General features: G+C 43.9%; 101 protein-coding genes, 2 tRNA genes and 1 riboswitch (2 of these 104 cut by a window edge). Of the genes, 51 read left to right on the top strand and 52 right to left on the bottom strand.

The annotated features are described in order from the left end of the window. The 3 genes from uvrA to ACMH5P_RS11300 all read left to right on the top strand — a co-directional run. Window positions 1-992, top strand: partial view of an excinuclease ABC subunit UvrA gene (uvrA, locus tag ACMH5P_RS11290; protein WP_459494474.1) — the 3' end only. 1,831 nt of this gene lie to the left of the window's left edge; the window shows 992 of its 2,823 coding nt (coding positions 1,832-2,823); the start codon falls outside the window, past its left edge; it ends in the stop codon at window positions 990-992. 4 nt (window positions 993-996) lie between these two features. Beyond that, entirely contained in the window at window positions 997-2,472 is a 1,476-nt protein-coding gene (locus ACMH5P_RS11295; protein WP_459494475.1) for an NADH-quinone oxidoreductase subunit N, read from the top strand. An 86-nt stretch (window positions 2,473-2,558) separates the two neighbouring features. Next, on the top strand, window positions 2,559-4,475 hold the full coding sequence (locus ACMH5P_RS11300) for an amidophosphoribosyltransferase (RefSeq protein ID WP_459494476.1): 1,917 nt from the start codon (window positions 2,559-2,561) through the stop codon (window positions 4,473-4,475). Here ACMH5P_RS11300 and ACMH5P_RS11305 read toward each other — a convergent pair. Next, window positions 4,472-7,273 (bottom strand): T9SS type B sorting domain-containing protein, encoded by a 2,802-nt coding sequence (locus tag ACMH5P_RS11305; protein ID WP_459494477.1) that lies wholly within the window; start codon window positions 7,271-7,273, stop codon window positions 4,472-4,474. The two genes, ACMH5P_RS11300 and ACMH5P_RS11305, sit on opposite strands and share 4 nt — an antisense overlap. Before the next feature lie 86 nt (window positions 7,274-7,359). Between ACMH5P_RS11305 and ACMH5P_RS11310 the strand changes: the two genes are divergently transcribed. From ACMH5P_RS11310 to ACMH5P_RS11320, 3 genes are read left to right on the top strand one after another with little or no spacing between them, the layout of a single operon-like run. Further along, window positions 7,360-8,415 carry a PorP/SprF family type IX secretion system membrane protein gene (locus tag ACMH5P_RS11310; RefSeq protein WP_459494478.1) on the top strand — a complete coding sequence of 352 codons (1,056 nt, stop codon included), beginning with the start codon at window positions 7,360-7,362 and terminating at the stop codon, window positions 8,413-8,415. Between the two features lie 56 nt (window positions 8,416-8,471). Then, window positions 8,472-10,964, top strand: a complete 2,493-nt coding sequence (locus ACMH5P_RS11315) for an SLBB domain-containing protein (RefSeq protein ID WP_459494479.1) — start codon at window positions 8,472-8,474, stop codon at window positions 10,962-10,964. Further along, window positions 10,964-12,073: a Wzz/FepE/Etk N-terminal domain-containing protein gene (locus ACMH5P_RS11320; protein WP_459494480.1), complete on the top strand. Its 1,110-nt coding sequence runs from the start codon at window positions 10,964-10,966 to the stop codon at window positions 12,071-12,073. The genes ACMH5P_RS11315 and ACMH5P_RS11320 overlap by 1 nt, the downstream gene beginning before the upstream one ends. A 50-nt stretch (window positions 12,074-12,123) precedes the next feature. Here the strand turns inward: ACMH5P_RS11320 and infB are convergent, their stop codons facing one another. From infB to ACMH5P_RS11335, 3 genes are read right to left on the bottom strand one after another with little or no spacing between them, the layout of a single operon-like run. Then, entirely contained in the window at window positions 12,124-14,805 is a 2,682-nt protein-coding gene (infB, locus tag ACMH5P_RS11325; RefSeq protein ID WP_459494481.1) for a translation initiation factor IF-2, read from the bottom strand. A 58-nt stretch (window positions 14,806-14,863) separates the two neighbouring features. After that, window positions 14,864-16,111, bottom strand: coding sequence for a transcription termination factor NusA (gene nusA, locus ACMH5P_RS11330; RefSeq protein ID WP_459494482.1), 1,248 nt, complete (start codon window positions 16,109-16,111; stop codon window positions 14,864-14,866). 18 nt (window positions 16,112-16,129) lie between these two features. Next, entirely contained in the window at window positions 16,130-16,606 is a 477-nt protein-coding gene (locus ACMH5P_RS11335) for a ribosome maturation factor RimP (protein WP_459494483.1), read from the bottom strand. Window positions 16,607-16,836: 230 nt separating this feature from the next. Between ACMH5P_RS11335 and ACMH5P_RS11340 the strand changes: the two genes are divergently transcribed. After that, on the top strand, window positions 16,837-17,370 hold the full coding sequence (locus ACMH5P_RS11340) for a DUF4833 domain-containing protein (RefSeq protein WP_459494484.1): 534 nt from the start codon (window positions 16,837-16,839) through the stop codon (window positions 17,368-17,370). On the opposite strand, the gene ACMH5P_RS11345 is transcribed toward ACMH5P_RS11340, so the two are convergent. Then, a complete protein-coding gene (locus ACMH5P_RS11345; RefSeq protein WP_459494485.1) occupies window positions 17,367-19,295 on the bottom strand; it encodes a TonB-dependent receptor plug domain-containing protein in 1,929 nt (642 codons plus the stop codon). The genes ACMH5P_RS11340 and ACMH5P_RS11345 overlap by 4 nt on opposite strands. A 75-nt stretch (window positions 19,296-19,370) precedes the next feature. Further along, a riboswitch (cobalamin riboswitch) is annotated at window positions 19,371-19,564 on the bottom strand. A gap of 80 nt (window positions 19,565-19,644) precedes the next feature. On the opposite strand from ACMH5P_RS11345, the gene ACMH5P_RS11350 reads away from it, so the two are divergent. The 3 genes from ACMH5P_RS11350 to ACMH5P_RS11360 are packed head-to-tail and all read left to right on the top strand — an operon-like array spanning window position 19,645 to window position 21,487. Then, entirely contained in the window at window positions 19,645-20,208 is a 564-nt protein-coding gene (locus ACMH5P_RS11350) for a DNA-3-methyladenine glycosylase I (RefSeq protein ID WP_459494486.1), read from the top strand. Between the two features lie 2 nt (window positions 20,209-20,210). Further along, complete coding sequence (locus tag ACMH5P_RS11355) at window positions 20,211-20,945, top strand: polyprenol monophosphomannose synthase (RefSeq protein ID WP_459494487.1); 735 nt, start codon at window positions 20,211-20,213, stop codon at window positions 20,943-20,945. Further along, window positions 20,945-21,487 (top strand): CopD family protein, encoded by a 543-nt coding sequence (locus tag ACMH5P_RS11360; protein ID WP_459494488.1) that lies wholly within the window; start codon window positions 20,945-20,947, stop codon window positions 21,485-21,487. Before ACMH5P_RS11355 ends, ACMH5P_RS11360 begins: the two co-directional genes overlap by 1 nt. Here ACMH5P_RS11360 and smpB read toward each other — a convergent pair. The 4 genes from smpB to ACMH5P_RS11380 form a co-directional block, all read right to left on the bottom strand. After that, complete coding sequence (gene smpB, locus ACMH5P_RS11365; RefSeq protein WP_459494489.1) at window positions 21,477-21,938, bottom strand: SsrA-binding protein SmpB; 462 nt, start codon at window positions 21,936-21,938, stop codon at window positions 21,477-21,479. The two genes, ACMH5P_RS11360 and smpB, sit on opposite strands and share 11 nt — an antisense overlap. Before the next feature lie 56 nt (window positions 21,939-21,994). Then, window positions 21,995-22,585, bottom strand: coding sequence for an OmpH/Skp family outer membrane protein (locus tag ACMH5P_RS11370; RefSeq protein ID WP_459494490.1), 591 nt, complete (start codon window positions 22,583-22,585; stop codon window positions 21,995-21,997). A gap of 78 nt (window positions 22,586-22,663) precedes the next feature. Then, complete coding sequence (locus ACMH5P_RS11375; protein WP_459494491.1) at window positions 22,664-23,002, bottom strand: hypothetical protein; 339 nt, start codon at window positions 23,000-23,002, stop codon at window positions 22,664-22,666. Window positions 23,003-23,007: 5 nt separating this feature from the next. Beyond that, window positions 23,008-25,434: a penicillin acylase family protein gene (locus ACMH5P_RS11380; protein ID WP_459494492.1), complete on the bottom strand. Its 2,427-nt coding sequence runs from the start codon at window positions 25,432-25,434 to the stop codon at window positions 23,008-23,010. Window positions 25,435-25,564: 130 nt separating this feature from the next. On the opposite strand from ACMH5P_RS11380, the gene ACMH5P_RS11385 reads away from it, so the two are divergent. Next, window positions 25,565-26,494, top strand: coding sequence for an isoaspartyl peptidase/L-asparaginase family protein (locus ACMH5P_RS11385; protein WP_459494493.1), 930 nt, complete (start codon window positions 25,565-25,567; stop codon window positions 26,492-26,494). Between the two features lie 3 nt (window positions 26,495-26,497). After that, window positions 26,498-28,309: a glycosyltransferase gene (locus tag ACMH5P_RS11390; protein ID WP_459494494.1), complete on the top strand. Its 1,812-nt coding sequence runs from the start codon at window positions 26,498-26,500 to the stop codon at window positions 28,307-28,309. A gap of 42 nt (window positions 28,310-28,351) precedes the next feature. Here ACMH5P_RS11390 and ACMH5P_RS11395 read toward each other — a convergent pair whose 3' ends face one another. The 3 genes from ACMH5P_RS11395 to xylA are packed head-to-tail and all read right to left on the bottom strand — an operon-like array spanning window position 28,352 to window position 33,015. Then, the gene (locus ACMH5P_RS11395) at window positions 28,352-29,011 is read right to left on the bottom strand and encodes a DNA alkylation repair protein (protein ID WP_459494495.1); all 660 of its coding nucleotides are present in this window, start codon (window positions 29,009-29,011) and stop codon (window positions 28,352-28,354) included. Beyond that, complete coding sequence (locus ACMH5P_RS11400) at window positions 29,008-31,668, bottom strand: glycosyl hydrolase (protein ID WP_459494496.1); 2,661 nt, start codon at window positions 31,666-31,668, stop codon at window positions 29,008-29,010. The genes ACMH5P_RS11395 and ACMH5P_RS11400 overlap by 4 nt, the downstream gene beginning before the upstream one ends. An 18-nt stretch (window positions 31,669-31,686) precedes the next feature. Continuing rightward, window positions 31,687-33,015: a xylose isomerase gene (gene xylA / locus ACMH5P_RS11405; protein WP_459494497.1), complete on the bottom strand. Its 1,329-nt coding sequence runs from the start codon at window positions 33,013-33,015 to the stop codon at window positions 31,687-31,689. 174 nt (window positions 33,016-33,189) lie between these two features. Between xylA and ACMH5P_RS11410 the strand changes: the two genes are divergently transcribed. Beyond that, on the top strand, window positions 33,190-35,532 hold the full coding sequence (locus ACMH5P_RS11410) for a M1 family metallopeptidase (RefSeq protein ID WP_459494498.1): 2,343 nt from the start codon (window positions 33,190-33,192) through the stop codon (window positions 35,530-35,532). Window positions 35,533-35,587: 55 nt separating this feature from the next. Here the strand turns inward: ACMH5P_RS11410 and ACMH5P_RS11415 are convergent, their stop codons facing one another. The 5 genes from ACMH5P_RS11415 to ACMH5P_RS11435 all read right to left on the bottom strand — a co-directional run bounded on the left by ACMH5P_RS11415 (window position 35,588) and on the right by ACMH5P_RS11435 (window position 40,143). Continuing rightward, entirely contained in the window at window positions 35,588-36,505 is a 918-nt protein-coding gene (locus ACMH5P_RS11415; protein WP_459494499.1) for an ion channel, read from the bottom strand. A gap of 1 nt (window position 36,506) precedes the next feature. Beyond that, the gene (locus ACMH5P_RS11420; RefSeq protein ID WP_459494500.1) at window positions 36,507-37,226 is read right to left on the bottom strand and encodes a sulfite exporter TauE/SafE family protein; all 720 of its coding nucleotides are present in this window, start codon (window positions 37,224-37,226) and stop codon (window positions 36,507-36,509) included. A gap of 1 nt (window position 37,227) precedes the next feature. Further along, a complete protein-coding gene (locus tag ACMH5P_RS11425; protein ID WP_459494501.1) occupies window positions 37,228-38,034 on the bottom strand; it encodes a phytoene/squalene synthase family protein in 807 nt (268 codons plus the stop codon). Window positions 38,035-38,038: 4 nt separating this feature from the next. Continuing rightward, window positions 38,039-39,514, bottom strand: a complete 1,476-nt coding sequence (locus tag ACMH5P_RS11430) for a phytoene desaturase family protein (protein ID WP_459494502.1) — start codon at window positions 39,512-39,514, stop codon at window positions 38,039-38,041. A gap of 125 nt (window positions 39,515-39,639) precedes the next feature. Beyond that, entirely contained in the window at window positions 39,640-40,143 is a 504-nt protein-coding gene (locus ACMH5P_RS11435; RefSeq protein ID WP_459494503.1) for an RNA polymerase sigma factor, read from the bottom strand. Between the two features lie 198 nt (window positions 40,144-40,341). On the opposite strand from ACMH5P_RS11435, the gene ACMH5P_RS11440 reads away from it, so the two are divergent. Continuing rightward, entirely contained in the window at window positions 40,342-42,684 is a 2,343-nt protein-coding gene (locus ACMH5P_RS11440; protein WP_459494504.1) for a TonB-dependent receptor, read from the top strand. Here ACMH5P_RS11440 and ACMH5P_RS11445 read toward each other — a convergent pair. From ACMH5P_RS11445 to ileS, 6 genes are read right to left on the bottom strand one after another with little or no spacing between them, the layout of a single operon-like run. After that, a complete protein-coding gene (locus ACMH5P_RS11445; RefSeq protein WP_459494505.1) occupies window positions 42,681-44,069 on the bottom strand; it encodes a murein hydrolase activator EnvC family protein in 1,389 nt (462 codons plus the stop codon). The genes ACMH5P_RS11440 and ACMH5P_RS11445 overlap by 4 nt on opposite strands. Next, window positions 44,069-44,893, bottom strand: a complete 825-nt coding sequence (locus ACMH5P_RS11450; protein WP_459494506.1) for a DUF4292 domain-containing protein — start codon at window positions 44,891-44,893, stop codon at window positions 44,069-44,071. Before ACMH5P_RS11450 ends, ACMH5P_RS11445 begins: the two co-directional genes overlap by 1 nt. A gap of 25 nt (window positions 44,894-44,918) precedes the next feature. Beyond that, a complete protein-coding gene (locus tag ACMH5P_RS11455; RefSeq protein ID WP_459494507.1) occupies window positions 44,919-46,640 on the bottom strand; it encodes a tetratricopeptide repeat protein in 1,722 nt (573 codons plus the stop codon). A gap of 3 nt (window positions 46,641-46,643) precedes the next feature. After that, complete coding sequence (locus ACMH5P_RS11460) at window positions 46,644-47,684, bottom strand: hypothetical protein (RefSeq protein WP_459494508.1); 1,041 nt, start codon at window positions 47,682-47,684, stop codon at window positions 46,644-46,646. Next, window positions 47,684-49,072 (bottom strand): MBOAT family O-acyltransferase, encoded by a 1,389-nt coding sequence (locus ACMH5P_RS11465; protein ID WP_459494509.1) that lies wholly within the window; start codon window positions 49,070-49,072, stop codon window positions 47,684-47,686. The genes ACMH5P_RS11460 and ACMH5P_RS11465 overlap by 1 nt, the downstream gene beginning before the upstream one ends. A gap of 3 nt (window positions 49,073-49,075) precedes the next feature. Then, the gene (ileS, locus tag ACMH5P_RS11470; RefSeq protein WP_459494510.1) at window positions 49,076-52,480 is read right to left on the bottom strand and encodes an isoleucine--tRNA ligase; all 3,405 of its coding nucleotides are present in this window, start codon (window positions 52,478-52,480) and stop codon (window positions 49,076-49,078) included. Window positions 52,481-52,560: 80 nt separating this feature from the next. Between ileS and ACMH5P_RS11475 the strand changes: the two genes are divergently transcribed. From ACMH5P_RS11475 to ACMH5P_RS11490, 4 genes are read left to right on the top strand one after another with little or no spacing between them, the layout of a single operon-like run. Further along, window positions 52,561-53,181: a 5-formyltetrahydrofolate cyclo-ligase gene (locus ACMH5P_RS11475; RefSeq protein ID WP_459494511.1), complete on the top strand. Its 621-nt coding sequence runs from the start codon at window positions 52,561-52,563 to the stop codon at window positions 53,179-53,181. A gap of 30 nt (window positions 53,182-53,211) precedes the next feature. Then, window positions 53,212-53,718: a hypothetical protein gene (locus ACMH5P_RS11480; RefSeq protein WP_459494512.1), complete on the top strand. Its 507-nt coding sequence runs from the start codon at window positions 53,212-53,214 to the stop codon at window positions 53,716-53,718. Between the two features lie 11 nt (window positions 53,719-53,729). Next, entirely contained in the window at window positions 53,730-54,722 is a 993-nt protein-coding gene (locus tag ACMH5P_RS11485) for an aspartate-semialdehyde dehydrogenase (RefSeq protein WP_459494513.1), read from the top strand. 34 nt (window positions 54,723-54,756) lie between these two features. Continuing rightward, entirely contained in the window at window positions 54,757-55,473 is a 717-nt protein-coding gene (locus tag ACMH5P_RS11490; protein WP_459494514.1) for a pyridoxine 5'-phosphate synthase, read from the top strand. A gap of 39 nt (window positions 55,474-55,512) precedes the next feature. Here the strand turns inward: ACMH5P_RS11490 and ACMH5P_RS11495 are convergent, their stop codons facing one another. After that, complete coding sequence (locus tag ACMH5P_RS11495; protein WP_459494515.1) at window positions 55,513-56,118, bottom strand: hypothetical protein; 606 nt, start codon at window positions 56,116-56,118, stop codon at window positions 55,513-55,515. A 244-nt stretch (window positions 56,119-56,362) separates the two neighbouring features. Here ACMH5P_RS11495 and ACMH5P_RS11500 point away from each other — a divergent pair, with 244 nt between their 5' ends. The 7 genes from ACMH5P_RS11500 to ACMH5P_RS11530 all read left to right on the top strand — a co-directional run bounded on the left by ACMH5P_RS11500 (window position 56,363) and on the right by ACMH5P_RS11530 (window position 59,582). Further along, entirely contained in the window at window positions 56,363-56,962 is a 600-nt protein-coding gene (locus tag ACMH5P_RS11500; protein ID WP_459494516.1) for an RNA polymerase sigma factor, read from the top strand. After that, on the top strand, window positions 56,937-57,149 hold the full coding sequence (locus ACMH5P_RS11505; RefSeq protein WP_459494517.1) for a hypothetical protein: 213 nt from the start codon (window positions 56,937-56,939) through the stop codon (window positions 57,147-57,149). Before ACMH5P_RS11500 ends, ACMH5P_RS11505 begins: the two co-directional genes overlap by 26 nt. A 39-nt stretch (window positions 57,150-57,188) precedes the next feature. Further along, a complete protein-coding gene (gene nth / locus ACMH5P_RS11510) occupies window positions 57,189-57,836 on the top strand; it encodes an endonuclease III (RefSeq protein WP_459494597.1) in 648 nt (215 codons plus the stop codon). Continuing rightward, window positions 57,833-58,381, top strand: coding sequence for a nicotinamide riboside transporter PnuC (pnuC, locus tag ACMH5P_RS11515; protein WP_459494518.1), 549 nt, complete (start codon window positions 57,833-57,835; stop codon window positions 58,379-58,381). The genes nth and pnuC overlap by 4 nt, the downstream gene beginning before the upstream one ends. A 150-nt stretch (window positions 58,382-58,531) precedes the next feature. After that, window positions 58,532-58,915, top strand: coding sequence for a TraR/DksA family transcriptional regulator (locus tag ACMH5P_RS11520; protein WP_459494519.1), 384 nt, complete (start codon window positions 58,532-58,534; stop codon window positions 58,913-58,915). Then, window positions 58,916-59,275 (top strand): phage holin family protein, encoded by a 360-nt coding sequence (locus ACMH5P_RS11525; RefSeq protein WP_459494520.1) that lies wholly within the window; start codon window positions 58,916-58,918, stop codon window positions 59,273-59,275. Then, the gene (locus ACMH5P_RS11530; RefSeq protein ID WP_459494521.1) at window positions 59,256-59,582 is read left to right on the top strand and encodes a hypothetical protein; all 327 of its coding nucleotides are present in this window, start codon (window positions 59,256-59,258) and stop codon (window positions 59,580-59,582) included. The genes ACMH5P_RS11525 and ACMH5P_RS11530 overlap by 20 nt, the downstream gene beginning before the upstream one ends. Window positions 59,583-59,644: 62 nt before the next feature. Here ACMH5P_RS11530 and prfB read toward each other — a convergent pair. Then, window positions 59,645-60,719, bottom strand: a protein-coding gene (gene prfB, locus ACMH5P_RS11535; protein WP_459494522.1) for a peptide chain release factor 2 whose coding sequence is annotated in 2 segments (ribosomal slippage) — window positions 59,645-60,658 and window positions 60,660-60,719 — 1,074 coding nt in all. Because the reading frame shifts where the segments join, the coding sequence is not laid out codon by codon here. An 81-nt stretch (window positions 60,720-60,800) separates the two neighbouring features. Here prfB and lpdA point away from each other — a divergent pair. Beyond that, window positions 60,801-62,195 carry a dihydrolipoyl dehydrogenase gene (gene lpdA / locus ACMH5P_RS11540; RefSeq protein ID WP_459494523.1) on the top strand — a complete coding sequence of 465 codons (1,395 nt, stop codon included), beginning with the start codon at window positions 60,801-60,803 and terminating at the stop codon, window positions 62,193-62,195. A gap of 35 nt (window positions 62,196-62,230) precedes the next feature. Here lpdA and ACMH5P_RS11545 read toward each other — a convergent pair whose 3' ends face one another. The 7 genes from ACMH5P_RS11545 to ACMH5P_RS11575 all read right to left on the bottom strand — a co-directional run bounded on the left by ACMH5P_RS11545 (window position 62,231) and on the right by ACMH5P_RS11575 (window position 66,434). Beyond that, window positions 62,231-62,503, bottom strand: a complete 273-nt coding sequence (locus ACMH5P_RS11545) for a rhodanese-like domain-containing protein (protein WP_459494524.1) — start codon at window positions 62,501-62,503, stop codon at window positions 62,231-62,233. Continuing rightward, entirely contained in the window at window positions 62,500-63,093 is a 594-nt protein-coding gene (locus ACMH5P_RS11550) for a 3-keto-disaccharide hydrolase (RefSeq protein ID WP_459494525.1), read from the bottom strand. The genes ACMH5P_RS11545 and ACMH5P_RS11550 overlap by 4 nt, the downstream gene beginning before the upstream one ends. Before the next feature lie 42 nt (window positions 63,094-63,135). Continuing rightward, complete coding sequence (locus ACMH5P_RS11555; protein ID WP_459494526.1) at window positions 63,136-63,471, bottom strand: type II toxin-antitoxin system PemK/MazF family toxin; 336 nt, start codon at window positions 63,469-63,471, stop codon at window positions 63,136-63,138. Beyond that, window positions 63,461-63,691: a hypothetical protein gene (locus tag ACMH5P_RS11560; protein WP_459494527.1), complete on the bottom strand. Its 231-nt coding sequence runs from the start codon at window positions 63,689-63,691 to the stop codon at window positions 63,461-63,463. The genes ACMH5P_RS11555 and ACMH5P_RS11560 overlap by 11 nt, the downstream gene beginning before the upstream one ends. 60 nt (window positions 63,692-63,751) lie before the next feature. Continuing rightward, window positions 63,752-64,495 carry a glycoside hydrolase family 25 protein gene (locus ACMH5P_RS11565; RefSeq protein WP_459494528.1) on the bottom strand — a complete coding sequence of 248 codons (744 nt, stop codon included), beginning with the start codon at window positions 64,493-64,495 and terminating at the stop codon, window positions 63,752-63,754. A gap of 356 nt (window positions 64,496-64,851) precedes the next feature. Then, window positions 64,852-64,939 (bottom strand) — tRNA-Ser (locus ACMH5P_RS11570). 22 nt (window positions 64,940-64,961) lie between these two features. Beyond that, a complete protein-coding gene (locus ACMH5P_RS11575) occupies window positions 64,962-66,434 on the bottom strand; it encodes a S10 family peptidase (RefSeq protein WP_459494529.1) in 1,473 nt (490 codons plus the stop codon). A 114-nt stretch (window positions 66,435-66,548) separates the two neighbouring features. Here ACMH5P_RS11575 and ACMH5P_RS11580 point away from each other — a divergent pair, with 114 nt between their 5' ends. The 3 genes from ACMH5P_RS11580 to ACMH5P_RS11590 all read left to right on the top strand — a co-directional run bounded on the left by ACMH5P_RS11580 (window position 66,549) and on the right by ACMH5P_RS11590 (window position 70,098). Continuing rightward, window positions 66,549-68,633, top strand: coding sequence for a nitrite reductase (locus ACMH5P_RS11580; protein WP_459494530.1), 2,085 nt, complete (start codon window positions 66,549-66,551; stop codon window positions 68,631-68,633). Continuing rightward, window positions 68,630-69,409 carry a uroporphyrinogen-III C-methyltransferase gene (cobA, locus tag ACMH5P_RS11585; protein ID WP_459494531.1) on the top strand — a complete coding sequence of 260 codons (780 nt, stop codon included), beginning with the start codon at window positions 68,630-68,632 and terminating at the stop codon, window positions 69,407-69,409. The genes ACMH5P_RS11580 and cobA overlap by 4 nt, the downstream gene beginning before the upstream one ends. 302 nt (window positions 69,410-69,711) lie before the next feature. Further along, window positions 69,712-70,098, top strand: a complete 387-nt coding sequence (locus tag ACMH5P_RS11590; RefSeq protein WP_459494532.1) for a RidA family protein — start codon at window positions 69,712-69,714, stop codon at window positions 70,096-70,098. Between the two features lie 369 nt (window positions 70,099-70,467). Here ACMH5P_RS11590 and ACMH5P_RS11595 read toward each other — a convergent pair whose 3' ends face one another. Next, window positions 70,468-71,445: a bifunctional heptose 7-phosphate kinase/heptose 1-phosphate adenyltransferase gene (locus ACMH5P_RS11595; RefSeq protein WP_459494533.1), complete on the bottom strand. Its 978-nt coding sequence runs from the start codon at window positions 71,443-71,445 to the stop codon at window positions 70,468-70,470. 2 nt (window positions 71,446-71,447) lie between these two features. Then, entirely contained in the window at window positions 71,448-72,443 is a 996-nt protein-coding gene (moaA, locus tag ACMH5P_RS11600; protein WP_459494534.1) for a GTP 3',8-cyclase MoaA, read from the bottom strand. A 22-nt stretch (window positions 72,444-72,465) separates the two neighbouring features. On the opposite strand from moaA, the gene ACMH5P_RS11605 reads away from it, so the two are divergent. The 7 genes from ACMH5P_RS11605 to ACMH5P_RS11635 all read left to right on the top strand — a co-directional run bounded on the left by ACMH5P_RS11605 (window position 72,466) and on the right by ACMH5P_RS11635 (window position 80,848). Further along, window positions 72,466-72,711: a MoaD/ThiS family protein gene (locus tag ACMH5P_RS11605; protein WP_459494535.1), complete on the top strand. Its 246-nt coding sequence runs from the start codon at window positions 72,466-72,468 to the stop codon at window positions 72,709-72,711. A 61-nt stretch (window positions 72,712-72,772) separates the two neighbouring features. Further along, a complete protein-coding gene (locus tag ACMH5P_RS11610; protein WP_459494536.1) occupies window positions 72,773-74,632 on the top strand; it encodes an NADH-quinone oxidoreductase subunit 5 family protein in 1,860 nt (619 codons plus the stop codon). Continuing rightward, window positions 74,632-76,290 carry a complex I subunit 4 family protein gene (locus ACMH5P_RS11615; RefSeq protein WP_459494537.1) on the top strand — a complete coding sequence of 553 codons (1,659 nt, stop codon included), beginning with the start codon at window positions 74,632-74,634 and terminating at the stop codon, window positions 76,288-76,290. The genes ACMH5P_RS11610 and ACMH5P_RS11615 overlap by 1 nt, the downstream gene beginning before the upstream one ends. Then, complete coding sequence (locus tag ACMH5P_RS11620; RefSeq protein WP_459494538.1) at window positions 76,290-76,646, top strand: TM2 domain-containing protein; 357 nt, start codon at window positions 76,290-76,292, stop codon at window positions 76,644-76,646. The genes ACMH5P_RS11615 and ACMH5P_RS11620 overlap by 1 nt, the downstream gene beginning before the upstream one ends. Before the next feature lie 18 nt (window positions 76,647-76,664). Next, the gene (locus ACMH5P_RS11625; RefSeq protein ID WP_459494539.1) at window positions 76,665-77,561 is read left to right on the top strand and encodes a hydroxypyruvate isomerase family protein; all 897 of its coding nucleotides are present in this window, start codon (window positions 76,665-76,667) and stop codon (window positions 77,559-77,561) included. A 307-nt stretch (window positions 77,562-77,868) separates the two neighbouring features. Continuing rightward, on the top strand, window positions 77,869-80,739 hold the full coding sequence (locus ACMH5P_RS11630) for an Ig-like domain-containing protein (RefSeq protein ID WP_459494540.1): 2,871 nt from the start codon (window positions 77,869-77,871) through the stop codon (window positions 80,737-80,739). 35 nt (window positions 80,740-80,774) lie between these two features. Further along, window positions 80,775-80,848, top strand: a tRNA-Pro gene (locus ACMH5P_RS11635). Between the two features lie 32 nt (window positions 80,849-80,880). Here ACMH5P_RS11635 and ACMH5P_RS11640 read toward each other — a convergent pair. The 8 genes from ACMH5P_RS11640 to ACMH5P_RS11675 all read right to left on the bottom strand — a co-directional run bounded on the left by ACMH5P_RS11640 (window position 80,881) and on the right by ACMH5P_RS11675 (window position 87,710). After that, window positions 80,881-81,654, bottom strand: a complete 774-nt coding sequence (locus ACMH5P_RS11640; protein WP_459494541.1) for an SDR family NAD(P)-dependent oxidoreductase — start codon at window positions 81,652-81,654, stop codon at window positions 80,881-80,883. A 50-nt stretch (window positions 81,655-81,704) separates the two neighbouring features. Continuing rightward, a complete protein-coding gene (locus ACMH5P_RS11645; protein WP_459494542.1) occupies window positions 81,705-83,420 on the bottom strand; it encodes a tetratricopeptide repeat protein in 1,716 nt (571 codons plus the stop codon). A gap of 151 nt (window positions 83,421-83,571) precedes the next feature. Continuing rightward, window positions 83,572-84,507: a PstS family phosphate ABC transporter substrate-binding protein gene (locus ACMH5P_RS11650; protein WP_459494543.1), complete on the bottom strand. Its 936-nt coding sequence runs from the start codon at window positions 84,505-84,507 to the stop codon at window positions 83,572-83,574. After that, the gene (locus ACMH5P_RS11655) at window positions 84,494-84,742 is read right to left on the bottom strand and encodes a hypothetical protein (protein WP_459494544.1); all 249 of its coding nucleotides are present in this window, start codon (window positions 84,740-84,742) and stop codon (window positions 84,494-84,496) included. The genes ACMH5P_RS11650 and ACMH5P_RS11655 overlap by 14 nt, the downstream gene beginning before the upstream one ends. Window positions 84,743-84,811: 69 nt before the next feature. Continuing rightward, window positions 84,812-85,630 (bottom strand): energy transducer TonB, encoded by an 819-nt coding sequence (locus ACMH5P_RS11660; protein WP_459494545.1) that lies wholly within the window; start codon window positions 85,628-85,630, stop codon window positions 84,812-84,814. Between the two features lie 34 nt (window positions 85,631-85,664). Further along, window positions 85,665-86,180, bottom strand: coding sequence for an ExbD/TolR family protein (locus ACMH5P_RS11665; RefSeq protein ID WP_459494546.1), 516 nt, complete (start codon window positions 86,178-86,180; stop codon window positions 85,665-85,667). A gap of 26 nt (window positions 86,181-86,206) precedes the next feature. Further along, window positions 86,207-86,806 (bottom strand): ExbD/TolR family protein, encoded by a 600-nt coding sequence (locus ACMH5P_RS11670; RefSeq protein ID WP_459494547.1) that lies wholly within the window; start codon window positions 86,804-86,806, stop codon window positions 86,207-86,209. 67 nt (window positions 86,807-86,873) lie between these two features. Continuing rightward, window positions 86,874-87,710 (bottom strand): MotA/TolQ/ExbB proton channel family protein, encoded by an 837-nt coding sequence (locus ACMH5P_RS11675; protein ID WP_459494548.1) that lies wholly within the window; start codon window positions 87,708-87,710, stop codon window positions 86,874-86,876. Window positions 87,711-88,059: 349 nt separating this feature from the next. Between ACMH5P_RS11675 and ACMH5P_RS11680 the strand changes: the two genes are divergently transcribed. The 6 genes from ACMH5P_RS11680 (at window position 88,060) to ftsZ (ending at window position 94,872) form a co-directional block, all read left to right on the top strand. Continuing rightward, window positions 88,060-88,389: a DciA family protein gene (locus ACMH5P_RS11680; protein WP_459494549.1), complete on the top strand. Its 330-nt coding sequence runs from the start codon at window positions 88,060-88,062 to the stop codon at window positions 88,387-88,389. Window positions 88,390-88,485: 96 nt separating this feature from the next. After that, window positions 88,486-89,388, top strand: coding sequence for a S66 peptidase family protein (locus tag ACMH5P_RS11685; protein ID WP_459494550.1), 903 nt, complete (start codon window positions 88,486-88,488; stop codon window positions 89,386-89,388). A gap of 43 nt (window positions 89,389-89,431) precedes the next feature. Beyond that, window positions 89,432-90,958, top strand: a complete 1,527-nt coding sequence (locus ACMH5P_RS11690) for a YifB family Mg chelatase-like AAA ATPase (RefSeq protein WP_459494551.1) — start codon at window positions 89,432-89,434, stop codon at window positions 90,956-90,958. A gap of 24 nt (window positions 90,959-90,982) precedes the next feature. Beyond that, complete coding sequence (locus ACMH5P_RS11695) at window positions 90,983-91,987, top strand: thioredoxin family protein (protein WP_459494552.1); 1,005 nt, start codon at window positions 90,983-90,985, stop codon at window positions 91,985-91,987. 67 nt (window positions 91,988-92,054) lie between these two features. Further along, window positions 92,055-93,542: a M20/M25/M40 family metallo-hydrolase gene (locus ACMH5P_RS11700; RefSeq protein ID WP_459494553.1), complete on the top strand. Its 1,488-nt coding sequence runs from the start codon at window positions 92,055-92,057 to the stop codon at window positions 93,540-93,542. 52 nt (window positions 93,543-93,594) lie between these two features. Continuing rightward, window positions 93,595-94,872: a cell division protein FtsZ gene (ftsZ, locus tag ACMH5P_RS11705; RefSeq protein WP_459494554.1), complete on the top strand. Its 1,278-nt coding sequence runs from the start codon at window positions 93,595-93,597 to the stop codon at window positions 94,870-94,872. Here the strand turns inward: ftsZ and ACMH5P_RS11710 are convergent. Beyond that, window positions 94,869-95,624, bottom strand: a complete 756-nt coding sequence (locus ACMH5P_RS11710; RefSeq protein WP_459494555.1) for a copper homeostasis protein CutC — start codon at window positions 95,622-95,624, stop codon at window positions 94,869-94,871. The genes ftsZ and ACMH5P_RS11710 overlap by 4 nt on opposite strands. A 135-nt stretch (window positions 95,625-95,759) precedes the next feature. On the opposite strand from ACMH5P_RS11710, the gene ACMH5P_RS11715 reads away from it, so the two are divergent. Further along, the gene (locus ACMH5P_RS11715; protein ID WP_130895915.1) at window positions 95,760-95,981 is read left to right on the top strand and encodes a DUF2795 domain-containing protein; all 222 of its coding nucleotides are present in this window, start codon (window positions 95,760-95,762) and stop codon (window positions 95,979-95,981) included. 2 nt (window positions 95,982-95,983) lie between these two features. Here the strand turns inward: ACMH5P_RS11715 and ACMH5P_RS11720 are convergent, their stop codons facing one another. Beyond that, a complete protein-coding gene (locus ACMH5P_RS11720) occupies window positions 95,984-97,534 on the bottom strand; it encodes a glycerol-3-phosphate dehydrogenase/oxidase (RefSeq protein WP_459494556.1) in 1,551 nt (516 codons plus the stop codon). A 175-nt stretch (window positions 97,535-97,709) separates the two neighbouring features. Between ACMH5P_RS11720 and ACMH5P_RS11725 the strand changes: the two genes are divergently transcribed. The 4 genes from ACMH5P_RS11725 to serS all read left to right on the top strand — a co-directional run bounded on the left by ACMH5P_RS11725 (window position 97,710) and on the right by serS (window position 101,554). Continuing rightward, window positions 97,710-98,390, top strand: coding sequence for a tetratricopeptide repeat protein (locus ACMH5P_RS11725; RefSeq protein ID WP_459494557.1), 681 nt, complete (start codon window positions 97,710-97,712; stop codon window positions 98,388-98,390). Window positions 98,391-98,462: 72 nt separating this feature from the next. Beyond that, entirely contained in the window at window positions 98,463-98,942 is a 480-nt protein-coding gene (gene ribH, locus ACMH5P_RS11730; protein WP_459494558.1) for a 6,7-dimethyl-8-ribityllumazine synthase, read from the top strand. Between the two features lie 11 nt (window positions 98,943-98,953). After that, entirely contained in the window at window positions 98,954-100,273 is a 1,320-nt protein-coding gene (locus tag ACMH5P_RS11735; RefSeq protein ID WP_459494598.1) for an aspartate kinase, read from the top strand. A 9-nt stretch (window positions 100,274-100,282) separates the two neighbouring features. Beyond that, complete coding sequence (gene serS / locus ACMH5P_RS11740) at window positions 100,283-101,554, top strand: serine--tRNA ligase (RefSeq protein WP_459494559.1); 1,272 nt, start codon at window positions 100,283-100,285, stop codon at window positions 101,552-101,554. Here the strand turns inward: serS and ACMH5P_RS11745 are convergent. Then, window positions 101,551-102,246, bottom strand: a complete 696-nt coding sequence (locus ACMH5P_RS11745; protein WP_459494560.1) for a response regulator transcription factor — start codon at window positions 102,244-102,246, stop codon at window positions 101,551-101,553. The two genes, serS and ACMH5P_RS11745, sit on opposite strands and share 4 nt — an antisense overlap. Further along, window positions 102,230-104,008, bottom strand: coding sequence for a sensor histidine kinase (locus tag ACMH5P_RS11750; protein ID WP_459494561.1), 1,779 nt, complete (start codon window positions 104,006-104,008; stop codon window positions 102,230-102,232). Before ACMH5P_RS11750 ends, ACMH5P_RS11745 begins: the two co-directional genes overlap by 17 nt. Window positions 104,009-104,130: 122 nt before the next feature. Here ACMH5P_RS11750 and ACMH5P_RS11755 point away from each other — a divergent pair, with 122 nt between their 5' ends. Next, on the top strand, window positions 104,131-104,871 hold the full coding sequence (locus tag ACMH5P_RS11755) for a T9SS type A sorting domain-containing protein (RefSeq protein ID WP_459494562.1): 741 nt from the start codon (window positions 104,131-104,133) through the stop codon (window positions 104,869-104,871). A gap of 76 nt (window positions 104,872-104,947) precedes the next feature. Here the strand turns inward: ACMH5P_RS11755 and ACMH5P_RS11760 are convergent, their stop codons facing one another. Genes ACMH5P_RS11760 through ruvB form a run of 3 tightly spaced genes read right to left on the bottom strand, consistent with a single transcriptional unit; the run spans window position 104,948 to window position 109,250 of the window. Further along, window positions 104,948-107,047: a prolyl oligopeptidase family serine peptidase gene (locus tag ACMH5P_RS11760; RefSeq protein WP_459494563.1), complete on the bottom strand. Its 2,100-nt coding sequence runs from the start codon at window positions 107,045-107,047 to the stop codon at window positions 104,948-104,950. 2 nt (window positions 107,048-107,049) lie between these two features. Further along, window positions 107,050-108,225: an FAD-dependent oxidoreductase gene (locus tag ACMH5P_RS11765; RefSeq protein ID WP_459494564.1), complete on the bottom strand. Its 1,176-nt coding sequence runs from the start codon at window positions 108,223-108,225 to the stop codon at window positions 107,050-107,052. Then, window positions 108,225-109,250: a Holliday junction branch migration DNA helicase RuvB gene (gene ruvB, locus ACMH5P_RS11770; RefSeq protein WP_459494599.1), complete on the bottom strand. Its 1,026-nt coding sequence runs from the start codon at window positions 109,248-109,250 to the stop codon at window positions 108,225-108,227. Before ruvB ends, ACMH5P_RS11765 begins: the two co-directional genes overlap by 1 nt. A gap of 92 nt (window positions 109,251-109,342) precedes the next feature. On the opposite strand from ruvB, the gene ACMH5P_RS11775 reads away from it, so the two are divergent. Both ACMH5P_RS11775 and glpK read left to right on the top strand, forming a co-directional pair. Further along, complete coding sequence (locus tag ACMH5P_RS11775; protein WP_459494565.1) at window positions 109,343-110,044, top strand: MIP/aquaporin family protein; 702 nt, start codon at window positions 109,343-109,345, stop codon at window positions 110,042-110,044. Between the two features lie 7 nt (window positions 110,045-110,051). Next, window positions 110,052-111,545 carry a glycerol kinase GlpK gene (gene glpK / locus ACMH5P_RS11780; RefSeq protein ID WP_459494566.1) on the top strand — a complete coding sequence of 498 codons (1,494 nt, stop codon included), beginning with the start codon at window positions 110,052-110,054 and terminating at the stop codon, window positions 111,543-111,545. On the opposite strand, the gene ACMH5P_RS11785 is transcribed toward glpK, so the two are convergent. Continuing rightward, complete coding sequence (locus tag ACMH5P_RS11785) at window positions 111,542-111,664, bottom strand: hypothetical protein (protein ID WP_459494567.1); 123 nt, start codon at window positions 111,662-111,664, stop codon at window positions 111,542-111,544. The two genes, glpK and ACMH5P_RS11785, sit on opposite strands and share 4 nt — an antisense overlap. An 11-nt stretch (window positions 111,665-111,675) precedes the next feature. Further along, window positions 111,676-113,151: a type III PLP-dependent enzyme domain-containing protein gene (locus ACMH5P_RS11790; protein ID WP_459494568.1), complete on the bottom strand. Its 1,476-nt coding sequence runs from the start codon at window positions 113,149-113,151 to the stop codon at window positions 111,676-111,678. Between the two features lie 103 nt (window positions 113,152-113,254). On the opposite strand from ACMH5P_RS11790, the gene ACMH5P_RS11795 reads away from it, so the two are divergent. Next, complete coding sequence (locus tag ACMH5P_RS11795) at window positions 113,255-114,625, top strand: UDP-N-acetylmuramate--L-alanine ligase (protein ID WP_459494569.1); 1,371 nt, start codon at window positions 113,255-113,257, stop codon at window positions 114,623-114,625. Here ACMH5P_RS11795 and ACMH5P_RS11800 read toward each other — a convergent pair. Then, window positions 114,614-115,343, bottom strand: the 3' portion of a protein-coding gene (locus ACMH5P_RS11800; protein ID WP_459494570.1) for a DUF349 domain-containing protein. Its footprint extends 545 nt past the window's final position; only the last 730 of its 1,275 coding nucleotides appear in the window; the start codon falls outside the window, past its right edge; the stop codon is at window positions 114,614-114,616. The two genes, ACMH5P_RS11795 and ACMH5P_RS11800, sit on opposite strands and share 12 nt — an antisense overlap.

Here is a 115,343-nt window from a genome sequence, read left to right on the forward strand (position 1 = left end):
AAATCAAGGGAGCAAGTGAGAATAATTTGAAAAACATCGATGTCAAGATTCCATTGGGAATTATGACTGCAGTGACCGGTGTTTCCGGCTCGGGTAAATCGACCTTAATTCGTAAAATTTTATACCCAGCCTTGTTGCGGAATCTGCAATTAGGAACTGAAGAAACGGGTCGATTCAGAGAATTAGGAGGAAGTACGAATAAGATTTCGAGCATTGAGATGGTGGATCAGCAGCCGATTGGTAAATCGTCTCGTTCGAACCCAATAACCTACATTAAGGCCTACGATGCCATTCGTGCCTTATTTTCCGAATTACCGTTGGCCAAAACTCGTGGCTATAAACCCGCACACTTCTCTTTCAACGTAGAGGGTGGGCGATGCGAAACCTGTCAAGGAGAAGGAGAAATTACCATTGAAATGCAATTCATGGCAGATATCAAATTAACCTGTGAATCTTGCCACGGACAGCGATTTAAACAAGAGATTTTGGACATCAAATTCCAAGACAAACACATCGCCGAAATATTAGACATGACCGTGGAGGAGAGCATTCCTTTCTTCCAAGAAAAAGCACCTCGAATCGCCGAGAAAATTGACCCCCTTTTCCAAGTAGGTTTGGGTTATATCAAACTCGGACAATCCTCAAATTCCCTTTCGGGCGGTGAGGCCCAACGGGTTAAGTTGGCCAGCTTTTTAGGCAAAGGAAATAGTAACAAGGGCAAAACCCTGTTTATCTTTGACGAACCTACCACGGGTTTACACTTTCATGACATCAAAAAATTATTGAAAGCGATGAATGATTTGGTGGAACAAGGCGACTCAGTCATCATCATAGAACACAACATGGAGGTCGTAAAATGTGCTGATCACATCATTGACCTCGGACCTGAGGGTGGCGAAAATGGAGGGCATTTATGTTTCGAAGGGACTCCCGAAGAAATGATCAAATTAAAAGATAATCCAACGGCACATTACCTAAAACAAAAAATGTAAGTTCATGATTAGTCCCGAACTCATCCAGGCATTGCCAATTAAACTGCAGCAAATCTTGCAGGGTTACCAATCGATTTTACCCGAATTGGTTGTGGCCGTTTGGGTGTTGGTGAGTATGCTCGGGGATTTGTTTTTAGTGGGCAAGAATGATAAGCCCAGTCGGTCATGGCGCTACCTCATCGCTCAAATCGGTGTAATCTTTGCGCTTTTACTTGCTTACCAACGCATGCGACATGGGGCCGAGGGCTTCGTTGCCTTCCGTATGTTATGGGTCAATCCCGGTGCGAATGCCATCAATTGTCTCATTTTGGCGATTGGCCTTTGCATCCTATCCATTAATCAATACCAAGCGAAGGCCTTCACTTTCGAAGAAAAAATAGGATTCTTTGCCGTGTTATTGGGATCCTTGTTGACGAGTTTAAGTATCCATTTCGTGAGTATCTTTTTAAGTATCGAGCTCATGTCTTTGGGCACTTATTTGCTAGTCGGACTTCGTAAAGACCGCGAAGGAATTCGCGCAGCGCTACCCTATATCCTATTCGGTATGGGCACCTCAGCCATGCTATTGTATGGATTGTCTTTGATATATGGTCTGACTGGCACGATGATGATCCTGGACCCAGCATTTAGTCGGGGATTAGCAACGGCCGACATCTACCTGGCCGGCACCGCTTTAAGCCTCGTAGGTGCCGGAATTTTATTTAAAATGTCTTGGGTTCCTTTTCATCCTTGGAGTCCAGATGTATTGGAAAGCTTACCTGCAGGTTGGATGAGTTGGCTTTCCACCGCCCCCAAAATTGCCGTAGCTTGGCTGGGCATTCGTTTGGTTCACTTTATCCCTGTTTCGATGGATGCGATCATCGCAATACTGGCCATCTTAACGTTGCTAGTCGGAAATCTAGGTGCCTTAAACCAAAACAATGCAAAACGATTGGTCAGTTATTCAAGTATTGCCCATGGCGGCTTCTTGGCGTTAGCTTGGTTGATGCCTGCTAACCAGGGTGTCGATAATTTATTGTTTTACAGTTTAGTCTACAGCGCTAGTACCTTGTTGGTCTTTTACATCTTGGACGAGGTCCAAAATGAAACATACACGACGAACGACATGGAAAATTGGGCGGGCTTTGGTCAGACCTATCCGCTGCGTGGATTGCTTTTATTGATTGGATTTATTGCATTAATTGGTTTACCGCCGGCGGGAACATTTTTAGCTAAGGTCAACTATTTCAGCCAATTATGGGAAAAATACCAAATGACCCAAGCAAATCCCATCCTCATTTTATTGGTGGTGGCCATCTTGATGACGGCAGTTTCCATCTATTATTACTTGCGTATACCATTCCAAATGTACTTTAAAAAAGGAACGACGATACATCCGGCAGACAGTTTAAAAAACAACTGGATTTATCTTGTGCTGAGTGGACTAATTATTGCCTGTATGCTCTCCCCGACGCTTATTTTCGGCATTTGGAAGGCCTAGATTAAAAAATTAAAAAATAACATTTGTAGCTGATAATATTTAGCTAATTTTGAACTGATTTTTAGCCAAAATACTCCCAACAACCCATGTCTGAATCCATCAAACACGAATGCGGAATTGCACTAATCCGATTGCGAAAACCTTTTCAGCATTACATGGACAAGTACAATACGCCGATGTACGGTTTGAACAAGCTTTACCTCATGATGGAAAAGCAAGTGAATCGAGGGCAAGATGGCGCGGGGGTCGCAAATATTAAAATCAATGTCAAGCCAGGTAGTCGCTACATCAGTCGTTACCGTTCCGTCGAACCACAAGCCGTGGCGGATATTTTCGGCAAGATCAACAAGAAATTCAGAAAAGCACAAAAATTAGCCAAGGAGACAAAACGTGAAACAGGCATTGATGCCGTTCATGATGCGGATTGGTGGCAAGAAAATGTGGCTTTTACGGGGGAGGTTTTATTGGGTCACTTGCGTTATGGTACGCATGGCCAAAATGAAATTGAAAACTGCCACCCGATGCTTCGTCAGAATAACTGGCGCAGTAGAAATTTAGTGATGGCGGGTAATTTTAACATGACCAATGTGGATGATTTGTTCAACAAACTCATTTCCTTAGGTCAGCACCCCAAAGAAAAAGTGGATACCGTGACCGTAATGGAAAAAATCGGCCATTTTTTGGATGAAGAAAACCAGCGCCAGTTTGGTAAATTCAAAGACAAATACGAAAATCCGGAATTGTCGGATATCATCGCAGAAAATATCGATTTAAAGCGCGTCTTAGAGCGCTCTTGCAAGGATTTCGATGGTGGCTATGCCATGGTGGGTATGACGGGTTATGGTGCCTCTTTCGTAGCGCGTGACCCAGCGGGAATACGGCCAGCTTATTATTACATGGATGAGGAAGTGGTCGTGGTAGCTTCTGAAAAGCAAGCAATCAAAACATCGTTTAACTGTGCATACGATCAGATTCAAGAAATTACGCCAGGCCATGCCTTGATCATTGCAGTAGACGGCACGGTTCAGGAAGTTCCGTTTATCGAGCGCATCGAGCAAAAGTCTTGTTCATTTGAGCGGATTTATTTCTCCCGCGGTTCGGATCCAGATATCTACCGCGAGCGTAAAAAATTGGGACGTTTATTAATCCCTCAGATTCTAAACGAAGTAGAAAACGACTTAAAACATACAGTATTCTCTTACATCCCGAATACAGCTGAGAGTGCCTTTTTGGGTATGATTGATGGCTTAGAAGACCATTTGGCCAAAGAACGCAAGAAGGCCATCATGGAGGGAATCCTTTTTGAAGACCAATTAGAAGAGCTATTAACCTTCCGTCCACGTGTCGAGAAGCTGATCTCCAAAGACGTAAAAGTGCGTACATTCATCGCAAGTGATGCGATGCGTGATGATATGGTTTCCCATGTATACGATACGACCTATGAGGTAATCGAAAAGAATGTCGACTCCGTTGTGTTGATTGATGATTCAATTGTACGAGGAACGACGCTCGAAAAAAGTATTTTAAGCCTCTTAGATAAATTATCGCCAAAGAAAATTGTTATCGTGTCTTCGGCGCCACAAATCCGCTACCCGGATTGCTATGGAATTGATATGTCGAAGATGAAAGAATTCGTGGCATTCCGTGCAGCCTTGGCACTTTTGAAGGAACGTAATTTGGAACATATTCTAGATGAAGTAAACCTGAAGTGCTTGATGGCCTTAGAAAACGGTACTGCTTCAAAAGAGAATTTTGTCAAGGCGATCTATCAGCCGTTTACCGACCAAGAAATTTCAGATAAGATTGCCGAAATAGTTCGCCCTAAACACTTGAATGCAGAATTGTCGATTGTGTATCAAACGGTAGAGAACCTGAATATTGCCTGCCCAAATCACTTAGGGGATTGGTATTTTACAGGTAATTTCCCGACCCCAGGTGGAAATCAGGTGGTTAACAAATCATTCGTGAATTTCATGAAGGGCATCGAGGTAAGAGCCTACTAGTAGATGACAATTACGCCTCCACGATCTGTCAAGGTACCTCGTTCCGGATAATCCAAGGACTCGTATTGCAATTGCCATACATAAGACTCTTGTGGAACACGAATTCCATTGACTTTCCCATCCCAAGCAAATTCGGGACCTTTGGTCGTGAATAACAATTCGCCCCAGCGATTGAAAATCTGCATACCTAAAATTCGAGCTCTTTTCGGATTCTTGGGCTGCGGACTAAACAAATCATTTTTACCATCTCCATTGGGCGTAAATACGTTGGGAGTTAGTAAAACGGGATCACATTTATCGGCTACATTAAAGGTATGTTGTATACTACAATTATCTAAATCGGTGATTTTTACCGTATAATTCCCTGCCTGTGTAACTCGAATTTTATTCTGCGTACCTAGTAAGGTGGATCCAAATTTCCATTCAAATTTTAAACTATCTAACCCTCCATTTAACTGTAAGGTATAGGGCTTCGGCTCATCCATGCAAATCGATTGTTTCACTTGAGGAATGAAATAGGGAGTATCCAAGAAATTCACTTGTGTTTTCATGACGGTCGAACAACCCGATTTTGAATCTGCCAAAAGCAATCCAACTTCCCCACCCGGTGCGGGCACGCTGATACTAGGCGTGGTCGCCCCATTGCTCCAAAGGTATTGAAGACTTGAACTTGTCGGCAGTTGGGTCGGGGCAATGACCGCATTCGTCTTACAGATACGATTGTAAATCGGAGTCAATTTCGTAGGCTTCAACACCTGAATGTCAAATTCCTGCGCATCCAAAGGGAAATTCCGAATACAGCTATTGCTAATTTCGGCAACAATCACATACTTTCCAGAGGTAGCAAAATCATATTCCAACGTTGGCCCGGTAAAACTATGTATCAATTTCGTCGGATCAAGTGGAACCAGAAGTCCGTCTTTATTGGGGAAAGGACTTAAAACAGTCTCGTATATTTTCCAATCGATGCGGTCATTATTCAGTGGATCACACAATTTTTGATCGATGGTAAATTTAAATTTAGTCCCTTCGCATTTCTTGGTAATGCTTGGAGGGCTCGAGGGATCCGGTGGGCTCGGTATGGACGGAGGCAATCCCAGACGGCTCGTAACTCCCGGAGTAGAGAATGTAACCGCATTTCGATCGAATTTTGCTTTGGCAATCGTCGTATCCGTCGAATTCAATAGTCCATTCGCATTCGTTATCTTGGCAAGTGTACTACTGCCGTCGATGGCCACAAAAATGACTGTATTAAATACAGGGTCAATTTGCAACGCGCCTATTTTTTCTAGACTTGAATAGAGCTCCGACTTCGATTGAGCAACCTTCGCAGAATCTTTCGAGGATAAATCAAATTGTAAAATTTTGGATGGAACACTGACTCCATCGCCCTTCAAACTTACATACAGAACATCTTTATTGGGCGAATATTCTAAGCCATAAACGACCGGGGGGCTAAGTCCTAAATCAATAGTCATTTGATATGTGGGCTTACCCGTTCGCGGATCAAAATCATACAAATCCACTTTGTTTTTCGGTGGACCGGGTAATGAGACCGCCATTTTGGTCCAGTCGACCGAAATTTTGGTGGTTGATCCACTCCCTGAAGTGGCCGTAAGCTGCGTGCCTCCTTGGCTCGACTGTGGTGCTGAAATACCCGCGTTCGAAATCTTAAACGTTCGGGTATTATTGGAATTTAAATCCTGAACAACGAGCCAATAATAACCTTGACCACCTTGGGAAGCCAGTAAACGAGCGGTGGAAGGAACCGGACTTAACAACTGGTTAAGTTGGGAAATCCCCCCTTTCCCTTGATTCAATTTCATGTCTACAATGCTGTAATAGACAAAATTCTCACCTTTAGCATTTTTTGCCAAGGTGAAAATATAGTATTCCGCTTGACAACCCTTGCAGGTAGTTTTGGGAATGATCGTCACCCCTTGCGAATTACTAAGGTCACCGTTAAGGCGTTTCGTGGTGTCCCCCACGGCAAAAATGGGATTATTATTTCGATCAAATACCTTTTGACCGTCCGTATAAAAAATCAAACTATTGGTCGGGTCAGTCATTTTAGCCACCCCCTCTGGAACCACTAAGCCTCCTGTCGTATCCTTCGGATTGTCGGCCGATCCGTTAAACAAAATGGCTGCACCGTTTCCAAAATACCAAGCATCGACGAATTTATTGATGTTGGCATTTGGATCACGCTCCCCACAAATTTTAACCTGCATTTTCGCTTCTACGCTACAGCCCGAAGTGGGCTCCGTTACTTGAACGGAATAACAACCTGCCGAATCGGCTTGAATTTGCTCGGTCGTTTGTCCACGTGGAAACCAGGCGATCTGCACGGGATAATTCGGCTTTGTTACTTTTCCGAAGGCTGAAAGGGTTACTTTTTGACCTTTGCAGATTGTGATGGTCGAATCTTTTTCATCTTTACCTAAGTAGATTTTAGGCAACTCACCGATTCGGACAACTTGGGTAAAGCGTCTTGTCGAGCTTCCCGACTGCAAGGTTAGGGTAACCGTTTTTTCACCGGGGGTGCAGTATTGATGTTTTCCGGTTCGTTCGTTGGAGGTATTGTTCGGGGAACTCGGGTCGCCAAAATCCCATAAATAGGTGGTGGTTTTGGGCTGATCCTCTGAAAATTCAAAAACAGTTGGGAATTCGGACGTACTGCCTTTGCTACAATCGGCACAGGCCGTGAGGCAATTATTACGAAAAATGATGCGCTGTCCCTGGGTGAAAAAATTCACCCCAATCAAAAAGCAACATAAGAGCATGCTTCGTAGCATCATCGTATTTGGGTCAGGTGACACAAATTAACGCATTTTATTGGTTTTTGTAAAGCGATACCCTAAATTGCGGGGCTATATTGAGCGGTATGAGAAAAAGCTTAGCCATTTTCGTGTTTCGCCTACTCGTTGTTTGTATCCCATTTCTGGGTCAAGCACAAGATCCGCAATTGTCTCAATTTTATGCAGCCCCCTTATTGATATCCCCAGCCTTCGCGGGCATAAATAGTACTTCCAAGGTCAATTTCAATTACCGGAATCAATGGCCAAATTTGGAATCCAATTATCAATTTACTTCGATAACGGCCGACCTGAGTTTGGGGAAGATAAATAGTGGTGTGGGTATTTTAGCAACGACAGACAAGCAATTTGCCAATTTAAAAACGACCAGTTTGGGGCTACAATATGCTTATCACATCGATCTGAGTCCCGATCAAACTTTATCTTTAGGAATGCAAGGAACCTATGTCAATCGAGGGTTAGACATGAGTAATTTGATATCAGGCGATCAAATTAATAACCTCCTTACGAGTGGAAGTCTAGGAACCAGCAGTGACCCATTACTGAGTAATTCCATTTTGCAACGCAACTTTGTGGACTTGTCGGTCGGCGGAATGCTAAACACCCGAAATTATTGGATCGGATTCTCAGCTCACCACATTAATCAGCCAAACAAGTCGATGATTTCGAGTACAGAGGAGATTTTAGCGACGAAGTTTGGGCTTCAGATGGGCACAAAAATAATCCTACAAGAAAATTACTACGAGGAGGATTCTTACCAAAATAAAAATAATGAAAAGAGTATCAGTCCTGTGGTGCATTACAAGCAACAGGGCGCTTTTCAGCAACTGGATATGGGGGCTTATTTAACTTGGTCGCCCTTGGTCTTTGGTATGTGGTACCGAGGAATACCGATTGTTAAATCGAAATATGGCAATCCAAATCGTGAGTCCTTGGTGATGTTGATGGGATATAAACAAGATAATTTTTCGATCGGATATTCCTACGATTTAACTATATCGAAGTTAGGTCCGACAGCAGGAGGAGCACATGAATTATCCATTGCCTATTTGTTTGATTTCGATTTTTCCTTGAAAAAACCGTTTGTTAAATGGAAGCGAAATCTCTCATGTCCTAAGTTCTAAACGTGTGCGTCAAATGTATAAATTAGTTACCTTTACTGAAATATTGAATGCAACTCATGAAGTTTAACATTAACGTAAGAATTCTCCTGACTCGATTGGCATTTTTTGTCATTCTCTTGTTGTCGCAGGCAGCATTCGCACAATTTACCACTGTCATCAAGCGTAATGTGGATGATTTAACCGATGCGGAAGTTAAGCTTTTCATGGAGAAGGCGCAGGCTAGTGGGATGTCCGAAAGCGAAATCGAAAAAGCGGCTATGACACAAGGCTATACAGCTGCAGACATTGCAAAAATGCGTGAGCGCTTACTTTCGATGGAGGAAACACCATTCGACATCAACAACAAATTATCAACGACAGAGAAATTTATGGGAACCGATTCTCGTCAGAACAAGACGATTATCATCAATAACCCCAATCGTGTCAATCAGCCACTACCTCAAGAAAGTCCGTTGACATTGGAGGAGCGAAAGTTACTCGCCAAACCGCTAAATATTTACAATGATAGTTTAGTTACGCAATATAATTCTGTCCAAAAACGATTAGCAAATACATTAGATAAGAAGATTTTTGGCGCAAGTTTATTCCAAAATGATAAGTTGAGTTTTGAACCCAATATGCGTATCGCAACGCCAAAGAACTATCAATTGGGTCCGGACGATGAATTGGATATTCATGTTTTCGGCGATGTATTAGACAATTTTAAAGTCAAAGTAAGTCCAGAAGGAACGGTTAAGATCCTAAACCTAAATCCAATTTATGTCAATGGACTTTCCATGGATGCCGCGAGTGACCGAATTATCAGTCGATTGCGCCAACTTTATCAAGGACTAAATAAGTCGGGAAGCGGCTCCTTCGCTCAAGTAACACTTTCAGGGGTACGCAGCATTAAAGTTATTCTAACGGGTGAAGTAACCTTTCCGGGAACCTATACGGTTTCCTCATTAGCGACGGTATTTAATGCATTGTACATGGCAGGTGGCCCGAACCGCAATGGATCTTTCCGAGACATTCGAGTTATCCGCAATAACAAGGTCGTCACTACCTTAGATTTATACGATTTTCTTTTACGTGCAGACCAAAAAGACAACATCCACTTAAATGATCAAGACATCATTCGTGTGGGGGATTATGAAAACCGCGTAGAGTTGGTTGGCGAAGTAAAACGTCCATATATCTACGAGATGGCTAAGAATGAGACCTTTAAGGACCTTTTGCGCTATGCAGGCGGGTTTACGGAAAAGGCGTATACCTATACGATCAATGTTCGTCGAAATACGTCAAGAGAGCTTAAATTGTTTAACATTAGCCAAGATGAGGTAGAGACTTTTCATCCAAGCAACGGCGATGTTTACACGGTAGGAACCATCATCGAGCGCTATGAAAACCGCGTGGAGGTACAGGGTGCTGTATTTCGTCCTGGAAATTATGCGATTGAGGCAGGTTTATCGACGGTCAAAGAGCTAATTAAAAAATCAGAAGGTTTACGGGAAGATGCTTTCTTGAACCGCGCGACCTTGACACGTCGCAAGGAAAATTATGATCCTGAAATTTTGCCACTTGATTTGGGGAAAATTTTACGGGGTGAAGTAGCCGATATTCCCTTGCAAAGAGAGGATGTTTTGACGGTTTATTCGATTAATAGTTTGCGTGAAAAGCGGACCGTCAATATCGTCGGGGAGGTAAATGCTCCTGGCGAATTCGAATACAAAGAAGGCATGAAAGTTGCTGATTTGATTCTACAGGCAAAAGGCTTAAAGGAATCGGCTAGTTATGCCAATCTTGAACTCGCGCGTCGAATTATCACCCATGGAAATGGCGATGCACAGGGAGCAAAGATTGAAATTATCAGTTTCACGATTGATGGTACCTTGAAGATAAGTAATGAAGGAAATCAAGTAAGCTTGCAACCCTTCGACATTGTTTCGATCCGAAGAGCACCCAATTATGAGGAGCAACGCTCGGTACGAATCCAAGGTATGGTCAACTTCCCGGGAAGTTATGCCATTCAGAACAACCAACAGCGTATTTCGGATCTTATTCAGCGTGCAGGCGGTCTTCGTCCTGATGGATACTTAGAAGGTGGTAAGTTAATTCGTGGAGCAACGACGGTTGGTGTTAACCTGAAGGAAATCTTGAATAATCCAGCATCTCAGGAAAACCTGCAACTCATGGCTGGGGATGAATTAACGATTCCTCGTTTACAGCAAACGGTTAAATTGACCGGTGCCGTACAAAACCCATTAGCCGTAAGCTACAAAGAGGATTTTAGTTTAAAGGAGTACATCGCAGAAGCGGGGGGATATACCATTAATGCTAATCGCAAGAAGATGTATGTGACCTATGCCAATGGGGTTTCGAATCAAATTCGTAAGTTCTTGATTTTCAAAAAGAACCCTCGCATTGAACCAGGCTCTGAAATTGTCATTCCGGCCTACCCAGAAAATCGGAAAAAAGGTATTTCTGCAGCGGAAGCGATCGGACTAACCTCAAGTTTAGTGTCCGTTTCCATTGCGATTATTACCTTAATTAATAATTTACCGAAGTAATGAGCGACATGAACGAATCAAATAATACCCAGTCAAGCGCTTCGGACGAAATCACCATCAATTTTGCCGAGATATGGAACGCCATATTAAAGTATAAATTGACCATACTGTTCGTAACAATCATTTTCACATCCTTAGGGGCCCTATTTTCGCTTACCTTGGATAGTAAGTATGAATCTGATGTCAAGTTATTGCCCGAGGTAGATTCCAAAATGGGCGGCTCTGGGTCTAGCTTAGGTGGCCTATCATCACTTGCCGGGTTAGCAGGAATTAATTTATCTGGAGCGATGGCAGGTTCCGATGCCATTCAACCTACCATGTATCCTGAGATTGTTCAAAGCATTCCCTTTTTACAGGAATTGAGCCAATCCCCTATCTACAATATCAAACAAAAAAAGTTTCAAAAATTAGCAGATTACTTGAAGCAAGATAATTCCAATGCGCCGATCCAATTGTTAAAGGGAGATAAGAATAAGGAAGTGAGCGACATGGAAAATATCAATCTTCCAAAGGGGGTGTTGAGCCCTGAACTAATCAACATCAGCAAACAAGAATCTGCCATTCTAAAGGAATTGAAGGAATCGATTGTCGTGGAAATTGACAAAAAAACGAATTTGATCAACATTACAGCCACAAGTCTTGACCCGGTTGTATCCGCAAATTTGGCAAATTTGGTATTAAATCAACTTCGTAAATACATCATTCACTACCGCACGGAAAAGGCAAGAAAGGAATTAAACTTCCTCGTAGAAAGACAAGCAGAGGCCAGAAAGCGCTACGATCAAGCTCTTTTTACCTTTTCGAATTATAAAGATCAAAACCGCAATGTATTCCTAAATGTCGCCAAAGACCAAGGAAAAAAATTGCAGTATGAAGTTGATTTAGCATTCAATGTCTACTCCAACTTAACTTCACAAACGACCGAAGCAAAGATCAAATTACAAAAAGAAACCCCAGTGTTTAAGGTGCTTGCCCCAGCGCAGGTACCGCTCAAACGAGTAAGTCCCAAACGCAGCTTGATTACCTTAGGCGGTTTCTTCTTGGGGCTATTTTCGGCACTGATTGGCGTATTCTTCAAGTCGGTCAACATGAAAGAAATCCTACAATAAAAAAAGCCGAATCGTTTGATTCGGCTTTTTCGTTTATTCAACACGTAATCTTATTTCAAGGTACGTTTCACTTCTTTCATTTCGTAGCATTCTAGGTTATCGCCTACTTCCAGGTCATTGAAACCTTTGATCGACATACCACATTCGTATCCGAATTTAACTTCAGCCACATCGTCTTTGAAACGCTTCAGGGCAGAAATATCTCCGTCATGAATAACGACGAAGTCACGAATGACACGAATCTTATGCGCACGCTTGACAGTACCATCTAAGACATAACATCCCGCAACTGTACCGATCTTCGAAATCTTAAATACGTCACGTACTTCGATATTCGCCGTAATAACCTCTTCAAAAGAAGGAGCTAATAGACCTTCCATCGCCGCCTTGATTTCATCAATGGCTTGATAGATAATCGAATAGTTACGGATTTCAATTTGCTCCGCATCGGCCATTCTACGCGCATTTTGCGACGGACGAACCTGGAAGGCAATAATTACCGCATCTGAGGTTGAAGCCAAAGCCACATCCGATTCAGAAACCTGTCCTACCCCTTTGTGAATGATACGTACTTGAACTTCATCCGTAGATAACTTCAACAGGGAATCCGAAAGGGCTTCCACGGAACCATCCACGTCACCTTTTACAATCACGTTCAATTCGCGGAAAGTACCGATCGCCTTCCGACGGCCAATTTCCTCCAAGGTAATGTGCTTACGCGTACGCAACGATTGCTCACGCAAGATCTGCTCACGCTTGTTGGCAATCTCACGCGCCTCACGCTCATTCTCCAAGCAAATCAATTTATCACCTGCTTGTGGCGCACCATTCAGACCCAATACTTGTACCGGTGTCGAAGGACCCGCCTTCTTAATCTTATTGCCGTGGTGGTCAAACATCGCTTTCACACGACCGTAATTATCACCCGCTAACATCATATCACCTACGTGTAAGGTACCATCTTGGACCATCATCGTAGTCACATATCCACGACCCTTATCCAATTCCGCCTCGATAACAGAACCGATGGCTTTCTTGTTTGGATTCGCTTTCAATTCGAGCATTTCGGCCTCCAACAATACTTTTTCTAGCAAGTCGTTGATACCTAGACCCGATTTCGATGAAATTTCTTGAGCTTGGTATTTACCACCCCAATCTTCCACCAACATATTCATGGTTGCTAATTCCTCACGAACTTTGTCCGTGTTAGCTCCATCCTTATCTACTTTTGAGAACGCGAATACGATCGGAGCTCCAGCCACCATTGCGTGGTTGATCGCCTCTTTCGTTTGTGGCATGACCGAGTCGTCTGCCGCAATCACGATAATAACGATATCCGTTACCTTCGCACCACGTGCACGCATCGCGGTAAAGGCTTCGTGACCCGGTGTATCCAAGAAGGTAATCTTCTTACCTGATTCCGTTTCTACCGAATACGCACCGATGTGCTGGGTGATACCACCCGCCTCACCAGCCGTAACCTTCGACTTACGAATGTAATCCAATAAGGACGTCTTACCATGGTCAACGTGTCCCATGATTGTAACAATCGGTGCACGCGGAACTAAATCAGCTGGATCGTCTTCTACTTCCTCCTCAACCGCATCAATTTCTTCTTCTGCCGAGATAAAGTTTACTTCAAATCCGAATTCATCGGCAATAATCGTAATCGCCTCCGCATCCAAACGCTGGTTGATCGATACGAACATACCCAAACTCATACAAGTTGAGATAACCTCGTTCACCGAAACATCCATCAAGGAAGCCAAGTCACTCGCCGAAACGAATTCCGTTACCTTTAATACTTTTGCCTCCTCATCTTCAGCTAATTGACGCATTTCCTCCGCATCTGCACGCTCACGACGCTTGACACGACGCTTATCCGCACCAAAGCTTTGCTTGTTGGTCGCCCCTTGCAAACGCGCCATTGTCGCCTTGATTTGCTCTTGAATGTCTTTGTCAGACAATTCCTCGCGAGGACCTCCTGGCTTAGCACCTGGAGCCGGCTTTTTACCAAAATCTTTCTTATTGTTCGGATTGTTGTTTGGACGTTGCTCGTTCACTACGGGCTTTTTCTCCTCCTTCACAATACGCTTACGCTTGTGCTTGTGGCCATCCCGACCATTATCGACAGGTAGCTCAATCTTACCTAATACGGTTAGACCTTTTAACGTCTCACCCTTTGCTTCAATTAATTGAACATCTTCGGGTGCTTCAACCGCTGGTTCTACAGCTGCTACGACAGGAGCTTCTACAACAGGTTCAGGCTCCACCACGGGTTCAGGAACTTTCACAACGACAGGTTCCGGTTTGGGAGCTGGTTTCGGAGGAACGGGGTTACCCTTCTTATCCAAATCGATCTTACCCAATACCTTTAATCCCATCGGCTTTTCTTCCTCAGGCGCTGGGGCAACTTCCGCTACCTTGGATGCCTCTACCTTCGCCGGCTCGGGAGCTGGCTCCGCAACGGCTACGGGTTCAAGTGCCTTTTCAACCACGGGAGCTGGCACGACAATCTCCTCAACAGGCTTTTTCGGAGCCTCGTCTGTGGCCAACAAATGGTTTGCACCATATTCAGCTGCCAACAAACTTAATTGCTCGAAATTAAGCTTTGCATTCGGGTTATTATCGACTTTATGTCCTTTAGCAGAAAGAAACTGTAGGATCGTAGAAGTTCCTATGTTTATTTGTTTTGCTACAAGACTTAATCGCATTGTCTTCTCTTCTGCCATATATTTTAAAATACGTATACTTTCAATTTACTAATTCTTACTCGAAACAGCGGGAGTCTTATTCAAACTCGGAACGTAAAATAGCAAGTACGTCTTCAATCGTACCTTCTTCTAATTCCGTTCTACGCTCTAATTCCTCTTTAGATAAAGCCAAAACTTGCTTCGCTGTATCCAATCCAATTTTATGAAGCTCATCTAAAATCCAAGCCTCAATCTCATTGGAGAATTCTGTCAATTCTACATCCTCGTCATCCATCTCCTCTTTTGGCACATCACGGAATACGTCTATTTCGTATCCCACTAATTTACCAGCCAATTTGATGTTTTGACCTCCACGACCAATCGCCATAGAAACCTGATCTGAATTCAAATAAACCGAAATACGACGACGCTCCTTGTCGATAGCCATCGAATTCAATTTCGCTGGACTTAACGTACGCGCTACTAATAATTCTAAATTATCCGTAAAATTAATCACGTCGATATTCTCATTCTGCAATTCACGAACAATGCCATGAATACGAGAACCTTTCATACCCACACAAGCTCCGACCGGATCAATGCGATCATCAAATGACTCAACCGCCACCTTCGCACGCTCACCAGGTTCACGAACAATCTTGCGGATTGAAATCGTACCATCATAAATCTCAGGAATCTCTTGCTCGAACAAACGCTCCAAGAACACCGGAGAAACACGAGATAAAATAATACGAGGCGTTCCATTCGACATTTCTACCTTATGGATTACCGCACGGATTGTCTCCCCCTTCTTGAAACGATCCTTTGAGATCATCTCGCCTTTCGGTAACACCAACTCGTTATCCTCATTGTCCAATAAGATCAATTCACGACCTAAAATTTGGTATACTTCCGACGTTACCAACTCCCCAACCAAATCCTTGTATTTATCATACAAGCCTTCCTTCTCAATATCTTTGATACGTTGAATCAAAGTTTGACGAGCCGTTTGAACGACACGACGACCAAAGTCTTCCAACTTAATCAATTCAGCTACCTCTTCACCAATTTCAAAATCGGGTTCAATTAACTTAGCTTCCGCCAAAGGTATTTTGTCAAAATCCCAAATATCCTCTGAGTTATCGTCCACGATTTCACGCGTACGCCACATCTCTAAGTCACCACTTTCGGGGTTGATAATGACATTGAAGTTTTCATCGGAACCGAATTTCTTGCGAATCATCGTACGAAAAACCTCTTCCAACACCGAAATCATCGTCGGCTTATCAATGTTCTTCTCCCGAGCAAAATCTGAAAATGACGAAATTAATTCAACACTGTTCATTGCTATCCTTACGTTTTTTTATTGAAATGAAACTTGTACTCTTATTTTATCTAAATCTTTTAAAGCAAACCAAGTAGGTTCTTTCGCTACCACCTTGCGGTGCTTGACCGTTTTCTCGGTCAACACCTGAATCGAATCCGCCGTGTGCCCCTGCAATGTACCCATCACAGGATCTCCCTCCTTCATCCACACCTTTACCGTACGGCCCAAATTCTTCTCAAATTGCCAGCCCTGTGTCAATGGAAAATCCAAGCCAGGTGACGAAACCTCTAAATTATAGGCCTCCTCAATCCATAAATTTTCCTCGATGTGATGGGCCAACTTTCGGCTCATCAAGGCACAGGCATCAATCGTAATTCCTTCCATGGTATCAACCAGAATGGTAACCAACGAACGTTTGAGACCCTTGCTAATCGACAAATCCACCAAAAATATGGGACCATCGCCAATATACTCCGCAATCCAACCGTTAATCTTCGTCTTTAAATCTTCCATCGATACCCTGAAAACAAAAAGAGGGATTAAAAACCCCTCTTCTTTCTTAAATTTCCTTGGCAAAGGTAGGCATAATTTTCCAAAATGCAATTATATCCCGTAAAATAGCCTGACCGGAGTACCTCAACTGACCTGCAAGTCTAAATTATTTCATTAATTTCGAGGCAAAATTGAAAATATAGATTTACCTAAAGGAACATTTTCAGCTTCTCGATGGTTTTCTGCTAAATATGAAACGAATCCACTTCTTACTATTGCTTAGTTGCGTAAGCATTTCTGCACTTGCTTTCCCCGGAGAACGTTTCCCTACGCCACCTGATTCCCCTAATCGACTCTTTTACATTCAACGGAGTTCTAATGCCAATACAGTCATTTATGACGCTAACCTTTTGCCGAACAAATCCTTAAACCCCAAAGACCCCGTACATACTTATTGGATACGCTACGGTGAAAAAGGTCAAAAGGAAGAGTTGACAACGATTCAGCGAACTTTGGCCTACGGCTTATATACCGACCGAATCAAAATCGAAACGAATTCCTATGAAGGCTATTTCCTAGCTTACCGCAAACGTAAATTTGTTGTCAAACTGGATAGCAAAGGAAACCCAATCGCCCTGTTCCCTATCAACGGTAAATTACAAATCCTCAAACGCGTTTTCGTCAGCGTAGATGAGACACACATGATGCCTACCGTCAATTACATTGAACTATTTGGCAAAGACCAAACAACGGGCAAGGACGTTTATGAGCGTTTCAAACCTTAGAATTTACCCAATAAACTAATTTGCATATTCCTCGGCTGACCCGAATATCCATACAATTCCACAGGCGCCTGATTCAACACGTTTTTTAAGAGAACTTGCACCCGCCATTTGGCAGACAACGCATAGCTCGATTGTAATTCCGTCCATACATATCCATCCAAGACAACCTCCTTCGTTTGATAAGTGGCATCATCAAAATAGTAATCCAATCGATCCCCCACATATTGCGCATAAGCACTGACGGACAACTTGGGACTGATATTTTGACTGATACGAAGTGATAGCTGGTGCTTCGGCCGACGAATCAGCGAGGAATAAGTTGAATCTTTCCCATTTACACGATTCATCATAGTACCATCCAAATAGGTATATCCAAGATCTGCCGTAAATCCCTTTTTGTTGAAAGAAAGCTCCCACTCAACACCTTTCGTTTTTTGCTTCGAAACATTCGCGTAACGTCCATAAGGCTCCACGTCCATCGACTGAAACACGATCCCATCCTGAATATCTTGTTGGAACACCACCCATCGCGTATTCAAAGCTCCCCATTTTTGCTCATAGCCTAACTCCGCCGTTTTTCCTTGTTCAGCCAGCAAATCCTGATTGCCATACGGCGAATACAATTGATACAGGGAGGGTGCTTTGAAGCTGCTATAGTAGTTGGCAAATAATTTCCCTTTCGGAATTAAATAGAGGTACGGATTTAGATGGTAGGTAAAGTTGTTGCCATACAGGGAATGCACATTCCAGCGACCACCCAACTCGATGCCCCATCGATCTGTTTTATGCTTTTCCAAGGTAAAATAGTTCCCTAAAATTTGAAACTTAGCCATGTCTGCTGCGATCGCAGGTGAATCATATCGGCCATAGGAACTCACGGAGAAGTCCGACTGGTCGGTCGTCATACGGCGCAACTCAGCACCGAGTACCCCCTGCATTCCAGCGGGTAATTTCCATTTTACATACGCTTCGGCACCTTGATTAAGACCGACGTAAGCTGATTCGCTATAGTTTGACCAAGCGTTTACAGGAACATCCGTTGAATCATTTCGAAAAAAACGATGCGTGATGTCTTGAAAAAGACGGACAAACAAATCACCTTGAACAAATTGCCGATGATACTGCGCGCGAAATGCATGATTGGATGACTTAACTCGAAAATCGCGGTCATCCGCAAAGGGACCCGCATCTAAATGGGCTTGATAAAATTCGCTCTGATACGAAAAATCAACATCTGCATGGGCACCCAAACTCTTGCCTAGATGAAAACGAATATTTTGTTGGCCCATCCCATCCTTCTCATCCTGCTTATCCGCTGCCGAAAAACCCTGGGTTTGAAAATTTTTCAAAGCTAAGCCAAACTTAACCCCATTCCATACGCGTGTAACTTGTATCGATTCTGAATGTGTACCCAAGCCTCCACCTAGGAGCTGGACTGATGAACCTGATTTTCGAGTAACCAAATTGATGACACCTGCCATCGCATCCGAACCATACAGCGTAGACTGCCCACCCTTGAGAATTTCGATGCGCTCCAAACTCCCCAAATCCATGAGGTTCCAATCCATCACAGAAGAAATATGCGAGGGATCATTGGCCGGAAATCCATCAATTAAAATCAAAACATTACCGGTATTTGCCCCGCGCACATAGACTTCTTGGTTACTACCTGGTGCACTTCGCGCACCTACAATGGAGATACCGACCGATTCCTGTAGAAGTTCTCCTAAATTTTTCCCGGCACTTCGTTGAATCTGTTCCGAAGAAATGATGGAGACCACCTTCCCCGTTTGGCTGAGTTTCGTGGGGTACTTCGAGGCAAGCACCTGTACCTCGGTTAATAAGGAATCCACATGGGACGCATGCAGCGAAGCGACGCAAGCGAGCAAACACGCCGTTAGCAGCGTAAATCGAATGTTAAACATGTTTTTTTGCCCTTTCGGACGATAAAATAAATGGGTAATCGAACGCTCAACTCTGGTGCATCCACCGTACGACAGAGTCAAGAATCATCTAAGGCAGGTCTCCTGACTCGATCCCATTACTTCTCTGCCTTCCCAGCCGAAGCCAGTGACCTGTGTTGAAAAGCTTTTAAGAATCTTACAGTTGCGGGGACAGTTTCAGGTTTCCACTGAATTCCCTATTAAGTATACTGCGCAGATGCGCTGTTTACACCCTAAACTGTTACAAACATACCGATAAACTGATAATAATTCACGCAATTATGGCAATGATTAAAAAAATAGCAATTTTTACATGCTGACAAACTCACCTATGAAGACACCCACTCGCTGCCATTGGCCCGGAAATGATCCGCTCTATATCGCCTACCACGATGAAGAATGGGGCATTCCCGAACACAATGACCAAAAGCTATTTGAACTACTCATTTTGGAGGGATTTCAGTCGGGCCTATCCTGGATAACCATCTTAAGAAAGCGCGAACACTTTCGCCAGGCCTTCGCCAATTTTGATGTAAAAACGTTGAGTCAGTGGGATGACAATCAAATAGCGCAATGTTTAGAAAACCCCTTAATCATTCGAAACCGCCTAAAAATCAATGCGGTTCGCACGAATGCACAGGCATTTATCCAAATTCAGGAAAAATTTGGTAGCTTTGATCGATTTATTTGGGAATATGTCCATCATCAACCCATCACAAATCAATTTCACGAACACCCTGATTTACCTGCCCAAACAGATTTATCTGAACGCATGAGTCGAGATCTCAAAAAACGCGGATTCAAGTTTGTCGGTCCGACCATTTGTTACTCCTTCATGCAAGCAGCGGGACTCGTGAATGACCATTTAACGAGCTGTTTTTGTTATAAAAAATAAATATGAATACGCGGATAGTCATTATTCCGACCTACAACGAGATCGAAAACATCCAAGCCATCATCGAAAAGGTGTTGAGCCTAGAACCCGTTTTTGATATCCTGATCGTGGATGATGGCTCGCCAGATGGAACCGCTGATTGTGTCAAAAAGCTTCAGAAATCACACCCAGACCGTATTCATTTGTTGGAACGTAAGGGAAAACTTGGCTTGGGTACTGCCTACATTGCTGGATTTAAATATGCCCTCTCAAAATCGTACCAGTATATTTTCGAGATGGATGCCGACTTCTCGCATAATCCCGATGATTTAGTCCGTTTATATGCGGCGTGCGCAGAGGATAGCGCCTACATGGCGATTGGTTCGCGGTATATTAATGGGGTGAATGTGGTCAACTGGCCGATTGGCCGCGTATTAATGTCTTACTTTGCTGGATTTTACGTACGCTTCATCACCGGCATGCCGATTCAAGATGCTACCGCAGGCTTTGTTTGCTACCGCAGAAAAGTCCTCGAAACGATTCCGTTGGATGAAATCAAATTCATCGGATATGCCTTCCAAGTAGAAATGAAATTCACCACCTGGAAATATAAATTTAAGATGACCGAGGTACCGATTATTTTCACAGACCGTACGAAAGGGGAAAGTAAAATGTCGGCGAATATCTTTAAAGAGGCAATCTTCGGTGTGATTCAATTGAAAATCAATAGTCTGTTTAAACGCTATCAGGCCAACTAATGGATTACAACTTCCTTAAATCGTTGCACATTATTTTTGTGGTGAGTTGGTTCGCTGGGCTATTTTATTTACCCCGCCTACTGGTCTATCACGTAGAGGCCCAAGATAAAGATGATGCTGCGCGGGAAATTCTCTCGGCCCAATTTGCCAAGATGGAGAAACTGCTTTTCAATGCGATTATGATTCCAGCCATGTGGCTGACTTGGTTGACCGGTCTATCCATGATTTACCTCATTTGGTGGGATCAATTTCAATCACATACCTGGCTGCACTTGAAGCTAGCCTTTGTCGTGGGAATCACCCTCTATCACTTTGTTTGCCGTCACCTGATTCGCAAGTTCCGTGCGGGTGAATTTATCCTTTCTAGTACGCAATTACGCTTATTCAATGAGATTGCGACGATACTATTGGTCGCTGTGGTCTTTTTGGTGATCGCCAAGAATACGTTTGATATGTTACTAGGAATGGGTGGCTTTGTCATTTTTGCCATCGTCATCATGGCTGCCGTTACGATCGTAAAGAAAATTCGATCTAGGACATAGAGCGATCCAAGTCGCGTTTAATATCCTTTTCTTTGATATCGTCTCGTTTATCGAAGGTCTTCTTCCCTTTCGCGAGTGCAATATTCAATTTGGCATAGCCTTTATCTGAAATAAATAAACGAGTCGGGATAATCGTTAATCCCACATTCTTCAATTCCTTTTGTAGCTTCCCCAACTCGCGCTTCGAAAGCAATAATTTGCGATCGCGCAATGGATCATGGTTAAAGTGCGTCCCCTCCTCATACATCGAAATGTGCATGTTGCGCACAAACAATTCATTCTGAAAAAATAGACAATAAGCATCCGTCAGATTGGCTTTTCCTTGTCGGATGGATTTGATTTCGGTACCCGTCAATACAAGCCCAGCCGTGAAGGTATCCAAGAATGCATATTCGAAGGATGCCCGACGGTTTTTAATCTCGACTTGTTTTTGGATTTTATCCTTTGCCATACCTAAACAAAAAAGCCACACAGAAGAACTGCGTGGCTTCTTACGTAATTAAAATCTTATTTCGCTGTCTTCTTAGCTGCGTATTCTTTGTTCAAACCATCCACTAATTTCTGTGTTACATCCACAGAGGGATCTGCGAACAAAATACCACCACCAATTTTAGAATAACCTAAAACGAATTCGTATTTGTTTTCTTTGTTTACCTTCGCGATATACTCACGAATGTTGTTGTACAACTCTTCGTTTTTCTTCGCTTGCTCTTGGCCTAATTCAGCTTGTTTTTGCTGCGAATATTGTTGCAATTCAGCTCCTTTCTTCTTCAAAGTCATGTCAGCAGCTTGTAATTGAGCTTGCGTCATGGCAGAAGCACGTTGTTGAATCGCTTGCAATTCAGCTTGCAAAGCACGCTCTTTTTGGCCTAAATCAACTTGTAAGCGATATCCTTTATTTTCAAACTCCTTCTGAGCGTCTTTGTAAAACTGATAGTTTGTCAATAGCGAGTCAGAATTCACAAACACAATGCGTTTGCCTTCTGCGGTTACGCCGGCAGCTCCAGCACTAGTACTTGTTGAAGGCTTAATATATGAATATGCAACAACTACTGTCAAAATGGCTAACCAAACGTAAGAGATACTTGAATTTTTCACGGGTTTAATTTTAATTATATGTGGAATTAATTGTAAAGATACTATCTATGTCTTGATTGTCCTAAATTTTTAGAAATTCTATCGCAAACGCGCCCCAGCCCAAGACCAGAAGCCCAAAAGAATTCCCCCAATAAGTCCAGTCACCACATAAAGCAAACCGACTTGACCTTGTAAGGGCAACAAGTTTGCCATCCGTTCAGGCAATGCACTTGGGGTATTGCTGTTCATCCAAAAAGCCGCTAAGGCCCAAAGTAAAAATCCAGCAATAAATCCTGTGCGAAAGGATGTTTTTATGGGAAATTTTAAAAGGAAAGCGAGTAAGCCTGCTTGAACTCCCATGACATACCAAGGAAGATATAAGCCCACTAAAGCGCCAACAGAAATAAGTATGATAATACGTAACGTTATACTTTGCATGTTTTCTAGTTTGATAAAGTTAATTTCTTACGAATTCGATTCGAGGATTGATTAGGCGTATCCATGAACAATAAGGGTTTTAATTCCCCTTTCGCCCAAGTATCAATCAAGTCATCATAATGACTACTTCCTGGGTTGCCCGACTGACCTCCTGGATAAATTCCGTATCCTTTGGGATTGCCGGTTTTGGACAACTCAACAATAAAGCGCCAAGAAGGTCCTGTTTTTGTTGTCGCGGCATTCACAATCGAACCACCTCCACCAATTGGAATATGCAAACGACTCAAAGCATCCATACCCGGAATCAAGTGGCGAACACCGGTCTGTTTATGTTTTGCCCATGCCCACTCTGGCCCCATTGGACCATGTTTTTTGACCAAAGTATCCAATGTCGCCTTGAAGGATGTTTCAATAATTTGATCCATGGACTCTTTAACATTCTTAGTCTTGACATTGTCCCACCATCGAGCCTGCGCCTCATGTTCAATTAAATGGATGGTCCGATCAATAGCAGGACGATTCATTGGAATTTTTTCATTCGAATCGAACTCATCATCCCATAAAAACGATTGTAAATTCAATACCCACGTTTCAAAAATCGTCGCACCGATGGACTCAGGAGCATTTTGCAAGTTCCAATTTTTAACAACATCCAAAGCTTTCTCTTTTGATTTCACTGAACGTAACAACAAAGGCAATAATTTTCGTGCACGTATGTTATAGTTATCATTCTGTAACCCACGTAGCGAATCGATCGTCACCTTTTGCATCGCCGTCAAACGCTCATTGATTCGACGTCCACGTTCCGATGGCGCATATTGCCAACCCAAATAATACGGATACGATGGATCCGTCGAAAATTGATTCGCTGAACTCACAAAACCCCGAGCTGGATTCTTCACATGTGGATTGTGTGCCTGCGGAATAAAACCTTTCCAGTCGGCCGCCGCATCCGTCCCATCCATCAAATATTTACCTTGTAATTTCGACTTCAACGGAAACTTACCGTTTACCCAAAGTGCGATGTCTCCCTCATTGCTCGCAAATACAAAGTTTTGCGCCGGAGCTGAATAATAGCGTAAAGCCTCAGTATAATCTGTATAATTTTTTGCACGGTTCAGACGGTAAAAGGTCGTCAACTCCTGTGATTTCTCATGAGCGATCCAACGCAACGCATGACCAACGGGAATATTCGACTTAAACGCTTTTTCATGGCTCAGATAAACGACAGGTCCGTGATGCGTAAAGAATACGGTATCCACGAAATCCTTTCCGCCTTTAATTTTAAAGGTTTCAATGCGCAATTTGGTTTTCTTCCATTGCCCATCATGCCAATACTCCAATTTGTTCGCATCCTTGAATTTAACTTGATACCAATCCAAGACATCCGAGCCGACATTGGTCACCCCCCAAGCAATATTTTTGTTAAATCCGGTAATCACGTTGGGCGTTCCCGGCATCGTAGAACCATATACATTGACGCCCGGTGCAACCAATTGAACTTGGTACCAGATAGAAGGTAGTGATAGCGATAAATGTGGGTCATTGGCCAATATAGGCATCCCGGAAACCGTTTTATTTCCAGAAACTGCCCAGTTATTTGAACCAATATTCGGATCTTTCTCTGGCGTTCGCATCGCGCTACCTAAACCGATAAAGTCTTTAGGCGCGGCTGGAATAGGGACAGGTTTAAAGTCGACCGGACTGCCTGTCGGAATAATCGGACTTTCTTCAAACGGATAATTCGGGAATAGGTCCTCAGCTACCTCACGTCCGTATTGACGAAGAATATTGGTCATCTTTAAATCATCCGTACCTGAAGCCAGCACGAAGGACATATTCTTTAGAAACAAGGCACTCTTAATGGGTGTCCAAGGTTCTGGCTTGTAGTTTAATAATTTGTATTCGAGCGGCAAATCGCGGTCCGACAAACTCGCTATGTAAGCATTAATACCATCCGAATAGGCTTCTAGAGCCACTTTGGCTTGCGGATCTTGTTTCATCCCCTCAAAAGATTGCTCGGCACCATAAACCGAACCCATGCGGCGCTGAAACTGGTCGGAAGCTAAACCCTTCTCACCTACAATCTCCGAAATTCGCCCACCAGCAAAATGCGTTTGAAACTCCATTTGCCAAAGACGATCTTTGGCCGTAATGTAGCCTTGAGCTAGATACAAATCGTGATCGTTTTCTGCGAAAATATGCGGAATACCCATCTCATCATACACGACTTTCACGGGTTTTAAAAGACCGGGAATAGCTAAATTTTCCTCGCTAATTTCTTCGGTGCTTGCCTTTTCAGCATTCACCCAAAAACCATGAAAAGGACTTAATAATTTACCAAAAGGCGGAAGGGTTCCCCAAGAATTATCCCATCCGATGGTGACTAAAAGGGCCAACAAGAGAGGGAAAACAGATTTAATAAATTTCATTTGTTGATCGGGTGATTAGAATAATAATTTTTCGAAGATTTTTTTCTATTTTAGAAAGACAATTTTACGCAATAGTTAAACAATCAACAAATAAATTATCTTTAAATAAATTTCGCTTAACCCAACTCCTATGAAGAGAAGATCATTTTTACAGACGGCCGGCATGCTAGGTGTTGCTAGTACAGTGAAGACGAAAAATCCCGAACCCGTCATCATCGCGACATGGAAAAACGAAGGTGGAACCAAGGCAGGTTTTGAAAAAATATTGCAGACAGGTAAAGCCTTAGACGGTGTCGAGGCGGGAGCCTGGGTACCTGAGGCAGATCCCAACGAGACGACCGTCGGATACGGGGGCTATCCCGATCGAGACGGTCACGTAACCTTGGATGCCTGCATCATGGATCACCAAGGAAATGCGGGGTCTGTCACCTTTTTGGAAGGATTTATGCATCCAATTTCCGTGGCGCGTGCTGTCATGGAAAAGACACCACACGTCATGCTTTCCGGCGAAGGAGCTGCTCAGTTTGCACTATCCCAAGGATTCAAGAAACAAGATTTATTAACCGAGAAATCGCGTAAGGCTTGGGAGGAGTGGAAAAAGGTCGCGAAATACGAACCTAAAGTCAACATTGAACGCCACGATACCATCGGTCTGCTTGCATTAGGTAAGGCAGGTGAAATTGCCGGAGCTTGTTCCACAAGTGGCATGGCGTTTAAAATGCACGGTCGGGTAGGCGATTCGCCAATCATCGGAGGAGCCGTATTTTGCGACGATGAAGTGGGTGGTGCCTGCGCGACAGGATTGGGGGAATTTGTCATGAAGACGCTTGGTTCATTTTTGATTGTGGAATTTATGCGACAAGGCATGAGTCCTCAGCAAGCCTGTGAGGCTGCCATCATGCGCATCGTCAAACGATATAAATATCAAGAATTTCAAGTGGGTTATTTAGCCCTCAATAAACAAGGCGAAGTGGGTGCCTATTCCATTCAAAAAGGATTTAGCTACACCATTACCCGAAACGGAATTACCCAAGTCATTGAGAGTGCCTCATACATGTAGTTTATGGAGAAGAAAGTAGTCGAAAAGAAAAAGTTTTTAGTCGAAGTCGCCTGGGAAACCTGTAATCAGGTAGGGGGAATTTACACAGTCATCCGAACCAAGGTTCCTTCCATGGTCGAAAAATGGGGAGAAGATTATCTTTTACTTGGACCCTATTTCCCACAAACGGCCGCGGCGGAATTTGAGGCATTGCCTGTTACCGAAGATACGCCCGTGGAACGCGCGATTTTAGCGATGCGCGAAAAGGGCCTTCAAGTACATTACGGAAACTGGTTGATCACGGGCAAACCGAAAATCGTCTTATTTGACATCGCCTCGATGTACGACCAGGTGGATGAAATCAAAGGACGCATATGGGATAACCACAAAATTTCCACCTTGGGCGTGGAGGAATTGGTGAATCAAACCATCGCTTTGGGGGAATTGATTCGTATTTTCTTAAGCCATTTAGCCAGCGAAAATAAAGCCAAGAAGGATATCGTGGTACATTTCCACGAATGGATGGCCTCAACCTGCTTGCCCGATTTAAAGAAGGATAAGGTTAAAATTTCCACCGTATTTACGACCCATGCAACGATGCTCGGGCGCTATTTAGCTGGCAATGTTCCAAATTTCTACGATGTGTTGGATACCTTCGATTGGCATAAGGAAGCCGTTCACTATGGCATCGAGGCGCAAGCTTCGTTCGAACGTGCAGCAGCGCAGAAGGCCGATGTGCTCACGACCGTTTCCGATATCACGGCAAAAGAATGCGTCGCCTTTTTAGGTCGAATTCCGGAATTAATCCTTCCCAATGGCTTGAATATTCAGCGTTTTGCCGCGATGCACGAGCATCAAAATCTACACTCACTTTACAAGAAGCGCATCTCCGATTTTGTGATGGGGCATTTCTTCCAAAACCAAGCTTTTGATCTTGACCAAACGCTATACTTATTTACATCGGGACGTTTTGAATATTCCAACAAAGGATATGACATCACCTTGGATGCCTTGGAGATTTTAAATCGAAAAATGAAGGAGGCAGGATCGAAAAAAACGGTCATCATGTTCTTCATCACGAAACAGCCCTATCATTCGATTGATCCCGAGGTATTGCATTCGCGTGCAGTCTTGGATGAGATCCGTGAAAACTGCCAGGCTATCCAAAAAGAGGTTGGTGAGAAATTATTCGAAGCAGCAGCCTCCTCAAACGATTTGCAATTACCCGATTTGAACCAATTTGTGGATGAATATTGGCGACTACGCCTTCGTCGGACGGTACAAACTTGGAAAACGAAATCCCGTCCCAAAGTAGTAACTCATCTTTTAAAGCAAGAAGATGACATCATCCGAAACCTACACCGGACGCAATTATTGAATAATGCCGACGATAAAGTGAAGGTAGTGTATCACCCCGATTTCATTGTTTCCACCAATCCGCTCTTTGGATTGGATTACGGACAGTTCGTTCGCGGATGCCACTTAGGTGTTTTCCCATCTTACTACGAACCATGGGGCTATACGCCACTCGAATGTATGGCACGTGGCGTACCGACGGTAACTTCCGATTTATCGGGTTTTGGCGACTATATGATGCAAATCATGCGCGACTATGAACAATGGGGCGTAAGTGTGGTAAATCGTAAGACGCAGAATTACCAGGAGTCGGCCGAGCAATTAGCTAACATGCTCTTCAAATTTACCCAACAGAGCCAACGAGATCGGATTACCCAACGTAACCGCGTGGAAAGTATCGCAGATACCTTTGACTGGTCGAACCTACGAGGTTATTACGACACGGCTCATGAATTAGCCGTGATAAAGAAACGTAAATAGAATAGTATCCTTTGGCAATCCTTCAGGGTTTGCCAAAGGTAATTAACCAATATGCTTCAAGGCTTCCCTTTTCGACAAAGGCATCAAGGCATTATTTTCAACAAACTCCCTGACCCATTCCGCATCCGTGCGCGCATATTGACGCAAGGCCCAGCCGATGGCTTTCTGAATGAAAAATTCTTTGGAGGTATTGAGTCGTAAAATAACTTGACTCAAAAGTGTGACATCTGTCTTGGATTTATAGCCCAACTGAAAAAGAATGCAAAGCCGTTGGTGCCAAAATATAGGGGATGCCATCCAATGCTCTATCCAACGATCACGCTCTACTGGAAACATCTGAAAATATTCGCTCAAAACCTTGGGACCTAAAACATCGACCACATCCCACCAACAAGTCGCATCGACCCATTGATTAATCAATTCAGGCACACGATGGTCCCACGATTTTTTTGCCTTGAGCATATATTCCATCGACACATATTGAAACTCCCGCTGCGGCAGGACATACAATTCCGAACAAACCTCGAACCAGTCTTCAGTACGGCCAAACTGTTTATAAATGGCCTTAAAGACCTCAGCTCTCTCCGGCTTCTTGATGCCTAAAAAAGGATATTGATCCTTCATATACCACCGCATCCAGTGGGCATTTTCGGGATTTTCCAGTGCGTGGAAAGCTTCTTGGGTGGCAGCGACAAAACTCATCGATTACTAAAATAAAGTTCCCCCTCAAGACCGCTTGGCGTCACCTGCCAAGTGGAAGCATCAAAAGGTTGATAACGAATATCGACAAAATTAATCTCATAAAAATTCTTCCAATTGACTTTTTCGCGGTCCAATTTGCGGACGCGATTTGCCGATACATTCGCTACTTCCAATTCAATGTGGTTATGATTCGTTAATACCCCTGACGGAATCTTTAGCTCATAAGGGAGCGCCCAAACCAAACCCAAATCCTTGCCATTGATTCGAACACGAACCCAGTCTCGAATTTGTTCAAAATGTAAAATCTTAGCCTGCGGCAACTGCTCTTCGGTTAAATCAAAATCAAAGGAATAGGTTCCTTTTCCCCAGTAATCATGCGTCGTTGAGTCTATCGTCCAGTACCGTAATTCCTCCATCGTTTGATTAGGCAACTGCTTCGTTGGAAACGTCAATTGAATCGCGGCATTCGGGTTTAAGGGAGTAAAAACCTTGGACGCCATCGTCCCAGCAACCGTTTTTTTAGGTACTGGTATCGCACGAACCAGTAAGCTCTTACCCGGAGCTAAATTCAAAAAAAACTGTCTATCTTTTTGTAAAACAGGTCTCGTAATTTCTCCGGTCATGGGATCCTCCAATTCCACTCCACCCGAAATTTTGGCCAACTTCACGAATCCCTCCGAGAATCGATTCAAGAGATTCGCCACAAAATACTGGGCGCCACCCAGTGATTTTTTCCGAATAAACGAAATACCTTGGTCGGCGATCGACTCGCGGCTCACCTTAAAACGCTCCAACACATTGATGGGATCCGACACCCAATGCATGGTCAAAACTTGTTTTGCTGCAGACCAACGGTTTTTCTCCTCTTCCGAAAGGCTATACGTATTTTCATGCAAGGGCAGATGCTCCAAAAAATACACCGGCATGCCTTGTTTCACCCAATTCGCCAAGCGTTCCATCGTCTCCAAGGAAACATAGTGCGCCGCAGGAATTAATAAAATTTTATATTCGGCTCCCGCTTTCGTCTTCCACGTTTTCGCTTTCGTCACTTGCAATTCAGCGAGTAACTTATCCGAAACGTAATCCACTTGGTATCCCTTCTCTTGCATCCGTTCGGACCAATGCCCGAAGGAGGTATTTTTCATCCAGTCCCGACTATTGGCATGTAGATCCAAGGGATGTGTTTTCCCCAATCCATTACGCTCATGCCAAATATCCTCCATTGGGAAATACATCAAGACATCGGAATCCGTTTTGTTTGCTTGAAGCATCGTTTGACAAACCTCAATGTAATGATTCAATTGGGGTAAAGCCTCCCAAAAATGACTCTGAGGATTGTAATTTGTACTAGCATAAAACAACCAACCCGGCCAAGGCACTTCGGGTGGCGAATAGGTCGCACCGTGGTAAAACAAATGATTGACCCCACCAATAAATACTTGGTCGACGACCGGTTTTACCTGCGCCAAAGAAACCTTAAAGTGGTTGCCCAACCAGGTTGTGGTCTCCGAGGATACCAATTTCTTCCCCATGATATTGGCGGCCGATGAGGCCAACTTCAAATTGCGGACATCCGGAATCCCAAATCGAACCGTATCGTAATCGGGATCCACTTGATAGCCCGGAATTTCGAAAGCCTTACTCCCAAAGAACTCCGTTTCGGGGATATCCACGGCGGCGTATAAGTCAAGTAAATTACCCGGGGAACCATGAGCTTGGTACCTACTCACAAATCCCATCGCATTGATCCAATGACTAAAGGGCTGCGTAAATTCAGTTAGTAATAGGGAGGAAAGCGTGCGGTGATAATCCGCCCAGATGGCATTTTCCTCCTCGGTTTCGGCCTTGGGTTTCGATAAAACAGCTAGGTGTTTTCGAAGATCGTAATGATTCAATTTTTCAAAGGCCGTAAATAAATTGGGCGTATAGTTAGCTCCGTAAACCTCATACGAATCATTGTACAAGGCGCGCAAGGGGGCATGTGCTTTTTTCAACAAGGGCACAAAAGTTTTCCGATAATGCTCAAAAGCGGTTTTGGAGAAATGATCCATGACCAAACCCTCTCCTCCCGGGGCAGCCCTTTTAACTTGTTGGCCCGTCCCCCTCATACCCATCACATATACCTTCGCTCCTTCAGCTCCTGCGGTAAAACTGCTAAGATGTTCCGAAATCAGCTCTCGCTGAAACTGAGCTCCAACGTAAACAGAAGCGGCTTGAACATCCGTATTCGAGATCGTGTAGGTTTGATTCGGTGGGAGGTCAATGACTTCCAATTGGTATTTTTTGGCAGCATTTGTTGTATTAACTTGAGGGCCACCGAGGGGCCAACCGGTACCGAGGGTCATGTCAATACCCAAATGTAGACGTTCGGCTTCCTTCAAAACGAACGCAAAATGACGATTCCAATCGGGCCCTAGAAATGATAAGAAGGAGGACTCGTAGCCTTTGGCACCATAGATAGGAATGATGTGAAGTCCACCAAACCCGGCTTTGGCAAAGTTTTCCAGATTGTGTGTAATCCCCTTTTCGGTGACCGCACTACCCGGCCACCACCAGTAAGCCCAGGGTTTAGATGTAGAAAAAGCAGTAGGACCCGGAGATCCCACTGCTTTTAAAAAAGTCAAAAAACATATGAGTAGGTATGCGAATTTTCTCATCCCTCAAATGTCGATTGTTTAGACAAAACGACCTAATAAATTTTCCAAATATTCTTGCTTACCTGAGATCATCGCTGGCTCGCCGATCTCCACAGCAATTTGATACAAGTCTTCCAATTTCAATTTACCAGCCTCATAATCAGCTCCTTTACCCGAATCAAAGCTCGCATAACGCACAGCCTTCAAACGATCCATTTCACCATGTTTCGCTAATTTATCCGCAATGATTAAAGAGCGAGCAATCGTATCCATTCCACCGATGTGTGCATAGAATAAATCCGCTGCATCCGTTGAATTCCGACGGCGTTTTGCATCGAAGTTGATACCTCCCCCCGCTAATCCACCTTGTTTCAAGATGATCGACATGGCTTCTGCCCATTCATAAATATCCGTCGGGAACTGATCGGTATCCCAACCGTTTTGATAATCCCCGCGATTCGCATCGATGGAAGCCAACATACCCGCATCGGAAGCCACTTGGCATTCGTGTGCAAACGTATGACCCGCCAAGGTTGCGTGATTCACTTCTAAGTTTAATCCAAATTCTGACAACAAATCAAATTCACGTAAGAATCCGATAACCGTCGCTGCATCGTAATCATACTGATGCTTGGTAGGCTCACAAGGTTTAGGCTCAATGAAGAACTTCCCTTTGAATCCATTCCGACGAGCATATTCAACACAAGTATGTAGCATTCGCGCGAAATGCTCACGCTCACGCTTCATGTCGGTATTCAATAAAGTCATATAACCCTCACGACCTCCCCAGAATACGTAACCATCACCACCTAATTTAATCGTTGCATCGATAGCACCTTTCAATTGAGCACCGGCATGAGCAACTACTTCAAAGTTTGGATTGGTTGAAGCACCGTTCATATAGCGCTCATTGGAGAACAAATTAGCTGTACCCCACAATAACTTCACGCCACTTTCCGCTTGCTTTTTCTCGAAAATATCCGAAATAAACTTCACGCGATCCGTAAATTCTTTCGGATCATTATGTCCTTCAATAGCGTCTACATCATGAAAACAATAAAAAGGCGCTCCGATTTTCGTAATAAATTCAAAAGCAGCATCCGCTTTATCTGCCGCACGCTGACGCGCATCCGATGCGACATCCCATGGATAATGATGCGTTCCTGGACCGAAAGGATCAGCTCCATCGCCACAAAACGAATGCCAATATGCAATGGCAAAGCGCAAGTGCTCCTTCATTGATTTCCCGGCAATAATCCGATTCTCATCGTAGTAACGAAATGCCAATGGATTATCTGATTCAGGTCCTTCAAATTTGATTTGATCAATCCCTTTGAAATATTCTTTTTGTCCAATTAAAACGCTCATAATTTAGCTGAATAGTATTATTAAATCGCTTGATAAGTTCCAAAACTACGAATTCTCCCTTTGATTCCAAATGCTTTTATATATTTTTTTAGCATAGTGTAGCACAGTGCGATGTATATATAATGATACGATTCTAAATTGTTTTTTCTATTTTTGGCAAAACACTACTTCATTATGTCTAAACTATTCAAAGTCATCTTGTTGATAATCATCGCATTACCAACATTTGCTCAAACAGCTTACAATGCCAACGGGCGTTTCGAGCAACTCGAGTCAACCCTTCCTACCCCAAATTCCTATCGGACAGCGAGTGGTTCACCGGGAAAAGACTATTGGCAACAACGTGCCGATTATGATATCAAGGTAGAATTGGACGATATCAACCGCAAGATTACCGGTACGGAAACAATAACCTACTTCAACAACTCCCCCGATGAGCTTCCTTATTTGTGGATTCAATTGGACCAAAACTTATTTGAGAAAAACGCAGCACGCAAAACAGCGGCGACGGGTGAAATCAAGAACGGAATCAGCGCAGCAGCCTTTAAAGAATTAACCGACCCGAAAGATTACGGATATAAAATCACGTCCGTTAAAGACATCAAAGGGAATCCATTGCGTCACACGATTAATCAAACGATGATGCGTATTGACTTACCGACACCCGTGAAATCAGGGGGTTCGGTGAGTTTCAACATCGATTGGAATTATCTGATTACTGAATATTATGGTCGTTCAGGCTATGAATTCTTTGCCAAGGACGGTAATGCGAATTACTTCATCGCGCATTGGTTCCCGCGCATGGCAGTGTACAATGACGTATATGGCTGGCAGCATAAGCAATTCATGGGACAGGGAGAGTTCACTTTGAACTTTGGAAACTACAAGGTTGCGATTACCGCTCCGAATGATTTAGTTGTGGGAGCTGGTGGTGAATTATTGAATCCGAATCAAGTGATGTCGGCGACACAATTAAAGCGCTGGGAGAAAGCAAAAACGGCTACACGTCCCGTAGAAATTGTGACCCAAGCAGAGGCAGAGGCGGCGGAAAAAGGAAAGCCAACGGGCAAAAAGACTTGGATTTTTAAGGCGGATAATGTGCGTGACTTTGCATTCACAGCGTCGCGTAAATTTATCTGGGATGCCTTGCAAGTAGACGTTGAGGGAAAGAAAGTATGGGCTATGTCTTACTACTCGAAAGAAGGCAACCCACTGTGGGGGAAATATTCAACCATGGTAGTCGCACATACCTTGCGTTCATATTCTAAGCGCACGATTGCTTATCCATATCCGGTAGCGATTTCATGTCATTCGACATTAGGAGGTGGTATGGAATATCCAATGATCTCCTTTAATGGCGGTCGGCCAGAAACCGATGGCACCTATACGGAAAACGTAAAAAATGGAATGATTGGCGTGATCATCCACGAGGTGGGACATAACTTCTTCCCGATGATCGTCAACTCGGATGAGCGTCAGTGGTCTTGGATGGATGAGGGTTTGAATACCTTCTGCCAATATTTAGCGGAGCAAGAGTGGGATCGCAACTTCCCGGCACGCAGAGGGGAACCTCAGAACATCGTACCTTACATGCGTTTGGACTCGAAGAATCAGGTGCCTATCATGGCGAATTCGGAGAATATCATGGACTTCGGGAACAACGCCTATGCGAAGCCGGCCACGGCATTGAATATCCTTCGCGAGACGGTGATGGGGCGTGAGTTATTTGATTATGCATTTAAAGAATATGCGCGTAGATGGGCATTCAAGCAACCTTATCCGGCGGATTTCTTCCGTACCTTGGAGGATGCATCTGGCGTAGACTTGGATTGGTTCTGGCGTGGGTGGTTCTACGGAACAGAACCCGTAAACCAATCGATCGAGACGGTGGAGTGGTTTGGGGTAGATAGCCAAGATCCGGTAGCTAAAAAAGCAGCGGAAAAAGCAACGGCTGAAGCAAAACGCCAAACCATGTCGAACATTCGCAACAAGACCGATATCAAATCAACGGTTGTCGAAGAAAATCCTGATTTGACGGATTTCTACAATACCTACGACCGTTTTGCAACAACAGATGCAGAAAAGAAGAAGTACCAGGAATACTTGAGTAGTTTATCCGACGAGGAACGCAAATTGGTTTCCGAAGGCAAAAATTTCTATGTCGTAAACTTCAAAAACAAAGGGGGACTACCGATGCCAGTCATTGTGAAGTTGAATTACGAGGACGGAACTGAGGAGGTATTGCGCTTCCCAGCAGAGGTTTGGCGATTAAACGATGTGCAGGCGAAGAAAATTATCCCGACTTCCAAGAAGGTGGTAAAGTGGACATTAGATCCATACTATGAAATTGCCGACATCGACACGGATGATAATGCTTACCCACGTGAGCCAGCACAACCGACACGTGTTCAATTGTTCAAGGCTCAACCACGTAGCTACGGTGGCGGACAAAATCCAATGCAGGAAGCACAAAATGCCAAGAAAACGGGGGCAATTACAGGTTCAAAAAATCCCTGATTCGAAAGGATTGAAAATCAAAAAGCTCAAATACGCGATGTATTTGAGCTTTTTTTCATTCAGCTTCTATACTATTCAATAAACTTAAATCGAGCTTCGTATTCGATTTTCCTCTAAAGTACATTGGAATAAAACGGTAACCGAAAACCAAGTCGGTAAGCGCATAAGAATTTCGCGCCATGACCGTGGAAGAATATACCTCATCGAAACCGATCAGCAACGCGCTGACCTCCGGTTGCAAGGCTTTTATTTCATTTTCTGTCAAGCCATAAAACGGGCTATTTTCATCAATGGGATGAACAACTGTCCAATTTAATACCAAGCTATCAACATGCGTTCGCTCCAAATCCAAATTATAAAACTGATAGGTCCCATTCGGACTAAACAAACGCGTACTGACTTTTACTTCTGCGTTCGTTAATAAGTGATCATCTTTGTAGCCAACGAGTCGAAACATCAACGCCTTTCCGCCACGGTAATTAGCCACGAGCATTTTTTCTGAAAAGCGCACAAAGGACCTTGGTCTAGAAAAGCGACCATACAACAAACCGGCAGCGATGGCAAAAGACAAGAAACCAATCAGCGATTCAATGGCAGCTATCCAATTGGTCAACTCCCCTACTGGATTTACCCGACCGTATCCTACTGTCGTAAATGTCTGCGTACTAAAAAAGAATAATTCTTTGATGTGCTCAAAACCTTGGGGCGAATCGACTCCCTCTAAACCTGTTGGCCCGGCCAACCAATACAAGAGCGTAAAAAATGAATTAATTAAAAAATAAGCGATGAAGATGACCAGCAAAAATCGCCAACGCGGCATCGTCAACATGCTGTGATAACTACTCACACGGTCGCGAAATGAAATACCTAATCGTTGGATGTTAAAGGAACCATCTCGGTTCACCATACGTCCACCCATTTCAGAGGCCTTATCGCCAAAACCCGTATCCTGATTTTGATTTATTTCTACCATATTATACAAACCAAAGTTTAACCGATGCAATCAATAATACCAAAGCCAACACCCATTTCACCACTTTATTGGAGGCAATTTGAGCTCCCCAACGGGCTCCAAACATGCCACCCACCAAGGCACTTGTAATCCAGAAAACAAGTGTTTGGTCCACATGAATTCCATTCTTCAAACCAAATAAGCCCGCCACCGAATTCACAAAAATAAATAGCGCTGAAATCGCCGCCGCTTCCTTGAGACTCGCCCAACGCATGAGTAATAAAATGGGGCTCAATAAAATCCCTCCGCCTATGCCAATCATTCCTGAAAACAAACCAATCACAGCACCGAAGATAAGCGCCAAAGGCAAGGAAACGGAACGCTGCTCATCTGATTTGAATGTTGCGAGCATACGTACAATGGCTATCACGAGACAAATCCCTAAAATTCGTTTGTAGTTCGCGTCGCTCAACACAAATTGAGCTCCCAAGTAGGACATCGGAACCGAGGTCAGGGCAAAGGGCCAAAAGAGTTCGAATCGAAAGTATTTCTGGCGGTAAAATTGATAAAAGGCCAATAAGGAAACCCCTAAATTAAGCACGAGTGCTGTTTGTTTCATGACGGCCGGTGCTACAGCAAAGATGGCTAAGACTGCCAAATAACCGGATGCTCCTCCATGGCCGACGGAGGCATATAAGAATGCCATGCCACCCAACAAAATTAGCAATGTCCAAAACTCCATGTTAGACGCGTAAATAGATCAATAACTTCTCCCAATCCGGCACGCGAATACGTTCCGATTTTAATCGTTCAACGGGGACGAGCTTGATTTTTTCGAACAAGCGAATGTAGTATTCATAGGCTAACAAAACGCCTTTTCGAGCCGTTTTTGGCAAATTTTCGATACCTCGTAATCCCGCATCAAAATCGGCTTGGATGTCGGCCTCTATTTCTTTCTTTTCACTTTCCGTAAAGTTGTTGTAATCAATACCCGGAAAATATACCCGACCACGATCCTCGAAATCCGACTTGATATCCCGTAAAAAATTGATCTTTTGAAACGCTGAACCGAGTGCACAGGCATCTGGTTTCAAACGTTCATATTCCGCCAAATCTCCGGCACAAAATACGCGTAAACACATCAAGCCAACCACCTCAGCGGAACCGTAAATGTATTGTTTATAGGTAGCCTGATCGTACACACGATCTGTTAAATCCATTTCCATGGAATACAAAAAGGCATCAATTAAGTCCCTTTCCATGTGGAATTTATTGACCGCCCATTGAAAGGAATGCAAGATGGGATTTAAGCTGATTTTTTCCTCGATGGCACGGTAGGTATCCTGACGAAAACGAGTAAGCAAATCGGCCTGATCCTGTTCATAAAAAGTATCCACAATCTCATCCGCCAAGCGAACAAAACCATAAACGGCGTAAATCGCCTCGTGGTAACTCTTGTCCAAAGTCCGAATTCCCGACGAGAATGAAGTAGAATAGGCCTGAGTCAAACGCTTACTCGCATCCAAGGAAACCTGTAAATATAAATCCATCGTACTAACCTTTCAATAATTGATCGACTTCCTTGGCTACCACGATTCCTGAAATTAGGGACGGCGGTACGCCTGGACCGGGAACTGTCAATTGTCCCGTGTAAAACATATTCCCAAGCTTCTTATTCTTCAGACTTGGTTTCAAAAATGCAGTTTGCATTAAGGTGTTCGCCAAACCATAGGCATTCCCTTTGAAGGCATGGTAATCCTGCTTGAAATCTTGGTGAGCATAGGAACGCTTAAACACGATGGAATCCCGGATTGAAACACCACAATAAGCTTCCAGACGATCCATTAATTGATCGAAATATTTCTCGCGCATTTCTTCGGTATCTACTAAATCCGGTGCCACAGGAATCAACAAGAATATATTCTCACTACCCTCAGGAGCCACGCTCGGGTCAGTCACGGAAGGTGCCGACGCATAAAAGAGTGGATCCGATGGCCATGCTGGATCGGTATAAATTTCATGTGAATGCACCGAAAAATCACGATCGAAGAACAAATTATGATGCTTTAAGCGCGGCAATCGTTTGTTAATTCCCAGGTAAAATAACAAAGAAGATGGCGCCATAACGCGTTTATCCCAATAGTTCTCATCGTAATTTCGATGCGCTTCGCCTAACAACGTCTCCACATGATGGTAGTCGGCACTCGCCACTACAGCATCCGCTTCGAAAACTCCATTTTCCGTTTTTACACCTTTGACCTCCCCCCCAACAATGGAAAATCCAGTCACCTGCGTATTTAATCGAATTTGAACACCCTTACTTTTCGCCAACTCGACCATCCCTTTCACAATCATGTGCATTCCGCCCATTGGATACCAAGTACCCAACTTGATCTCAGCAAAGTTCATGAGACTGTACATCGCAGGTGTATTTTGTGAAATAGCACCTAAAAAAAGGATGGGAAATTCCATCAATTTTAATAAAGTACTCGATTTAAAATACTTACGAACGTGGGTGTAAAAAGACTGGAAGACGTCCATTCGAATGGCATCGACCAATAAGCGAAGACTTAAAAATTCGGTGATGCTGGTGGAAGGTTTCCAGACAAATTCCTGAATTCCGACTTTATATTTATAGGCAGCTTGTTCCAAAAAGCGGTCTAAGGCATTCGCCGCCCCGGGCTCAATGGATTCAAATAAACTGCGTAATTGCTGATAATCCGCCGGCATATCAACCACCTCTTGATCCGACAAAATCACCGAATAGGATGGATCTAGGCGCTTTAAGGTATAATAATCGGATGTCTTTTTCCCGAAACGTTCGAAATATTGATCAAAAATATCAGGCATCCAATACCAGCTTGGCCCCATATCAAAGGTGAAACCCTTTTCTTGAAAAACGCGCGCGCGACCACCGGCCTGCTCATTCTTCTCAAAAATCTCAACCTCATAACCTTTTGAGGCGAGCTCAGTAGCGGTGGATAAACCCGAGAAACCGGCACCGATAACAATGACTTTTTTCTTTTTCATGCTAAACAAATATAAGAAATTCCGCTAAGCTTTTACCAAAAGAAAAAGTCAGATAAAATCTGACTTTTTACTTCATCTTCTGTTAACCAAAAAACTAATTATTACAATTATTTCTAACTGTGTCTTTAGGCGTACATGCTTAAATGACTCTTAAGCGTCTTACGCGCAATGTGTATCCGGTTTTTAACCGTTCCAATAGGTAGATCCAATTCTTCTGCAATCTCGTGATACTTAAATCCTTCGAAATACATTAAAAATGGAATGCGGTACATTTCTTCCGTATGACGTAATGCCAATGCAATGTCCTCATTCATAAAAGAACGTTCCGCCCCATTTAATTGAATTGAATCTGTTGAGTTGATGTAGTGTAAATTATCTGTTGTATCAATGAACGTGTTCCGACGAACCATCCGTTGGTATTGAGTAATGAAGGTGTTCTTCATGATCGTAAACAACCACGCCTTCAAGTTAGTGCCATCCGAATACTTATCACGATTCGTAAATGCCTTCACCAAAGTGTCTTGAACTAAATCGTTGGCATCATCTCCATCGCGCGTTAAACGCAGCGCAAATGGTTTCAAAAACTTTGAAAATGTACCTACCTGATATGAAAACTCTAAAGCTGTCATGATTCGTCTTGTTTGTTGTGTTTAACAAATTTACCAAAAGATTAAACAAAACAAACAATTGTTTAACAAATTTCAAAAAATATTAAACAAAATTTTGTCGACGGGACAAAGGCGTTCATCAGCGGGATTCCCGAATTTGTCAATAAAGCATCGAAATAAAGCCAAATGGGCTTATATTAGGAGTCTGTTAGAGCTCGAATGACGCGAAAAATATTATTCTTAATTTTTGTTAACTGTTTAACATTCCCCCTCTGGAGTCAAACATCTGCGCCATGTACTTGTACCTTGGAGGGAAATGTGAGCTCCAAAGAATCAAAAGAATTGATACCCGGCGCCTACATTTACATAAAAGGAACGAATAAATTTGCTCAATCCGACGCCAAAGGCTTCTTTCGAATTTCAGCACTCTGCCCGGGAAATTATACCTTAGTCTGTCAAATGAGCAGTTTTGACCCAGTTGAAATCCCCATTTCCATCAAAGACGAAATCGAACACAAGGAAAATTTCAGCCTAAGTAGTCACGAAGAACATTTACAGGAGGTTATTGTCAGCGGAAAGAAATCGGATACTGGGGCCCAACTTCGCGGTCGGCTGAGTAAAGATGAACGCGCAGAACGTGATGGTTTAGGACTGGGCGAAATGCTCAAAGGCATTAGCGGGGTTCAAAGCCTTCAAACCGGAAGCACGATTTCCAAGCCCGTGATCCACGGAATGCACTCCTCCCGAATTATCATTTTGAATCAAGGCGTCCGACAAGAGGGACAACAATGGGGAAGCGAACATGCCCCAGAAATCGACCCCTTCGTATCTAAAAACATTCAAGTCATCAAAGGCCCCGGGGGACTACGCTATGGAGGAGATGCCATCGGGGGTATCGTGATGATGGAACCCGATGCCCTTCCGGATACCGCGGGAATTAAGGCGGAAATGCAATCGATTTATTTTACAAATGGCCGACAAGGCGTTTTATCAGGTAGTGTACAAGGTGGTTTCGGCCAAGCAAAAGGATGGGGATGGCGCGTTCAGGGTACTTTAAAAGATGGAGGAAACATTCGGACAGCCAATTATTATTTAGCCAATACGGGTGTTGAAGAACAAAATTTTTCGGCAGCCCTAGGATTCAAGAATACGAAATGGACCAGCGATATCTTTTTCAGCCATTTTCATTCGGTCATTGGCATATTTGCGGGTTCGCACATTGGAAACATCAACGATCTTGAACGGTCCATCGAACGTTCGAGACCTTTGCCCATATTTACTCCCACAAAATTTACGCGCAAAATTGAACGTCCCAACCAAGATGTTCTACATTCCCTTGCTAAATTCAAACTACAATACCAATTAAACAATGGAAGTGCCATCCGTTCCACCTTCGCCGGACAAAATGATGAAAGACTCGAATTAGATGTCCTTCGTGCAGGAAGAAGCATCAATACCCTCCGCTTCCTGATGCAAACTTTCAATGGGGAAATTCTTTTTGATGAAGCCAACACCGCAAAAAACTGGAAGGGGCAAGTGGGCATAAACTTTCAATTTCAAGGAAACATCACATCCGGCAGAGAAGTCAAGCGGCCCATCTTAACCTCTAGCCTCCTCCCCAATTACTTCCAAAATAGCGTGGGGATTTTTGCTATCGAACGGCTTGTTAAAGAAAAATATGAATTGGAAATTGGTGCCCGACTCGATGAAAAAACCATCGAGGTACATCGTCCAAGAACAAGTTATTCCAATACGATATTTAGGGACTTAGATCGCTACCTCGGCCTATCGGGCAGTATTGGCCTAAAGTACCACTGGACCGAAAAACTGGAAAACCACCTGATCGTTGCCCGAGCATTTCGAGCTCCCGGTGTCAATGAACTTTATTCCTATGGCGTTCACCATGGTGCAGCCGCCTTTGAAATAGGCGACCCTACATTAAAAGGTGAAACGGCCTATAACTTCAGTTTGAATACGCTGTTCGCACCCAAAAATTTACAAATCGAATTGGGACTATTCCACAATTACATTAATAACTTCATCTACCTACGCCCCATGGTTAACCAAGGGAAAGCCGTTTATTTTACCACCGTTCGTGGGGCCTTTCCGGGATTCTCCTATGAACAATTGAATGCCATTTTTCAGGGAATCGATGCGCAGGTTAATTACCAAATTACCCCTCATTTAGCCCTCCAACAAAAAACAAGCATCGTTCAAGCATTTAACACCTCACAAAACTTTTCTTACCTAGTTAACATTCCGGCAAACCGTTTTGAGTACAATGTTACCTACCGATGGATGCAAGAAAAACAATATGTAAATATTGGCTTAGTCCAGGTGAGTCGACAAAATCGTGTAGAGCCTGGCTCGGATTACGCAGAACCTCCGAATGGATATGTCCTTGTACATGCCAACTGGGGAATAAATTTGAAGAAATTTGATTTCGGGATACGAATCAGCAATGCCCTGAACACAGCCTACCGTGATTATCTAAATCGGTTCAGGTATTATACAGATGACCAAGGTCGCAACATCAGTCTGCGTATCCTGTATAAAATCTAACGACGTAACCAGCTCTCAGGATTCTGGTGTTGCGTATTTTTCCAAACCTGGAAATTAATTTCGGAAGTGCCATCCTCATCCGATGCGACCGATCCAATCCGTTGACCCGTCTTTATCTTCTGGCCCGCGCTCACAGAAACATTGGCAAGCTTACTGTAAACCGTAAAATATTCTCCATGCTGAATCGCCACCACCATATTAATACCTGGAATATTCTGCACCGTCGCGACAACGCCGTCATACACCGTATGAACGGGCGAGCCCGCCGAAGTCTGAATATCGATTCCATTATTATTGACCATCACCCCTTTTAACACAGGGTGTTTGTGCACGCCAAAATGATCCGAAATGAATCCAGAGGGCACCGGAAAAGGCATTCTTCCTTTCAATGCAGAGAACGAACTCGCAAGTTTCGCCTCCTCCGCATTCATGTAGTAGGTATTCGATTTAAGGGCTGGCTCCTCCACATTTTTAACAGGATTTGCGTCCTTCTTTTCCACGCGAGCCTCCTCCTTAGCCTCCTCTTTGCTTTCAATTGAACTCGGCTTCTCACTTCGCTTCACGATACCTTCTTCCAATTTAGGTTTAGGAAGAGCAGGTTTATTAACCTCCAACTTGCGTGCTTGCGCAGCCATCCGCAACTTACGCTCTCGCTCCATCGACTTTTGAATTTCCCGCTGAACGATCCCCGCAATCAAATTATCCAATTTTTTAATCGCCAATTTCTTTCGCTCTAATTCTGTCTTTAATTTCTTTTCCTGTTGAGTTAAAACAGTTACGACCTTATTTTCCTTCGACTTGAGAACTTCCAAATTGGCCTTTTCTTTTTCCTTCTCTACCAAGACCTTCTTCTCCTCATTCTTCTTGAACTCCACCTGCTGCTTCTTCGTCATCAAATCCTGACGCGTCTCGAATATCTTATGGGCCTGCTCCTTACGATTCGATGTAAACTGACGTAAATAATCAAAACGACGTGTAAATTCGCCAATGTCCTGCGACAACAACAAGAAGCTGATTTTATTCGAAACCGTTGATACTTTCTGCGCCTCATACAACATCAAGGCATAATTCTTCTTTAATCGTTCTAGTTTCGCCGCGAGCACATCACTCTCTTGCTTCAATTTACTCGCTTCCGCTGCTAATAATTCCTGATTTTCATTTAGGACATTAATCTGCTTTTTTTGAACAACAATCTGCTCCTTCAAGACATTTAACTTCCCAATCGACGCATTCTTCTTCTTGGACGTCCGCGAGATGATGGAATTCAACTCCTTAATTTTGGCCAAATTTTCCTTCTTCTGTTGCTCCAACTGGGTTTTCTTATCTACCTGTCCCCAAGCCGAAATCGAACAAAACAAAACTATAAATACAACTAGATAACGCATTACTTTTTCAAAAATTTAGCGGGGATACGAAAAGGAAATTCGAGCGGGGTATCTAAAAGCTCCACCTTGGAATACTTAATTTGAATGACCGTGGTTACCCTTTTATCCTCTTTGTTTTTAACGTCCAGCGTAATTTGGCTAGAGAACGGGAAAATCACTTGATTCAAATTGGTAAACTCCTCAAAATCCAATGTCAATTTATTACTCGATGGCTCATCACGAACCAATAACTTCTTCAATTTTCGATTCGGCCCGACCATATTATCAATCTTGATCCGCCCTGAATCCTGTTTAATGATTATGTTTTCATTCTCTCGAATCACCCGAGAATTATTCTTCTTAAATGGCTGATTCCCTACAATCAATGATTGCAAAACCCGATAATCAATTCGAAAACCCATCATCGTACTCAAACTATCATAGGTCAAATCATAATATTCCCCACTAATTTTTTGATAGAATTGAATCCGATTCTGCGTAAATAAACCCGTTGCGCCCGCCAATCCAGCCTGGGAAATCGTTACCCAAATTAAACTATCCTTCTTAACGCGAATGTCAACGGAATAATTGTCTATATTATTGCCCGATTTCCATGCCACGCGCGATTTTGCTTTCAAATAACTAAACGCCAACTCATCCGCTGACTCCTTGGAATCGAGCTCATTCGGGCGTTCATCAGGTACAATTTTAGCAATTGTATCCACCAAAACCGCCGTTTTTATCGTATCTGTGAGTACGGATGCCACGGGAGGTGCCGGACTTACAGCTGACCTACAGGACAGGAAACCCACTAAACCCAAGAAAAAACAAATTAGTCGCACCATTGCTTTATGAATATGCAAAATTATCTCAATTTTCGACAATTCGCTTCATCTTAATCTTTTTATCCAGGTTTTGATCTGCATTTGGTAAATCCTTGGCCTTTTTCCAACTTTTTATGGCCTCATCCAATCGACCTAAACGATAGAGCGCATCCCCATAATGCTCCCAAATCGCAGAACTCGGTGATTTCCCCTCCTCAATCGCCATCTCCAAATAACGTAAAGCTTCTTGATAATTACCCTGCTGATACAATACCCAGGCATAGGTATCTAAATACGTTGACTCCTTCGGCAAAGCCTCCACCAATCTCTTCGACATCCGAGCAGCCTTCTCCAATTGCTCCTTCCGCAAAGACAAATAATAACTGTAATTGTTTAAAACATGTTCGTCATTGGGATTCAACAACAATACTTGTTCAAACGCGGCATCTGATTCTCGATGCCGATTTAACGCATGATAGACATCTCCCATAATGGAATACAATTGTGTGTTCCAATTTTCCGAGGGCTTGATGATGCCCTTCGCAATTTCCATGTAGCGAATCGATTGCACAATTTCCCCTTTCAAATAGCTGGCAAATCCCATCTGAAAATTCAAAAAACCTTGCCCAGGGAAATATTTCAAAGCCTCCGCCGTATGAACAAGCGCACTATCGATCGCGTTTATCTCAAAGTCCAATTGAATAATCCGCGACCAAACTTCATACTTCGGGTCCCCCATCCGGGCAGCCTGCAGATAAAATCGTTGTCCCTGTTCAATTTTAGATGCACTGACATATAAATCTCCTTGGATCGCTAAAAAGCGGGGCTCATTCGGATAAACAGTTAACCAGTGTCCAGCGAGTTGGTTGGCCAACTCCCATTTCATGGGATCATCAATCTGCTCAAAAACCTTCATCGTCACTTGTGCCACCATCGATGGCAATACCTCATGATCAGCCGCGGCCAAACGTAATTGAACAAGTGTCGAATCAAAGTTCTTTTGATGCAGGTAAACATTGGTTAAAAGCAATGCCAATTGACCTTGCTCAGGATTCTTCCGCTGCATACGTATTAAATCTGCCTTTACCGAATCCGATTGACTTAGCTCCCACGCCACATCCATCTGCTCCCAAGAAAGCATCAACTCTTCATCATCCAATTCGACCAATCGCATACCCGCTTGCAGGGCCTTAATCAATTGCTTTTGCTTCAAATAAATAAATGCCTTGGTTCGAATAATTGCCGGATATTCACCCATGTAATGATCCGCTCGATCCAGCGCTTCCAAGGCAGGATCCCCCTGCTCCGACCACAGATAGGCTTGAGCCAACAGTAAATTAACCTCCGGATGCCCTTCGTCATATTGACTCAATTTCGTTAAACAGGCAATCGCCTCCGAAACCTGCCGGTCGGCCAATAATTGCTCCGCATAAAACAAGCCATAATCAAGCGAAAAAGGTGATAATTCATGTGCCTTGCGCGCATAACTTAAGGTTCGGCTCTTATTTTTCTCCGACAAATAAGACTTGGCTAAATAAAAAGCCAAGGAAGGTTCTTGTGGAAGAACAGCCGACAAACTCTCCCAGACCATGATCGCCTCCGCATAATCCTCCTTCATGTAGTGACGCATGCCTTCTTGGAAGAGGGCTTCTTGCGCCGACTTGGATTGCAGGATTCGTCGACTCTGCGCATTCCCATGCAAAGCAGCCAAAAGCATGCCAAACAGCAAGCAAACACGAAGTATTAGACACCAGCGGTTAGCGCGCATGATTTATAGTGTGAGCAAATATTGATTAAATTGAGCCAACCAAGCGCGGGCCCCTTTTTGATTCCAGTGGGAATCCGATTTGAAAAAATAATTTTTACCCCCCTCCTTCAGCGGGATGGTCGGATCCACAAAGCGAACTTTATCCCCTAATTCCAAATGCAATTTGGGCACCAATTGATTACTTACTTTCGACTCGGTACGGGTAAAAACAACGGGGTTCGGAATGATAACAAAAATCACTTCGTCAAAACCTTTCGTTTTGGCATATTGATTCATTTCCACGATTCGATTTCCTAATTCGTGGAGCTCATTATTCGATATGGGATAAAAGGAACTCGAACGCTGTGAGGAATCCACTGTCTCACGCATGTATAGAAACTCCCCATTTTTCGAGACCGTTACATCCGTCGGGGAACGATTAAACACCTTCGAATGGATGCTTGATTTTAAGGATTTCAATGGACTAAATAATTGCAAATTGAAAAGCGTAAAATCTAAGTTTTGCTCCAATTGAGGATGATAGATATGCTCAAAAAGATAATCGTTAAATGAAGTGTACCAGAGTTTATCTGATGAAATCTGTTCTAATTGTGGCTTTAAACGCTCCAAGGAGAATATCGTCCAAGCATTTCGCTCGACCGTTTCAACAAGTAACACTTTTTTAGTTGCATTGGGACGAACACGTAAGGGTTCCAAATTGCTGTCCGACCACTTCCGAAAAGTAACGTTTTTTGTCCGAGCAAAATTAGATGTATCCATTTGTACATAACTATAGAGGTAACTATCCCCCAAAATAGTCAACTCGATATCCCGAATTTCCTGGTTAGCCACTTGATGACGAATCAAACTCGAATCCTTTTCCAGTCGGAAAGCAGGTAAATACGACAAGCCATACAAATCCCCAAATCGGTATTTATCCGAACCTAACAATCCGTCGTCTTGGTACCGCGCATGAGAAAGCCAACGCATCGCAGACTCCGAGCTACTCAATACGAGTACCCCCAAGAAAAAAAGCAACACGCTACAGGCAAATACTTTTCTCATTAAAACTGAAAATAGATAAACTGTTTCAAATTAAACACCCCCAAGAAATAAATGAGGAGGATAATCATGGGCATCATTAGCCAAAAATTTGTTAACTTCTTCGGCTGTACCTTGTCCCAAATCTGTAATCCGACAATCAAGACAAGACAAAAAATCACCTCATTAAAATGCATCCCCAAGGGTGCATCTGACTGCCAATGAAATAAACGCGTGAAATAAGTTTTTATTTGCGAAAAGGATGGAATCCGAAAAAAGACCCAAGCTAAACTAACCAATACAAACGTCCAGATTTGCAATAAGCGCAAATAAATACCTCTAGCCTTTTCGGGGGAAAGAGCTGGAAGATAGCGGCTGATCGTTAACCCGAGCAATTGGAATATCCCGTGCAATGCTCCCCAGATTACAAAGTTCCAACTTGCACCATGCCAAAATCCAGAAATGACAAACACAATCATGATGTTCAAATACCAACGCGGTACCGACACCCGATTTCCTCCTAACGAAAAGTATACATAATCCTTAAACCATGTCGATAGGGATATATGCCACCGACGCCAAAAATCCGGGATGGATTTCGCCATGTAAGGTGCATTAAAATTGGTCATCAAATCAAAACCCATCACCTTCGCTGCGCCAATCGCCATATCCGAATATCCCGAAAAATCGCAGTAAATCTGAAAGGAATAAAACACCGATGCCAAAATCAAATTGGGACCCGATTGAATCGCAAGACTGCCATAAACGGAATCGACCAAAATCGCTAAGCGATCAGCAATCACCACCTTTTTAAATAAGCCCTGCAGCATTTGAAACAAACCAGCTTGAACGCGCGCAGTATCCCAAAAATGCTCTCGATAAAATTGATGAATCAAGTTTTGAGGACGCTCAATCGGCCCCGCAACAAGCTGGGGATAAAACATCACATACAGACAATAAATCCCAAAATTTCGTTCCGCTTTTTGATGCCCCCGATAGACCTCAATCGTATAACTCATCGCCTGAAAGGTGTGAAACGAAAGACCGATGGGAAGTAAAATGGATAAAGTGGGAAAGTGCCAAGAATAGCCAAATAGATTAGCCACAGCAGTCAAATTCCCCGAAAAGAATCCGAAATATTTAAAAAAGGCTAAAACGCCAATATTTGCCAAAAGACTCGCCGCCAAAAAAAGCTTTTTTGACCTGCCTTCAAATTTCTCCAAATAAATTCCTGCGTAATAATCAACGATTATCGTAAAGCCTAAAATACCCAGGTAAACAGGCTGGAAGGCCATGTAAAAATAACAAGAGGCCGCCAACAAAAGTATCCAACGAAAACGGTGAGCCAATAAAAAATAGGCGGAGGTAACAATTCCAAAAAACACCAAAAATTGCAAGGAATTGAATACCATTGGCTATTCGTTTACGACCTGAATTTGCGCATATAAACTAATATCGTCCATCACCAACTCGGATTTTTCACCTAATAAACTTGGCTCAATCGAAATTCGCAAGGCTTGAACCTCCTGCTGGATATAAGCACCAAACACCTGAATACTTTCCATCCAAGCCGCAGGACCTTGTTCCACCACGATCGCAATCTTATCGACCACATCAAATCCCGAATCCTTGCGCAGATTTTGAATCCGATTCACAATCTCCCGTGCCATTCCTTCTTGGATTAATTCTGGCGTTAAGGTATTATCCAAGGCAATTGTCAATCCTGCTTCTGAAGCAGTCAAATAACCCGGCATATCCTCAGTAACTATCTCAATATCCCCCAAAGCAATCTCAAAACCCTGTAAACTTGCCGAACCTGCCGATTCAATTTGAGCTAAATCCGACGACTGCATGTTCGTAATTACCTCGGCAACGGCCTTCATGTCTTTTCCAAATTTCGGACCCAAGGCCTTGAAGTTCGGTTTTACTTTTTTGCTCAATACGCCAGATGCATCATCTAAGTAATTGACCAATTTTACATTGACCTCCGACTTAATCAAATCCTCCACCTTACGAATCTGCTCACGCACCGACTCCTGCAATACGGGAACTAATACCTGCGCTAATGGCTGACGTACTTTTAATTTATGCACCTTACGAATCGAGTGAACTAAAGAACAAATGCGTTGTGCCATGTCCATCGAACCCTCCAAATCCTCATTTCGCCATGCCGCATTAACCTTCACAAAATCCGTTAAATGAACTGATTCCGCTCCCGTCAAATTTTTGTATAACCAGTCGCCATAGAACGGCGCAATCGGCGACATCAATTGAGCAACCGTCGTTAAACAAGTGTGTAATGTTTGATAAGCTGCTGCTTTATCCGCCGAAATGCCCTGATTTGTATCCTCCGGATTCCAGAAACGTCGGCGTGACAAACGAACATACCAGTTGGACAAATGATCACAAACAAAATCCTGCACCGCACGTCCCGCCTTCGTTGGTTCATATTGGCCATAAGCCTCATCGACCTCCGCCACAAGACTCGTTAATTTGGATAAGATCCAACGGTCTAACTCAGTTAAATGCGCTGAATTAACACCATTATCCGGCGTGAAGCCATCCAAATTCGCATAAAGTGCAAAGAAATTATAGGTATTGGTCAAGGTACCAAAGAACTTATTACGCACCTCGGTAATTCCCGCCAAATCAAATTTCAAGTTATCCCAAGGTTGGGCATTCGTAATCATGTACCAGCGTGTCGGATCAGCACCGTATTTCGACAACGTATCAAATGGATCGATGGCATTGCCCAAACGCTTGGACATCTTGTTTCCATTCTTATCCAATACGAGACCCGTCGACACGACATTTTTAAACGCCACGGAATCTTCCACCATGGCCGAAATCGCATGAAGTGTAAAGAACCAACCGCGTGTTTGGTCAACCCCTTCCGAAATAAAATCCGCCGGATAGGATTGCTTAAAGATCTCTTGATTCTCAAAGGGGTAATGCCATTGCGCAAAGGGCATCGCACCTGAATCAAACCACACGTCGATCAAATCCGACTCACGTGCCATCACAACACCCGAGGCACTTAGGACAAAAATATTGTCCACATAGGGACGATGCAAATCAGCCTCTCCCGCTTTCACGGCAGCAATAAACGCCTCATTACCCTTTTGTTGTTCTCCTGTTAATTTCCCGGATACGATCGCATCTTGCAGCGCCTTCACCAAGTCCTCCACAGATCCGAAACACAATTCTTCCGAACCATCTTCCGTCCGCCATATCGGCAATGGGGTTCCCCAATAACGGGAGCGAGATAGGTTCCAATCCACCAGATTCTCTAACCAGTTTCCGAAACGTCCGGTTCCGGTCGACTCCGGTTTCCAGTTGATCGTGTTATTTAAAGCAATCAATTTATCCTTAACAGCCGTCGTCTTGATAAACCAAGAATCCAATGGATAGTATAAAACGGGTTTATCCGTACGCCAGCAATGAGGGTAAGGGTGATCAAATTTCTGAACATTGAAGGCCTTGTTTTCGGTCTTCAACTGAATCGCAATACGCTCGTCGACCGATAAATATTTATCTCTTCCTTGTTTGATTTTAGCAGCTTCTTTCTCCTCATCGGTCAAGTAAGCTTCCTTCACAGGCTCTAACGCATAATCCGTAACCTCTTGCACAAAACAGCCTTGGCGATTCACCAAAGGCACATCTTTGCCATTTTCATCTTGGACAAAAATAGCTGGGATGTTGTTTTGCTGGGCAACACGGAAGTCGTCCGCACCGAAGGTCGGTGCCGTATGAACAATACCCGTACCGTCCTCCGTCGTCACAAAATCACCCAGAATCACACGGAACGCAGGGCTTTTAGGTTGGACGTAAGGCATCAATTGTTTGTATTCAATCCCCGCGATATCGGCACCCTTGAAGGTCGCTACGATTTGATAAGGGATCGCGTTCGGTTTTTTCTCGGCGGCTACATAGGCTTCAAAATCACCATTTTCGGCCGCTGCTTGGAAATAATTTTTCACCAAATCCTTTGCCAACACGACATGTACCGGCAGATAGGTGTAAGGGTTAAATGTCTTAACTAAAACGTAATCAATGTTTTTACCCGCCGTCAAAGCTGAGTTGGACGGCAAAGTCCAAGGCGTCGTCGTCCAAGCTAATAAGTATACAGGCGCTCCGGCCGATTTCTCAAATAAGAAGGCTGAGGCTTCGTTCTGAATCGCTTCAAATTGCGCGGTTAGCGAAGTATCTTTCACATCCCGGTAGCAACCAGGTTGGTTTAATTCGTGGGACGATAAACCCGTACCCGCCGCAGGCGAATAAGGTTGAATCGTATAGCCCTTGTACAAAAGGCCTTTGTCGTACAGACGCTTTAATAGGTTCCAAACACTCTCGATGTAGGGCGTTTGGTAGGTTACGTAGGGATTCTCTAAATCTACCCAATAACCCATTTTATTGGTTAAATCATTCCATTGATCCGTGAATTTCATGACGGTCTCCCGGCATTTTTGGTTGTATTCTTCGACGGAAATGGATTTACCGATGTCTTCTTTGGTGATGCCTAATTCTTTCTCCACCTGCAATTCGACGGGCAAGCCGTGCGTGTCCCAACCACCTTTGCGTTTCACCTGTTTCCCTTTTAGGGTTTGGTAACGGCAAAAGATGTCTTTGATGGTCCGTGCCATCACGTGGTGGATACCCGGCGTACCGTTAGCGGAAGGTGGCCCTTCAAAAAATGTGAAAGTCGGATTCCCCTCACGCGAGGAAATCGACTTGTCAAAAATATTGTTCTCTTTCCAGAAATTTAGCACCTCGTCCGCTACAGCAGCATAATCTAAATTTTTGTATTCCTTAAAGGCCACAGTCTTGTTGTTTTTTATGAAATAATCGGCAAAATTGAAGCAAAAATAAGAAAAAATACCGAAAATCTTAGGTCAACGTCATGAACAAATCCCGCATCCGTCCGCTCGCCTTGGCCCGACGAAAAAACTGGTCGGAGCGCTTGTTCAACCTACTCAATGAATCTCTTCAGATGGAGTTCATGGATTTTGTGACACAGTTCCAAGCGCCGTTGACAATCATGAGTTTTCAATCCATCGCCAAGAAGCGGGAGGTTTCGACGGAGCGTATCAATGAAACATTGGTGAATTTGGGGCACCAAATGGCTTTGCCCCTGGTCAGGCAGGACGAGCATCAATTAGCCGCTTATTTACATGACCCTCAGATTCCTTTAATCGAATCATCCTTGGGCATAGCGGAGCCAGACCCAAAACAGCATCAGGAAATTTCACCGAAAGACATTGATTGGGTAATTATTCCCTTGTTAGCCTTTGATGAAAAAGGAAATCGGGTCGGCTATGGGAAGGGATATTACGATCGTTTTTTACCGATGTGCAGACCGGATGTTTTGAAGATTGGTTTGTGTTTGGATGAACCGTTAACGCAAATTCAGGATGTGGATGTGCATGATGTTCCGCTTGATTTGTGTATTTCCCCGATTGCCATCCACTATTTTGATGGATTTTATCAAAAAAATCCTTTCGATTCAGAATTTAAGCCCTAATTTTGCAGGCTATAAAACCTCGTTTGATTCGTGAAAATCAGGCAATTACTCCTTTTGGCATTCTTTTGCATTACCCATCATTCTTGGGGGCAGGGAAATACGACGGAGCGACTTTTCCCGATTGAGCAGATCCAACAAGGTCTAAGTAATAAGTACGTTTATAAGCGTCAGGTCATTGAAAATCCGTTGGCATTGCAGATTCCTTTGTTGGAGTCCAAAGATCCCGACGTAAGTTTTGAGTTTAATAAATTCAAACAGCAGCGAAAATTGATGACTTGGATATCGAGTGTGGGGCTGGGGGTTTCATTTTATTCCTTGTTGAAACCAGGCCATGTGTCGGATGGGTTTTATTTTTCGACGATTGGTACGGCGGCATTGGTCAACGTATATGTGGGAACCATCAGTATGCGGCACTTGAAACGTGCTTTAACAAGGTACAATCGTTTGGTGGGTGAACAACCTAAGCTGAGCATTGAAATGAAGACCCATGGCGCACAAGGAGCGACATTGGCACTGAACTGGAAGTATAATTTTTAATTCAAATAAACATGAAAGTTGCTGTTGTAGGCGCCACGGGATTGGTTGGCGGCGAAATCTTGAAAGTATTAGCGGAAAGAAATTTTCCTGTCACTGAAATTATTCCGGTCGCGTCAGAGCGCTCCATCGGTAAAAAGATTGCTTTCAAAGGAAAGGAATTTGACGTGGTAGGTTATGAGACAGCAATTTCCATGAAACCGAATGTGGCTATTTTTTCGGCGGGTGGAGGAACATCTTTGGAAATGGCTCCGAAATTCGCGGCGGCAGGAATTACGGTAGTAGATAACTCATCGGCTTGGCGGATGGACCCAAGCAAGAAATTGGTAGTTCCGGAAATCAATGCAAGCACCTTGACTCCTGAAGATAAAATCATTGCGAATCCAAACTGCTCGACGATCCAAATGGTCGTGGTGATGAATCCATTGCACAAGAAATACAAAATCAAGCGTGTGGTGGTTTCGACGTATCAGTCGGTGACAGGAACAGGAAAAGCAGCGGTGGATCAATTATTTGATGAGCGTGCTGGGAAGACGGATTACAACAAAGTGTATCCGCATAAGATTGACTTGAACGTATTGCCTCATATCGATGTATTCTTAGAGAATGGGTATACGAAGGAGGAGATGAAGATGATCTTGGAGACCAAGAAAATCATGATGGATGATTCGATTCAGGTGACGGCGACGACGGTACGTATCCCGACGATCGGCGGACACTCGGAGTCGGTGAATATCGAATTTGAAAACGATTTTGATTTAGCGGAGGTGCGTGCGATTTTGGAGAAGGAAGAAGGAATCATCGTTCAAGACGATCCAAAGAATTTTGTTTATCCAATGCCCATCACGGCACATGGTAAGGATGAGGTGTTTGTGGGACGTATCCGTCGGGATGAAACGCAGAAGAATACCTTGAACTTATGGATTGTTGCCGACAATCTTCGTAAGGGAGCAGCGACCAATGCGGTTCAGATTGCAGAGTACCTTGCGGCACATAACTTAATTTAATCCCAGGGCCGGTTGAACCGGCCTTTTTTTTGCTATGACTAGACTCAGTGTCAATATCAATAAGATTGCCACCTTGCGAAATTCACGTGGGGGGAATAATCCGAATGTGATCCAGGTGGCTTTGGATTGTGAACGCTTTGGGGCGGAGGGAATCACCGTTCATCCGAGACCCGATGAGCGTCACATTCGTTATTCGGATGTGAGGGAGTTAAAAGAAGTTGTGACGACGGAATTTAACATTGAGGGGAATCCGATGGAGGCTTCTTTTGTGGAATTGGTATTGGAGGTCAAACCCGAGCAAGTTACGTTGGTCCCGGATGCTTTGGGGCAGATTACCTCGAATCATGGCTGGGATACGATCCAACATCAAGGATTATTGCAAGCCTTAATCGCCAAGTTTAAGGATGCCGGAATCCGAACTTCCATCTTTGTGGATCCAGTATTGGAGATGGTGGAAGCGGCTTCGACAACGGGGACGGATCGCATCGAATTATATACGGAACCCTATGCGGAACAGTTTTTTGAGAATCCGACGCAGGCGGTTTCGGCTTACCGAAAAGCTGCATTTCGTGCTAGCCAATTGGGGCTAGGAATCAATGCAGGACATGACTTGAGTTTGGATAATTTGGCATTCTTTAAGGCCAATGTGGCACCTTTGGATGAGGTGTCGATCGGCCATGCCTTGGTGTGTGATGCTTTGTATTATGGATTAGAGAATACGATCCAGCTATACAAAAGAGCATTAAAATAAATGGCTAGGCTCTATCAGGGAACCTAGCCATTTATCAAATTATTCGCGATCGCCGGTTAAAACTACTTGACCACCCGCTACAGAGAGCTTGATTGTCGTAACTTTTCCTGCAGCACGCGAGAAAATCACATCCGCATCGTAACCTTGAATGGTCGCAGAGAAAGTATCTTTTTCGTTACTAGGCTTCAAAACGGCACCTTCCGCAGGATTCGCATCCGAGCTCAAGGCTAATTGACCGTCTTTCATGGCAATAACAATTTTCTTTACGTATTCATTGTCGGCCATTTTAAAGGTCGCCACATAATCACTCAAAGCTGAACCGCCTTCTTTTTGTCCCGTCAAAACTTGACCTTGTGCCTCGATTTTAATTCCTTTTACGGCACCCGCCTCACGAACAAAGGCAACGGTTCCACCCATGGATTCCAAGGCAAACTCATCGGCATTTTTTCCAGGGGCTAATTCAGCATCGGGAAAACCTTCGGCCGACATGATTACTTTGCTATCTTTTACAGAAATCGTGACTGTTTTTACGTAAGGATTTTCAGATAATTTAAAGGTACCTGCATAGTCAGCGGGTATAGCTTGCGCGAACATCTGAGCAGTTGCGGCACAAATGACGAAGGCAATTGATAAGATTTTTTTCATGGGAAATGTATTGTTTAGATGTGAGTACAAAGCTACGGAATTTCGGAAATGCCCTTCGCTAAATACCAAAAAAGATAAGATTTTTGCTAAAATTTTGTCACGTTTGTGTTTAAAACCATTTTGATTTAAAAAAGTTTTGGCTACATTTGGGAGGTCATCAAGACAGAAATAAAACAATTCGCCCACAAAATCGATAGGAGACACAATATGAGATAAACCTCTACGTTAACAATTTTGAAGTTTTATGATTAAAATTCAGGTTAGCGATGCGGCTTTATTATCAGCGTACATCCAAGGGGACGATAAAGCGTTTGAGACATTGGTCAAACGTAGTAAATCCAAAGTGTATACAACCATTTACTTGATCGTCAAGGACCGCTACATTGCGGAAGACTTGATGCAAGAAGCATATATTAAGGCGATCGACGTGATCAAGTCGGGCCGCTACAACGAAGAAGGGAAATTTTTACCCTGGATTCTTCGCATCGCACATAACATGGCGATTGATCATTTTCGGAAGGATAAACGGTATCCGACGATTGTATTGGAAGATGGCTCGAAGGTTTTCAACAGCTTTGATTTTGCAGAGGACTCGGCGGAGGAGCAGCAAATGAAGGCGGATCAAGTGGAGAACATTCGAGAAATGATAAAAAAATTACCTGATGAGCAACGTGAGGTATTGGTCATGCGACATTATGAAGACTTAAGTTTTCAGGAGATTGCGGACCAAACTGGCGTTAGCATCAATACGGCCTTGGGAAGAATGCGTTATGCGCTGATTAACCTGAGGAAAATGCTAAACAAACAAGAGATTGCCTATGACGCAAAGCTTTACCCCAAATGACCTGATTAAAAATCTGTATGAGCCTTTTGTAGGCACCCAACACACTTTCAATTCAGCGGAGCAGTCGGAGATTGCATCCCTACAGCAGGTACAAAATGCCTTGGACCAGGCCTATGTGGCACCGTCTGAGCGCGTGATTGATCGTATTTTGGAATATTCCAAACACCGCGAGTCGATTCAATCTTAATCTTGAAATTGTTTCTTATTTTGCATCAAAATCAACATGATGCTTAAAAAGGAACGATTTCAAGCTTTTATTTCTCATTTTTCCAGCTCCTTTCCGGAGGCGGAAACGGAATTGCATTACAGCAATCCCTATGAATTATTGGTGGCTGTCGTGCTTTCGGCGCAGTGTACCGACAAGCGTATTAATCAAGTAACGCCTACCCTTTTCCATCGATTTCCTGACGCGAAGGCACTTTCGGAATCCAGTGTGGATGAAATATTTTCGTATATCCGTTCGGTTTCCTACCCCAACAACAAGGCCAAACATCTTTTGGGTCTTGGGCAAAAATTAGTGGATCAATTCAATGGCAAGGTTCCTGAAACCTTGGAAGATCTACAAACACTACCCGGAGTGGGTCGCAAGACAGCCAATGTGATAGCCTCGGTGATTTACAACCAACCGGCCATGGCGGTCGATACGCATGTATTTCGAGTTTCCAAACGATTGGGATTAGTTCCTGCCTCTGCGAAAACGCCCCTGAAAGTAGAATTAGCCCTAATTAAACACTTGCCGGATGATATTATTCCACGTGCGCATCATTGGTTGATTTTGCATGGACGTTACATTTGCTTGGCCAGAACTCCAAAATGTTCGGCCTGCAGCATTACCCATTTCTGTGCCTATTATGCTAAAAACCAAGCCAAATGATTGAGGCAGCCGGTATAATCACTTCCCTGCTCGGAGTCTATTTTTCGAGCCAGCGCCACTGGGTCGCCTGGGTTTGGAATATCATTGCCTCAAGTATCTATATGGTTGTTTTTTATCAGGCAGGGCTATATTCGGATATGGAATTACATGGGCTATTCATCATCATGGGAGTTTATGGATTGTACCAATGGAGAAATGTCGAGTCAACTTGGAGACCCGAAAAAAGTTCGCTACTATTTATAGTCATTGGCATAGTGATCGCTGGACTTTACGGAGCTGGGGCGGGTTATTTTCATGAAAACTATACGGCGCAAGCGAAAAGCCCCTATTGGGATGCGAGCTTGACGGGCCTGAGTTTAGTTGGGACCTACTGGGCTTCTAAAAGGAGAATTGAAAACTGGGTACTCTGGATATTCGTAGACTGCGCCTATGTGGCTATGTATTTAGTGAACGGTTTATGGATGACCGCGGGGCTCTATTTTGTCTTCGTTCTAATGGCGATTCGGGGATGGATTCAATGGCGCAAAGAGCTCAAAATCAACTGATTAAAAATTTGTCGTAGATTTTATATGAATCAGCATACAAAATTGGGCAATAAAATTATCTTTGTAAAACAGAACGAAGAGTATTCAGTAAGGTGCTGAAAATCAATCAATTATAAATTTAAGTTCTGAGGATTAAACCTAGTAACAATTATGGCGACGGAAGAGAAGAATCGTTATTCAGCAGAAGAATTAAAAGAGTTCGAAGCAATCATCAAAGGGAAATTAGAAGAGACAAACGCGGAATTAAAATACTTACGCGCGGCTTTGAGTAAAAAAAATGATCCAGGAACGGACGACACCTCGGGCAACTCGAAAGTGATGGAGGATGGAGCGGATACCCAAGAAAAAGAGAGCATGAATCAGTTGGCCGTACGCCAACAAAAATTCGCCAAAAACCTTGAGAATGCATTGATGCGTATCAAAAACGGAACGTATGGAGTTTGCATCGATACAGGCAAATTGATTTCCAAAGAACGTTTACGTTTAGTGCCACATACGCAACATTCGATTGAGGCCAAATTAAAACAACGCTAGATGGGATTTTTCGACAATAACGGCTTGGTCGATTTATTAAAAAACTACCTAAAAACGCAATTTGAACTCGTTAAACTCGATATTCAAGAGCGTTTAGAGGCCCTATTGGAACGATTGGTTAAATTCATCATTTTGGCATTCGCCTTAGGTATCGGCGTTTTGTTCCTATTACATGGAATCGCTAATCTGATAAATGATTATTTAGGCAGTCCATTTTGGGGACATTTAATCGTTTCTGGAGCTTGTTTCATCGTGGGGGGGATTATGATGGCTAGTTTTCGTAAGCCCACTGAAGAGATTGAATCAGAAGAAGAAATTGTAGAAGAAGACATTACCGAGGATGAGTCAGATAAAGAATAAGAAAGCACAATTAGAGGCGGAAGCCGCTAATTACGAAGATAAAATAGGTGAATCAATCGCCGACATCAAGCAGGTTGCCAAAGAAAAAGGCACCCAAATCCTAGTTGCCGGTGCCGTTGTTGCAGGTGCCTATTTATTGTATTCGTTATTATCCAGCGATAAGCCGGAGAAGAAATCCGAGAAGAAAGAATCTTCTTTTTTAGGGAATGCAATCACCTCATACGCAGTCGGAATCGCATTATCTCTCGCGAAAGATCAATTAGTTGAATATTTGAGAAAGCTCGAAGAAGATTCAGTTAAAGAATAAGGTTTTTGTTTCCCCAGCACTACCTTTGGCAAACCTGAGGAGGATTGCCAAAGGTACGTTTGCTAATTCTCCATCAAATAAGCCTTAATAAACTCATTGATATCCCCATCCAATACGGCTTCCGTATTCGAAGTTTGGTAGTTGGTCCGATGATCTTTCACCCGACGATCATCCAGTACATAGGATCTGATTTGAGAACCCCACTCGATTTTCTTCTTACCCGCCTCCACTTCGGCACGGGCTGCGTTCCGCTTATCGATTTCAATTTGATATAACTTCGATTTCAAAAGTCGCAAGGCAACTTCTTTATTCTGCAATTGCGAGCGCTCCTGCTGACAGGCAATGATAATCCCGGAAGGTTTGTGGGTCAAACGAACCGCCGTCTCTACTTTATTGACATTCTGTCCCCCTGCCCCACCCGAGCGGAAAGTATCCCAATCGATGTCGGCCGGATTAATATCAATTTCAATTGAATCATCCGCCAAAGGGCAAACATAAACCGATGCAAACGAGGTATGACGACGCGCATTGGAATCAAACGGAGAAATCCGAACCAGGCGATGAACACCGTTTTCTGATTTCAAATTCCCGTAGGCAAATTCCCCATCCACTTCGATGGTCACGGATTTGATACCGGCAACATCCCCGGCGTTCTCATCGACCAAACGAACTTTGAACCCATTTTTTTCCGCCCACATGTGGTACATGCGCAGCAACATGGATGCCCAGTCTTGGGATTCGGTCCCACCGGCACCGGCATTAATCTCCAAAACGGCACTCATGTTATCCCCTTCTTCGGACATCATTTTTCGGAACTCGAGGGATTCGAGCATGGTTTCGAGTTTAGCTCCTTCGGCATCCACTTCGGATTCCATAGCCTCCCCCATTTCATAAAATTCCCAGATGGTTTCTAAATCGTCTTGCCCGCGGGACAGTTGGTCGAATCCATCCGTCCAAAACTTCAGCCCGCGCATTTCCCGCATGGTACTTTCAGCCTTTTCCGGATTGTTCCAAAACTCAGGGTCGAGCGTGACGGTCTCCAGTTCGGAGATTAAATATTTCTTATGATCGTAGTCAAAGATACCTCCTTAAAGCCTCTATTCTGGCTTTCAGGTCATTGAACCTGTCTCTTGTCATGTGGATTTCTGCTAATTAAAGTACAAATATACCCGATTTTGTACTAAATTGCGGCCTCATTCATTTAAATCAAGCAATAAAATGGCGCAACAATACGATTTGATCGTGGTAGGCTCAGGCCCAGGGGGTTATGTAGCAGCTATCCGAGCTTCTCAATTAGGTTTAAAATGTGCAGTCGTGGAGAAGGAATCTTTGGGAGGAATCTGCCTAAACTGGGGATGTATCCCGACCAAAGCATTATTGAAATCTGCGAATGTATTTGAATACATCAAGCATGCATCTGATTACGGAATTACCGTAAAAGGAGCCGAAGCTGATTTCTCTGCCGTGATCGCGCGTTCACGTGGGGTTGCCGACAGCATGAGTAAAGGCGTTCAGTTTTTGATGAAGAAAAACAAGATCGACGTGATCATGGGATTCGGTAAGATCCAACCCGGTAAAAAGGTGGAAGTGACGGATGCCGATGGAAAAGCGACGGTTTACGAAGGAAAAAATATCATGATTGCGACCGGTGCACGTGCGCGTGCCTTGCCAAATATCCCAATTGATGGTGAAAAAGTAATCGAGTACCGCAAGGCGATGAGCTTGGAAAAGCGTCCTGATTCGATGGTGATCATCGGTTCCGGTGCGATTGGTGTGGAATTTGCTTATGTATATGCGGCGATGGGAACGAAAGTAACGATCGTGGAATTTATGCCAAACATCGTTCCCGTAGAGGATGAAGATGTTTCGAAGGAATTGGCGAAGCAATACAAGAAAATGGGTATTGAGATCTTGACTTCATCCAGCGTGGAGTCGGTGGATACCAAAGGAAAAGGTTGCAAAGTGAGCGTGAAAACGCCAACGGGCAATCAAGATATTCAATGTGACATCGTACTTTCTGCGGCGGGTGTTATCTGCAATTTGGAGAACATCGGTTTAGAGGAAGTAGGAATCATCGTTGACAAAGGACGTATTCCGGTGAACGCTTGGTACGAAACGAATATCCCAGGCTATTATGCGATTGGTGACGTAACTCCGGGTCCAGCATTAGCACACGTGGCATCGGCAGAGGGTATCATCTGTGTGGAGAAGATCGCGGGTCACAAGACGGAAGCGTTGGATTACTCAAACATTCCAGGATGTACGTATTGCACGCCGGAGATTTCTTCTGTGGGAATGACAGAGAAGAAAGCCATCGAGGCAGGATATGATATCAAAGTAGGTAAATTCCCATTCGTGGCATCGGGTAAGGCAACAGCAGCCGGAGCGCGCGATGGTTTTGTGAAGGTAATTTATGACGCCAAATACGGTGAATTATTAGGTGCTCACATGATTGGTTACAACGTGACCGAATTGATCGCTGAAGCGGTTGTCGTTCGCAAGTTGGAAAGCACAGCCTACGAAATCATGAAGTCGGTTCACCCTCACCCAACCATTTCCGAGGCCTTCAAAGGCGCGACGGAAGCGGCCTACGGCGAGGCAGTCGATTTATAAAAAGGAAAGAGGAGCTCGATAAAGCTCCTCTTTTTTTATTCTCCAAAATAGGCATTCGTCCCGCCTTCCAGCCAGTCGGCCCCCGGAATCATCGCCGCGGCCTCCGCAGAGCGTCCTCCCCCTTTACCGCAAACGGTAATGATGGGTTTATTGGTGGGCAATTCATGGATGCGCTTGGCTAAATCTTTCAAGGGGATATGCTTTGCCCAAGGAATATGACCTTCATCGAAATCTTTTTGATCGCGCACATCCAACACAAAAACTTTTCCGTGTTTGAGGAGGGGTTTAAAATCGGCTTGGGTCATCATTTGATTTCCTTGATTTGAATTTGCTTATACACAACCTTGCTTTTTGGATCGTGTGCTTGAATGGCAATCGTACCCGCTTGAACTTTCCGTGGGTCGCTGCCATTCGTGCGCTCAGCCGGTTCCGTATAATCGATAATGGTTTTGCCGTTGATTTTGGTGGTGATGTGATTTCCTTGAACGATGACGTTTAGGTCAAACCATTCCTCGTCTTTCACATAGGTTTCCTTAGTGTCCACGATTCCGTAAACGGATGCGGTGCGACGCCAGTCGGTATGCGAATTATTCACCTGAATCTCATAGCCTTGTTTAGGCCAATCGTTTTCTAGGAATTTTGTACAAACATAGAGACCGGAATTGGCACCGGCATAGGTCTTGACGCGGGCATGTACTTCGAAATTTTTGGGCGTGTAGCCATTGTAGAAAAGGTGACCTCGGTTGCCGTTGACGATGAGCTCACCGTTTTCAATGTGGAAGGAGGCGGGGTTTTCGCTGATTTTCCAGTTATTGAGGTCTTGGCCATTGAATAGGTCGATCCATTGGGCATGGGAGGCGAAGCTTGCTAAAAGCAAGAGGATACATAGTTTTTTCATGGGGATAGGTTTAGGATATTTGTGTAAGTTTCAAATTTCTGATTACAAATCAAGCATAATTCTCAGATTAGCCTTGAGCTTTATCTGTTGATTTTGAGTCAAGCGCCCCAATTTTGATATAAATCGCGTATTATCAATGGCACGAACTTGATCTACGAGCACATCACTTAATGATTCCAATTGGCCCTTTGATAAATGCACACGCAAGTATTCCAATTTTGGTTGGACATTGGTTGTCAAAGGACAAATGAGGGTGGACAAATGCGTATCATTTAATAAATCCGTTTGCACCACAACAACGGGTCTTGTTTTACCCGGCTCGGTTCCTTTGCTTGGATTCAGATTGGCTAGCCAAATATCAAATTGCCTAATTTCCATCGCTGAGCGCTTCAAACTCCCGTAATATATCCATTGACTCGGACGTAGCCAAAGCGGATTCATTGGCCAATACTTTTTTTAGCAATCTCCGCTTTTGTACGAGATTGTACATATTAACGGCTTCATTGATGTAACGATTCCTTGCCAAATGCAATTGTGCCGTTATTTCCTCTGTCTCATCAAAAATATGATCATCCAATTTGAGCGATAAAGTTTTCATCGTTTTTTTTTCTAAAGGTATATATTTTTGGTATATACTACAAGGCTAATGAACCGATTATCAATTCATTGATACAACATAAGGCTTATGTTCCTGAAGGTATTCTTCCCACTCTTCCCGACTCCCCCGAAAAACATTTAAATCCGCCCGATGCGTAATCGCCATCAGGTCGGCGTCAATATTGAATTGCCAAAAGGTACAATCCATCATGGCAGGTCGCCACGTATTGGTGGAGCTTAACCATAGAGTGTGATTCCCGAATTCTTCCTCAATAAAGTCACGGTAGCCATCCCCATTCGTGTAAATGATCGGCTTGTGATTGCTATGTTTTTTGAGTTCCATCATAAAGGCATGCAAGCGCTTCCTGACCTTCGTATGTTCCACATATCGGTTGCCATGCTGCTCCACATCGATCACCAGCGGAAGCTGCAAGCGGCGGCCGTCTAATTGGCGAATGAAATGCCTCGCCTGCTCCTTGCCATCCACATCAAATCGAAAAAAATGATAGGCTCCCACGGGAATATCGCGTTCGCGGAAGGCCTTGTAATGCTGATCAAAGGTGTCATCCACTCGATTATCCCCTTCACTAACTTTGAGGAACACAAAGTCCAAGGAGTCCAAGCCATCGTAGAGAACTTTACCGTTCCAATGAGATAAGTCCAAACCGCGAACATCATAGGATTTGGCGAGTTCCCAAGGGTCTCGAGCTGCGGCCTTTTTCCTTTCCGTCTTTTTTGTAAAATAGACTAAAAAACCCATCAGGGCGACAAAAAATAGTAGTAAAACGGCGACAGTTTTGGTCATTGGACTTGTTGGAAACGTAGTAAACAGGTTTAATTATCAAAAAATAAGGTAACGTATGAGTAAGATAATTATTTCCTTTTCAGTGTTTTAAAGTTACTAGTTAACGAATCACCTCCACAAGCACAATACCCCAACCCTATGAAAAAAGCCCCCCAGCTCACACTGGAAGGCTTTGTAGAGGGGGGGGGGAGTGACAGCTCCGTTTCACTTCGCTGTCATCCGCAAAGGGCATCTTGCACAAAGCCTACAGTATTCGTTGAGCGAATACTGTTTTTTTCATAGGGGTCGATCAATCACACCGGTGCATTTCTCGCCCCCTATGAAAAAAGCCTCCCAGCTCACACCGGAAGGCTTTGTAGAGGGGAAGGGATTCGAACCCTCGGTAAGCTTGAGACCTACACACGCTTTCCAAGCGTGCTCCTTAAACCACTCGGACACCCCTCTGAATGGACTGCAAAACTACGACTTATTTCGAAGAATCGAAAAAGCTATCGATATCCTTTTTGAATTGAATTAAGGAAGGTTTGTGGATGTAGTACATGTGGCCCGACTCGTACATCTTGATGTCCACACGGCTCCGTTGCTCCGGACGTAAGAACATGTGCTCGATGTCGTACAAGGCCGTGAAATACGGCGTCGCGAAATCATAATAACCACAGCCCAAATACACCTTCAGCGCCGGATTCTTCGCCATCGCATCCCGCAAACTCTCCGCTACATTCAAATACTTATTCTGCACATTCTTGTACGACCATGGATACACGTCGCCAAACACATTGTACACCTTCTCCTCCTTGAACTTCAATTCCTTTTGTAAATAATCATTGACCGTCGACGTAAACGGCCCATCAATATTCGCAAACGACGGATCAAACTCCACATACTCCCCCGCATCATCCAAATCCCGTCCCGTAAATCGCGCATCTAAACGACCCACCGTCAGACCATCGCCACGACGCAAAGACTTATAAAAACGATTCTCGTCCACACGTAAGTTGGCCTGCAAACACAATTCCTTCGACAAACCCGTCCAATACGCCAGTTTAGTCGCGATGGCATCCTTCTCGGTCGCCGACATCCATCCGCCCTTAATCAAGGCTGACGCATATTCGCCAATCGACCAAGCCTCTGACTCCTTCAAGATATCCGCCAAAGGACGCGCCTGCAATGCCGGACTCAATTTCTTGTGATACCAAGCCGCCGCCGTATACGATGGCACATACAAAGCCCGCGGTAAGTCATTCCCAATTGCATAATCATTCGTCCCAAAATTCAACACGGCCGAAATCAAAATCACCCCATTGATGTAAATCCGATGACGATCCTGCAAATGCTTCGCCAAGCCCGCCGCACGCGTCGTGCCATAACTCTCCCCCGCTAAAAACTTCGGCGATGACCAACGCTCATAACGACTTAAGAAATTCGTCACAAAAGACCCAATTGAATTAATATCCTCCACATAGCCATGGTATTTACTCGCATCCTGGCCCACCGCGCGTGAAAAACCGGTGGATACCGGATCGATGAATACCAAATCCGTTTTGTCCAACCAGCCATATTCATTGTTTATGTATGTATAAGGTGGCGCCGTCGCAGTACCATCCTCCTTCAAAACCACACGCTTCGGACCCACGCCACCCATGTGCAACCACAAGGACGCGGAACCCGGACCGCCGTTAAACGTAAAAGTAACTGGACGTTTCGCCGCATCTTCCCCATCCTTTTGGTAATAGGTAAAAAAGATTTTGGCCAACACCTTCCCCGTATCCGCCTTCATGTGCATGTAACCCGTGTAAGCCGTATAGGCCAAAGACTTCCCCGCCACATTCATCACGTGCGCAGTCTTCACCACTTCCACACCTTGAATTTCCATCGTAGGCTTCTGTGCATAAAGCCCCATAAAACTCATCAAGAGCAATCCAGTCAATATTGATTTCATTGTAAAAAAATTTAGAAACGAATATAAAAATTCTTTGGCAATAAAAACGTTTTGCCTTACTTTTGCCTAATACTCTATATATCATATAGACTTAATACGTTTAACTTACCCAATATGCAAAGTTTCCGCTCTGAGATAGAAAACCCACTGGTTGAAAAAGATATCCTGGATTTGGCCAAAAAAATCGCCCAATTCAAAGCTGGTGAAATTCACGAGGAAAAATTCAGAAGCCTTCGTCTGGCTCGTGGGGTGTATGGCCAGCGCCAACAAGGCGTTCAAATGGTCCGCATCAAATTGCCCTACGGCAAGATTCAATTCCACCAATGGAAGCGTATCGCGGATATTTCCGACGAATATTCAACGGGAAACTTGCACCTGACCACCCGTCAAGACATTCAAATCCACTTCGTTTCCCTAGACCGCACACCGGAACTTTGGGCGAAATTGGAACAAGACGATATCACCTTGCGCGAGGCCTGCGGAAACACGGTGCGTAACATCACCGCCTCTCCCACGTCCGGCATCGACCCGAAAGAACTTTTTGACGTAAGCCCGCATGCAGATGCTGCCTTCCGTTACTTCCTACGCAACCCCATCTGCCAAGAAATGGGCCGTAAGATCAAGATGTCCTTCTCCAACACCGAAGAAGATACATCACTCGCGTATCTACATGATGTAGGTTTTATTCCCAAAATCCAAAACGGAACCCGCGGATTTAAAGTCGTGGTGGGTGGTGGTTTGGGGGCTCAACCGATGTTGGCCCATACCGCCTACGAATTCCTAGCCGAAGACCAAGTAATCCCTTTCATTGAATCGGTTTTACGGGTTTTCGATCGCCACGGCGAGCGTAATTCCCGCCACAAGGCCCGCATGAAATTCTTGATCCAAAAAATCGGTTTTGAGGAATTCATGAATTTGGTGAATGCCGAAACCAAAGCCTTGAAAAATCACAGCTTCGCGATTGCGGATGCATCCGCGTGGGAAGTTGCAGAACCATCATTGAAAGCAGACATCAAAGCACCGGAAACGGCGGAATACCAAACCTGGTTGGACACAAACACCTTTGAACAAAAGCAAAAAGGATTCCACGCGGTTTACGTACGAATCCTGAATGGTAACATTTCCAGCGACACATCCCGTTCCTTAATCGAGGCGTTGAAGGGATACATCGGTGATGATATTCGAATTACGATCAACCAAGGATTGATGTTGAAGTTTGTGCCGACGGCCAACTTGCCTTATGTTTTCCAAGTATTAAATGCCCACGGCCTAGCTGCACCGGGTGCGAATTCCATCGCGAATATTACGGCATGTCCGGGAACGGATACCTGTAATTTGGCGATTTCGGATTCGACGCATATTACCTCAAAATTAGAGGAGGTGATCAATGAGGAATTCCCTGCCTTGATTCACGATTCAGCAATGAAAATCAAGATTTCGGGTTGTATGAATGCCTGTGGCCAACACAGCATGGCGTCCATCGGATTCCACGGTTCTTCGTTGAAGGCCGCCGACAAGCGTGTTTTGCCAGCTTTGCAGGTCTTGATCGGCGGAGCGACGCTTGGAAATGGAGAGGGTCGTATCGCCGACAAGGTTATCAAGGTTCCTTCCAAAAGAGGACCGGAAGTCTTACGTGTCTTATTGAACAACTTCGAAGAAAACGCCAACGAGGGTGAATACTTCCACGAATATTACGATCGCCAAGGGGAGAAATATTTCTACAACTTGTTAAAACCGATTGCAGATTTGACCACCTTGGTGGATTCAGACTTCATCGATTGGGGTGCGACGGATACTTTCGCCACGGAAATCGGGGTGGGTGAATGTGCCGGTGTGATGATTGATTTGGTTGCGACCTTGTTGTTCGAATCCGAAGAAAAATACGAATGGACCACCGCGGCTTTGGAAGACAAGCGCTGGGCGGATGCCATCTACCATGCTTATTCGGTATTCATTTCAGCGGCCAAAGCGTTGCTATTGGATAAGTCGGTGACCGTTGCCAACCAAAATGCGGTCATCAACAAGTTCGAGGAACATTTCGTTGCGGCGGGTGAATTTGAAATCGAGGCGCCAACATTCCCTGAATTGGTGTTACAAATTAACCAAAACGAGCCATCGGAGGCCTTTGCGCGTCAATTTGCGGCGCAAGCACAGAACTTCCTAAACGCTGCCACTACATTCCGCCAAGCCATCGCATGAAAAATTTAAGTCATTTCAGAAAATTAGAACCGCAACCTCGCTTAACCGTGGTAGGAGCAGGCCCTGGTGATCCGGAATTGATCACCTTGAAGGCCATCAAAGCGATTGCCTCGGCACAGGCGGTCTTGTACGATGCCTTGGTCGACAAAAGTTTATTGGAGCATTGTTCCGAATCCTGCGAACAAATTTACGTGGGCAAGAAACCGGGCGAGAGCCATTCGCAAGCAGCCATCAACGAATTAATTGTCGAAAAGGCCTATGCCTTAGGACATGTCGTTCGTTTGAAAGGCGGCGATCCCTTTGTCTTCGGAAGAGGTCAAGAGGAAATCGAATACGCACGTTCATTTGGATTATTGACAGGATATGTTCCTGGCATCAGCTCCTCCTATGCAGCTGCGGGCGCGGCAGATATTCCCCTGACAGTACGTGGCGTAAATGAGAGTTTTTGGGTAATGACGGGTACCAAATCAGACGGTAGCTTGTCGGAAGACTTGAAACTCGGCTTGCAATCCTCAGCGACTTTAGTCATTCTCATGGGGATGAATAAATTAGGTGAAATTGCTACTTTATGCCAAGAGTTCGGCAAAGGTGAAATCTCAGCAGCCATCATCCAAAATGGAACCATGGCCAATCAGCGCATTGGTATATCGACGGCCGCAGAACTTGAAAATTTGGCTAAAAAAGAGGACCTTCGTAATCCTGCCATCATCGTGATCGGCGAAGTGGTTCGCCACGCGAAGCCGGAGTTATGGGAAAAGATTGTAAATTTAAAGTAAAGACGCGATTCTTCTATGTAGAGACGCGATACCTCGCGTCTATTAATACAAACCACGCGATACCTCGCGTATGAATAATGTAGAGACGCGATACTTCGCGTCTATTAATACAAACCGCGCGATACCTCGCGTCTGAAAAAACTATGCAGAGACGCGATACCTCGCATCTGAAAAAACAATGTAGAGACGCGATACCTCGCGTCTGAAATAAAAAAGACGCGAAGTATCGCGTCTCTACAAAAACAAAAAAAGACGCGAATTATCGCGTCTCTACAAAAAACATAATAATCCAACATAAAAATATGTCACAAAGACTTAACATCTCATCCGGTTCCCCATTTGAAGACACCTTCGGCTATTGCCGCGCGGTAAAAACAGGCAACCTATTAGAAATCTCAGGAACTGTCGCACTAATCGATGCAGAAAAAGTTACGGCTGATGACTTCTATGCACAAACCTACAACATCATTGAGCGCATCGCGGTCGTATTGGAAGAAGCAGGTTCGTCGTTAAATGATGTCGTTCGTACACGAATCTTCACAACAGATATCTCTCAAAATTTGGAAATCGCCCGTGCACATGCATACTTTTTTGGGGATATAAAACCGACAACGGGAATCTATGAAATCTCGGCGCTGATTGCTCCGCAATATAAAGTGGAGATTGAATTCACGGCGTGGGTATCCTAATGTAGAGACGCGATACTTCGCGTCTGAAAAACAATGTAGAGACGCGATACCTCGCGTCTAAAAAACAATGTAGAGACGCGATACCTCGCGTCTAAAATAAAAGACGCGAAGTATCGCGTCTCTACAAAAACAAAAAAAGACGCGAAGTATCGCGTCTCTACAAAAACAAAAAAAGACGCGAAGTATCGCGTCTCTACAAAACAAAAAAAGACGCGAAGTATCGCGTCTCTACAAAAACAAAAAAAGACGCAAAGTATCGCGTCTCTACAAAACAAAAAAAGACGCGAAGTATCGCGTCTCTACAAAACAAAAAAGACGCGAAGTATCGCGTCTCTACAAAAACAAAAAAAGACGCGAAGTATCGCGTCTCTACAACGCGCTTGCCTCCCTCTTCAGCAAATTCACCCCAATCGGCACCACGCCCAAAAACTCACACACCAAGCCTCCGCCTAAATTCGCTAATTCCGCAATTTGCGCTGGACTCGCTCCTGCCGCTAAGGCACAAGCCGCAATCGAAATAACCGTATCGCCCGCTCCCGATACATCCGCAATCTGACGAATGTGCGCTGGGATAGCCACCTGCTCCGAACGGAAATCCATATAGACGCCACGCTCCGAAAGCGTCACGAATAATCCCTCAAAATTTTGGGACTCTTTAAACTTTTTCACCGTCGCCGGTAAGGCTAAGGAACTCAAGTCCGACGAATCCAAGCCCAAACCATCCCGTAACTCATGTAAATTCGGCTTAAACAAGGTCGCCCCCTGATAAGCAAAGAAATTCTTCTTCTTCGGATCCACCACCGTCGGGATTCCTGCCTCTTTCGCCAGCGCCATCACCTCCTGAATCAATCCCGCACTCAAAACTCCCTTATCGTAATCCTCAAAAATAATCACATCCACATTGGAAATGGCCGCTTTCACCGCCGCCAACAAAGCCGAAACAGATGTCGAAGAAATCGCCTTCTCCGTCTCCGAGTCCACACGTAATAGTTGTTGGGACCCCGCAATCACACGCTCCTTCACGGTAGTTGGCCGACCAGCTTCTTGGATAATTCCGTCGACCGACAAGCCTGCTTCTCGAAGAATGTCCAGCAACGAAGAACCCGTCGAATCATCACCAATGACCGAGAAAACCAAAGGCTTGGCACCTAAACTCGCTACGTTCAACACCACATTTCCCGCACCGCCTAATCGGTTTTCGCGTTTCACGACATTCACCACCGGCACGGGTGCCTCCGGCGAAATACGGGTAACCTTGCCCCAGGTGTAGGCATCCACCATCAGATCCCCGATCACCATGACCCTCAGCTTCGCAAAGCCATCAATAATTTCAGCTAATGTGCTCATAATTATCCTCCTATCGTCGTCATCGATTCATTGATAACGCCCTTTCTATTATTTTCAGCCTCGAAACCATCCAGAGGCCGCTTTTGGTATAATCCCATTAAAACTTCCCGCAACTCCTCATCCGAAACTCCCGCACGAAGATACGTCTTCAAATCAAAAACGCCATCATCATACAAACAGGTCTTCACCTGACCCTTCGCCGTCAAGCGCACCCGATTGCAGGTCCCACAAAAGGTTCGCGAAAAGGCCGCAATAATCCCCACATCACCCAAATGACCCGGAATCTCATAGCGATTCGCCGTCTCGCCCCCTCGCATCAAGATCGCCTTCGCTTCCGGATAAACCGATTTAATCTCCTTCAAAATCCGTTCGTGATTCCAAAAAAGCGTCCCCTCCACCAAACCCGAACCATTAAATGGCATCTCCTCAATAAAACGTACTGAAACGGGCAAATCTTTGGTCAAAGCCGTCAAGGCCAAAATATCCTGCTCATTCTGACCCTTCATCACCACCGCGTTGATCTTCACCTCGAATCCTTCCTCGACCAACCGCAATAGGTTATGGTAAACAATCTCAAAATCGTCCCGCCGCGTAATCTGCTTAAATCGATCCCGATCCAACGCATCCAAACTCAAATTCACCGATCGAATTCCCAAAGATTTCAGTTGGCCAATATACTCCCCAATCAACACCCCATTGCTTGTCAAACAAACCTCCAAGCCTGGCAAAGCCGTGATCTCCGTCAAAAAATCCATCAATCCATTCCGCACAAAAGGCTCCCCTCCGGTGATCCGAACCTTCTCAATCCCCATGCCATGCATCACTCGCACCACCCGGGACATTTCCTCCCAAGTCAATAACTCCCGCTCCGGCATGTAGACAATCCCCTCCGCCGGCATGCAATACGAACAACGTAAATTGCAACGATCCGTTACGGCGAGACGTAAATACGTCATCGGCCGACCGTGATTATCCAAGAGTTGATTATCTTTATACATTAGTCCGCAAATTACGAAAAATATGGCCACGTATACCCTGCTTCTCTTTGGCATTTGCCGCGATCTCCTAAAAAAAGATGAAATCATCATCGAGACACCGGAACTCGTGAATGCCGAAACGCTCTTACGCATGACGAAAAACACCTATCCCGAATTGAGTAATTTACCATCCCTACGTTTAGCGGCCGAACAGCATTTCCCAAAACCCGATTTCATCATCGAGCCCCGCATGGAAATTGCACTCATTCCACCTGTTTCTGGCGGATAATTGGGCTTGATTCCCTACAAAATCAGTAGATTATTTTATCTTTGCTACCTTAATCCATTTTATGCCTGTACAAACGATTTTTTTAGCGCTGCTTGCACTCCCTTGGCTATCTGCCTTGGCGATTGCGCTGCTCCCTAAAAAAATACAGGCGACGGTTTCCATCGTTTTGGCAGGTATCTTCACTTACTTGGCATTCCAAGTGGGACATCAGCCCGAAGGTAGCATCAGCTACCCGTGGTTTAACCTCGGTGGCAAAACGATTAGTGCCCATTTTTGGCTGACCAAATCCGCGCAATTACTGCTCTTGCTCGTCAGCATCGTCGCGCTCTTCGTCCAAATTTTCTCAAAATCCTATTTAGCAGAAGACCCCAAAATCGGTCGCTATTATACCTATTTACACCTCTTCATCGGGTCCATGAGCTTGTTGGTCCTCACCGACCAAACCTATCTTTTCTACGGCGCATGGGAATTGGTGGGTGCATGCTCCTACCTATTAATCAGCTTCTGGCACCAAAAAGAATCCGCCATCAAGGCCGCCAAAAAAGCCTTTCTACTCAACCGAATCGGCGATATCGCCCTATTGTTCGGATTGCTTGGCCTGTCGAATTACTTCGGAACGAGCCTATTTTCCGAAATGCATGGCGCCGCTCCTGCGTTGATCGGCATCGCGGTGATCATGGGTGGCATCGGTAAATCGGCGCAATTCCCTTTAATGTCTTGGTTACCGGATGCGATGGAGGGCCCGACACCCGCTTCGGCTTTGATTCACGCAGCCACGATGGTAGCAGCCGGGGTATTTGTGGGCATCCGTGTCTTTCCATTTATCGGCGAGGAAGCACATCTTTTCATGGGAAGTATCGGGGCTATCTCTCTAGTAGCAGGTGCTTTCATGGCCTTGTTTCAAAATGACATCAAAAAGGCTTTGGCCTATTCGACCATCTCCCAGTTAGGCCTGATGTGGCTAGGAATGGGTTCGAGTGCCTCCATGTTCCATTTGTATACGCACGGCATTTTCAAAGCCGGGTTATTCCTAACTGCAGGTTCGGTCATTCATTATTTGCATCACCAAAAAGCGACGCATGACTTAGATGCACAGAGTCTTAACCAAATGGGCGGCTTGCGCAAACAATTACCCTTGAGCTTTCTGGCTTATGTGGTTTTCGGGGCAGGAATGTTGGGTATTCCGTTGAGCAGCGGATTTTACAGCAAGGAAAACATTGCGGGATTCCTTTGGCAATCTGCGGAACATAGTGTTTACGCGAATTATTATTATGTCTTGTTGGCTGCCCTGGCATTGGGTATGGTATTGACGGCGAGTTACATGTGCCGACAAACCTACCTCATTTTCTTAGGCCAAAACCGAGGTGGACATACGTACGAAAAAGGACATACGGAATGGCTTCAAATCCTTCCCATCAGTTTACTGATTTTCTTGAGTTTATACGTTTGGATTTCAATGAATCCGATGGATTCCGAGCATTCCGTTTTCATGGCCTTTTTTCATCTTGAAAATTATCACATCCCTGGATTTTGGTTGGGCATCACGGCAGGCTCCTGGATAGCCGGCCTGGGAATTACCTTCCTGACGCGTCGCTGGATTCCGAAAACGAATATGCAATTCCTTGGATTTTTTTGGCCATCATTGTACCGAATTGCCTGGTATCTTAGTCAAAAAGTCCACCGGTTTGATGCACGAATCGTGGATCGAATCGTGGTTAAATTCACGGAATTACAAGTCATTATGGCACATTTGAGTGCGTGGACCGACCGCCATCTTGTGGATGGTTCGGTATCCCTGCTTGCCTCCATCAGTCAATCCTTGGGGGCACGCTTACGTACGTGGCAATCCGCCCAATTGCATCGTTATTGGTTTTGGGTATTCTTTACAGTGGTTTTCATCCTAATTTACCTTTTGTATTAATGGGAAACTTATCATACATCATTCTCTTGCCACTCATTGCCTCACTCCTTGTCGGGTTTGGGAAATTAGGTGCCACCTACTCGCGGCTCGTAGCCATCGGGGTGATCGGCATCCAACTCTTGCTTTTGGCTAAAATTGCCTTGGTATTTGATACCACGCAAGTAGGTTTTCAGTTAGCCGAATCCCACGATTGGATCCATTTGAACTTGGGCAGCTTAGGACAGTTTGTCTCCAAATACGCGATTGGGGTTGATGGCTTAAGTTTGGGACTGATTCTGTTGACCGGCTTAGTGAGCTTCGTGGCCCTTTGGAATTCGGAGGATATCAAGGAGAAACTAGCGGGTTATTATGCCTTGGTTTTGTTGCTCAATGCTTCATTAATGGGCTGTTTCTTGGCGCGGGATATGTTCTTGTTTTACATCTTCTTCGAATTTATGTTGTTGCCGATGTACTTCTTAATCGGTATTTGGGGAGGGCCGCGCAAGAACTATGCGTCCTTGAAGTTTTTCATTTACACGCTTGTGGGTTCTCTGTTTATTCTGATTGTGATGTTGGGCATCGCACTTGCCTACATGGATCCTTACGAGACGGCTATTTCCATGCAAAAACTGGGGGTGAATCAAGGTTTTGGCATCGAGGCATTGCAGTCGATGCAAACGGCATTAGCTGCACACGAAATTGCTCCGATTCAAATCGTGCACAGTTTCGACCTGCAGGCCTTGAGTGATGCAAATAATTGCCAACCGAATAACTTGTTCAGCCCACAATCCGGCTTTTTATTGGGTGGAATTTCCGGCAGAGCCTGGGGCTTCTGGTTGTTGTTCATCGGCTTTGCGATCAAGTTACCTTTGGTTCCTTTACATACTTGGCTACCCGATGCACACGTGGAAGCACCTACGCCGATATCGGTTTTATTAGCCGGCGTGCTCTTGAAAATTGGGGCCTATGGATGGTTGCGCATGGCGATTCCTTTCTTCCCGAACGAGGCGCTTGAGGCATCATCAATCATGGCAGGGCTCGGCGTTTTGTCCATTATCTATGGTGCTTATAACGCGTTGGCCATGAGTGATTTGAAGAAATTGGTAGCTTATTCGTCTGTTTCCCACATGGGCTTTGTGTTATTGGGAATTGCTTCCTTTACACCCGAAGGCTGGCAGGGATCCATCTTCCAGTTATTATCCCATGGGATTTTATCCTCCCTCCTATTCTTGATGGTGGGAGTTTTGTATCACCGCACGGGTAACCGACAAATTGATAATTTTTCAGGCCTAGCATCAAAAATGCCAAAGTACACCCTGATCTCAGGGATAGCCATTTTTGCGTCCTTGGGTTTACCGGGATTCTCCGGATTTATTGGGGAATTTTTCAGTTTAATGGGAGCCTTTACAAGCACGCATTTGACGCCAATCTATGCGATTTTAGGAGGTTTAGGAATTTTGTTGGGAGCAGGATATTTGTTGTGGACCTTCCAAAAGATATTTTTAGGTAGTTACTTCGTTCGGGAGACGAGTTGGGACTTACACGACTTATCAACGCTGGAACTGATTAGTTTATTCGGATTAGGAATATTGAGTATCATTTTCGGAATTTTCCCGGGAATCATTTTCGAGCTATCTGAAATTTTCGTAACTAACAGTTTGAATAACCTATTTCATTGATGAACCCGAAGATTCTTCCTTTAGTGGCTAGTCTTGATTTGGCGGAAGCCAATCACATATCTCCTATTTTGAATGGAATGTCGGAAGAGCAACAATCCCAATTCATGACGATTTATTTAGGTAAACGTCGGGACCCCATCTTGATTCTGATATGTACTCTATTGGGATTCCTATTTTTCGCGGGACTACAACGTTTCATCACGGATCGAATCGGCCTGGGTTTGTTGTATTTTTTTACGGGAGGATTCTTGTTGATCGGCACGATTATCGACCTATTTCGCTATAAATCCATTGCACGAACATACAATGAAAAGATTGCGCATCAAACAGCGGTGATCCTTTCTAATTTTAATTAAACCTATCAATTAAAGACTATGAAAAACAATTTGAGTCGGAGAGAAATCCTCAAAAATTCCGCCGGATTAGCGGGTTTGGGATTATTCGGTTCTTCCATGGAGGATCGCTTCAAAAAAGCAGATATCGCCGTAGGAGCGGATCTGAAGGGAAAAGTACAGCACTCAGCATGTCGCTGGTGTTATGATAAAATCCCATTTAATGAATTAGTCGTAAATGCCAAACGAATTGGTTTGTCGTCCATCGAATTAACGGGTCCCGACGAATGGGAGATTTTGAAAAAGCATGACATGACCGCAGCGATTGGTTGGGGTAAATACCCAGCCGGGTTAAACATCCCTGACTTTTTCAACCGCACGAAAAACCACGATGCATTGGTGGGCTTTTATGAGGAAATTATCCCAAAAGCAGCCAAAGCAGGAGTTAAAAATATCATTGCCTTCTCGGGAAACCGCAATGGCTTAAGTGACGAAGATGGTCTAATCAACTGCAAGAAAGGTCTTCAGCGCGTCATGAAAACGGCGGAGCGCTATGATGTAACCATCTCGATGGAATTATTGAACTCCAAAGTAAACCATAAAGACTACCAAGCAGATACAACCGAATGGGGCGCGGCACTTTGTGAGATGGTGGGTTCGGATAAATTCAAATTGCTCTACGACATCTACCACATGCAAATCATGGAGGGCGACGTAATCGCAACCATCAAGAAATACCACCAATACATCTCACACTACCACACAGGTGGTGTTCCGGGACGTAATGAAATCGATGATACGCAAGAATTGAATTACCGCGCCATCATCAAAGCGATCTACGATACGGGTTACAAAGGATACATCGGCCAGGAATTCATTCCAGCGCGCGAAGACAAGATGGCCTCCTTAGCCCAAGCCGTTCAAATCTGCGATATCTAAACGAACGATATTTCATGTAAGCCAGCTCCTATCCGGGGCTGGCTTTTTTTATGCCAATTTCTTGGTAATGTTCATGCAATTCATTTTTCGCATGAGGAAAAAATACAGCGCAAACTATCTTTCCATCACGATGTAGAGACGCGATACTTCGCGTCTAAAAACACATTGTAGAGACGCGATACTTCGCGTCTAAAAACACATCGTAGAGACGCGATACTTCGCGTCTTCGGTAACCCCCTCGCGGAATTACCTGGCTGAATGAATTAATGACAACCACCCATTTTAGTCTTAGGATAAAACCACAACCATGAAAGCCCTACTTGTTCTTATGCTCCCCTTCCTCTCACTCGCCCAATGCCCTCAAATAAGCACACAGCCCCAGTCGCAGGCCGACTGTGAAGGCAATTCCATTCGAATGATTGTCATCAGCAATGGAACGCAATTTCAGTGGGAAAAGAAAAGACCACAGGATAGCAATTTCACAACAATCAGCGGTGCCACGCAGGCCAATTATCAAATCATGCCGAGCGGAAATACAAGCCATCCGACAGGAACCCTGTATCGGGTAAAAATTGGTCTCGGTAGCTGCTCCGTGTATTCCGAAGCGGCTAGCATAACCCTAAGCAAAATAAATTCTATTTTGAATCCCAGCATTTGTGAACGAGGGAATGGCACGCTAAGCATACAAGCCAGCGATGGAGCCATGCGGTTCCAATGGTCAAGGTCCATCAAGGGCGGTCCATATCAGGATATTTCAGATAACGGGATTTTTTCGGGGAGCCAACAGGCCCAACTCAACATTACGAATGCGAGTACAGAACTTGATGGACAAAAAATCCGGGTTAAAATTGAATTTGCCGTGAGTCCGAATAATGACAACGAAGGCTCGACGACCAACCAAAATAATAGCCCCACCTGCCCAAGGACCTCTTCCGAAGTCACCTTACAGATCAAACCCAGCCCCATTCCACGACACGCCGCCGCTCGTTACTCGGGATGTTTCAATGAATCTTTTGCTGTGAATGCCAGTGGATGTTCCCCCTACGTAACGCAATGGTATGATGATAAGCGAAATCAACTTGGCACTGGGGCAAGGTTTCTCATCAGCTTAGCAAATCCAGATCCTAAACAATATTTCGCAAGCTGTTTCAATGCAGGCTGCGAAAGTCCGTTATCCGCTGGCACCTTCGTACAAGCATTTCCCAAACCAATTGCCCCGATTAACGCAGGTACTCCTACGGAAATCTGTCCAGGAAAAACAATAACATTTAAAGCCTCTGGAGGATCGAATAATATATGGTATGCAAATCCAACCACGACAACAGCCTTAAGTACTGCTACCAATTATACATTGATTGCCAGCGGAAGTGGAACCCTTACCCGTTATGTCAGCCAGAAAATCAATGGGTGCGAAAGCGAACGTACTGCCATCGAGGTTGAAATACGCTCAGGCATAAGCTGCTCCCCCATGGATACAACAATTATTCCACCACCTCTTAGTCCACCGCCCCCACCCATCGATACTGCAACCCATAAAATGCCGGCAGTAACGCTGGATTACAGACTTCAAAAGAACTGTGATTTGGCGAGCTATGAACTTAATATCATTGGCTGCCCGACTACCCCAGTTTGGCGGATCAATCAGCAATTTGAGCATACTGGAAATTTTATTTCCCTTTATGTGCCAGAGAACATGGAAATTCATATAGAATGTCCGAGTACCATTAGCCAACCATTACAAATTCTTTTACCTGGTTTGGCGGCACCTTCCATACCCATACAAACCAATTACCAACAATTTATATGTGAGGGGGAAAACACCTATCTGAGTATTCAACTCCCACTTAACTCCAACATGGTGGGATGGGAGCGAAATGGGCATCTATTTAGTCAAAATCAAAGTCTTCAAGGAAACCTAGAAAGCGGCAATTACCAAGCCATTATCCAAAGGTACGCCTGTACCTATCGGAGTGAATCTATCTACATCCATGTCATACCTAGACCGCAGGCACCCATGCTTTCTAGTAATAAATTAGCGCTCTGCGAAGACGACTCAAGCATCGTAGAAATTAAAACTTCACACCTGCTGTACCGTTGGAACGATGAAATCGCAACTCAACAGCTAAAAATTATTCGAAAATCAGCAGGAACTTATACGTATGTAGCCGAAGTTTCCGACGATGGATTATGCTGGTCATACAGATCTAAACCTTTGTACATCCAAATCCACGCGACTCCGGAAAGTCCTCGCATCATACTAGAAAAAGATGGAGGATTTTGTCGGGGAGATTCCTCCCGACTCCAAATCGATCGAAAAGGCATGGGCTACCACTGGTCGACAACAGATACAATTGCCGCAATCTTCGTGAAGCAAACCGGAACTTTTCAGGTAAAATGGAAAGACAATAATGGTTGTTGGTCCCCCTATAGCCCCATTGCCCAAACCTTTAATTTCCCGGATGAACCCCAACCGAACATTCAAGCCATACCCAACCGACAGTTTTGTATGGGTGAACGAATCGTCGTTCGCGCAAGCTCAGCATTTGCGTATTTGTGGAGCACTCGGGCAACCTCAGACTCCATTTTTGTTCAAACGAGTACGCAAGTCTATTTGAAAACACAAAACCCCTATGGCTGTTGGTCACCCCCAAGCAAAACCTTGGAACTTGTCGCACAGGAAAACCCATGGATGCCTACAATCACGAGAACCGGAGTCTATTTCATCCAAGCAAATCCGATGGGAATCATTTCAAAATTTGAATGGCAACTAAATGCCTATCATCTTCTTGATACGGTCGCACAACTCAAAATTAGACAATCGGGACTCTATCAAGTGAAGGCAATTCGAAACTATGAGATTCCTGATGCCAAATCGATCCAATGCGTTTCCCCATTTCAAAAAACGAGCATCGGAATCCCCATGGAGGATCCAGGGATACGTGTATATCCAAATCCAAATAAAGGGCAGCAAATGAAGGTAGAGATCCAAGAGGACTTGTCCGATATTCTAGCGGAACTCTATTCGCTTCAAGGTAAAAAGGTAAAAGCTTGGAATCTAAAGAATACTCTATCGATTAATCAACTAGAACTCTCGGATTTAATTTCTGGGGTTTACATTCTGACATTGGCCGCTAAAAACTATGTTCGCCAACAGCGAATTTTTATCGTTTCAGATTGACAAAAAAACACTTGAAATATATCTTTGTGAAAAATCGGGATGTAGCGCAGTCCGGTAGCGTACACGTCTGGGGGGCGTGTGGTCGCAGGTTCAAATCCTGTCATCCCGACAAAAAAAGGCCAGCATTGCTGGCCTTTGTACTTATTCGTAAATTCCTTTGGCAATTTTTTCGCTCATCGCTTTCGGTGCAACCCAAGCCAAGAATGCGCCAAGTTTATTGACCACACCGGTAATCACTTCGATCTTTTTAGCGAACATTCCATCGACCGCCATCTTCGCAACAACTTCAGGTGTCATGGTGATCTTTTCGGCCGCCTTACGTGCTTTTTCCTGCAAATTTGCCCGATTATTGAAATTGGTCGTCGTAGCCCCCGGACTCACTACCGTTACGGAAATGCCTTTGCTTTTCCATTCGTGATGTAAACCCCTTGAGAAGTTCAAAACAAAGACCTTCGTTGCCGCATAAAGACTCATGTTTGGAATTGCTTGATAAGCGGTCGAACTCGCGATGTTTAATAGATATGCCTGGCCCTTCCCTACTAAATAAGGATAGAATTTTTGACACATCTCCACCAAGGCGTTCATATTAACTTGCATCATTTTCTGATTCTCCTCGAACGTATATGTTTCGAATTGCCCTACTAAACCGTAGCCGGCATTGTTGACTAAAATTCGCAAATCAACTTTCTTTTCCTCTACCCAGGAAACGATACGATCGACAGAACCTGCCTCCGCTAAGTCGGCTACCAGGTAATCGACCTTTAAACCGTATTTTTTTTCGAACTCCTCCTTCACCATTTGAAGTTCGTATGAGTTTCGAGCAATTAGGAGCAAATCATAGCCCTTCAATGCCAATTCGTTGGCAATCTCTTTTCCTATTCCCTTACTTGCTCCCGTAATTAGTGCAAATGCCATGATGTAAATGGTTTAAAAAAAAGAAGCCCATTGCTGGGCTTCTAATTAAATTATTTTTTAGGTGCCGCCGGCGCGCCAGTAGGTGCCGGGGTTGGATTAAAGTAGGCCTTGATATCCGGATCATCCGCCTTAATTTCCTGGGCCTTCGTGAAGAGTTCTTTCACTTTTGCCTCGTCCTTGGTTACCGACAAATTATATCCACCTAAGAACTTGTAGGCTTCAAACAATTGGTTCTTATCCTCTTTATATTGCCCTTTTTCTGCACGTTGTGTTTCTACGGCAGCTAAGAATTTCTCATAATAAGGAGCTCCTAACCATTTCGTTCCCGTGTAATCAATTAGGTTATTGGCGCGAGCACGGTTAATGTAGAATGGAGGCCATTTGTCATTGATTTGAAGCGCTTTTGCAAACAAGGTATCCGCACGCATCGCCATGGCGGGACGACCTACAGTGTCCGCCTTGTTCATGAAGGCTGCAGTTAAGTAATAGTCCATCGCAACTTTGAAATAATCGCCTGAACCCACAGTTTGAGCTTTCTTCACTTTCCATTGAATAGCACCCATACCCGCAACTGCTGCATCAGCGTAACGCTTCTGCTTATAACGAACATCGTGGATGATTGAATACACGTTATTGTTCGTATCCAATGGAGCAGCACGCTCAAGGTAAACGATCGCAAGCGAATCCTTTCCTAAACCTTGGTATCCTTTTCCAAAATACAAATCATCCATAAAATAAGGCTTAACGCCACTCTTAACCATACCATCTAGGTTGTCAATACCTTCTTGGAATTTACCCATTTCAACGTTGGAATATCCACGCATACGGTAAATATCATTGTCTTTCACACCTTTCTTGTCCGCTTCATCCGTAAACTTCATCGCACCCTCGTAATCCTTTGATAAGAACAATAACTTAGCCGTCTCTAAAGTAACCTGTGGTGTTGCTTCAGCACGCTCTAAATAACGACGGAAATAACGAGATGCATTTTTGTATTGGGATCCCACGATCAAATATTCACCATATTTACGTAAGGCAGGAGCATAGTTGGAATCCAAATCAATTGCTTCTTTATATCTTGATTGCGTCTCCTTGTAGTTTTTACCACGTAAATAAACCGTACCAATCTTCACTTTTGCCTTGATGTTACGAGGCTCCTGCGCAATCGCATTTTCATAAGCTGTTACAGCATTACCCCCATCATTCTTGATCAAAAATGCATCCCCTTTCACAATGTAATGTTCTGCAGTTGGCAACTTCTTATCCTTCATCATACGATCTTGAATCGCATCAATCAAACGAATCGCTTCCGCTGGGTCATTGTTGGCCGCATTGAAAGACTCTTCCTTTCCTAAGATGTAGTACATCGTATATGCCTCAGCAATGCGGTACATCACATCAATGTTTTTATTCTTCGTCTCAGCAAGAATACGGTCAAAGTCAACCTTTGCTTCATTGACCTTATTTTGGCCAACTAAAATTGAAGCCAAACCAACTTGATTCAAATAGTTCTTCGGATCTGCAGCCTTACCCGCTTCGAATGTTTTCCGAGCATTATCCCAATCACGTTGATTCAAATAATAGTAACCTAAATAGAAATAGTTTTCTCCAGTAGGTTGAGCTGCAACTAAACTCTCAAAAACCTGTTTCGCCCGACTTGGCTGATGGCGGTCCAACATATGTAAACCCTCCTGAATTGTTTGCCCGAAAGCCAAATTGGTTAACAACAAACCAACTCCCAAAAGCCACGATTTCATTTTCTTCATTGTAAGTTAATGTTTTGTTTAAATAGTATTTTTCTTAGGCGTAAACATTGAAATAATTCAACTAATTACTTTAAAAGTTTAAAAATTTTTGAATGACAAATATACTAATAATTCTATAAAAAAGTCAACTAAATAGGCCACAAATTACGCCTTATTGGCTGATTTGGTACTGACGAATCGTGATAGGTCGGGTCAACGGAATCAAGCCTGATTTCAATACAATCAGCTGTCCCATGTCTCCACAGACATAATTCACAAAACCCGTCCCCAAACCCTGATAAGATTCCTTCAGAATCACTTTCACTTCGCGACGCAACGGATACTTCTTCAAAGCAAGATTATACCCGAACGGTTGGTAAAATTCAGACCGCGGCAAAGTGGATTCTTTCGCGACCGACATCACATTGACCGAACGAATAAAACCTAAAGAAGTTGGATTATCCCCATCGCTAATCCAATTCGACCCAATAATCCCCATCGCATTGGGATGCGACTTCACATACTCGATAACATCCTTATTCGAACCCGCTGCCGAAACCGCTAACCCGCTATTCTTTAAGCCGAATAAATCGACCAAAAACTTAATATTACTAGAATTCGCCTTGTCCACGACTAATTCAACATCACCAGCACGAGAAGAACCGATGGATTTCCAGGATTTTTGTTGGCCTGCAATCAAGGCCTTCAATTGATCCAACCCAATCAACGTATCCTTGTTCGAGGGATGAACTAAAAGAGCAATTCCATCAGCCGCAAACTTAAAACTACGGTAACTTATTTTCTTTCGCGTAAATACCTCCTTTTCAGATTCAGTCAATTCCCGAGTGACAACGGCAGCCCGAACCTTGTCATTCAACAAATCAGCAATCGCCTCATTCTCAGGCTTAAACTGTAAGTTAAGTTTGGCGAAATGGTAATTATCTTGAAATGCGGTCTTTTCCGCCTCAACGATACGCTGAAAAGATTCATCCACAGCAATTTGAATTGAACCCGTCGCAGGACCATCCTTCACTTCCGCATTTTTTGATCCACATGCAAACATCAGAGATGCCATTGCATAAATAGAAATAAATTTACTCTTCATCATATTCACCATAATTTTCAGATTCATTCGTTTCTTTAAAATACAAATAGGCGCGCCATATTCTGAACAATCCGTAAAGAATAAATAAGCATCCCAATAAAAATACAATTGGGGTTTCATTCCAAGTACCCAAATCAAAATTTGACCAGAAGGCCGCATAGGCACCCAAAATGGTGTAAGCCAACGCAACAAATACCCGGAAAGAAATATTAACCCAACTAGCTAAGGATCGTTTCATAATTGAACTTAAACAATCAGACCTGCCAAATGTACATTTAGCAGGTCTGACATGAATTTGCAATAAAAATTACTCAGATAACACGAACGTGATCGGCTGCGTAAAACGAGAACGCACTGGGCGACCCGACTGCTTACCAGGAGTCCATCTTGGTACCGATTTAATTACACGAACGGCTTCTTCATCGCAACCGAAACCTACTGATTTCAAAACCTGAACGTCTTGGATTGTACCATCCGTGTTCACAACGAACTGAACGTATACTTTTCCTCCCACGTTAGCACGCTGTGCTGCTGATGGGTAACGTAAGTTTTTCTGCAAGAAGGCTCCGAAAGCACGAGGACCTCCAGGGAATTCAGCTTGCTGCTCAACCGCGGTGAAGATTTCATCTTCAGCTGGTTTTGGCGGCTCAACTGGCTCGGGCCCTTTTGCATCTGGATCAACTGGTGGCTCGTACGTTTCCGTCTCCCCTTTAACCGTCTCAGATGCCGTGTTACCTTTCACCTCCTCAGGTGGCGGCTCCGGCTTCGTTACTTCCTCATCATGCTTGATTTCTGGAGGTAAGAATTTCGTCGTAGTCACCTTTGGAATTTCTTTGGGTGGTGGCGGCGGTGGCGGCGGAGGCAACTCAACCTTCTTGGTAGGAGCTGGCTTATCCAGTTTCATTACTTCAGCTGTCACTTCTGTCTTTTCCTCTGAAGCTGCAGTCAACTGTTTCCAGAAAGCTGCCAGCAAAAGAGCACCAACAAAAAGTGCAGAGCCTAGTAATACCGACCGCTTCATTACTTTAGGATACGTCTTCCGAAGAACAAAGGCACCGAATTCACGGTTCTTATTCTTGAAGATAATATCGTCCAAAGTAGCATCTTGGCTTATTACTTGTGACATAATATTCGTTTAATTTAAAATTAATTTAATAGGTCTATTTACCTGATCGTTTAATCAAAGCCTCCGTGTCCGGATCGATTTCCAACAAAGCATAACGCTTGTTGTTAGTAATCGCACACTCATCAAGCATATCGATCATATTACGATACTTAGCTTTCTTCGTAGGCTTAATTACGATAGTAAAGTTTGCACCAACTTTCGCCTTAAGATCCGCAATTACCTTGCGAATGCCTGTCTCAGAATAGTCGGTCACCTGCATTACTGTACCTGCTTCAGTTGGAATACCTTGGTAATAATACACCTTTGTCTCATCTGGACACACCGTTAGTGTTTCCGACAATTTAACAGGTGATGTTTCCTTGGTATCCGTTTTATCAGGCATGTTTAATTGCATGGTAACGGGTTTTGCTAACGTAGTCGTTAACATGAAGAAAGTAATCAACAAGAAGCCTAAGTCCACCATAGGTGTCATGTCGATTTTGGTCGACATCTTTTTACTACGCTTCTTCCCGCCTTTCTTCCCGCCACCGGAGCTATCTATTTCTGCCATTTCTGTTTCTTATTAAAAATGAAAACTTATTTCGGTTTATTTTCCGGACCAGTTACCAATTGGAAGATATTGATATTCTGAGCTTGCAAAGTACCGATGATATCAGCAAACACTTTGTAATTAGACTCCTTATCTCCTTTAACAGCAACTTTTAATTCTGGATTCGACAATTTCGCATAACCCACCCAATACGATAACTCGTTATTAGCTGAATCAATTGGAATTCCCTTACTTAGCTTCTTAGCTTCTGCAGGCTTCATACTTAACACTTGACGCATAGCTCCAAGAGGATAACCGATAATTTCAGAAGACATAAAGTTCTTCTTCATCTCAGCAGTTACAGCGATACCATAGCGATTAGCCATACGCTCTAACATAAACTCTCTTGCCATTTGATCATCAGTTGCCAAATAAACGCCTCCATCTGGTGCAACACTAACCATAAGCATACCATCCTTTGTATTCAAAGGCTTCTCCGAAATCGAAGATGGTGGCGTGATTGTAACTGCCTCTTCTGGACGGAACTTCGCGGTTAACATGAAGAACGTCAAAAGAAGGAAAGCCACATCACACATCGCTGTCATGTCGAGTGAGACACTTTGTCGTTTAGCTTTAACTTTTGGCATAACAATTATTTTTTGAACAGTGAATAAAATTGAATGAAAGGGCTAAGCCCCTAAATCAGTTCAAATATTAATTGTGATGCGTAGCGTAGTTTTGGTTAACGCTCAAGCCGATCTCATCAATGCTGTATGTTAACTCATCAATTTTCGCTGTAAATACGTTGTATGCAATGATACAGATCGCCGATGTACCGATACCTAATGCCGTATTGATTAGGGCCTCAGAGATACCATTTGCTAACGCTGATGAATCTGTAGATCCACCTGAGTTACCCAATGAAGCAAAGGCCTTGATCATACCTACTACCGTTCCTAATAGACCGATCAAAGTAGATACCGATGCCAATGTTGCAATGATAGTCAAGTTTTTCTCCAACATTGGTAATTCCAATGAAGTAGCTTCTTCAACTTCTTTGCTCAATGCTGCTAATTTTTGCTCCTTATCTAAAGAAGTTTCCGTAATTAACGCCTTGTATTTTTTAATCGCAGATAAAGTTACATTACCTACTGATCCTTTTTGCTTATCACAAGCTTTCAAAGCAGCCTCAACATCATCCTTGTCTAAAGCAGCTTGTACTGAACGTACGAATGCGTTAACATCACCAGTACCTTTTGCTTTACTGATTGTGAATAAACGCTCAATTGAGAATGTTAATGCAGTTAAGAAACAAGTCATCAAAACTGGCACGATAACTCCACCTTTGTAAACGACACCAAAGTAATCGCCTGGTAGTGGGTGTCCTTCTGTAGTTCCTCCTTCAAAGTGAGATGGATCTCCCATTACAAAGTTGTAAATCGCTAATGCAATGGCAAAAAGAACAATTAGAATTAAACCGGCAGAAATTCCACCTGATTTTTTTTCAGTTGCAGCTGGCTTAGCAGCTGGCTTTGGTTGTTGTGTACTCATTAGTTTGGTAATTTGGGGTTAAAGAATTATTTTTTTGTTAATAAAACTTGATGAAAAATGCGGGAGTAGTTTTCATAGGTTTTAGCTCCACTGCTTTTTTCGGTAAAGGCAAAAGTAATAGAATTCTCAAATAATTTACACAAGTCGATTTCACAGGGCGATTGAAATTCTTCCCCATGCAAACTTAGCTATTGTATTATCTTGATATTTTGTCCAAAAATCCCCCCTTTATTAGGTACTTTTTTGAGAATTATTTTTTTAAAAAATTTTGAAAAAAAATTAATTTAAACCTATTTACACGCCTTAAAGTACCAAAATACCGTACATTTGTTTGGTAAAAATCGAATTCATGGATTCCCCATTCAGCCCCAAAGGCCCACGCGCAGCCACACGGAAAAATGACAGCCAACCGCTCAAAGAAGCGATTGATGCACTTCTACGTGTCTATAAACTGCAAAGCCAATTCGATGAAACCTCCATTGAGGCCAATTGGGAAGAAATTATGGGGAAACCCATCGCGGCAAGGACCCAACAAGTCTATGCGAAAAACCAGAAACTCTATCTGAAAATCGACTCAGCCCCCCTGAAAAAGGAATTAATCATGGCCAAACAAAAAATGATCGAATTGATCAATAAACACGCTGGGAAAAACCTCATCGAGGAAGTTGTGTTTCTTTAGATTCTATTCATCCAAGCCCCGGTATTTGCATTCGCCCCCGCTTTCCTAAGCCAAAAATTTGCAGCATATTTGTATCCGATTTCCCCCGTACTATAAATGAATGTCCCTACACTCCTAAAACAAGGTGACCGCGTAGCCATCGTTTCGCCGGCCTCTCCTCCAAGTTCCGACCAATGGAAAAAAGGGATCGAGGTGTTGGAATCTTGGGGACTGGAAGTTATTCGTTCCGAGAATTATTTGGCGAAACATTTTGGACTAGCAGGAACCGATGAAGAGCGCCGCTCCGATATGCAGCAAATGTTGGATGACCCAAACATCAAAGCCATTTTCCCCTTACGCGGTGGCTATGGAAGCAGTCGATTTTTAGACCAACTGGATTTTGAGGCTTACCGTAATAACCCAAAATGGATCGTTGGCTTTTCGGATATAACGGCCCTGCTATGCCACAGCGATGCTTTACAAATCGCCAGCATTCACGGCCCAATGCCCAATAATTTCTGCCAAAAAGAAGGAGAGGATGCCCTTCTTGCATTAAAAAACTTGCTTTTCCTGGGCACTACTTCCATCACAATACCCGCTCACCCCTTGAATCGCGCCGGCGAGGTAGAGGCCGAGATCATCGGCGGCAACCTTTCCCTACTCGTTCACTTAATCGGCTCAGAAAGCTTCGCCAATCCCGTAGGGAAAATTCTATTCATTGAGGAAGTAGGCGAACGACGCTACCATGTTGACCGCATGCTTGTGCAATTGAAACGCGCAGGTTATTTCAATCAGTTAAAGGGAATCATTATCGGAGGTTTTACCGATTGCGATGAAGCAAAACTTGAAATAGGAAAAACAGTGGAAGAATTGGTTTTGGAACATTGTTCAGAAACGAAATTTCCCATCGCCTTCAACTTCCCAGCAGGACATATCCCAAACAATTTTGCCCTGCCTTTCGGGACAAAAATCAAGTTCTTGGTAAATTCTGAAATTGTCCAAGTAACTGGACAGATTTAAGCTCCGCTAATACGACAATCTGCTAGTTTTGGTCAAAAAAACCATGCTCGCAAAAACCTATGGCTGCTCCATTTTTGGAGTCCAAGCTTCCCTCATCACCATTGAAACTCACGTGGGCCAAGGTAGCAAGTGCCACTTGGTAGGACTACCCGACTCCACCATCAAGGAGGCCATACTTCGCGTCGAATCCTCCATCAAGCAGATGGGGTGCTTTTTCCCTCGCAGAAAAGTCGTCATCAACTTAGCTCCAGCCAATGTCCGCAAAGAAGGCTCTGCCTATGACCTGCCCATGGCCCTTTCCGTCATCCAAGCCTCCGAACAAGTTCATATGCCCGAATTGGATCAATACGTCATCATGGGGGAACTCGCCTTGGACGGCATCTTGCGACCCATCAAGGGAGCCTTGCCTATCGCACTCGAAGCTCGAAAAAATGGTATTCAAAAAATCATCCTACCCAAATCCAATGCCCATGAAGCCGCCCTCGTGCAGGGAATAAATGTATATGGAATGGAAAGCCTTTCCGAAACCGTTCAGTTTTTACGTGGGAAGACAGTACACCGAGCCTTCACAACAGCGAATCCATTTCATGCAAAGCCTAAGAATTCCTTAGATTTCGATCAGGTTCAAGGACAAACCATCGCAAAACGTGCATTCGAAATTGCCGCCGCCGGAGGACATAATTTACTGCTGATTGGACCACCCGGCGCCGGAAAAACGATGTTGGCCAAACGATTCCCTACCATCCTACCTCCTCTTCAGCTCGATGAGGCCATGGAAACAACCATCGTACATTCCATCGCTGGAAAGATCCCGGCCCAACATGCTTTATTATCCCAACGGCCTTATCGCTCGCCACATCACACGATATCATCGACAGCACTCATTGGTGGAGGATCCAATCCCCAACCTGGAGAGATTACGCTAGCCCATAACGGTGTCCTATTTTTAGATGAATTGCCCGAGTTTTCTAAACACGCCTTGGAGGTCTTGCGGCAGCCCTTGGAAGATCGTAAGGTTTTTATATCAAGAGCGCGTTATGCCGTAGAATTTCCGGCCAATTTTATGCTCATTGCCAGCATGAACCCCTGTCCCTGTGGCTATTACAATCACCCTGAAAAAGATTGTACCTGTGGGTCAGAAGTCGTACAACGCTACCTAAACAAAATTTCAGGGCCACTACTTGACCGAATCGATTTACATGTCGAGGTTCTTCCCGTTCCCTTTGATGAACTGCATGAACAAAGGGTCAACGAAAAAAGTGAAGAAATTTTAGCCCGGGTTGAAAAAGCGCGTGAAATCCAATTGATTCGATTTGGAACGAAAAATCATCCGACAAACGCCTTGATGGATAGTCCCAGTACCAAGCAATATTGCCACCTGGAAAACGAGGCGGAGCAACAACTCAAAAGAGCCATGCAGAAACTATCTCTATCCGCTAGAGCTTATGATCGCATACGTAAAGTCGCTCGAACCATTGCCGATTTAGCCCAATCTGAGACCATTAAAATCGAACATATCACGGAAGCGATTGCCTACCGAAGTTTAGATAGGGAAAATTGGGGAGGATAATGTATTTTTGGGAAAAGAACGCCTATGAAACTCCGACTTATCCTTCTGTTCATTTGCTTATTCAACTTGGGTGCTTTTGCGCAAAACCCATCTTTTAAACCCATGGACTCATTTGAGGCTATTTTAGCCCGGGCAAAAAAAGAGCAAAAACCTATCTTTTTTGAAGTCTTCTTGCCCAACTGCTCGCATTGCATGGCTTATGATGGGACACTGAAAAACCCGAAAATCAAGCAGTTTTTAGATAAAAATGTGTTGGCTTACCAACTGGATATTAGCAAAAGGGAAAACGGACTTTTTCTACGAAAACAAAAAATATATATCCCCTCCACCCCCAGCTTCGTCATGCTCGGACCCGATGGAAAAACCTGGGATGTTCAAACGATGGGGGATGAATTAAATTCAGTCGAAGGAATCTTGAGCACCTTGAACCGAGCGATTGATCCGAAAAAAAGGGATGAGGCCATTTTGACGAAATACCAACAAGGATCTAGGGAATTCGACGAAATGATTGGATTGGCAAGTTTTACCCGAATGACCATGGATACGGTTCAAAACATCGAAATCGTCCAACAATTAGCGGAAGCACTTCCGAAAGACAAATACGAATCCGAACTCGGCTTTCTACTCATCCGCAAGGTGATGCTCGACAATAACAACCCCCTATTCGAGCACTTCATTAATAATTTGGCCGCATACCGTAAATCCGCAGATTCTGCAACCGTAAGAGCGGCGGCTGAGAATACCCTCATGTCTACCCTATTTTCCAGTCGGGCACGTAAATTCTCCCCCGAGCGCATCGCGGGAATCAAAAACGGCTTAAAGAAAATAGGACTTTCGGACGCACAAGTGGCTAATCGAAGCATTGTCCTTGAGGTACTCATAGACCTAGACAAGGACCAAATCGAAAATGCGACAAATCGCATCAAATCCTATTACGGCGGAAAAGCTATCCCCGAAAAAGAAAAAGAATTTTGGTGTAAATGGTTAAGCCGAAAACTGGACCCCAAAAATCCTTGTCCATTGAATTAATCTTACTTGGATAAGTGTGTAAATTCAAGTAATTTTCAACTACACATCCCTGTTTAACCAATTTTCAATGAAGAAACTGATACTCCTTTGCCTAAGTATAACCCTACTAATAGGATTTTCGAGTTCCATTCCATTAGTTGGAGAAGAAAGCTTAGAATCTGTATTTAAACGCATCAAAGAAGAGGTTGATTCAAATTCCCAAGCCTACAAAAGCCTTGGCACAGCTTGTTCAACAATCGGACATCGATTAACAGGAAGTTCCAATGGCAAAAAAGCGGAGGAATTTGCCTTTCAATTATTTAAAAAATATGGTTTTCGCGACACCAAATACCAAGGCTTTCAAGTAGAGGCTTGGGCACGCGACACAGTAACCTTATCGGTTGCTCCTCCCAAATCGGATGATTTCAGAGAAATACCGGTCGTTTCCTTAGCGCTGACTCCCGTAGAATCAAAAATCCAAGGGAGCATTGTGGATTGCGGGAATGGACTAGATACCGATTTTGAAGCAAAAAAAGAACTGGTTCGTGGCAAGGTTGTCCTAGCAAATATTGGGCTAGTAGATGCCCCAGCCGGAACTAAAAATCTACACCGATCGGAAAAAACGGCATTAGCCATCAAATACGGTGCCAGTGGCGTAATTTTTGTCAATACGGTTAAAGGTCAAGTGTTACTGACAGGTACCGCTTCGGTTACCGGTAACTTGATTTCAATTCCAGCAGTATGTATTTCCTGGGAAAGCGGATCCGAAATCCGCAATTGGCTTGTAGATCAGCCAGGACTTCTAGGGATGATTGAAATGCACAATGTAAGCCAACCCATCAAAGCTCGTAATGTAGTAGCAACACTACCCGGAGATAGCCGCCAATTACGTCATGAAAAAATCATCATTGGAGGACACTTGGACTCATGGGATTTAGCCACGGGTGCCATCGATAATGGAATCGGTTCATTTTCAGTCATTGATATTGCGAGAACATTTAAAGCGCTTGGCTTAAAGAGTAAACGCACCATTGAATTTGTCGCATTTATGGGCGAAGAAGAAGGCTTGCTAGGCTCAAAAGCTTATATCGAACGGGCTAAGAAAACAGGGGATATCGACAACATCGTCTACATGATTAATTTAGATATGGTCAATGATGTCCATGGGTTCAATGCGGGTGGCCGCGACGAAATGATGCCACTACTAAAAGAAATTGGAGACAAAATCAAATCCATCGACCCGAGCTTTGCCAATAAGCTCGAAAATTCGGCAGGCCTTCACTCCGATCACCAAGTGTTCCTCATGGAGGGAATTCCTGCAGCTGACCCTTTAGGGAAGTTGCCGAGAAATGTGTTGGATTGTTATCATGCCAACTGCGATGATTTCTCCTTAGTGAACAAAAAAGAAATGGAGAATAATGTCAAATATACTTCGATGCTTTTATACGCATTGGGCAATGCGACCTCCATTCCTGCCAAGAAATTAGACTTTTATTCCACGCGCGATTTCTTCATTAAACAAAACTTGCGCCACGAATTAGAATTAGGAAACGAATGGCGCTGGGGAAGTAATTAAAATCTCCCCAATTTGATTATTTTTGTAACAAGATTGATATTTACCAACCTTTATGAATTCGACAAATCCTTCATTTTACGAGCACGACATGGAAATGATCCCAGAAAACACCTTTAAATCAATTATTAAAGTAGTCGGTATCGGTGGCGGCGGATCCAATGCCGTGAAGCACATGCAGGAAATGGAAATCAAAGGGGCGGATTTGGTGATTTGCAATACCGACTCGCAAGCGTTAGCCTCCAATCCAGTTACGACGAAAATTAAATTAGGCCAACAAGGTCTAGGTGCAGGAACAGATCCTGAGGTGGGTCGTTTGGCCGCATTGGAGAGTCGGGAAAAAATCCTTAACGTCCTATCGAATGAAACCCAAATGGTGTTTATCACCGCGGGGATGGGAGGAGGAACCGGAACAGGTGCCGCACCGGTCATCGCAGAAATTGCCCGTGAAAAAAACTTATTGACGGTAGCTGTGGTAACCGCACCCTACAATTGGGAAGGACGTGACAAAATTCAATACGCCTTGAATGGCGTGGAATCACTAAAGAGATATTGTGACACGGTGATCGTGGTCATGAACGATAAATTAGCTGAACATTACGAGAATCTACCGATGTCGGATGCCTTCTCAAAAGCAGACGATGTGTTAGCCAAAGCCGTTAAATCGGTTGTTGATGTGATTGCGAAGCCCGGTGATATCAATACCGACTTCATGGATGTGAAGAAAGTATTAACCAATGCCGGAAAAGCGATGATGAGCTCAGCGCATGGCAATGGTGAAAATCGGGCACACGATGCCATTGCCGAAGCATTAACATCCCCTCTTTTAAACTCGCAACAAATTAAAGGTGCCAAGCGTATCTTAGTAACCGTTTCTACGGCTAGTGGGCATCCTTTGTTGATGAAAGAACAAAATATCATTATCAATTACCTGAATAGCCGTATCCACAAACAAGCCGACATGGTTAAATTCGGTTTCTCGACGGATGAGGAATTAGGTCAAAGTTTATACTTAACGGTTATCGCAGCCGGATTCGAACACGAGGGCGATGAGTTTGGTGGATATTTTGAAACCTCTGATTCAAGTTATGAAATAGTGGATGATCTAGGTCAAAGAGAGTTTACTCCAGGCAGCACGATTACGTTAGATACGGAATCCGGTAACAATCCGATGAGCGAAGAAGAACGCTTCAATTACCTGGTAGATCTTTATGCGAATGGTGGACCTAGCGAAACGGAATTCGAGGTACCAACCTACCGCCGCAATGCCGTGAAATTGTATGCCTTGGATCGTTTACCTGAAGATGAATGGGAAACGTCTGATTTATACTAGTTCGACCGCACTTGTGCGATTGTTTCCCGAATTAAATCTTCGCTCGAATAAGCAATTTCAAATTCCGATACTTCGGCTAAACCACCCATGGATATACCCGGGCGGCGATAAACCATGGCAGAATCCCGCAGGGTTTTTGCACTTGTATGCACAGCATCTACCCCAATGTCTAAAAAATGGCGGCAATTCTGTGGATTAACCCCACTTCCCGCCATGATTTCAATGCGTCCATCCGCCTGAATCACCAGATCTGCAATATTATCAATGCCATCAATCGCTTTGTCGCGCAGCCCCGAAGTCAAAATGCGTCTAAATCCGAGCGAAACTAATTGTTCTAGAACCTGATCGGGCTCCCTGCTCACGTCAATCGCCCGGTGAAAGGTCAAGGACAAATCGCCGACCTCCTGTCGGAGCTCTTGTAAAAAATCTACATCCAGGTCTCCATTGGGTAACAAAGCCCCAACGACCAAGCCATGTACACCGACAAGTTTAAGTTCCCGAGCATCGTAAATCAAGTTTTGTTTCTCAAAATCATCATAACAGAAATCCCCACCTCGAGAACGAAGCATCGCATGAACTTCACGCTTCGTCTTAGCCATTACCGCTTTGACTAATCCAATGGAAGGAGTACATCCGCCATCGTGCGGAGAGGAACATAGCTCGACCCGATCCGCCCCTGCCCGATCAGCAGCGATGCAAGATTCAAGTGAATAAGCACAAACTTCAACAGCAACCCTTGATTTTCTTCCCATAAAAATAGGCCCAAATGAGCCGTAAAATAGCTTTTTTGATAATTAACGAAAATTTAAGAAATAAATCTTTTATAAATATTTTTTTATTTTACTTTTGCACACAGATCAAAATGAAATAATAAAATTTCCTAAAATATGTATTGGACACTAGAACTTGCCTCCTATTTGGAAGATGCGCCTTGGCCAGCATCAAAAGATGAATTAATTGACTTCGCCATCCGTACAGGATCACCTTTAGAGGTAGTCGAAAACTTACAAGAATTAGAAGACGATGGACAACCCTTCGAAAGCATCGAAGAAATTTGGCCAGACTATCCGACGAAAGACGACTTCTTCTTCAACGAAGACGAATATTAAAATTAAGAGGCGAAAGCCTCTTTTTTTATGCCCTTGATCGACTCACTAATTTCTTGATTCCGCAATCCAATCCCCCATCGTCGCATCAACACATCATCCCACGAACTAGCCATTTCATGGGTTTTTAAATAGTCAATCTCCGATTCCAAATAAGGTAAATCCGGATGTAACCGTTTAGGTGCCTCAGCCAGTAAGTTCATCGCATTCGAACCGTAGGTCTCCCAAAGGTGAATTTGAATATCTTCTTCCACCTTCCACTGATCCACTAACTGCTGAAATTCAGGACGCATCGATTCGTCTCCGCCCGATAACCGGTAATTCGCCGTTAAACAAGGTTTAGGAACTTGATGAAAGACCTCGCGCTCCAAAACATCCAAGGTATCCGATGCCATCACCCGGTAAGTCGTCCATTTCCCACCCATGATACTCACTAACTTACTCCGACCATCGACCTCCACCTCGTGATCTCGTACCAAGGATTTCGTATCTGTCGCTAACGCCTGCTCCAAAGCGACCTGTAACAGAGGCCTTTGGCCAACGAACGTAGCCGAAACATCAGTACGAGACGCCTTTCCCGTCGCATACCGATTAAAATAATCAAGCAGGTAATCAATTTCTTCCGATAAAATCGGGGGATCCTCTCGAAGCTCATCAGGCTCGTCGGTCGTACCCACCAAAACATGTTCACGCCAAGGAATCACAAAAATCACCCGACCATCATCCGTTTTAGGAATTAATAAGGCGGTTTTCCCAGGCCAGAAAGTAGCAGGTAAAACAATGTGTGCTCCCCGACTCACCTTCATGCGAGGTCGTAACTTGGGGTTAGCCATGGTTCGAATTGCATCCGTAAACGGCCCTGTCGCATTGACGACAGCTTTCACGGGTATCTGATGCGTTTCCCCTGAAAGTAAATCACGAAAAACGACTTCCTTAATTTTAAGACTCTTTGGCGAATGAACAAACTGCGTTAATTCCGCGTAATTCAACACACATGCCCCAGCCGATTCCGCAGATTGTAAAATTGCCAAAGCATAACGAGCGTCATTCAATTGGCCATCATAATACAAAACTCCCCCACGAACATGATTCAAGGAGATCGCCGGAGTCAATTCCCGCATTTGTTGGGGGCCTAAACCCCTGCTAGGTTCTAAATTGGTATGCCCTGCAATGCGATCATACATCCACATCCCAATGCGATAGTAAATCCGCTCAAACCAAGAATAACAAGGGGTTAATAAAGCAAGCGGATGAGCTAAATACGGCGCGTTCTGCAATAAAATTCTCCGCTCATGCAGCGCCTTATACACCATTTTGAATTGCTGCCAATCCAGTTTTTTGACAGCCTGCTCCAAATACCGAACACCGCCATGAACTAATTTTGTCGACTTCGAAGATGTCTGAGAAGCAAAATCTCCTTTCTCGATAAGCAAAACCCGGTAGCCCCGCAAAGTAGCATCCAAAGCGACTCCCGCACCGGACGCACCCCCGCCAATAATACATAAATCAAACGAGCCGCTTAATTTCTTTATTTGGTCAGTGCGATTAAATGCCATTCGATTAACAGGTTTATTATCAATAAAGTACGATTTACTTCAATTTACTCCACAAATTCGAAAATAAAACGCAAAAGATTCATTTAAAATTGATAAAAATAGAAGAGATTTTATAATTTTGCAGTCCTTTGGCTCGCAACCTAAACGAGCGAAAGCATCAAAGCAATTTAATTTTATGGCAAAGAAGAAAGAAGTTACCGAATCCATTGAAATCATTGAAAGCCCAGAGGCTCTTCAACAAGAATTAACCAAAGTCACTGGATTTTTTGACCAAAATAAATCAACCGTTATTGGTGCAGCTATCGCTGTAGTTATTGTTATTGTAGGCTATTTCGGTTTCCAATGGTACCAAAATACGCAAGATGCTGAAGGCGAAAAGAAATTGTACAAGGCAGTTTATGCATTTGAATCAGATTCTTTAGCAGCAGCTTCGAAGGACCTAGCTAAAGTAGCGGATGAATTTGGTGGAAACACACAAAATTTAGCGGACTTATACCTTGGAATAACCTTGTTAAAGCAAGGAAAATACGATAATGCGATTGAGAAATTGAAGAACTTTAATAGCGGGGATTTACTCGTTCAAGCGCGTGCTTTTTCATTAATTGGTGATGCGTATTCTGAAAAGAAATCATACGCAGAAGCAATTGAGTATTACGCTAAAGCTGCGGATTATAAAGCAAACAAATTCTTTTCACCGGGTTATTTGTTGAAGTTGGCAAACGCTTACGAAGCAAACAAACAGACAAAAGAAGCTTTAGACACCTACACAGCGATCACGGAGAAATACCCAGAATCGTCCGAGGCAATTCCAGCGAAGAAATACAAATCGCTATTGGAAAGCTCTATCTCTGAATAATTCGATTTAACATTATGTCAGGAGGGGATAAGAGCAAACGCTTTTATCCCTTCTTGTTTTAGCCCCATTGCCATGTCATCTGCCTTAAAAAACTTGAGTGAATTTAGCACCAAAGACCTTCCGAACATCGCTAACAAGCGATTTGCGATCGTGGTGTCGGAGTGGAATACAGACGTAACCCATGCGCTGTATACGGGGGCTTACGATACGCTATTAAAATATGGTGCCATTGAATCAAATATCAAAAGCGTTCAGGTACCCGGTAGTTTTGAACTCAGTTTAGGTGCTCAAAAAATGGCTGAGAAATCAGAGATCGATGCGGTCATCTGTTTGGGTTGTGTGATTCAAGGTGAAACGCGTCACTTCGACTTCATTTGCCAGGCTGTAGCTGATGGAATCACAAATGTTAGCTTGAAATATAATAAACCCGTCATCTTTGGCGTATTAACGCCGAATACCCAAGAACAAGCGATGGATCGTGCGGGAGGGAAACACGGAAACAAGGGTGATGAGGCGGCGATAACCGCCATTAAAATGTTAGCAATTAATTAAGATATACTATGATGCAAGTTTGGAAATTTGGCGGAACGTCCGTAGGAAAGCCCGAGCGCATGCGCTCCATTCGTCAACTGATTACGGAAGACGGAAAACCAAAAATTGTGGTCTTATCAGCTCTATCTGGTAGTACGAATGCCTTACTCTCGATTTCCGAGTCATTAATCGCGGCAAACCAACAAGAAGCTAAAACGAAAGCGGCTGAATTACGCGCGCATTACGATGCCTTCTTAACCGAACTTTATAATACGCCTGCTGGCTTAGGTAAAGGACAAGCCATCGTTGAAAAAGAATTTGCCTTCATCGATAGCCTGATTGCCACCGTTCCCTATACAGTTAAAGAGGAAAAGGAAATGGTCGCTTTGGGCGAATTACTTTCTACCCAAATTTTCGAGGCCTATCTACAAGAGGAAGGAGTTAATTCCACGCTATTACCTGCCTTGGATTTCATGGTCATTGATGGGGACAATGAGCCTGTGATGTCTGAAATCGAGACAAAATTAGCGAAAACCCTGGCACCCGTTAAAGACAAGCAAATCTTCATCACACAAGGATTTATCTGCCGCAACCCTGCTGGGGAAGTGGATAACCTGAAACGTGGGGGTTCCGACTATACCGCATCGCTGATCGGGGGAGCAATTCAAGCCGAAGAAATTCAAATCTGGACGGACATCGATGGAATGCACAATAACGATCCGCGCATCGTGAAAAATACGTTCCCCATCCGGGAATTGTCTTTCGCAGAAGCAGCGGAATTAGCCTATTTCGGCGCTAAAATCTTGCATCCGAGCACGATTACACCCGCTAAAATCAAAGGTGTTCCCGTTCGTTTGAAAAACACAATGGAACCCAGCGCTTATGGAACATTGATCTCGGAAAAATCTACCGATGTCGAAATTAAAGCCATCGCAGCGAAGGATAACATCACGGCTATCTACATCCACTCTACGCGTATGCTGAACGCCTATGGTTTCCTAAAGCGGGTGTTTGAAATTTTCGAAAAATACAAGACGCCGGTCGACATGATCACTACCTCCGAAGTTTCGGTATCCGTGACCATCGATCAAACGTCGAACCTCGATGCCATCATGCGCGAGCTACGTGAATTTGCTGAATTAGAGGACCCAGACAAGGATCAGGTCATCATCTGCATCGTGGGTAATTTCTGGGCAGATAAAGAGGGAATTGCCATTAAGGTATTGGATGCCATCAAGAACATCCCAATTCGCATGATCTCTTACGGGGCATCCGAACATAATATTTCCCTTTTGGTCGATGCCAAACATAAAAACGATGCATTAAACGCATTGAATGAAGGACTTTTCTAAACAAACACCATGTTAACGATACCATTTATCCGGACAAACACGGAAGTCACTATCGCGGGTTTAAGCAAAAAGTATGTCAATGACGCAGCAAGCATTGTCACCCAGCTGCTTGCCATGGATGATAAACGTAAAGCCTTGCTCCAACAAGCCGAACAAGCACTTGAAAAATCCAACGCGACAGCCAAGGAAATTGGGGCATTAATGCAATCCGGACAGAAAGAATTAGCTGAAGGGAAGCGTGCAGAAACGGCTGCGCTCAAAGGTGAAATTAAAGCGATGGAAGAAGCTGCTCGTGCAGCTGAAAAGGAGCTTAACGACCTATTAGTCACGCTCCCAAATTTACCGCATAGCTCGGTTCCGGAAGGAAAAGTAGCTGAGGATAACGAAGTTGTTCTTGAATGGGGAACTATTCCAAGTCTTGCAGCAGACGCAAAACCCCACTGGGACCTAATCAAAGATTACGACATCATCGATTTCGACCTAGGAAACAAAATTACGGGTGCTGGATTTCCTGTCTACAAAGGTAAAGGCGCGCGCTTACAACGTGCCTTGATTAATTTTTTCTTGGACGAGGCGATACAAGCAGGATACTACGAAATCCAACCACCCATTTTGATCAATGAAGATTCAGGGTTTGGTACCGGACAATTGCCTGACAAAGAAGGCCAAATGTACCAAACACAGGCGGAAGGACTTTATTTAATCCCTACAGCTGAAGTACCTATTACGAATCTATACCGGGATGTCATCGTCAATGAAAAAGAATTGCCGATTAAAAACGTAGGCCATACACCTTGCTTCCGCCGTGAAGCGGGATCATGGGGCGCTCACGTACGCGGGCTAAATCGCTTACACCAGTTCGATAAAATTGAAATCGTTCAGATTCAAAAACCAGAGCATTCGTATGCGGCTTTGGAGGAGATGTCCTTACACGTACAAAGCATCTTAAAAAAATTAGAATTGCCTTACCGCGTGTTACGACTTTGTGCAGGAGACATGAGTTTTACATCTGCCTTGACTTACGACATGGAGGTCTGGTCGGCCGCGCAAGGGCGCTGGTTAGAGGTAAGTTCGGTGTCCAACTTTGAAACGTATCAAGCAAATCGCTTGAAACTACGGACAAAAATCGATGGAAAATCGATTCTTTGCCATACCTTAAATGGCTCTGCATTAGCATTGCCACGTATTGTGGCAGCAATTCTAGAGAATAACCAAGGTCCGGATGGAATCAAGATCCCGGCGGTATTGGTACCCTATACTGGATTTACACACATCAATTAATCCACACTCAATCGGAAACCCTCGCCGTGCAAATTAATCAATTGTACGCGAGGGTCTTCTTTTAAGAGCTTACGTAACTTGGTCATGTACACGTCCATGCTACGCGCATTGAAATAGGTGTCATCTCCCCAAATTAATTTCAAGGCATAAGACCGACTCACCGGACGGCCTAAATTCTCGCATAACAATTTCATCAACTCATTCTCCTTCGGAGTGAATTTTTGCTCTGTACCTTGAAAAACCAGGCGCATCTTGGCTGGGTAATAGGTAAAATCTCCCAAAGCAATTTCATCAGCCAAGGCTGGAAGTGTCTTATCTGATTTCATGCGACGTAGTACTGCCTCCATGCGCGCAACAAGTACATCCATGGAAAAAGGTTTTGTCAGATAGTCATCAGCCCCCACTTTAAATCCTTGTAGGGTATCCTCCTCCATCGATTTGGCTGTCAAGAAAATAATAGGTACGTCGAGGTGCGTCGCACGAATATCCTTTGCCAAAGAAAAACCATCTTTCTTCGGCATCATGACATCGAGTACACAAAGGTCAAAATGGCCTTTTACGAAAAAATCAAGTGCCTGGTCACCATCTTGGGCCCATGAGACTTCATAGCCCTTCTTCTTTAAGAATTCAGACAATAACAATCCCAAATTAGGATCGTCTTCCGCCAATAAAATACTAGGATTCGTTGCCATAAGGTATTGTGATTTCAAATGTACTTCCTTTTCCTAATTGACTCTTAACAAAAACGTTACCGCCATGCGCTACAACGATTTTCTTCACATAACTCAATCCCAATCCAAAGCCCTTCACATTGTGAACATTGCCTGTAGGGACACGATAAAAAGGTTCGAAGACCTGTCCCAATACATCCTTTTGCATTCCAATCCCTTGATCGGAAACAGCAAGGAGAATACCCGATGAATCAGAAGATGTTTCAATGTGAATGATCGGCTCGCCTGTGCTGTATTTCACCGCATTATCAATCAAATTATTAATGACATTGCTGATATGCACCTCATCGATGATCATATTAGCTGGATCAGCTTGTAAATCAGTTGTCAATGACCCCTGTTTAGCCGCCAACATCGGTTGGTTCATATCAATTACTTGCTGAATCAACTCATGCATATCCACTTTGCGTTTCTTCAAGATAATTTCTTCCCGTTCCATTTGGGCAGTCTGCAAGACGCGTTCCACTTGTTGGCCTAAACGCACATTCTCATCCTTGATAATCCCTAAATAACGCTGAATCGTACCATTATCCACCACGCTCGAATCCTCTTGAATCAACTGAGTTGCTAAAGAAATGGTAGAAATGGGTGTTTTAAATTCGTGCGTCATGTTATTGATGAAATCATTTTTGATTTCAGCTAACTTCTTTTGACGAATAATGGTCATGAGCGCGATGTAAAAGCATCCAATCATGATAAACAGTAACACGGCAGACCCTAATAAATTCACGCCCATCGTTTGCCAGATAAAACCCATGGAATCTGGGAAATGCACATGTAAAAACTGACCCGAGTTGTGTAAATCATTCGGGAATAGGGCAGCCATAAATTGGACAGGTTGACGTTTAATATGCGAATTAGATGCATAAATCCAATCCTTAGACTTTTTCGGGGTAGCAGGGCCAATCCCAAACGAATAATCCAAGTTGACATGTTTCTCAGCAAGCTCCTTGCGCAACAAACTATCGATGTAATGCGGCTCAACCCGTTCATTGATCGGACGTTCCTTGAACAAATAATCTGAAAATACTTCTTTGGCTAAAGCCGTTTTTTGAATGACTTTATTTATTTCAAGTGTTGAGTTTTGAGTAGAACCCGCATTCACTTGGGTATCAGGTAATTTATTTAATCGCTTTTTTGAATCTCGACGTTCCGATTTCGTTCTAATTTGACCATTAGGCCAATGCGATGCATCAACCTCTCCCAATAAATTGGATAGTTGCTGGTCTTCCTGTAAGCGACGTTGCATTTCCTGTTCAGGGTCGACATCGACACGGTACTCCTCGGTAATTTCAGCGATTTGACCGTTTGGGAGCATAAATGATTTCCGGACATACATGATGTCGGAGCGAATCTCATTCGAAAAGGCTCGTCCGATTCGATTCTTTCCAACTACCTCCGGGGCCATGTGAGGTTCCGGTACTGGGATTTCGGCTGGCTTTGGGAGGCGCTTAACTTTGGGTTTCTTCGAACTTAGTTTGTCGGCCAACTCTTTGATTTTCTGCTGTTGGCTCTCATAAGACTTTTGCCTTTGTGCCAACATAACCAGTTCCTGCTTCTCTAATTTTCGAACTACTTGTGCTAAACCATCTTGGACGTCTACCGCAAATTGTTCCTTCTTGGTTTCAAGCATAAAGCCTAACCAATAAGCCTGAAAGGCAATGAGACCCAGCAATGCGAGTGACATCAAACTTACGACCAAGCGAATTTTCTTTTGCGACATAGAATCAAAATAGAATAACAAAATTATCAAAATACACCGATGTAGAAAGGACTCTTAACACATCTTAACAATCAATATTTACAGGCATTTCGTAAGTTTGCCCTGTATTAAAAAATAACCCTATGAAATACATCATCCTAAGCGCCGCCATGGCCATGTCGAGTTTAACCTTAAAAGCTCAAGAAAAACAAGATGCCACCATCAAGATCGTGGTCGAAGAAAATGGTAAACAGAAAATCATTGAACGCCACTTCTCCGATTTCAGCAAAGCTGATGGTGAATTGAAGAAATTTACAGACTCCTTAGATTTAAATATCAAAGTAGGAGGAGGTAAGAAAAAAATCATCCGAATGGATGTCAACAAAAAATCCCATCAAGGAGCCAGTATCGAGAAAGATGGAGAAAACATCATCATTCATCGCTCAGAGGGCGGAATGGGGCCACGTGAAAACAAGCGTGTAATGATCTTCCGTGGAAAAGACGGTGAGACCATTACCGAAAACCTACAAGGTCCCGAGGAATTCGATATTCAACTAGATGGTCCAGGCAAGGGGATGATGGCGTTTCGTAAAATCCATGAAAACCTCTTAGAGCAAGGATCTAAAACCGTTCAAGGTTTGAAGATTACACCGAATAAACCATTTAATGGAACCTTGAGCATCAAATTCCACACACCCGAAAAAGGAAACGTGACTATTTCCGTATCGGATGTGAATGGCAAAGAAGTGGCTAATGCACAATTAAAAGATTTCCAAGGTGATTACTTGGGACAAGTCGATATCAAAAAAGCAGGAACAGGCGTTTATTTTGTCCGTGTTACACAAGGTAATGACGGGGCTGTTCGCCGAATTAAGGTTGATTAGTTTTTTTCCCCAGGCTTTCGCCTGGGGCTTTATTTTATCTGCCTAAGTCAAAACCCTGAGCAACGCTCGGGGTTTTTTATTTGCCCATATTCTCCCAAGCAAAAGCATACATATCCGCAGTCAATTCGATTAATTTAGCCGTATTGCTTGAGCCATGTCCGCTATTAGTATCAATTCGAATAATAATGGGCTTCTTACTTGTATTCTTTTCTTGCAACGCGGCCGCGTACTTAAATGAATGCGCCGGTACCACCCGATCATCATGATCGGCCGTCGTAATCAACGTAGCAGGATATGCCTTCGCCTCGATATTATGCAAGGGCGAATAACTGCGTAAGACTTTGAATTCGTCCTCATTATCACTCGAACCATAGTCAGCGATCCAATTCCAACCGATCGTAAATTTCTGAAAGCGCAACATGTCCATGACACCAACGCCCGGCAAGGCTACTCCGAATAATTTAGGCTCTTGATTAATCACCGCACCTACCAATAAGCCGCCATTCGAACGTCCTGAAGCCGCTAAATAGGGTGAAGAGGTGTATTTATTTTTAATTAAATCTTTCGCTGCATAGATGAAATCATCAAACACATTTTGCTTATTCAACTTCATTCCAGCTTGATGCCATTTCTCACCATATTCGCCACCTCCGCGCAAATTCGCTAGCACATAGACCCCTCCTTTTTCTAACCAAGCCATAAGACTCGCGGTGAAAGTAGGCGTTGAACTGATGTTAAAACCCCCATAACCATGTAAAATAGTCGGATTCTTTCCATTCAATACCAAGCCCTTTTTACTTACAATAAACATGGGAACTCGCGTACCATCCTTGCTTTGGTAAAACTTTTGAATCACCTGAAAATCCTCCGGCTTAAATGCCAAACGAGGTTTTTGAAAAACTTTACTCGAATTAGAGGCAATGGTATATTGATAAACCGTTGGCGGAAAGTTAAAGGATGAATAGGTGTAAAATACCGAGGTATCGTCCTTCTCCCCATCAAAACCACTTACATTTCCTAGGCCAGGTAATTTAACGGATCCTATACCTACACCTTTGTAATTATAAATCAGTGTACGCGAGGTCACATCTTTCAAATAAGTCAGGTACAAGCGATTGCCTGCACTGGAAACCGACTGCAAGGGCTCAGCACGCTCGGGAATCAGTGGCTTCCAATTGGCCTTCTCCGCTTTCGCCAAATTTAATTCAACGAGTTTCCCATTCGGCGCAGCATCATTCGTTTCAAGAATCAATCGGTCTCCCTCATTATCCACGACGGAATAATGAAATGCGCCTGGCTCTCGAACGATGGGTCTAAATACATCCCCTGCGATATCCGTACGGATAAACCACAAGGCATTGCCATCCAATCCCTTACCCCGATCACTAATCGTTAAATAAGCCAAGGTCTCGTCATCCGACGTGCTCATCGTATGAAAGCGTTGCGGATTTTTTTTATCCTCATACACCAAACGGTCCTGGCTTTGAGGAGTACCCACTTGATGGTACCAGACCTGATGATTTTCATTTTTAGTACTCAACTCCTTTCCTTCCGCTGGAGCTGGATATCGGGAATAATAAAAACCATCCCCCTTCCAGGCAACGCCACTCACCTTCACCCAATTCAATTGATCCGGCAAATCTTTACCAGTCTCCATATCCCGAACACCATAAACTTGCCAATCACTCCCTCCCTTACTTAATCCAATGCAAGCATAGCGACCATTCTTGCTCAAACTAAATACAGTCAAACGTGTCGTCGCATCCGAAGACAATTTATTGGGATCCAAAACTTCCTCCGGAGTTCCCTTTAAGCCTTTTTGACGATACAAAACGGACTGATTCTGCAAGCCTGAATTCTTGTAAAAATAAAACCAGTCGCCACGCTTAAACGGGGCAGAAATCTTCTCATAGTTACTAAGTTGTTCAATACGTTTTTTGAAAGTCTCACGCAAAGGCAAGGTTTCCAAATAGCCGAAGCTTACCTTATTCTGCGCCTTCACCCATTCCTTCGTCTCTTGACTGTTATCATCTTCTAACCAACGATAAGGATCAGCTACCGTGACCCCATGATAGACATCTTCCTGAGCCACTTGGCGCGTCTTTGGATAAAGCAATTGTGACCAAGCGGCCGAATTAATGAACATTCCCATCAGTAAAATCAAATACTTTTTCATATTTATTTTGTTTTAGGTAACCATAAAATGGCATCAGCAACCAACAAGCCATTGGCCCCGCGCTGCGTAACTAATAGATCCCCAGTCATGTTTTCATCGAAATGATAGTTTCCCACAGGAACCCATGTTTCTGATGTATTGGGGCTTAATTTCAAAGATACTGGATATCGCGTCTTTGCCACATAAACTTCCATATTGATGACGCTTGTCCCACCGCGAACCGCCGGAATGTAATAATACAACGTATAATCACCTTTCAATGGCATTCTAGACGAAAAACGAATCCGAGATCCCAAATCATCCAATGGATTTGTCTGCAAATGCAAGGCGCCATATGACCCAGGTTGATTCTTAATTTTGTTCCAATGCCCTATAATTTCCATGTTGGCCATATCTGCATCATCAATAATCAAGTCGGGCCGAGAACCATCCATCCAGGGATTATATCTAAAATAACGCTCCACTTCCTCAGGACTAACCTTCGATACGACTAAATCCTTGGACATCGATTCCAAAGCAACAATTGCCGCAATTTGACCCATCTGCAAACCCCATAAATCAGAATTTTTACCTGCAAGTAAAACCGGAGCCTGTATATTATTCAAAGGTGGCTCCACATAAACCAAGCGTGTAGAAGTACCTCCCATACCATCTTCCTCCAACTCTTTTCGGGCTTGATAACCCGTTTTGAGCAACATGTCTCCTGTATAAGAACAATCAATATACGATTTAGCACGGACTAATTTTACCCCTTCGCTCGTTTGTAGACTTAATTGCTTCACCTCATTATCCTCGACTTGACTGGAAATCACCTCATGCCCGGCCCAAACTGTGACCTTCGCATTTTCTAAATACGATTGCAAAACTTCGATTCCCACATTTACATCAAATTCATAGGCTTCGAATTTTCCTATTTTCGCTCCTACCCGACGATAAAAGTCGCGCGACAAGCCTTTAAGACTCGCTCGATTGACCTCCAATTTACCCCCTAAACCTTGATGGGCATAGGGTACGTGTACCGCTGCATCGACCAGCAATACCTTCTTCCCCGCAACTTTAGCAGCATATGAGGCGATAACACCAGCCGGATTGGCACCGTAAACGATGACGTCGAACGACTGGACTTTTTGACCGAAACAAGTGGTGGCCAACAACAAAAAAAGGATAAAATAACGCATTAAAACAAAGTTCCGGTTTGAGCTTTGGGTTCAATCCCCACATGGCGATAGGCCTTCTCGGTCGCCTCGCGTCCTCGAGAGGTACGCTTTAAGAAACCTTCCTGAATCAAGAAGGGCTCGTAGACCTCCTCAATCGTTTCCGCCTCCTCGCCACAAGCTGTTGCGATGGTGGTTAGCCCTACGGGCCCCCCTTTAAATTTCTCAATGATGGTCATCAAAATTCGATTATCCATTTCATCCAAGCCATTTTGATCAACATCCAAAGCGTCCAAGGCGATTTGTGCGATGCGCACATCGATTTCTCCATTACCCTTTACTTGCGCGAAATCACGTGTTCGTCGTAATAGATTATTCGCGATACGAGGTGTCCCGCGACTCCGTCGCGCAATCTCATAAGCACCCGATTCTTCAATAGGCATTTTGAGAATTTGAGCAGAACGCTTCACGATGTTCGTTAGCAATTTCGCATCATAATATTCCAAACGGGCATTAATCCCGAAACGAGCTCGTAAGGGAGAGGTCAATAAACCAGCACGCGTTGTGGCACCGATTAAGGTAAATGGATTTAAACTAATTTGAATACTCCGGGCATTGGGTCCGGAATCCAACATAATATCAATCTTATAATCCTCCATGGCAGAATACAAATATTCCTCCACAATGGGATTTAAGCGATGTATCTCATCAATGAACAAAACATCGTAAGGCTGTAAATTCGTCAACAATCCGGCCAAATCCGAAGGTTTATCCAACACAGGACCCGAGGTGATTTTTAAGGTAGACCCTAATTCGTTCGCAATAATGTGCGAAAGAGTTGTCTTACCGAGTCCCGGAGGGCCGTGTAACAATACGTGATCCAATGCTTCTTCCCGGGCTTTGGCCGCGCCCACAAAGACTTTGAGATTATCCACAATTTTCCCTTGACCCGTAAAGTCGAAAAAGCTCAATGGACGCAAGGCCTTATCGATCTCACGTTCTTGTGGATTGAGCGCCTCCGCATCACCTGTTAAATAATCTTCCCGCATAGGACTATCTTGATTCAAAATTGAATTCAAAGATAATTTTTTTATTGCGAAGATTTTATAGTTTTGACAAACCAACAAGAATATCTAAACCTATGAGTTCAATTTTTATCGGCGAGTTAGCCGGAACAGCAACCCTATTATACCTTGGAAACGGCGTCGTAGCCAATGTCCTCTTAAAAAATACCAAAGGAAACGGAACGGGATTGTTAGCCATCGCAGCAGCTTGGGCATTTGCGGTGACCATTGCCATTTATGTATCCACCTATTTTGGAAGTTCTGGTGCACACCTAAATCCCATTGTTACCATTGCGGGTTGTGTGAAATCAGGGGATTGGAGTTTATTTCCAACGTTCATAGGAGCACAACTTTTAGGCGCAATGCTCGGGCAATTATTGGTTTGGCTACATTATAAACCTCACTACGATATCACGGAAGATGCAGGCGCCATCAAGGCAAGTTTTTGCACAGATCCTGCCATCCGAAATACCCCTTTCAATTTTATCTCCGAAGCTTTTGCCTCGGCAGTAGCCGTGCTTGCCTTGGGTACCTTTAGTACCATCGAAACGGGTCTTGGCCCATTTTTAGTCGGCATTTTGGTTTGGGTCGTAGGCCTCGGTTTAGGTGGAACAACCGGTTATGCCATCAACCCAGCACGTGATCTAGGTCCACGCATCATGCATGCCATCTTACCGATCAAACATAAAGGTGATTCAGATTGGGGCTACGCTTGGGTTCCCGTATTAGGCCCGGCGGCGGGAGCCGTATTAGGTGCTTATTTGTTGACTCTTAATTAATTTCCAGATGTACATCGGATCAATCGACCAAGGAACTACGAGTTCGCGTTTCATCATATTCAACAAAGGCGGTGAGATTATCTCCGTGGGCCAAAAAGAACATAAACAAATCTACCCCCAAGCTGGCTGGGTCGAACACGATCCGGCTGAAATCTGGAAAAACACGCAAGAGGTTATCGGCCTTGCGCTCGGGAAAGCAAACCTCTCCGCCAAAGACATCGCCGCTGTCGGCATCACCAATCAACGCGAAACGACCGTTGCCTGGAACAAACGAACAGGAAAAGCCTATTACAATGCCTTGGTTTGGCAAGATACGCGTGTCGGAAATGAATTAGCCGAACTCGCCAAAGACGGCGGCATGGATCGTTTTCGTGCGAAGACGGGTTTACCCTTAGCCACCTATTTCAGTGGATTAAAATTACGTTGGCTTTTAAATAACATCGAAGGCCTCCGCGAAGACGCCGAAAAGGGAGATGCCCTTTTTGGCAACATAGACACCTTTATCGCCTGGAATCTGACTGGTGGCGTTGATGGAGGCATTCACATTACGGATGTCACCAATGCGAGTCGGACCCAACTCATGGATCTCGCTACTTGCCAATGGGACGATGAAATCCTAGAAGTATTAAACATCCCGAAGCAAATGCTTCCCGAAATCAAATCCAGCTCCATGGTCTATGGCCAAGCGAAAGGCGTTTTGGGTGGTGTGCCGTTGGCGGGAATACTTGGGGACCAACAAGCCGCTTTGGTTGGCCAAACTTGTTTCAACCCCGGCCAAGGAAAAAATACCTACGGTACAGGATGCTTCCTATTGATGAATACAGGTTTAAAACCGGTTCCTTCCCAGCATGGTTTATTGACAACGGTTGCTTACCAACTCGGTAATGAGCCCGTTCACTATGCCTTAGAAGGTTCGGTTGCGATTACCGGTGCGTTGGTGCAATGGTTACGCGATAATTTAGGTATCATTAAGCATAGCCCGGATATTGAGAAATTAGCAAAACTCGTGGATGACAATGGGGGTTGTTATTTTGTTCCAGCATTTTCGGGTTTATATGCCCCGTATTGGAAATCAGACGCACGAGGTGTGCTGGTGGGCTTAACGCGTTACATCAATAAATCGCACATCGCGCGCGCTGCCTTGGAAGCAACAGCCTTTCAGACTTGGGAGGTTTTGGAAGCCATGGAAAAAGATGCGGGTATCGCAATCAGTTCATTGCGCGTGGATGGCGGGATGGTGGTGAACCAACTCCTCATGCAATTTCAATCGGATATTTTAGGGGAGGAAGTGATTTGTCCAAAGATCATTGAGACAACAGCCCTCGGCGCAGCCTATGCGGCTGGGCTAGCGGTAGGTTATTGGGAAAACTTGGATGACCTACGAAAAAACTGGGCCATTGCACATACTTGGAAGCCAAACATGCCGACCGAAAGTAGGCAGCAACTCCGGAAACAATGGAAAAAAGCAGTAACGAAAAGTTTTGACTGGTCGGAAGACTAGCCTCTTTTCATTTTGGGTACATCCACACGCGTTGTCCCATAAGCTGGACAATTCGTTTGTTGCGAACATGCACTTACTAATAGACTTGCCAAAACACTTAATGCGATAATCTTTTTCATATTTGTTTGGTTTAAACAGACGCTAGTTTTGTGGGTTGAACTTTTACATCCTCATTAACGATCTCCTCAGGGGTTTTCGTATGGGAAGACGTATTATATCCTAAAATGTTCAACATAGGTGCACTACCTTGTTCATCTTGGAAAAGGCGCGTGGTAATCGTTCCATCTTCCAATCGATCCACAATCACATGCTTAGGGGCTGGTATCAAGCAATGTTGAATTCCACCATATCCACCGAGGGATTCCTGATAAGCACCTGTATGGAAGAATCCTACATACTGACGCTCCTGATCCTCTTCGAAAATCGGCAGATACAAATCCGAACTATGTGCCTCCGTATTGTAAAAATCCATGGAATCACATGTTAATCCACCGAGGTTGACCTTTTGATAAGGGGAGCTCCAATTGTTCACCGGAAGCATGATGTACTTTTGGTTCATGCCCCAGGAATCAGGTAATTGGGTAATGAATGATCCATCAATCATGTACCACAACTCTTTATCATTCTGTAATTTTTGGTCGATGATTTCATACAATACAGCACCACTCTCTCCTACCGTATACGAACCAAACTCGGTAAAGATGTTCGGAACGGGTACATTATTTTTATTGCAAATCCAGGAAATCGACTCGACAATCTCATCGACCATCGCCTGGTAATCATAATTAAATTGCAACGAAGTCTGAATCGGCAAACCTCCACCTAAGTCGATGGAATCTAATTCCGGACAAACCTTCTTTAATTCACAATACTTGTAAATAAAACGGCTAAGCTCCGACCAATAATACGCCGAATCCTTGATTCCCGTGTTGATGAAGAAATGTAACATCTTCAATTTGAACTTCGGATTTGGCTTAATTTTATCTTCGTACAAAGAGATCACATCCGAATAACGCACACCCAAACGAGAGGTATAGAAAGCGAAATCTGGCTCCTCATCAGTTGCGATACGGATCGCTAAATTCGCCTTTTCTGCGGTTACCGATTTTTCGTAAAAATCAATTTCTTTCAAATTATCCAATATCGGAATGCAATTGAAACCGTCATTGATTAATTCTGAAATGTATTGCGTATACAAAGGCTGTTTGTAACCATTGCAAAGAATATAGGTCGACTTGGAAATTTTTCCCTGGTTATACATATCCCGAATAATCGGAATATCAAATGCGCTTGAAGTCTCCAAGTGCACATGTTGCTTCAATACCTCCTCTAAGATGAAGGAAAAATGCGACGATTTCGTGCAATAGCAATAGGTATAATTTCCCTTGTAATTGTATTTCTTGATGGCATTACGGAAAAGCAATTTGGCATTTTCGATATGCTCCGAAATTTTAGGTAAATAGGAAATCTTTAACGGCGTACCATATTGCTTGATGATTTCCATCAAAGGCACGTTGTTAAACAACAACTCATTATTCTCATTGATATTGAATTCACGCGTGGGGAACTCAATGGTTTGATCAATTAGATCGACGTAATTTTTCATTCAGTCTGATGAATTGTACCCAAGCGCACTTGAGTTTGTGGAAAAACGTGCAAAACTGCAATAAAAGTATGTACTTTGCAAACGAATTACCTATTAAGTTATTATGTCCAAAATTCATTTTATCGCAATCGGTGGCGCTGCCATGCACAACTTAGCATTAGCACTCAAATCAAAAGGCTACGAAATCAGTGGCTCCGACGATGAAATATACGAACCTTCCAAAAGTCTTTTGGCCCAACACGGCATCCTACCCGCGGAATTTGGCTGGTTCCCCGAGAAAATAACAAGCGACTTAGAAGCTGTTATTTTGGGCATGCACGCACGCCCCGATAATCCCGAATTACTAAAAGCACAGGAATTAGGAATTCCCATCGAATCCTACCCATCCTTTTTATATAAGCAAAGTATCAACAAGCAGCGTATCGTTATCGCAGGTAGCCATGGGAAGACCAGCATTACCTCGATGGTCTTGCATGTATTGAAATCCTTAGGTCGTAAATTTGACTATTTAGTAGGCGCACGCATCGAAGGATTCGAATTAATGGCTTCCCTTTCCGATGCCCCGATCATTATTATCGAAGGGGATGAATATTTAGCCTCTCCCATCGACCGACGAGCAAAATTTCTGCTCTATCAACCGCATATTTGCCTAATCTCTGGGATTGCCTGGGATCACATTAACGTTTATCCAACTTTTGAATCATACACAGACTCCTTCAAGCGCCTAATGGCAGGCTTACCTAAAGCAGGAAGTCTGTTTTACGATCAAACAGATCCTGTCCTACATCAATTGACAGAAATTTGTCCTGAACACTGCGAAAAGACGGGCTATGAGGCTCATCCAGCCAGCATTGAGCAAGGAAAAACAATCCTAAAAGGAGAAGATGGCAAATCTTATCCGATTCAGGTTTTTGGAGAACATACGCTGAAAAACTTAAATGGGGCACGCTTAATCTGTGAGCAAATTGGCATTTCGTCGACTGAATTTTACGAAGCCATTCGTAGTTTCAAAGGAGCCGCCAAACGCTTGGAATTAGTCGCATCTTCGGATTCATCCTTACTGTACAAGGATTTTGCGCATGCTCCATCCAAGGTCAACGCCACAACCCAAGCCCTCAAAAATCAATACCCTAATCGCAAATTGGTCGCATGTTTAGAACTACATACATTCAGTAGCCTGAACCCGGCTTTCTTACCGGAGTATGAAGGGACCTTAAACCTGGCTGACGAGGCAATTGTCTATTTAAGTGAACATGCGCGCGAAATCAAGCGAATGGAGCGCATCGAGGAATCCGTCGTGCAGACTTATTTTAAGCATCCAAACCTTCGGGTTATCCGAGATGCTGAAAACTTAAAACAAGCGATACTGGAAAAATCGTGGTCAAATGCTAACCTCTTGATGATGTCATCAGGCACATTCGACGGACTCGATCTACCGGCTTTAGGACAAGAAATGGGATTATTAAGCGTTTAGTAAAGCGTCCAGCTCCACTTTAAAGCCATTCAGAAGCAACTCCTTCATGCTAATCTTACGCTTTTGCGTATTGATTTTGCTGATGATGAGTTTTTCTTCCATCTGACCATCACGCTCAGATTGGGCAATAAAATCCTCCAATTCACCGCGCTCTTTTTTTGTCATGTAATCCATCTGATTAATCATGATCTTCAATTGCTCAATACGCGGCTTATCGTTTAATGCGGGATGGCGATATGAAATCACACGCAATAAGTAATTCATTTCAAAAATCTTATCACATGCATTTCGGAAACGCTCGGCCATTTGACGGTCGATGGTTTTTACCTGCGCCGTAATCTCCTTCCACTTCACTAAATAAGCTTTGGCCAGATCAGCTGTAGCCGGCATATTCGCTTGGTCGTGTAATTTCAACTCCAACTCGCCTGTCATCGAAGTCAACTCTTGAATGCGTGGGTCAACGCGTGGCTTGTATTCAATGCCTTTGATCCGGTTATATTTTTCGAAGAACATATCGTTCGCCTTCTTGAAATTCTTCCACAACATGGATTGTTTCTTGGGTGGCAAACCTTGTACGTTTTTCCATTCCTTTTGCAATTCCTTTACCTTGATAATCGAATCGTCTAAATCTTCAGCTTTACGCAATTGATGAACCGAATCAATATAGCCTTGAAGCAAAGCAATTTTTTCATCGATTTGGCGGTTTTTCTTCTCAAAA

Source organism: Aquirufa sp. 5-AUSEE-100C1 (genome assembly GCF_054558655.1).

Bases quoted from the DNA above. Each gene is read 5' to 3' on its own strand.
- ACMH5P_RS11335 (WP_459494483.1), bottom strand. From the start codon at position 16,606: ATGGAAGATTTAAAGACGAAGATTAACGGTTGGATTGCGGAGTATATT.
- ACMH5P_RS11340 (WP_459494484.1), top strand. From the start codon at position 16,837: ATGAAACGAATCCACTTCTTACTATTGCTTAGTTGCGTAAGCATTTCT.
- ACMH5P_RS11415 (WP_459494499.1), bottom strand. From the start codon at position 36,505: ATGGTAGAAATAAATCAAAATCAGGATACGGGTTTTGGCGATAAGGCC.
- ACMH5P_RS11775 (WP_459494565.1), top strand. From the start codon at position 109,343: ATGAGTTCAATTTTTATCGGCGAGTTAGCCGGAACAGCAACCCTATTA.
- ACMH5P_RS11700 (WP_459494553.1), top strand. From the start codon at position 92,055: ATGAAGAAACTGATACTCCTTTGCCTAAGTATAACCCTACTAATAGGA.
- ACMH5P_RS11745 (WP_459494560.1), bottom strand. From the start codon at position 102,246: ATGGCAACGAATCCTAGTATTTTATTGGCGGAAGACGATCCTAATTTG.
- infB (WP_459494481.1), bottom strand. From the start codon at position 14,805: ATGGCAGAAGAGAAGACAATGCGATTAAGTCTTGTAGCAAAACAAATA.
- ACMH5P_RS11505 (WP_459494517.1), top strand. From the start codon at position 56,937: ATGACGCAAAGCTTTACCCCAAATGACCTGATTAAAAATCTGTATGAG.
- ACMH5P_RS11625 (WP_459494539.1), top strand. From the start codon at position 76,665: ATGAAAAACAATTTGAGTCGGAGAGAAATCCTCAAAAATTCCGCCGGA.
- smpB (WP_459494489.1), bottom strand. From the start codon at position 21,938: ATGGCAAAGGATAAAATCCAAAAACAAGTCGAGATTAAAAACCGTCGG.
- ACMH5P_RS11360 (WP_459494488.1), top strand. From the start codon at position 20,945: ATGGATTACAACTTCCTTAAATCGTTGCACATTATTTTTGTGGTGAGT.
- ruvB (WP_459494599.1), bottom strand. From the start codon at position 109,250: ATGCGGGAAGATTATTTAACAGGTGATGCGGAGGCGCTCAATCCACAA.
- ACMH5P_RS11295 (WP_459494475.1), top strand. From the start codon at position 997: ATGATTAGTCCCGAACTCATCCAGGCATTGCCAATTAAACTGCAGCAA.
- ACMH5P_RS11595 (WP_459494533.1), bottom strand. From the start codon at position 71,445: ATGAGCACATTAGCTGAAATTATTGATGGCTTTGCGAAGCTGAGGGTC.
- ACMH5P_RS11665 (WP_459494546.1), bottom strand. From the start codon at position 86,180: ATGGCAGAAATAGATAGCTCCGGTGGCGGGAAGAAAGGCGGGAAGAAG.
- ACMH5P_RS11300 (WP_459494476.1), top strand. From the start codon at position 2,559: ATGTCTGAATCCATCAAACACGAATGCGGAATTGCACTAATCCGATTG.
- ACMH5P_RS11420 (WP_459494500.1), bottom strand. From the start codon at position 37,226: ATGGAGTTTTGGACATTGCTAATTTTGTTGGGTGGCATGGCATTCTTA.
- ACMH5P_RS11475 (WP_459494511.1), top strand. From the start codon at position 52,561: ATGAACAAATCCCGCATCCGTCCGCTCGCCTTGGCCCGACGAAAAAAC.
- nth (WP_459494597.1), top strand. From the start codon at position 57,189: ATGCTTAAAAAGGAACGATTTCAAGCTTTTATTTCTCATTTTTCCAGC.
- ACMH5P_RS11650 (WP_459494543.1), bottom strand. From the start codon at position 84,507: ATGATGAAGAGTAAATTTATTTCTATTTATGCAATGGCATCTCTGATG.
- ACMH5P_RS11440 (WP_459494504.1), top strand. From the start codon at position 40,342: ATGACGCGAAAAATATTATTCTTAATTTTTGTTAACTGTTTAACATTC.
- ACMH5P_RS11710 (WP_459494555.1), bottom strand. From the start codon at position 95,624: ATGGGAAGAAAATCAAGGGTTGCTGTTGAAGTTTGTGCTTATTCACTT.
- ACMH5P_RS11760 (WP_459494563.1), bottom strand. From the start codon at position 107,047: ATGAAAAAGTATTTGATTTTACTGATGGGAATGTTCATTAATTCGGCC.
- ACMH5P_RS11525 (WP_459494520.1), top strand. From the start codon at position 58,916: ATGGGATTTTTCGACAATAACGGCTTGGTCGATTTATTAAAAAACTAC.
- ribH (WP_459494558.1), top strand. From the start codon at position 98,463: ATGTCATCTGCCTTAAAAAACTTGAGTGAATTTAGCACCAAAGACCTT.
- ACMH5P_RS11715 (WP_130895915.1), top strand. From the start codon at position 95,760: ATGTATTGGACACTAGAACTTGCCTCCTATTTGGAAGATGCGCCTTGG.
- ACMH5P_RS11555 (WP_459494526.1), bottom strand. From the start codon at position 63,471: ATGGAAATTAGGCAATTTGATATTTGGCTAGCCAATCTGAATCCAAGC.
- ACMH5P_RS11670 (WP_459494547.1), bottom strand. From the start codon at position 86,806: ATGCCAAAAGTTAAAGCTAAACGACAAAGTGTCTCACTCGACATGACA.
- ACMH5P_RS11565 (WP_459494528.1), bottom strand. From the start codon at position 64,495: ATGACCAAAACTGTCGCCGTTTTACTACTATTTTTTGTCGCCCTGATG.
- ACMH5P_RS11390 (WP_459494494.1), top strand. From the start codon at position 26,498: ATGGAGAAGAAAGTAGTCGAAAAGAAAAAGTTTTTAGTCGAAGTCGCC.
- ACMH5P_RS11310 (WP_459494478.1), top strand. From the start codon at position 7,360: ATGAGAAAAAGCTTAGCCATTTTCGTGTTTCGCCTACTCGTTGTTTGT.
- ACMH5P_RS11630 (WP_459494540.1), top strand. From the start codon at position 77,869: ATGAAAGCCCTACTTGTTCTTATGCTCCCCTTCCTCTCACTCGCCCAA.
- ACMH5P_RS11320 (WP_459494480.1), top strand. From the start codon at position 10,964: ATGAGCGACATGAACGAATCAAATAATACCCAGTCAAGCGCTTCGGAC.
- ACMH5P_RS11590 (WP_459494532.1), top strand. From the start codon at position 69,712: ATGTCACAAAGACTTAACATCTCATCCGGTTCCCCATTTGAAGACACC.
- ACMH5P_RS11410 (WP_459494498.1), top strand. From the start codon at position 33,190: ATGTCTAAACTATTCAAAGTCATCTTGTTGATAATCATCGCATTACCA.
- ACMH5P_RS11675 (WP_459494548.1), bottom strand. From the start codon at position 87,710: ATGAGTACACAACAACCAAAGCCAGCTGCTAAGCCAGCTGCAACTGAA.
- ACMH5P_RS11350 (WP_459494486.1), top strand. From the start codon at position 19,645: ATGAAGACACCCACTCGCTGCCATTGGCCCGGAAATGATCCGCTCTAT.
- ACMH5P_RS11750 (WP_459494561.1), bottom strand. From the start codon at position 104,008: ATGTCGCAAAAGAAAATTCGCTTGGTCGTAAGTTTGATGTCACTCGCA.
- ACMH5P_RS11395 (WP_459494495.1), bottom strand. From the start codon at position 29,011: ATGAGTTTTGTCGCTGCCACCCAAGAAGCTTTCCACGCACTGGAAAAT.
- lpdA (WP_459494523.1), top strand. From the start codon at position 60,801: ATGGCGCAACAATACGATTTGATCGTGGTAGGCTCAGGCCCAGGGGGT.
- ACMH5P_RS11465 (WP_459494509.1), bottom strand. From the start codon at position 49,072: ATGGTATTCAATTCCTTGCAATTTTTGGTGTTTTTTGGAATTGTTACC.
- ACMH5P_RS11385 (WP_459494493.1), top strand. From the start codon at position 25,565: ATGAAGAGAAGATCATTTTTACAGACGGCCGGCATGCTAGGTGTTGCT.
- ACMH5P_RS11680 (WP_459494549.1), top strand. From the start codon at position 88,060: ATGGATTCCCCATTCAGCCCCAAAGGCCCACGCGCAGCCACACGGAAA.
- ACMH5P_RS11605 (WP_459494535.1), top strand. From the start codon at position 72,466: ATGGCCACGTATACCCTGCTTCTCTTTGGCATTTGCCGCGATCTCCTA.
- ACMH5P_RS11460 (WP_459494508.1), bottom strand. From the start codon at position 47,684: ATGAGAAAAGTATTTGCCTGTAGCGTGTTGCTTTTTTTCTTGGGGGTA.
- ACMH5P_RS11530 (WP_459494521.1), top strand. From the start codon at position 59,256: ATGAGTCAGATAAAGAATAAGAAAGCACAATTAGAGGCGGAAGCCGCT.
- ACMH5P_RS11640 (WP_459494541.1), bottom strand. From the start codon at position 81,654: ATGGCATTTGCACTAATTACGGGAGCAAGTAAGGGAATAGGAAAAGAG.
- ftsZ (WP_459494554.1), top strand. From the start codon at position 93,595: ATGAATTCGACAAATCCTTCATTTTACGAGCACGACATGGAAATGATC.
- ACMH5P_RS11380 (WP_459494492.1), bottom strand. From the start codon at position 25,434: ATGAAATTTATTAAATCTGTTTTCCCTCTCTTGTTGGCCCTTTTAGTC.
- ACMH5P_RS11725 (WP_459494557.1), top strand. From the start codon at position 97,710: ATGGCAAAGAAGAAAGAAGTTACCGAATCCATTGAAATCATTGAAAGC.
- ACMH5P_RS11445 (WP_459494505.1), bottom strand. From the start codon at position 44,069: ATGCGTTATCTAGTTGTATTTATAGTTTTGTTTTGTTCGATTTCGGCT.
- ACMH5P_RS11450 (WP_459494506.1), bottom strand. From the start codon at position 44,893: ATGGTGCGACTAATTTGTTTTTTCTTGGGTTTAGTGGGTTTCCTGTCC.
- ACMH5P_RS11575 (WP_459494529.1), bottom strand. From the start codon at position 66,434: ATGAAATCAATATTGACTGGATTGCTCTTGATGAGTTTTATGGGGCTT.
- ACMH5P_RS11765 (WP_459494564.1), bottom strand. From the start codon at position 108,225: ATGCGTTATTTTATCCTTTTTTTGTTGTTGGCCACCACTTGTTTCGGT.
- ACMH5P_RS11400 (WP_459494496.1), bottom strand. From the start codon at position 31,668: ATGAGAAAATTCGCATACCTACTCATATGTTTTTTGACTTTTTTAAAA.
- ACMH5P_RS11615 (WP_459494537.1), top strand. From the start codon at position 74,632: ATGGGAAACTTATCATACATCATTCTCTTGCCACTCATTGCCTCACTC.
- ACMH5P_RS11455 (WP_459494507.1), bottom strand. From the start codon at position 46,640: ATGCGCGCTAACCGCTGGTGTCTAATACTTCGTGTTTGCTTGCTGTTT.
- ACMH5P_RS11305 (WP_459494477.1), bottom strand. From the start codon at position 7,273: ATGATGCTACGAAGCATGCTCTTATGTTGCTTTTTGATTGGGGTGAAT.
- nusA (WP_459494482.1), bottom strand. From the start codon at position 16,111: ATGAACAGTGTTGAATTAATTTCGTCATTTTCAGATTTTGCTCGGGAG.
- ACMH5P_RS11580 (WP_459494530.1), top strand. From the start codon at position 66,549: ATGCAAAGTTTCCGCTCTGAGATAGAAAACCCACTGGTTGAAAAAGAT.
- ACMH5P_RS11430 (WP_459494502.1), bottom strand. From the start codon at position 39,514: ATGAAAAAGAAAAAAGTCATTGTTATCGGTGCCGGTTTCTCGGGTTTA.
- ACMH5P_RS11720 (WP_459494556.1), bottom strand. From the start codon at position 97,534: ATGGCATTTAATCGCACTGACCAAATAAAGAAATTAAGCGGCTCGTTT.
- ACMH5P_RS11645 (WP_459494542.1), bottom strand. From the start codon at position 83,420: ATGAAGAAAATGAAATCGTGGCTTTTGGGAGTTGGTTTGTTGTTAACC.
- ACMH5P_RS11560 (WP_459494527.1), bottom strand. From the start codon at position 63,691: ATGAAAACTTTATCGCTCAAATTGGATGATCATATTTTTGATGAGACA.
- ACMH5P_RS11490 (WP_459494514.1), top strand. From the start codon at position 54,757: ATGACTAGACTCAGTGTCAATATCAATAAGATTGCCACCTTGCGAAAT.
- ACMH5P_RS11545 (WP_459494524.1), bottom strand. From the start codon at position 62,503: ATGATGACCCAAGCCGATTTTAAACCCCTCCTCAAACACGGAAAAGTT.
- ACMH5P_RS11735 (WP_459494598.1), top strand. From the start codon at position 98,954: ATGCAAGTTTGGAAATTTGGCGGAACGTCCGTAGGAAAGCCCGAGCGC.
- ACMH5P_RS11690 (WP_459494551.1), top strand. From the start codon at position 89,432: ATGCTCGCAAAAACCTATGGCTGCTCCATTTTTGGAGTCCAAGCTTCC.
- cobA (WP_459494531.1), top strand. From the start codon at position 68,630: ATGAAAAATTTAAGTCATTTCAGAAAATTAGAACCGCAACCTCGCTTA.
- ACMH5P_RS11345 (WP_459494485.1), bottom strand. From the start codon at position 19,295: ATGTTTAACATTCGATTTACGCTGCTAACGGCGTGTTTGCTCGCTTGC.
- ACMH5P_RS11610 (WP_459494536.1), top strand. From the start codon at position 72,773: ATGCCTGTACAAACGATTTTTTTAGCGCTGCTTGCACTCCCTTGGCTA.
- ACMH5P_RS11620 (WP_459494538.1), top strand. From the start codon at position 76,290: ATGAACCCGAAGATTCTTCCTTTAGTGGCTAGTCTTGATTTGGCGGAA.
- ACMH5P_RS11315 (WP_459494479.1), top strand. From the start codon at position 8,472: ATGAAGTTTAACATTAACGTAAGAATTCTCCTGACTCGATTGGCATTT.
- ACMH5P_RS11425 (WP_459494501.1), bottom strand. From the start codon at position 38,034: ATGGATTTATATTTACAGGTTTCCTTGGATGCGAGTAAGCGTTTGACT.
- serS (WP_459494559.1), top strand. From the start codon at position 100,283: ATGTTAACGATACCATTTATCCGGACAAACACGGAAGTCACTATCGCG.
- glpK (WP_459494566.1), top strand. From the start codon at position 110,052: ATGTACATCGGATCAATCGACCAAGGAACTACGAGTTCGCGTTTCATC.
- ACMH5P_RS11655 (WP_459494544.1), bottom strand. From the start codon at position 84,742: ATGAAACGATCCTTAGCTAGTTGGGTTAATATTTCTTTCCGGGTATTT.
- ACMH5P_RS11785 (WP_459494567.1), bottom strand. From the start codon at position 111,664: ATGAAAAAGATTATCGCATTAAGTGTTTTGGCAAGTCTATTAGTAAGT.
- ACMH5P_RS11695 (WP_459494552.1), top strand. From the start codon at position 90,983: ATGAAACTCCGACTTATCCTTCTGTTCATTTGCTTATTCAACTTGGGT.
- ACMH5P_RS11520 (WP_459494519.1), top strand. From the start codon at position 58,532: ATGGCGACGGAAGAGAAGAATCGTTATTCAGCAGAAGAATTAAAAGAG.
- ACMH5P_RS11495 (WP_459494515.1), bottom strand. From the start codon at position 56,118: ATGAAAAAAATCTTATCAATTGCCTTCGTCATTTGTGCCGCAACTGCT.
- ACMH5P_RS11355 (WP_459494487.1), top strand. From the start codon at position 20,211: ATGAATACGCGGATAGTCATTATTCCGACCTACAACGAGATCGAAAAC.
- moaA (WP_459494534.1), bottom strand. From the start codon at position 72,443: ATGTATAAAGATAATCAACTCTTGGATAATCACGGTCGGCCGATGACG.
- ACMH5P_RS11790 (WP_459494568.1), bottom strand. From the start codon at position 113,151: ATGAAAAATTACGTCGATCTAATTGATCAAACCATTGAGTTCCCCACG.
- ACMH5P_RS11660 (WP_459494545.1), bottom strand. From the start codon at position 85,630: ATGTCACAAGTAATAAGCCAAGATGCTACTTTGGACGATATTATCTTC.
- pnuC (WP_459494518.1), top strand. From the start codon at position 57,833: ATGATTGAGGCAGCCGGTATAATCACTTCCCTGCTCGGAGTCTATTTT.
- xylA (WP_459494497.1), bottom strand. From the start codon at position 33,015: ATGAGCGTTTTAATTGGACAAAAAGAATATTTCAAAGGGATTGATCAA.
- ACMH5P_RS11685 (WP_459494550.1), top strand. From the start codon at position 88,486: ATGAATGTCCCTACACTCCTAAAACAAGGTGACCGCGTAGCCATCGTT.
- ACMH5P_RS11795 (WP_459494569.1), top strand. From the start codon at position 113,255: ATGTCCAAAATTCATTTTATCGCAATCGGTGGCGCTGCCATGCACAAC.
- ACMH5P_RS11485 (WP_459494513.1), top strand. From the start codon at position 53,730: ATGAAAGTTGCTGTTGTAGGCGCCACGGGATTGGTTGGCGGCGAAATC.
- ACMH5P_RS11755 (WP_459494562.1), top strand. From the start codon at position 104,131: ATGAAATACATCATCCTAAGCGCCGCCATGGCCATGTCGAGTTTAACC.
- ACMH5P_RS11500 (WP_459494516.1), top strand. From the start codon at position 56,363: ATGATTAAAATTCAGGTTAGCGATGCGGCTTTATTATCAGCGTACATC.
- ACMH5P_RS11375 (WP_459494491.1), bottom strand. From the start codon at position 23,002: ATGCAAAGTATAACGTTACGTATTATCATACTTATTTCTGTTGGCGCT.
- ACMH5P_RS11550 (WP_459494525.1), bottom strand. From the start codon at position 63,093: ATGAAAAAACTATGTATCCTCTTGCTTTTAGCAAGCTTCGCCTCCCAT.
- ACMH5P_RS11435 (WP_459494503.1), bottom strand. From the start codon at position 40,143: ATGACAGCTTTAGAGTTTTCATATCAGGTAGGTACATTTTCAAAGTTT.